This window comes from Providencia sp. PROV267 (assembly GCF_028477825.1).
GTDB lineage: Bacteria > Pseudomonadota > Gammaproteobacteria > Enterobacterales > Enterobacteriaceae > Providencia > Providencia stuartii.
Window position 1 is genome coordinate 115344 of sequence record NZ_JAMPLX010000005.1, and the last position, 115343, is coordinate 230686.

Genomic DNA, 115343 nt, shown 5'->3' on the forward strand with positions numbered 1-115343 from the left:
ACGATTATCGTGCTCAGCCGTGGCATTGAGGCTAACTAATGATAGCATCATGGATATCTCTTTACGCTATCGTTTCGATTCACAGCAAACATTTTGTCGTGCATTTAAAAAACAATTCAATATCACCCCTTCTGAATACCGCAAACGTACCGGATGGAAAATTGAAGGTTTTTGCCTGCCACTAAGAGAAAGTAAAGAGTTCAGCGTTAAGGTCAGCCTAACCAAATTAGATCCCGTTAAGGTTATCGGTAAACAGCATCGCTATACCAAAAGCATCAATGAATGGAATTTTAAAACCCAAGAGCTGAGACGCTACTATTGGAGAGACTTTATCAATGAAGCTCAGTGTGTCACAACCAATATGTATGCTATCCACGGTGTTGATTCTATCAATGATCAAGAGGGGCAATTCTGCTATACCACAACCTTTGAAGAAAGTGGTGTTGACTCCCCTACCCCTAATCTTAAAAGCATAACTCTCCCTGCTGGCGATTATCTACAAATTAAGTTTACGTGTGATGAACTCCACGGTATTGATTACAACGACATTATCTATACCGTATATGGAAAAGTACTTGCGAGTATGGATATTGCTCGAGGTGAAGGCTGTGACATTGAAAACTATGTTTTAAAGTCTACGCCCGATTATAAAGAGTTTATTGAAAACTCACGCCTCTATCTTAAAGAATTAAATTATTATATCCCTGTCATTATTTGATTAAATTAAAGAAAACTAACTTACACTGAGTTAGTTTTCTTTATTTCTTATATTTAATCTTAATAACTTATCTAACAGATAATTAACTTTCATTTCATTTTCATAAAAACAATCATCATTAAAAGTCCATCAAATATAGATAATCAATTCTATGATGTTAATAATTATTTGAATATTACTTCATTAAAGTTCATATTAAATATATCGAGTGTTGAAAATAAACAAATATCACGTTAGCATAAATTTTAGTTTCATCTTTTTAAAGGACAGATAACTGAGTTAATAATCCAACTTTGCAATAAAGGACTAATAATAATGGTTAAGAATAATACCTCAACAAGTCTTATGGTTATCTTTGTCGGTTTACTGGCAGCACTCGCAGGCCTCTTCTTTGGTTTGGATACGGGGGTTATCTCTGGTGCACTTCCCTTTATTAGTCAACAGTTTGATATCTCATCAACCCAGCAAGAACTGGTTGTCAGCTCAATGATGTTTGGTGCCGCAGCCGGCGCTATTATTAGCGGGTGGTTATCATCTTTAAGTGGTAGAAAAAAGAGTTTACTGATCAGTTCAATATTATTTATTATTGGTGCATTAGGCTCCGCCTTTTCCCCTAATGCCAATATACTTATTATTTCTCGAGTCATATTAGGACTCGCAATTGGTATTTCTTCATTCACAACTCCAGCTTATTTATCAGAAATCGCACCGAAAAAGATCCGTGGTGGAATGATATCTATGTATCAATTAATGATTACAATAGGTATCTTACTTGCATTTATTTCTGATACCGCTTTTAGTTATGATCATGCTTGGCGTTGGATGTTAGGGATCACAGCTATCCCTGCTGTTTTGCTTTTTATTGGCGTCACTTTTTTACCCGAAAGCCCCCGTTGGCTTGCCAGTAAAAATAGATCGAATGATGCTAAAACTATATTATTAAAATTAAGAAAATCAGAAAATGAAGCGATCCAAGAGCTGGATGATATTTTTAATAGCCTAAAGATCAAGCAATCGGGATTCGGTTTATTTAAAAATAACAGTAATTTCCGACGTACTGTATTTTTGGGTATTGCTCTGCAATTTATGCAGCAACTGACAGGTATCAATGTCATTATGTACTATGCCCCTAAAATATTTTCATTAGCGGGGTTTGAAAGTACCACCCAACAAATGTATGGCACAGTTCTTATTGGCTTAGTCAACGTCATCACAACCATTTTTGCCATCTCAATCGTTGACCGTTTTGGCCGTAAAAAATTATTGATCTTTGGCTTTAGTGTCATGGCAATCAGTATCGGCTTACTCGCCTACTTGCTCTCTTTTGATACGCATACCGTTCTAATCCAATATAGTAGTATTGCCTTTTTACTTATCTTTATTATTGGATTTGCCGTGAGTGCGGGACCGATTATGTGGGTCTTATGTTCTGAGATACAACCACTGAGAGGTCGTGATTTCGGTATCACCTGTTCAACTACCTCAAATTGGGTAGCAAATATGATCGTTAGCGCTACGTTCTTAACACTGCTATCGACTTTAGGGGATACGAATACTTTCTGGGTTTATGCTGGGTTAAATGCTGTATTTATTATTATCACGCTCTATTTTGTCCCAGAAACAAAAAATGTTTCATTAGAGCAGATAGAAGAGAATCTAATGAAAGGCAATGCGCTACGCAATATTGGTCGATAAGCATCCACAATTAAACCTTATTTTTGTAGAACACCCGATATTACCTCGGGTGTTCTGTTTTGATAAAACCGCTTCTCGTTAGAAAGTTAAGTTCAATTTCGCCCAAAACGTTCTGCCCGGCTCATTCACGGGTTGATTAGAGGAATAACCAAACCCACTATTACCCGCTAAGTTTAGGTGTTCGCTATAATTTCTATCAAATAGGTTATCAACACCAGCACTTAACTTAACATGATCATTCACCCGATAAGCGGTATTAACGGAGAAAATCGTGAAACCAGCACTGCTACCGAAGTCTTTCCCGACTACGTTACCATCATTAATCGCCACACGATGTTGGCTACTGACAATACGCATTAGCCCTGTTGCCGTCCAATCATTCTTTTCCCAAGATAAACCAAAACGGGTTTCTAATGGCGGCATCTGCGGTAATGGTTGCCTATCACTGCGGTTTTCCCCCCAAGAATAAGCGAGACTTGCATCCGCTTTCCACGCATCACTGAGCTTATAGGCGACGCCCATTTCTCCCCCCATGATCATCGCATTCACGTTTTCAACTTGACTTTGTCGCGAATTATGTGGGTTATAACGGAATAGGATAAAATCATCGACTCGCCCAATATAAGCGGAAACCCATGCGTTAGTTTTATCATTGCTATATTTTGCACCGATATCTAACTGGGTCGTTTTTTCCGTTTTTAAATGATCGAACACATTGCTTGTTCCATCAGGGCCGTAGGTTGGTGAAAATAACTCCCAATAATCAGGAAAACGCTCAGTGTAACCGACACCGGCATACAGCATGACAGGCATATCAGAAAGCGAATGCTCATAACGCACAAACCCTGCTGGCATCACAGTATTGCGCCCCGATGACCCTACCGCGGTCTCATTATCCACTAATACCCTATCGGCACGCGCACCTGTAACGACTTTCCCATGCGCATTTGCATTCCACGTTAACTCACCAAACAGCCCATAATCTTGGAATGTTGCATCCTTATTCCAGTGGTTATTGCTCTCCTTACGGTGAGTATTAGTTTGCATATCGGCCCCTGCACGTAATTCGTAATCGTTCCATAACCAAGTTCCCATAACTCGGCCACCCACCGTTTTACGATCAACACGCATTTTCATTGGCATATTCATCATGCCATGACCACCGCCCATCATATGCCCCATATGACCAGAGCCGCCCCCCATTGAGCCACTTGTGTCACGTAATGAATAGTTATCCATAATATGGTCGGCATAGTTGTAGTACATATTCGCTTCTAGCTTATCAAGCACTGTGCCAATATTTGTCTTTTCAAAACGCACACCTAGACTTTCACGTTTGAATTGCGAGCCATCCATTCCACGACCTGCATAGCGAGCTTCACCATCCCCTTTCCCCGCGGTAAGCTCAAGTAACGTGTATTCATCTGGCGTCCAGCCTACAGCAACATCCGCATTCCATTTATCCCACTTTGATGGCACTTTCTTACCATCTCCATCTTTATAATCATTAGAGCGAGATTTATTACCTATTAAGCGTAAATAACCTTTTTCATTCCCCATACTGACATCTGCATTCGCATCCCAACGCTGATTAGAGGCCGTTAACGCACTTGCATTCCCCTGAACACCCGCTTTATCAAAAATGGGTTTTTCACGCTCAAAACGGATTGTACCTGCCGAGTTACCTGGTCCCCAAAGAACTGACTGAGGCCCTTTGATCATCGTTAATAGGTCGAAGTTTTCTGGCGAAATATAAGAGGTTGGGGCATCCATGCGAGATGGGCAAGCGCCTAACATCTCACTATCATTAGTTAAAATCCGTAAGCGAGAGCCAAACATGCCACGAAAAACGGGGTCACCGTTCGTGCCGCCATTACGAATTTGCGAGAAGCCGGGGATCGTTTTCAAATAATCAGAACCATCACTCGCCGGCACTGGCTGTCTAGGTGTTTTTGGTGAGGTGCTGATAGTTAATGGTGAATCAACGGGGGCAGTGACTATCATCACTGAGTGTTCTGAAAATTGACTTTGATTCTCTGCCTCAGCGACTGCGCTATTCGACAACAGCGCGGTCGTTACTAAAAGTGTCAGTGGTGCGATTACACATTTTTCTTTGTTCATTATTTTGCCTAATTCTTTTCTTTATGACGTAGCCATGCCGCCTGAATTCGATAATCAAATTCAAGATAGAGAGCAGGCGAAGCCCTTTGCACTCAATACGGCAAATGCAACATTGTGAATTTAAAATGATCAATAATTAATAAGAAAAGAGAGACGGAGGAGCGCGCGCAAAACGCAGAGACCAAGGCCGAAACAAATATGGATGAATGCAAGGCTCAAGGGAGATCCGCGTCGTCAGCGTTGCCAATTGGCGAATTGCAATGGCAATAAATAGAATGATAAATGGAAAATGGATCAACAACTGGCAATAGCCACAGGCAATGTCTTCCATCGGCGATAGTCCGACTCCCGACATTAACAGATGATTCATCATGCCGTTAGAATGGCATTCTTCAGGCAATAGAGCACCTTGATGCGAATGGTGCATCACGTGTGGTGCCATATTTTCCATTGAAGAACAATCAGCCATTTGCATCATTGACTTTGAGACCAATGGTGCAATAAACAGCATTGCTACTGCAAGTAGCGCAAGATAGGCTGCAAATTGTCTTAATCTATCATGCAGGTGCAACGTTTTTCCGTAATATCTATTGTTATTTTAATGCGCGAAAGTGTATCTCATTTACATCATCGTTGTTATCGTTTTTTGTCAATAATGTTACTTGGCCTACATTCCCTCTATATTCAAATAGAACAATTTGGCACCATTATATTGGCGTAATTTCCATTACATTCACCTGAAATAAAAACCATTCGAAATATTATTTTTATAAGTCATATCCACCAATAGCATTCTCAATAATAAAAAATAGTAAAACGGGAATTATCGACAAAAAGCCCTTTTGCTTTCACGCCCCATAAAAAAACAAAAAGCGGCAATAGCTTAGCTATCACCGCAAAATCGAACAGAAAAAAACAAGGGGAGATTATTTATTAAGCTAATAAGTTAGCTGGGTTATCGATACATAAGCGGTCAAGGGTAGCTTGATCGACGCCTTTCTTCGCCAGAAGCGATAGAAAAACATTCGGTACAAAGCCCCATCCATTTCCGCCATTTTTTGCCCACATCTGTTTTAAGAACACATCGTGACTCAAAACGATCTGATTGCTATATCCCAGCTCTATCAACTTATAAACCGCATCAACAGTTTCTGTAACAGTTGGTGCGACCCCTTCTTTAGGGAATGAAATATCAAGCCCTATCATATCGAACTCAAGCCATACGCCTCTGTCTAACATACGACGCTGATAATCGATATCCTTTCCTGATGGGTCTGAGTGCGCTAATGAGATCTTAGCGGGATTAACGCCCATCTCTTTGATTAAAATATCCAATACTTCATCACCACGACGTTGCCAACCTGGCATATGGATATTCATTGAGACATGATCATTGGCAAGCTGAGCGACGGATGCGGCTCTAAGGCTATTTTTTTCCCCTTCCGTAAAAAATGGAGAAACCCCAATTTCGCCAATCATCCCCGCTCGAATATCAGTGCCATCAATACCAATATTCAATTCGTCATCAATCATTTTCGCCATTTCATCGATACTTTTTACTAGGCGCTCGCCTTCAAATTTTTCGATATATAAGCCTGATGAGGCAACGACATTAATACCTGTTTTAATGGACACTTCTCGCAATTGACGAACATCTCGACCAATTGCTTCGGAGCCTGTCGCATCAACAAGCGTTTTACCGCCAAGCTCCTTAAAGTTATTCACTTCATAAATCACATCGTCGATAGGTTTTTTATCCATATTGTCACAGCAGCAATAAGGATCGTGTTTTAGCCCCCATTGAATATCTGCACTGACTTTTTTATCGACCAACACATGCGAGAAATCGTAAAAAGGTTCATCGACAACGGTAGAGAGATCGTTAAACAAATGCTCATGTGGTAGGGTTAAACCCATATCTTCTTTTTTAACTGGCCCAGTGACAGTCTGAATATAACCTTTCATTTTACACTCCCGCCGTTTTCACAGCTTTTGCTTCTCTAAACTCAGGAATTGTTGTGATAATTGCACCAACCAGCGCAAACAGTGTGCCAATAATCGTGACCAGATAGACAGTGTTACCCAATGATGGCAAGAGTAAATCAATCAGAACTGAACCCAGTAATTGCCCTGCTGTTGATGCAACTCCGAGCATTAACAGCCCTAATCCACGAACTAAGATTGCCATTAACGCAATAGACATTAGCCCTAATGGACCACCGAGATACATCCACCACACCCCCGGTAATTCAAGAGTAATGTGACCAAGAGCCATACGGATCACCAAAGCGACAGTCAAAACCGTGAAGCCGACAATAAAGTTCCATGTGATAGATACCATCATTGAACCTGTCGCTTCTGCCACTTTAGAGTTACCCGCTGGTTGCCAACCCGCTAATAGACCCGCTAAGAAAGGAAGAATGGCTAAATAGATAGCAGAGGTAGAGTGCCATTGTGGAGACACCACAAATAAGGTGGCTACCACGGCAAAAACAGCGCCTAATACGCGAAAAAGGGTGAACGGTTTTTTCTCATCGATACCAATACCGAAACGGTCACACAATAGGCCTGATAATAATAGCGCCGATATCAATGCGGTTTGGAAAGTGGCAATCCCTAGTGCACTGGCAGAAGCCCCTTCAGAGAAAACCACCATTGCGCCACAAAGGCCTGCAAACCAGTTCCACAATGGAATTTTACGTTGTTTAATTAAACTTGGAATAGAGGCAAATTGCTGACGAGTCTGTTTTTTCGCTATGATAATAAAAAACATGACGACAAGACCGCTAGCAAACGAAATTACCGCACTTGCGTTGCCATCTTTTAATACATCCCCGAGCTGCCCATTAACGGCAGATTGCATTGGCGATAACATCCCGGCTAAAACCGTCGCTATCATCAGTAATGGTGTAGAATAACTTTTTGCACTCATAAAATATTCCTTTTGGATTTTTTGACTATGAGTCATTATTTTTGTAATCGGAGTACAAAGTGCGGGGGAAATTCCCCACACTTAATTTCTTATTTTTGATATTTTACTTTTGACAATAACTGAATTAACGAGCGATCTGTTTTAGGATATTTACCCACATGTCAGAGTAATGTTCCCAAGCCATAAATTCTTTACTTCCCCAGTGTGGCGAGCAATCACTCATAAAGCAGGCTGTTTTACCCTTTTCATATTGACCAAAGACTAATAAAGGATCTTCGCCAATATTTAAAACGGTTTCTGTATTTTCTTTAGCTTTAACTTTGTTATAGCCTAAAAACATTGGCCATTGTCCAAATCCTTTAACGGATTCATGTTCTGCATTGACTGGTACTGCAAAAATACCTTCAGGTGTTTCAACACGATCATCACCATCAAGCATTTCTACCGGTAATACATCTGCTAATAATGTATTTTTATAATTCGCTTTAGCCTCAATTCCCATAAAGGATAGATAGCCACCAATCATTAATAATCCACCGCCATTAATGACATACTGCTTAATTAATTGCAGTGCATTTGGTAATACTTTCATATTATAAAAAGTATCGTTTTGCAGTAAGAAAGTATTTGCACCAATATCGCTAATGACAACGACGTCATATTTCTCTAACTCTTCTACCGTTTTAGGAAATGCCATTTGAACGGTATGAGCAGGCATATAATCAATTTCAACATTTTTATTTCTTAAGCAATCTAATAAAAATGTTGCACCCTCTTCATATTTACTCGAAGTAAAACTGTCGTAGCCTTTAGTATGAATCATATGAATGTGCCATGACTCACCAATAAATAAAATTTTCATTTTTATTCCTCTTTCAGAATATGAATTATTCAGGGGATTGAGTGACAACCTGAGAGTAGGTTGTTTGGTTAATACGATATATCACGTTAATATCTTCAGGCATTTCTGAAGCTTTGCTCGTTTCTACCGCAAGCGATGAAAATGCCGAAGCATAACGCAACGCATACGAAAATTGCTTACCTTTTGCTAATGAGGCCGCCAATGCGCCATTGAAAGCATCCCCAGCGCCAGCCGTATTTTTGACCACCGCTGTGTAGGCCGGTGAGTAAATAAATTTATTGCCATCGTAAGCAATAGAGCCTTTACTTCCTAATGTGATCACAACCTTTTTAACACCTTTATGATAGATGACGTCGGCTGCTTTTTTAGCCGACTCCATATCCACAACATTCACTCCGGATAGCAAACTGGCTTCCGTTTCATTCGGCGTTAAAATATCGACTTTTTCAAGTAGTTCGATAGCAATATCACTATAAGGTGCAGGGTTTAAAATAATCGGTATATTATACTCATTACCTATCGATATAATTTCCCTTAAGGCTTCAATATTTGTCTCAAGTTGTAGCAAGATAATATTCGAATTAATAATTTTATCTTTTTGAATTTTTACCTCATCAGCACTGATATCCATATTTGAGCCAGGATATATGGAGATAATGTTTTCGCCACTATTTTCTGACACGAAAATTGATGCTGTGCCCGTTTGGAACTTTTCAGTTTGGTAAATTGTTGATGTCTTAATTTTTGATGATGAAATAAAATTCACCGCATAATCACTAAATTGGTCAGTGCCAATTTTAGTAATAAAATGGACTTGCGAGTCTGAATAACTTGCAGCTAAAGCCTGATTGCAACCTTTGCCACCTGGTGAAAAAATAAATTTGTTTGATAATAATGATTCACCTGCCTCTGGTAATCGAGGCAAATAACTAATCATATCAACATTAAATGAACCTAATACACAAACTTTGCCGTTCACTGAATCATCCTTATTGGTTATTTCATTAAGGCTATCGTTACATTCCAGAAACTGTATAATTTCTTTTTTAGCAACCTTATCTAGGGATTCAAATTCAATGAATGCGCCACCATGGCAACGGTTAATAATTCCTTTTTTTGCCAAAGAATTTAAATCTGCTCTAATGGTTTCTTTTGTGACATTCAGTTCTTTCGATAAAACAGAAACTTTTGCTGAGCCTGCGTTTTTTAAAAAATTAATTATTTTTTTATGTCGTTCTGCTTTCATGCCATTTTACCTCATGGCATTTACTCTAAATTAGATAATGTTATTTTAATGTGATAATAATCATATGTTCCCAATGCAAAGCAAAAAAAAGCAAAAAACACAAAAGCTAAAACAAAAAAAAGCAAAAGCATATTACGTTAAGGTAAATTTAGTTTTTAATGCAAAACAAAATAGGAAAGCATTAAGTAATCTAATCATCATTTAATTTAATCATAAAATAATAATTATATTACTTATAAAACAATCATAAGATTAAATAAAATTAAATATTAACTTCAATAGCTTACAAGGAACCAAGTTAATTTATCATTAATAATTAACTATAAAGGATTTCAAATAAATAAATTACTTATTTTTCAATTTTAATCGCCTAATTTCAATATTGAATCGATTCAAACTAAAAATGACCACCATTTAAATAAAACGTATCGAGAAAAATAAAATCAAAAAATGGTACGCAGAATATAAAAACGGGAGCGATTGCTCCCGTTTTAGTGCTTTGAATCAGTTAACAACCCACTATTGAACTGTTTTTTTCTCATGCACCATCATCAATGCTTGTTCAATACTGCGCTCAATGACTGTTCGTCGCTGATCATTTTCAGGTAATAATTGCAGCATCATCTGCCAAGCTGAGATGGCTTCTGCATAACGAGCCTGCTCAAATGCATTAAAAGCAAACATGCTTAATGCCTTAACATTGGTCCTATTTTCAGCAATCAGCTTACGCAATAACTCACCACCAATGCGATTATCTTCTGGATCAGACGAACGCGTTAACACTTCGGCATACCCTAGCGCCACGTTATCATCATTCGGCTTGAGTCGATAAGCCCGCTCATAAGCATCTGTCGCCATCGTGGCATTATTTAATACCATGCCAATCCGACCTAGCATCACCCATGCATCGGCATTTTGAGGCTCATCCTGCAAACGAGTACGTAAACCTAACGCAAGGCGCTCCATTTCTTCAAGATTAAGTGGTGGCTCTGAGGGATCTAACGCTCTGTCAAGCAATGCTGGCGCCTGTTGGTAAGCTAAATGCCAATCTGCAACTTTGCCATAACTGCCTACCTGATAATAAGCCGCGGCCCCAATTCCGAAAGCCATGATCACCCCCGGGACATACACCCACCCAGTTGAGCGCGTTGTCTTTATTGAAGCGGTATGTTGCTGATCATTTGGAACATCTTGTTTTATGCGAACACGTTTTTTAGTACGTGCGTAAATGATCCACCCACCGACAATCATGGCTGCAAAAGGTAATCCCCATAAGATGGCCGTTAATGGCGTCAATGGAGGATTGTACGTCACAAAATAGCCGTAACGTGCCACCATATAGTCAACGATTTCATCGCGGCTCTTGCCTTCTTTCATCAACTCATACACTTTTTGCCGTAAATCTAAAGCAATCATTGAGTTTGAATCTGCAATGCTATTGTTTTGGCACTTCGGGCAACGTAACTCTTCTGTTAACTTACGAAATTGCTGCTCTTGCTGCTCATTATCAAAGGTAAAAACTTCAGTCGCCGCAAAAGCACTACTTGCACTAACCGCTAGCATCAGCAAACCAATAACATATTTCATTGGCTGGCCTCCTTGCTATAGCGTTCCCATAATGGTTTCACTTCCTTATTCCAGACATGCTCATCCATTGCGCCTGCATGGCGATAACGAATAATCCCATTGCCATCGATTAAGAAGGTTTCAGGAGCCCCATAAACGCCCAGATCAAGGCCTAACATGCCCTCACCATCAAAAAGACTTAAAGCATAAGGGTTACCAAGTTCGCGCAACCAAACAATCGCCTTATTGCGATCATCCTTATAGTTTAACCCCACCACGCGTACACCTTCGGCAGCAAGCTGATTGAGGTATTTATGTTCAGCGCGACAAGTAGGGCACCATGTCGCCCAAACATTTAAGAGGATAGGTTTCCCTTGAATCAACACATTTGACTCATAATGTTGACCGGGGTTTTCAAGTGACTCTAAACGGAACACAGGCACCGGTTTACCCACTAATGCAGATTCAAGTAAACGAGGGTCATCCCCTTCGGCATTACGCATCAATTGCCATAACAAAACGGCGGCAATAGCAGCGAAAATAATAAAAGGGATCAAGAAAACTTTGCGTTTCATGCAGCCTCCTGCACGGGTTTACGGCGACGATAGCGCGGATCAAATAGGCAGCATAGCGCTCCAGCAGCCATTAAAATGCCTCCCGACCAAATCCAGCGCACAAAAGGTTTGTAGTAAAGGCGCATAGTCCATACCTCTTTGCCGACCTCTTCTCCTAATGCAGCATACAAATCTCGGGTTATTCCCCCATCGATAGCCGCTTCGGTCATCACGGCACGGCTGGTGCTATAAAAACGTTTTTCAGGCTGTAATTTAGTGAGTAATTCACCATTTTTCTTAACGTCAATATTCCCTATCACACCTTGATAATTCGGGCCATTCGCTTCATGTACCCCATTAAAGACAAAGGTATAATCACGAATAACCACACTTTCACCGGGCTTCATTTTGGCATCACGTTCAATGCTGTAATTTTGACTAAAGGCAATCCCCACAATGGTTACTGCTAAACCTAAATGTGCAAGTACCATTCCCCAATAACTTGGTGTGAGCTTGATTTTTTTACTAATACGTACACGCATTTCGGCGAACGCCAGTAATGCTATCCAGCAAGCCATCATTAAACCAAGCACGGTCAACGCTTCTAATCTATCTTGCATTAGCCATGGCAGTAGGCATGACAATATCAAGGTCACGAGCAAGGCCATTAAGAGTAATTTTCTAATCGCTGCGGGGCGATCTCTCCCCCAACGCACTAGAGGCCCAATCCCCAGTAAGAGTGCGAATGGCACCATTAGCGCGATAAACATGGTATTAAAGAAGGGCTCACCAATCGAAATACTGCCTAAACCAATTTGTTTGTGAACTAAAGGCAGTAAGGTGCCTAATAACACGACCAGCATTGCAGCGGTTAGGATGACGTTATTCGCCAGTAGCATTGATTCCCGAGACCAAAGCGCATTATTAACACGAGAACGAACCTTATGACCTCTTATGGCAAACAGCAGCAATGAGCCACCGATAACTAAGACCATAAAGGCGAGAATGAAGAGTCCTCTCGAGGGGTCAGATGCAAAGGCATGCACAGAAACCAGCACCCCTGAACGTACGAGGAAAGTACCGAGTAAACAAAGTGAAAACGCAAATATCGATAGCAATAAAGACCATGCCTTAAATGTCGCTCGCTGCTCTGTCACCGCCAGCGAGTGAATTAACGCGGTTCCTACTAACCAAGGCATAAACGACGCATTTTCAACGGGATCCCAGAACCACCAGCCGCCCCAGCCTAGCTCATAATAGGCCCAAGCCGAACCTAACATGATGCCGAGCGTTAAAAAAAACCACGCAGCCATCGTCCAAGGGCGAGCGAAACGGGTAAATGAACTATCCAGCCGACCACTAAGCAACGCCGCGATAGCAAATGCGAAGGCGACTGAAAAGCCAACATACCCCATATACAGCAATGGTGGATGGAAAATCAGGCCGGGATCTTGCAAGAGCGGATTTAAGTCACGTCCTTCAATTGGGAAGGAGGGCAAGGTGCGCGAAAAGGGGTTTGAGGTGAAAATGATGAACAACAGAAACCCGACGCTCACCATCCCCATTACTGCTAAAACACGAGCAACAATATCCAGCGGCATGCGGTAGCTACATAATGCAACCGCAAACGTCCAGCCGCTCATCAATAGCACCCACAACAGCAGTGAACCTTCATGCGCACCCCATGTTGCCGCAACCCGATACCAAACAGGTAATTGCGTGTTGGAGTTATTTGCAACATAAGTAATTGAAAAATCATTTATGACAAAGGCGTTGACTAGCACTAAAAATGCGCCAGCCACACACAAAAACAGTAGCCAAGCAAGAGGCCTTGAAGCCCGCATTAAGCGCTCATCGTGACGAGATACGCCCCATAATGGATAGATAGAGAGTAATACTGCAATACCTAACGCTAGGCATAGCAGTATATTGCCAACCTCAGGGATCATAGTGCGTTATCCTTATAAGCCGCGGCAGGTCGACGGTGATTTTCCTGCATCGCTTGCTCAACTTCGGGTGGCGTATAATTTTCATCGTGTTTAGCGAGCACTTCTTTGGCAATGATATGATGGTTTTCAGCCAGCTCCCCTTGGACAACTACCCCTTGCCCTTCTCGAAACAGATCAGGCAAAATCCCCTCATAGCTCACATCAACTTCCGCTTCCGCGTCATACACCGTAAAAGTAACTTTCAGGGAGTCCGGATCACGCTGAACAGTACCTGGCATCACCATTCCCCCGACACGTAAGCGTTGGCCAACTTCAGGTATCTGCTGGGTTTCTCGCTTCCCATAAATGATCTCACCGGGGGTATAAAATAGGTCGATACTGGAGCGAAGTGCATATAAAAGCAGCGCGACCATTAACCCCACACCAATTAGAATGGAACAAACTAGCCATAATCTATTTTTACGACGAATATTCACTCAGCCTCCCGACGCGCTCGTGCTGCTTTCTGTCTTGCTTCTCTTGCTTGCTGTGCAGTGATGGAATTTATAATCATTTTGCGTTGTAAAACGGTGTGAATACACAACAGCAATAGCGGTGTTACCGTCAATAGAACTGCCAGCCAGACATAAAAGGCATAACCGCCCATTGCAAAAAAATCCGCCCAAGATGCAAATGCACGACTCATTATTTACGCCCCTTCTTATTCACGATATCCATAACCCATGGGCGGTTACGCTCCAGTAGTAATAATTGGTTACGCAAACGCACCAGCGTCAGAGAAATAAATAAAAATAGATAGCCTAAGATAGCCAAACGCAAAGGTGTGCGCATTGCAGGGTTAATACTTTGCTGCATTCGCGTTGAAGGCTGATGTAATGTGTTCCACCATTCAACGGAATAATGGATGATAGGTAAATTAATCACACCAATTAAGACTAAGATCGCCGCAGCTTTTCCTGCTGTCCGGCGGTCATCAAATGCATGCCAAAGCGCGATAATGCCAACATACAGAAAAAAGAGAATAAGTTCTGAGGTTAAACGTGCATCCCATACCCACCATGCGCCCCACATGGGTTTGCCCCACGTTGCCCCCGTGACTAAGGCAATAAAGGTAAATACCGCACCAATAGGTGCCATAGCGGCAATCGTTAATTCAGCCACTTTCATTTGCCAAACAAGACCAACAAAAGCGACGAACGCCATAATGGCATAGATCCCCATTGACCACATTGCTGCTGGAACATGGAGGTACATAATGCGATAGCTATCACTTTGCTGATAATCGGCGGGCGCAAATCCGAATCCCCATCCCCAACCTAGTGCTAAAAAAATCACGCTCAGGGTAATAAACCAAGGGGTCAACCGCCCACATAGTTGGTAGAGATTGGCAGGAATAGCAAGTTGGTGAAGCTTTTTCCACATATTTAAAGGCTCCAGATCATATCTCAGGCAAACTTTGCGCTGCTGCAATATACAATACACGTAATAACAATGGGTTTATTGATATAGCACAAATATAAACTGAGGCTAGTCAAACCATTAACTGTTGACTAGCCTCTATGCTTCTCAGGCGTGATCCCATTTAATCAACCTTCCTGAGTGACGCTTTTCCATTTAAAAACCCGGCTCAACTTCGCGCATATCAGGTAGCTTATGAGCTATCCCTTTATGGCAATCAATACAGGTTTTTCCATCAACAATGGCCTGATCATGCATTTTGGCTGCCACGCTTTTTTGTGCCGTAAAATCCATGTATTCAAAATTGTGGCAATTACGGCACTCCTGAGAGTTATTATCTTTCATCCGTCGCCACTCATTTTGCGCCATGGCTAAACGGTGCTCTTCAAATTTTTGTGGTGTATCAATGATGCCGAATACTTTGCCATAAAGCTCTTTGCTGGCTTTAATCTTTCTGACCATTTTAGGTCCGAACTCATGAGGTACATGGCAATCAGGACAGGTTGCTCGAACACCACTACGGTTGGTGTAGTGGATCGTTTCCATATACTCTTCATACACGTTTTCACGCATCTCATGGCAGCTAATACAAAATTCTTCAGTATTAGCCATTTCCATTCCCGTATTAAAGCCGCCCCAAAAAATGACGCCACTAACAAAACCAATCAATAGTAAGGTTCCCAAAGCCAAACGGCTCGGGCGTCGCCACCATTGCCATACTCTACGGATCACACCAGGCTTAGCGTTATTGTTTCCCATGTCGGCCTCTTATTTCCCAAAACCTTTGGATGGGGTAAATGTGTTCTCCACAATCGGTGAAGTATCGGACTGCGGCACATGGCACTGTAGGCAGAAGTAGCGGTTTGGTGCTACGCCACCTAATACTTTCCCCGTAGCATCCACGAAGTGTGTCGGGCTAACGCGAGGCGCCCCTGTTGTTCGATAACTTTCAACACCATGGCATTGTAAGCAGCGATTTGTATTGGTGGTAATTTGATAACCATCAACGCTATGTGGGATCATTGGAGGTTGATTCACATAGTTTAAAGCCATTCTTTCCTGCTCTTTAGGAATATGAATGCCACCTTCTTGAGTACCAGAAACTTCTGGTGACTTAGACAGATCAACGCCATTTGTCGCCCAAGCAAGGCTCGAGGCAACGAGTCCTATTACCGCCATCCAACGGCTCATTGTCTTAATCAGGGCATGGGTTTTCATGATTTCGCTCCCGAACTCCATCGTAGTGTTATTTTAAAAACATCCTCAGAACACACATCGATACAACGACCGCATGTTATGCAGTCCTTATCCGAAATGAATGCTGGGGCCTGTTTATCTAAAACCGGGGTACGCAAAACTTGCGGCTCCGGACAAATGTGAAAGCAATCCATACAGCGAGTACAATTTTGCTTGTTTATCGCTGTGACCATCAGTGCCCCTTTACAACCGGCGATCCCATATAAGGCACCGAGAGGACAAAGGTGACCACACCAGCCATGCTCCACAACGAGTAAATCGAATAAAAATAAGGCGAGCAGCAATAAAGCACCGCTACCAAAACCGAAGATGAGGCTTCGGCCCATTAATGAAACGGGGTTGATCCATTCCCACAATAAAGTCCCTGTTACCGCAGAGCCGATTAAAATCACCACAAGCAACACATAACGGATATAACGAGGGATCGTTGCGGATTGATTAAAATCGAGCTTACGGCGTAACCATGCTGCCGCATCCGTAACAGGGTTTACAGGGCAAACCCAACTGCAAAAAATACGTTTTCCAAGTAATGCATAAACTAGCAATACTATTGCTGCACCAATTAATGTCGAAATAGCAGGTAAATAGCCACTAGCAAGACTTTCTAACGTGATCAAAGGGTCAGTGAGCGGGATTGAATCTAACAATAAACTGCTACTGTAATTACCATGTAAGATCCAGACCCCAAACCAAGGTCCACTCAAAAACATCGCGATTACCAATAGTTGACTGATACGACGCATCCATAACCATTTATGGCTCTGCCACCAGCCCTTTTTCGCCAGAGCTTCGCGTCCGGCATCACGTTTACGATTTGCCATTATTTCCCTCCAGCCAACCAAAACGGTAGTGATGCCCCAATTCACCTTTCGCAAGCGTTAACGGCAGGACTTTAATGGCCGCTTCTTCGAGGACACAAGCCTGCTCGCACTTACCACATCCCGTACAAGCTTGACTATGCACTGTTGGTAAAAAACGTGCATGCTTACCCGTACGGTGGTTTTGCTCAAGCTCCAGCGTGATAGCCTCATCAATTAGCGGACAAACGCGATAACACACATCACAGCGCAACCCTTGAAAATTGAGACAGTTTTCCTGATCAAGTAACACTGCCAACCCCATTCGTGCGTCATTGATAGACTCAATCTCTTTATCCAGTGCACCACTCGGGCACACTTTGGCGCATGGGATCTCTTCACACATTTCACAAGGGTTTTCTCGCGCAATAAAATAAGGCGTTCCCGCTGCCAGTCCTGATGCTAATGTTGCTAATTTCAACATGTCATAAGGGCAAGCTTGTACGCACTGCCCACAACGAACACACGCACTCGCAAATGCATTTTCATTAATGGCTCCCGGCGGGCGGAGACGAATTCCACTCGCGCGGGAAGTTTGTTGCTGTAAGCCCAGTACCACACCAACCGCCGCCAATCCGCCTGCCGCACGAACGGCATCGCGTAAGAAACGGCGACGACTATTTTGAGGTTTAGGTTTCTGGGACATATGCAATTACACCTTTTCCAATTTAACGGCACATTTTTTGTAATCCGTCTCTTTAGAGAGTGGGTCTGTTGCATCCAGCGTTAAGTTATTAACTAACTGAGATGCGTCAAAGAAAGCCATATACACCAATCCTTTTGGTGGTCGGTTACGCCCTCGTGTTTCCACAATAGTGGTCACTTCACCACGGCGTGAAATCACTTTTACCTTATCACCACGACGTAACCCTCTCTCTTTCGCATCTAGAGGATGGATAAAGACCTGTGATTCAGGAAAAGCTCGGTGCAGTTCTGGTACACGACGAGTCATACTGCCGGTATGCCAATGCTCCAACACACGCCCCGTTGATAGCCATAAGTCATATTCTTTATCAGGTACTTCCGCCGCGGGTTCGAACGGCAATGCAAAAATGACTGCTTTACCATCTGGCTTACCGTAGAATTGATAACCCGCACCGGCTTTGACATAGGGGTCATGGCCTTCGCTGTAACGCCATTGCGTCTCTTTGCCATCGACCACAGGCCAACGGATACCGCGTGCTTTGTGATAATCATCGAAAGGCGCAAGGTCATGACCATGACCGCGACCAAAACTGGCGTACTCTTCAAATAACCCTTTTTGTAGATAGAAGCCCAATTCGCGTGACTCATCATTGAGCTGATCTTCAGCTAACTCAGTGATCGGGAACTTGGTAACCGCTTGGTTAGCAAACAGCACGTCATACAGGGTTTTACCGCGATACTCCGGTTTTTGAGCCAGTAACTCTTCAGGCCAAACCTCTTCCGTTTTAAAGCGACGGGCAAATTGCACCATTTGCCATAAGTCAGATTTTGCTTCTCCCGGCGCTTTCACTTGCTGACGCCAAAATTGTGTCCGGCGCTCCGCATTCCCGTAAGCCCCCTCTTTTTCTACCCACATGGCGGTTGGCAAAATCAAATCTGCGGCGATAGCACTCACGGTTGGATAAGGATCAGAAACAACAATAAAATTGCGTGGGTCACGCCAGCCCGGCATCCGCTCTTGATTAATATTGGGGCCTGCCTGCATGTTGTTGTTACACATGACCCAATAAAAGTTAAGCGTGCCGTCTTTTAAGGCACGGTCTTGCGCCACGGCATGTAAGCCAACTTTTTCTGGGATCGTGCCGGCGGGGAGTTGCCAAACTTGCTCCACTTTTTCGCGGTGTTTTTCATTCGTTACCACCATATCGGCAGGTAAGCGATGGGCAAACGTACCGACTTCACGAGCAGTACCACACGCAGACGGCTGCCCCGTCAATGAGAACGGACCACAACCCGGCTGAGAAATTTTACCTGTCAGTAAGTGCAAGTTATAACAGAGGTTATTCGCCCAAACACCACGAGTATGCTGATTGAAGCCCATTGTCCAATAAGAGACGACTTTTGTGTTTGGATCTGCATACAATTTTGCTAGTTCTTCTAGCTGATCTTTCGGCACCCCTGTCATTTCAGCGGTTTTATCTAATGTGTATTCAGCCACAAAGGCCTTATATTCTTCCCAAGCCATCGGCACAGAGGCATCTGAACCTGGGTTTTTAGCACTTTGTTCTAATGGATGAGTAGGACGCAATCCATAACCGATATCCGTTGTTCCTCGACGTAAGTTAACGTGTTTATCGAAGAATTCCTGATTCACCGCATCATTTTGAATAATATAGTTAGCAATATAATTGAGGATCACTAAGTCAGACTGTGGGGTAAAGACAATACCGTTATCAGCTAACTCAAAGCTACGATGCTTAAATGTGGAGAGTACAGCAACACGCACATTAGGGTCAGATAAACGCCGGTTGGTAATACGTGACCATAGGATAGGATGCATTTCTGCCATGTTCGAACCCCAAAGCACAAATGCATCGGCTTGCTCGATGTCATCATAACAGCCCATAGGTTCATCCATACCAAAAGTACGCATGAAACCAACAACCGCTGAGGCCATACAATGGCGTGCGTTAGGGTCTAAGTTGTTAGAGCGGAAGCCACCTTTAAACAATTTTGATGCAGCATACCCTTCCCACACAGTCCATTGGCCTGAACCGAACATGCCAATCCCTTCAGGGCCGCGCTCTTTTAATGTGGTTTTTACTTTTTCTTCCATGACATCAAAGGCTTTTTCCCAAGTCACCGGGGTAAATTCACCATTTTTGTCATATTCACCGTCTTTCATTCGCAGCAATGGCTGAGTCAAGCGATCTTTACCGTACATGATTTTCGGTAAAAAATAGCCTTTAATACAGTTTAAGCCACGGTTAACTGGCGCTTCTGGGTCACCTTGGCTCGCCACAATGCGACCATTTTGCGTTCCCACAAGTACACCACAACCTGTACCACAGAAGCGGCAAGGTGCTTTATCCCATTTGATGGCCTCTTGTTGCCCGACGACCGCTTTAGCGATACTCGGAACGCCAATACCTGCCGCCGCAGCAGCGGCCGCAACAGCATTGGCTTTCATGAAGCTACGACGACTGAGTTTCATCATTTTCCTCACATTGCTCATCCTGCTGGTGGTAAACCAGCGAAACAGCCAGCACACCATTAACATTGCGTACTGAATCAATAGTCTCAATCAGGGTGCGACTGTGTTCTGACTCGACAACAACAATCAATTTGCCTGTTTCCGGTGAACTGATAGCCACCTCACAACCGGGTAATTGATTTAAAGCTGCCGTCACAGCGCAAGCCTGTTCACTTTTTACTTGTACAATCAAACTACATACTTGCCAGCTATTGCGCATTTTCATGCTCCAAAGTAATGGCTGATACGGGGCAACCGGCAACACAGGCACCACAACCTGTACAACCTTGCTTATCAATATTGGGCTGATAAATTCCACTCAGTGATGGGCGAAACGCGATCACTTGTGGCTCACAATTGTCTTCGCATCGCCGACATTCAATAGAGCGATATGCCAGACAGGTTTGAGCAATTGAAATGGAAATATCCCAAGGTTGGGAGAGTTGTGGAAGAAATATTGGCTCAGGGCAAGCGGCAGCACAGGCATAACAAAACGTGCACTCCCCTTGCAAAAAATCAACAACGGGATAGCCACCGGGGCCAGATATTAAAATTGAGGTTTCACAATGCGTCAGGCAATGGTTGCAACGAGTACAACTTTCAATGAAATGATCTTCACTACGACTCCATGGCGGTCGAATAACGGGTGCGGCGCGACGCCATGCACCAGTCAACACTCCCCGACGGGTGATATCAGCCATGTTGATTTCCTTAACATTGCCCAAACAAAATTAATGCAAAAAGTAAAAATTAACCGCAATTATTATATGTGTATTCACGCAGAATCTTATCGATAGAGAGTAAAAAAATACATACCACCTAATAGGTAACATTAATGCATGTGCTATTTAGAATGAAATAATTTATACAGAAAGTATTATTTGAAATAACGATGTAACTTATTGACTAGAACTTAAATAAATTATCTTCAAACAAAAAATATTAACATTTTTTAAATATGAGAAACCAAATTAATCCTAATGTTTCATGAAACCCTCATATATATAACATTATAAACTACCACTAAAGTAGTAGTTATAGTCATCAACGATGAATATCCACATTGAAAATATTAGAGGTGCTGCACACTTTGGTTATTAGTTAAATAATAGATAAGCAGATTACTTAGTCATATCCTACTGATAATAAAGCCTTTCAATATGAATTCAATAAATAAAAACCCTCACTCACATGAAAGTGACGCTTAAATGCTTTGCTCTCATTTATTTTAACTGACTCAATGTTTTCTTTCCTAATTTACATTCACGATTCGATATTAATCACATTATTTTAATGACATTTCTTTTAGTAAATTTAGCTTTGATCAAAAACAATATTTTAAGTGTGGTTATTTGTTAGAGCTATTCCTTGAGCATGTCATGATGGCATCAAAACCTATGCCATCACCTATAAATAATAATATCACAGCCAATGGGATGGCTGGCTTATATCACTCGAGGCCCTTATGGCAAAGATAATCAACAGGACTTTGTACTTACTCAGTTTGGTGGCTGGGATATGGTTGTTAACCCCTGCTGTTCATGCACAAACTGCATCAAAGGAAGCATCATCAACAATAAATACTAAAAATGAATCCTTTGCTCAGGCTCACCCTGATCAATATCACTCGTGGCGTGCAACATCCGAACAATCACAACGTGAAGATGCGCTGGCAGAAGACCCCCGGTTGGTGATCCTCTGGGCTGGCTACCCTTTTTCACGTGATTACAACAAGCCTCGAGGCCATGCTTATGCTTTAATTGACGTACGAGAAACACTACGTACTGGTGCACCGAAAGATGCACAAGATGGCCCTCTCCCTATGGCTTGTTGGAGCTGTAAAAGCCCAGATGTCGCCAGACTTATCCAAGAGCAAGGGGAAGATGAATATTTCCACGGTAAATGGGCTAAAGGTGGGCCTGAAATTGTTAACGTACTAGGGTGTGCTGACTGCCACAAAACCGACTCTCCAGAATTCGCGCAAGGCCAGCCCGCTTTAACACTCACCCGTCCTTATGCCGCTCGAGCCATGGAAGCGATTGGTAAACCCTTCGATAAAGCCAGTCGTTTTGATCAGCAATCTATGGTGTGTGGGCAATGCCACGTTGAGTACTACTTTGCAGGGGAAAATAAATCCGTCAAATTCCCTTGGGATAACGGTACGAAAGTGGAGGATATAGAAGTCTATTATGACAATATCGCCTTCTCTGACTGGACAAACTCACTGTCGAAAGCCCCTATGTTAAAAGCACAGCACCCAGAGTATGAAACATGGAGTGCGGGGATCCACGGTAAAAACAACGTGACCTGTATCGACTGCCACATGCCTAAATTACAAAATGAAAAAGGCGAGCTCTACACCAGCCATAAGATAGGTAATCCATTCGATAATTTCGAACAAACCTGTCGTAACTGCCATACCCAAAGCAAGCAAGAGCTACAAGCTGTCGTTGCCGAGCGCAAACAAGCTATCCAAGAGATGAAAATCAAAGTGGAAGATCAACTTGTTCATGCCCATTTTGAAGCTAAAGCAGCTTGGGATGCAGGGGCAACCGAAAAAGAGATGGCGCCCATTTTAGCTGATATTCGCCATGCACAATGGCGCTGGGATTTAGCTATTGCATCTCATGGTATTCATATGCACGCACCAGAGGAAGGCTTGCGCATGCTCGGTGGCGCAATGAACAAAGCTGCTGATGCTCGCACCAAACTCGTTCGTCTATTAGGTGCTAAAGGCATTACACATGAAATTGCTATTCCAGACATTTCAACCAAAGAAAAAGCGCAACAAGCAATTGGTCTGGATATGCAAAAAATCAACGCTGAAAAACAAGAGTTTTTGAAAACTGTCGTGCCCGAATGGGATGCGCAAGCTCGTAAAAACAACCTGTTAAGCCAATAACCGTGATCCGCCTCATACAGAGGCGGTATAACCAATGGAGTTAATATGAGCGTACTACGTTCGTTATTCACTGCTGGGGGGCTGGCATTAGGCTTGTTATGGAGCATTGCAGCCTCTACTGCGACACCTCCCGCGACAGAGACGGGTGAACGTTGGGTTGTTACTCAGCAACGTAACCCAGATGCAGCCTGTTTGGATTGTCATAAACCCGACAAAGAAGGTATGCATGGCACTCACGCATCGGTCATTAACCCTAATAATAACCTTCCCGTTACCTGTACCAACTGCCATGGTAACCCAGGCCCTCATCACCGTGAGGGGGCTAAAGATGTGATGCGGTTTAACCACCCTATGTATAGCGTGGAGCAACAAAATAGTGTCTGTATGTCATGTCACTTACCCGAACAGCTACAAAAAGCGTTTTGGCCACACGATGTTCATGTGACTAAAGTTGCCTGTGCCAGTTGCCATGATCTGCATCCAAAACAAGATACGATGAAAACACTTAATGACAAAGGTCGCGTAAAAATTTGTGTTGATTGTCACTCAGACCAACGTAATAACCCTGACTTCAATCCAGCGGCGGTAAAATTGCTTAAGGAGCAGCCATGAGTTGTTCGCGTCGTCAGTTTATTATTTATGCAGGAGCCTTGGCGGCGTCAGGAGGTGCGACACTCCATAGCCTCGCAAATACGATGAAAGTGGATGGCGTACGTTACGGCATGATCCACGATGAAACCTTATGCATAGGTTGTACTGCTTGTATGGATGCCTGTCGAGAAGTCAACCAAGTCCCGGAAGGGGTTTCTCGGCTAACCATTATTCGCAGCGAGCCAATTGGTCACTTCCCAGATATCAAATATCGCTTTTTCCGGCATTCATGTCAGCACTGTGAGCATGCACCTTGTGTCGATGTTTGCCCAACGGGCGCATCATTTATTGATAAAACGACAGGGATTGTCGATGTTAACCCAGACCTATGTGTTGGTTGCCAATATTGTATTGCGGCTTGCCCTTACAGAGTAAGATTCATTCACCCAGTCAATAAAACTGCCGACAAATGCGATTTTTGCCGAAAAACAAACTTGAAAAAAGGTAAACAACCGGCTTGTGTCGAAGCCTGTCCAACCAAGGCATTGGTCTTTGGCAATCTGGATGATCCTAACAGTGATATTTCTCTTATGTTGCGTCAAAAAACCACGTATCGCTATAAAATAGCCCTCGGTACTCGCCCCAAAATGTACCGAGTTCCGTTCAAATATGGGGAGGTTAGCCAATGACAACTGCTTCTGCTTTCCATTTTGAATCTTTAGTTTGGGATTGGCCCATTGCCGTTTACCTCTTTCTAATTGGTATTTCAGCAGGGTTAGTGGTGCTTGCCGTGCTATTGCGTCAATATTATCCGTCTGAAGCAACCAGTAAGAGCACACTAATGAGAGCCACTCTATTTCTGGCACCGACGACCGTTATTTTGGGATTACTCATTTTAATTTTCCATTTAACACGCCCATGGACCTTTTGGAAATTGATGTTCCACTACAGTCCGACCTCCGTCATGTCGATGGGGGTTATGCTCTTCCAAGTCTACATGGTGGTACTCGTTGTCTGGTTAGCTAAAGTTTTCGAAACTGAACTGGTCGCAATACAGCAAAAATGGCTACCGCGTTTTGGCTTTATTCGCTCATTATTAAATTTATTCACACCTGCTATACGTGCCATTGAAATCACCATGCTCGTACTGGCGGTATTATTAGGGGCTTATACCGGTTTTTTACTTTCCGCGTTAAAATCCTATCCATTCTTAAATAACCCTATCTTACCTGCTCTCTTTCTCTTTTCAGGGATCTCATCGGGGCTTGCCGTCGCGCTCATTGCTTTAGCATTGCGCTATCGCCAAAATGTCCATAACCCAGAAGCGCATTTTCTACATCGCGTTGAAGGCTTTGTCGTTTGGCTGGAAATTTTCTTATTAGCGGCTTTCTTTGTCGGTTTAGCATTAGGGGATGATGGCAAAATGCGCGCGCTTATCGCAGCACTTGGTGGAGGCTTTTGGACTTGGTGGTTTTGGATTGGTGTGGTTGGCATTGGTTTTATGATCCCACTGGCCTTGAAAAAATGGGTCAATAATAGCCAAAGTGCCGCCCGAGTGGTTTTTGTCAGTAGTGCGAGTTTGGTTGGGGTCTTTTTATTACGTTTCTTTGTCCTTTATGCAGGGCAATTAACGGTCGCTTAATTAACACAAACAAGGTGCTCATTGGAACTTATACTCCCTGAAATCGGGTTTATTAGCTTGCTGTTAACACTCTGCATAACCAATTTTCATGCCTTGTTTGGGTTGGTTAGTACCTACAAACACACCCAAAAATCACGCTTACTTGGGGTTTATTGGTCTACTCTGCAATTTATATTTCTCGTTATTGCGTTTCTTTGCCTAACTATTTCCTTTATTCAAAGTGACTTTTCGGTGGTGTATGTTGCTCAACATAGCCACCGTTTATCCCCTTTATTAATAAAAATAGCGGCGGTTTGGGGTGGGCATGAAGGTTCACTCCTTCTTTGGGTGCTTTTACTGTCGACTTGGCATCTGTTATTCGCTTGGCGCTATCGCAAACAAGATCACCCCTTTTTTGCTTTAACCTTAGCTATTCTTGCCGCAATGAGCGCAGCGCTACTTTGGTTTATCGTGCTCTATTCAGACCCTTTTATGCGGATCTTTCCGCCCGCGATTGAAGGTCGCGACCTCAACCCAATGTTGCAACATTGGGGGCTTATTTTACATCCTCCGCTACTTTACTTGGGTTATAGCGGCTTGATGGTCGTCACATCATGCGTTTTGGCTTCGCTGATTGCTGGAAATTTCAGCCAAACTATTGCATGGGTTTGTTGGCGTTGGGCCGTACCAAGTTGGTGCATACTTACCATGGGGATCACGCTAGGCTCATGGTGGGCCTATAGCGAATTAGGATGGGGCGGTTGGTGGTTTTGGGATCCTGTCGAGAATGCCTCACTGTTGCCTTGGCTAGCGGCAACCGCCCTACTACACAGTTTAGCGGCTTCGCGAAAACAGGGAAGTTACCGCCATTGGTCGATGATCTTAGCCATAGTCACATTTATTTTATCATTACTTGGCACGCTTATTGTTCGTTCGGGCATACTCGTGTCAGTCCATGCATTTGCCCTAAATAATGTTCGTGCAATACCATTATTTTTATTATTTATTAGCATGAGCATCGTCGCCTTACTTATTTATGGTTGTAAGGCGAAACCCGCAGCATCAGCCTCTAAACGGGCATTAACCCTACGCGAAATCTATTTACAGATGACATTGATTTTATTTGTGGTTGTCCTGTTTATTGTGTTAGTCGGCACGCTATATCCCATGCTCTACAGCCTACTTGGGTGGGGAAAGATATCAGTCGGAGCGCCTTATTTTAACCAAACATTACTACCTTTTGGCTTAATTATGCTGATGGTTATCGGCGCTTGGGCCGTGGGGAGCCTCAAATCATCTACCCGCTCTTTTTTCCGTTGGCGTTTGTCTGTTAGCATCATTGCCGCTGTAATCGCCCTACTTTTGCGATGGAGTGATGCTAAATTTATCGCGAGCGCAACGGCTATAATGGTTGGCTTACTGTTGCTATTATGGCTACGCCCTCTCAATGAAATACAGAAGCGACTAGCCTCATTACTTGCACACACTGGCGTGATTATTTTTGCCACTGGTATTGCTTTTTCTACTGTAAGCAAACAAGAAATCAGTGCCAATATGACGGTTAATCACACCGTTTCACTCGCCGGTTATCAATTTAATTTCAAGCAATTACAGTTGGATACTCAATCCAATTACACCACTGAAAAAGCGCTCATTGCCGTTTATCAAAAAGATACATTTATTACACACCTTGAGACTGAACGTCGATTTTATACCGCTCGCCAACAGATAATGATTGAACCTGGTATGCACTGGGGATGGATGCGAAATTGGTACGCCGTATTAGGTGAAAAGACGGGAAATAACCGCTATGCGCTACGATTCTATGTGCAAGATGGTATCCAGTGGATCTGGGGAGGGGCTTTTATCATGTGCATCGGTCTCTTTATTGGGTGGTTTAAAGGGCGAAGTCAGCATGAATAAACTCTTGCATTATGTTGTTCTAACGTTATTACTTATGGCGACGAATATAGCCAAAGCCGACATTGTGGATACTTGGCAATTTGCTACCGCAGAACAGCAAACAACTTCATTACAAATTGCGGCTCAATTACGCTGCCCTCAGTGCCAAAATCAAAACCTGCTCGAATCCAATGCCCCTACCGCTGTCAGTATGCGCCATCAAGTGTATAAAATGGTAGCGGAAGGGAAAACTGAAGCTGAAATACGCTCTTATATGACCGAGCGATACGGTGATTTTGTACTCTACAATCCGCCATTACACATGGGAACCATTGTACTCTGGAGCCTGCCTTTTATCGGATTCATCTTTGTCATCGCCCTGCTCTATTATTTAATAAAAAAAAGAGCCTCAGTACCGCGAACAAATCAACATAATTCAACGGAAGCTATCATTACTCCGACGTCTAAGCTGTCCATACAATTAACTCATGAAATTCCATCACAGCACGCCGAAATGAAGCGCAACGATACCCTTTCTTATTATGCTATCCATTTATGCGTAGCTCTATTACTGCTCCTTACAATAGCAGGGTATTTTTTTCTACCGCGCTTTAGCGCCACTTATCATGAATACCAGCGCATCTCAGACCCATTACATATATTGACCCCACTACAGCAACAACAAAGTGATCTGATACGCTTACAAAATAATATTCGACAATCCCCCCAAAATGGTGACCTTTGGGCAATCCTCGGTGAATATTATTTATATCAAAATAGCTATGACAATGCCTTGATTGCCTATAACCAAGCACTTAAATATACAGGAGAAAACGCGCAACTTTATTCAGCTATCGCGACTGTGCTCTATTATCAAGCGGGGCAACAGATGACTGAAGATACAATGCAAGTAATAGAGTATGCATTATCCATTGATAAACATGAAGTGACCGCTTTAATGCTATTAGCCTCAGACGCCTTTATGCACGCCAACTATGAAAAAGCCATTAGCCTATGGCAACAACTACTCGATAGTAATAGCCCTAGAATTAATCGTTCACAATTAATAGAAGCGATAAATATGGCCACAATAATGAAAAATAATCATTAAATCATTTTTTGATTATTTTTCATTTAAAGTACATACACGTCATCAATAAAAAACTTAAAATAACAATAACTATTCAAATAAACTTAACATAACAATTTATTATTAATTGTAACCCTTTGTCTTTAATTGACTATTGTTATTTCATCCCCATATAAACACGCCTATGCTTATGCTACCTTAATATCGCCTAATTCTAAAATCACTACTATTATTCAAATATCAAAAGAGTAACTTCATGAAAAAGAATATATTTTCATATTTAATTATTGCTCTTATCGCAGGCGGCTCATTTGTTGCTGGCATGATGGCAAATTATACCCCTGATCTGGATATCGTTAAAAAATCACAAAAAGCAGTGGAGGATTTCCTTACATTTCCCGAAACCGCCGAATATAAAAATGTTCATTACTATGAAATTCGGCAAACACTCGATCACGGAATACTTGGTTATGTATGTGGTGAGGTACTCGTTTTTAAAAGCGAAAATTCCTTTGGTTATAAACGATTCCTCGTCAAAACATATATGCACCAAGATGGAAGAAATGTCGTTTCTATCCCTTTAATTGAACGTTCTGGAAATATTTTTCCTAACGACAACTTCAACATCATCTGGGATCAATTTTGCCGTGAACAATCTGATAAGAAAGAATAATCTCTTTTGACGCCTGTAGTATGCAACTTAACCTTTATCAGCTCACCTTTTTGGCTTAGTAATAAATCACTCTTAATAAACCAGCACGCCCTCTTTTCTTCAACCCATTGATGAATATTGTTAATCTCCTTCAATTCATGTCTATTTATTACATAAGCCAAAAAGCCAATCTATTGAATACACAAGAAAATTTTACATAAGCAATATTAATATCTTTAAAAATATTAACACTTGACGTGTGTTTTGATACACAGTTCACATTTTTATCATCGGATTTATACGGTACATTAGTGTCAAGTCAAACGAAGGGAGAGATATCTCATCATTGAGGAATAAAAATTAATGTTGATGTTCTTTAATCACATTAACCAGTATCAATGTCGTTACACCATAAAATAGTAAATAATAATATTCGCAAAAATAAAAGTATAATATTTAACCAGTTGAATACTGAATTCTAATACCAGGGAATTTATTAGTACCAGTGTTATATCATTTCCTATCTGATATAGCGCGTAACAAAATATTACGCTTGTAATATAAAATAACATGCTAAGTTGAATACTTAAGTTATTATCATATAAACATTATATATTTAAGCTATGTATCAACGAAAAGCTAAGATATTTATTAAAAACTAACGTCTTCATCATGTACGTAGATATGCTATAGTACCGATTGCATAATTATAATATCGCTGTAAAGAACAAATCATGTAGTAGTGATTTCATTCAGTTAGAGTCCCTAAAGGGACTCTTTTTTTTTTATGTTTTAATATGGAAAAAAGCAATTAATACAAATCATTACCATGGCTTGCTATCACTTTTTTATACCACCAAAAAGATTTTTTACGTATCCTTGTTAGTGAGCCAGCTCCCTGATCATCCTTATCAACATACACAAAACCATATCGTTTACTCATTTCGCCTGTTGAAGCAGAGACTAAATCAATACATCCCCATGAAATATATCCCATAATGGGGATACCATCAGCGATAGCATCACCTAAAGCTTGAATGTGTGAACGATGGTAATCGATTCGATAATCATCAATAATTTCACCATCCTCATTTAACTTATCATGCGCCCCCAAACCATTTTCTACTAGAAATAATGGTTTTTGATAGCGATCATAGAGCATGTTTGCGGTTAATCTTAAACCGAGAGGGTCAATTCCCCACCCCCACTCACTCTGTTTTATATACGGAGAGCTTAAAGATTGTGCAGCATTAATCGACGGGTTTGTACCATCCCCCATATCCGCTGAGGCACAACGAGAGGCATAATAACTAAACGAAACAAAATCGACGGTATTTTTAAGGATTTGCTCGTCCTCTTCCGTGACCAGAAGTGTCACCTTGTTTTCACGAAAAACACGTTGCGCATAGGCGGGATAATACCCACGCACCTGTACATCAATAAAAAACAAGTTTTCACGATCTTTTTCCATTGCCGCCCATATATCTTCTGGTTTAGGCGACCAAGGGTAATATCCACCACCTGCAAGCATACAGCCGACTTGGTTTTGAGCATTGACTTCGTGGGCTATTTTTGTCGCTAATGCGCTAGCAACTAATTGATGATGAGCGGCTTGATATTTAACTTGTTCGCTATTTTCCCCTTCTTCAAAGACTAACCCTGATGATGAAAACGGCGTATGCAATAGCAAATTAATTTCATTAAATGTCAGCCAATATTTCACTATCCCATCAAATGCTTCAAAGCAGGCTTTGGCATAGGTCACAAAAAAATCAATCATCTTCCGGTCACGCCATGAGCCATACTCAGTGACCAAATGCATCGGAACATCAAAATGGCACAAGGTTACTAGCGGTTCAATATGATATTTTTTGCATTCATTAAATAAGTCGAGATAATAGGCGATACCTTCTGGGTTTGGAGTGACTTCATCCCCACGCGGAAATAAACGGCTCCATGCAATCGATGTGCGAAACACCGAAAATCCCATTTCTGCCATTAGCGCAATATCACGCTTGTATTGATGATAAAAATCAATTGCCAAATGGCTTGGGTAATATTCATCATCTCGTAATTTAAAACGTTTTTCGATCCCCATTTTTACCGGATGCCTGTTAGCTCCATAAGGAATAACATCTGCAATACTGAGTCCTTTTCCCCCTTCAAAACAAGCCCCCTCCGCTTGATTTGCCGCTATTGCACCACCCCACAGAAAATCTTGAGGAAATAGAGATCCTGGCATAATTACCCTCATTCAATAGTGAAAAAATTATTTACTTTCTGGTTAACAAAAATTTTTTATATTTCTTTGGCGATACTGTTTTTGTTTAATCTTACCTATTAATTATTTATTGATAATTAATGACGGTAATATCTATTAACTCCCTATTAATCATCTTTATTAATCACAAAATCAGTAGAAACCATTGCGGTAACAGCCACAACTATCCGTCGATTAAAGATAAAAACAATGCCATTTTGAATAGTAATTATTTTTTGTGATGCACCACACACAATAAAAAACCACACACGTAATAAAGCGCTATGCCACATCATTCATATCGATAAAATAATAATCATTTGATTGATTATTTTATTTACAATATTTATCTATAAGGGGGGAGTTTTGTTAGAGAATAATGTTTTTATTGATAGGATAAATTAAAAAAAGCGTCATAATCACAAAAACCCAATACTATCAATTAGTTAACAATCATTTTTTACTTGCTTTATTAAATACCACTATCGTTTTTTGATCATTAAAATAGTGGTTTCAAGCAGTAAGGTGATTAAATCATAAAAGATAGCAACAAGGTGCCCATACTCTCAATCATGTTTTCCTGGCAGAAATACTCCAATGGGTTAAAAATCATATTTATGGTATTGATAATGGAATAACCTAGTAGGTCAGTTATATCAACTGTTGGCATACTCATTCCTCATTTTGATGGCTCTCAGCAGGATAAATAATCCAATTAAAACTATCAATCAGAATCGTGTTAAAACTCATCTATTAAATACACCACCTATTTATCCCCTTTGTCAATATTATGTCATGACTAAAATACAATCGATAAGCTAAAAAATGTTTTCACTGCCTTTAAATGAAAACATGCTAAATCGCCCAATAACCCTAACTTATCTTAAATTTATCGATATCAAATCGTGATTATTTCCTGACGTTTTAATTATAATAGCATCACAATATAATTAAATTACCTATATAGTGGTTAATAGAAGGCTTATTTAGAATACGCGAGATATTTTATTAAAAGAATAAAATTGTGAAGCCGATCAATGTGAAAACCACTATAAAAAAGTTAAGTATTAACACTTAACCTTATTTCCACACCAACTTAATCATTGATGTTTTAATAATAATTCCAGCATGAAATATTCTTATTAGAAAGGATAAGAATAAAAAATAACCCATTCAAATCAATCAGATGAAAACAATATCCATTGCCTTTTATATCTCTTTATTATTTTAATTTAAATATTTCATCGTAATAATAAATTTTATAAATTACTTTTTACGGCCCTGCATTAAAAAAAGATAAAAATCAGCCAGTTTGATAATTTGGTGTAATATTAAATAGCACAAATAGCTAATAAAAACTTCAATAATTTATTTAAATCATATACACTCAGCATGAAACGATAAAAAGGAATTGTTATGTTTAGATTTTTTGAAACATTTTTTAATGAGCTGTCCAATATAATGACTGCAAATAGCCGACGTATCATTGTGACAATCTTAGCTGTCGCAACGATTTCAACAACAGTAACCATGGAGTCTATCAACATCTATTTTATAGCCGCATTTATATTTATTAGTTTTTCACTATATCTACCTGAAATATATAAATTTATAATGAACAGGGTAAACTAAGTAACGTTGAATACATTGAGCTATAACATTTGACTTTGTCTTTTTAACAACACACATGCACCTGTTTTTGCCGTTAGTTGATTAAAAATTACGTATTAGCACCTAATTCACTTTTTACCATAAATCAAAAGAGCAATACGTAATCAGTAAAAATAACTATCAATAGTCACTAAGCACATCAGCAAAGATAAAAGCCTGCGTATTGTTATCCTTAAAGTCAGAGTAAATACCTACGACCCGCCTTAAATACAGTTAGCTTCATTTGTAATGATGCTCAATCGCTGTTTCTTCCTTTAAATACCTATTAACCATGGCTGCTTTGTCACCTCACTTTCTATATCTTACGACAACCAATCAACCGATATAAATTTCTACCATCATGGTACATCACCATATTACTACTGCGTCAAAAGTAGCTGTATCCGTTAGCGTAAATACAATCATTCCTTTCTCCATAGAAAGAGATAAGAAATTAAATGGCCCCATTAAAGGATTAACATATTTTGTATTTTCCTTTACACGAATGAGATGACTCCCCTCCTGCATGGATTCTCGAATGCGCTAATAGCGGCCTTATTTAGCATTAGCATGAGGGAATAGATTGCAGAAAGCAAAAAATGCCCTCACAAGGAGGGCTGTTATCAAATATGGGTCGGATAACTTAAAATCGATTTAATCTAAAATCTGTAAAGGCTAAATGGTTTCACATCCAATGAAGGTTCTTTACCTAACAGTAGATCTGCCGTGATTTCAGAAGAAACAGGGCTTTCTGTCATACCCCAACCTGTCGCGGTGTTAATCACCAGACCTGGGTATTCATTAACTTGAGAAATGATAGGATTCTCATCTGGTGCTATCGCCATCGCACCACTCCACTGGTCGATAAGTTTAGAGTCTTTAAATGCAGGGAACTCTGCTTTCAATTTCTCTAATGAAGAATTTAGCTCAGGAATATCTGGCAGTGCGGTCATATTCCTATTTTTCTCAAACGGAGAAACTTCGTCTAGCTCCCAGTGTGTCGGTTGTGTAAATGAATTAATTAACTGTTCATTTAATGAAATGTGTACTGGGAAATCTGGCATTGATAGCAATGGCAGATATTTATAACCATAGATAAATGATTCTTTTACGACTGGAGCAACGATCACACGAGGCGAAGTCGCATAGGTGCCATCAGCTTGCTCACGGAAGAAAATGTTACCTGGTAAAGCGACGTTACCACCCGGTGCAGTAGGTGAACCACTGATCAATTGCTGAGATTGGTAAGCCGGTAATGTTGGTACGTCAACATTCAGATTTTGCATGAACAGTCTAGACCATACACCGCCAGCAACAACCACTCTAGAAGTTTTAATCGCACCTTTTTCTGTCACAACATCAGAAATTGCACCCGCTTGAGTTTCTAAGCCTCTTGCAGCACAGTTTGTGTAGATCTTAACCCCAATTTTTTTAGCGTATTCCGCCATAACAAAGGTTGCAATCTCAGCATCTAGGCTACCTGAGTCTTCTTCAAAACCGGCGATTGTCCAATTTGATGTAGCTCCACGAAGGCGCTGATTTAATTCATCACCTTCAATAATTCTAGTTTTGAATGGAATATCTGAACCGACATTCTTACTTCTTGTATCAATCCATTTTCTGACGTGATCTAAATCTTCTTCATCAAGAGGAACTTCTACGCGCCCTTGAGTACGATAGCTAGTATCGACACCCACTTTCGCATTCATTTCTCTCCAACGCTGTTTACCAATATGATGAAGCAGGAATGTCTCATCAGGCATTTTGTAAGTAATGACTTGGCCATAGAATCTAGAAGATTGTTCGCCAGCAATATTCCCCTTCTCAACGATTACAACAGACAAGCCGCGTTCAACAAGATTGATAGCGGTCATAATACCTAAAATACCAGCACCAATCACAACAACGTCAGCTTGCTTAGGTAGAGGACCTGCGGTTCCTTCAACAAACCCATGTCTTGGTGTGCCAGGAACAAATCTACCTTCTCGAGTTAACATCGGGGTTAAAATTCCCGCCCCACCAGCCACGGCTACAACAGCCCCGCCGATAAGAAACTTTCTTCTAGTTATTGCCATTTTAAAACATTTCCTTTTATCAAATGAACGTCAGTATCTAAATAATAAGATCATCATTTAATTTTTATTTGTAACGTAATTGTATTCTAATTTAGATTAAAATTAAATTTATTTGTTAAAAATTATTTTTAATGAATGTTTATTCATAAAATAAAAATAGAATATTAACTAAATAAAACTGAATACTTTTTAGACAAATAGCAATGCAAAACCCTATTCTATCAATATCGGAACTTCTGCAAGATATAATATATTTAGCGCTAACAGAAAAATGACAAGTCACTATAAATGAATAGTTATTTTCATTATTTAAAAGAAAAACACTTGGTCGCTAGGGAGAATTTGTAACATCTGTAGGAAAATTAACCTATCGTAGACCTACGATTTGGGCAATATTAAAGCTAACAGGATACGTTATTTTACTTAAGTATTTTATCAATTCATTTTTAGCTTAATATATCAATAACCATTAAAAAAAGGGGGACTCTTGAATCACTCTTACGGATATTATTGACCACTTATTAATTAAGGTCTTTTTATGCCATCGCACTTTAATCTCTATTATTTTAAGATTAAATTTCACACTAAAATTAACCTTATTCTTTGAGCTGTTATGACGAGACTATTCATGTTAGTTAAAGCTATTTAATGGTTATCTCATATCTCACCACAATTTAACCTACAGTGGTTACGTATTGTATTATCAGTACCTAAACCCCGACTTTCTTCGAATCAAAGAATAAATTATATTGATATAAAACTGGGAGCTAGAACAAATAATAGGCGCCCTTTGTCAACCTTTTCTCACTCATTCATTTTCATTGCTAGGCCTAGCTTTGTCGGTATTTCCCTTTCAAGGCTGATCAAAAAAATCATGCTTAAAAATAAGGTGGTCTAGAGAGGTGCTGATCTGATATCAACTAACTGTGCTATATTCAATTTAGTCTGATATAAAAATCCCCCAGTCCGAGTTAGGAGCTTCCTCCTAACTCATTGGATATTAAATGATGGCACAACAATAATTCTTTTTGCCTATAAGAAGTGATTGTGATGAAACTTATTTTTTATATTTATTATAAAATTCTTCACCGCACATCACTTTAGTAAAGTCGCTGCCAACGGTCATTACAGATAAAGGCTTAACTTTATCGACATAGATAAAGTGGTTTCTAATCTTATCTTTTTCTTTCACTGGTTTTACTTGACCATTTTCTATTTGGTCAGAGTCATAATTCACACAATACCCAATTGTGTTAGCCGTTTTTTTATCTTTTACCACCATGATTTCATTATATTTAAAACGATAACCTTGGTTGTCTTTAGCTAACTGTTCTTTCGTTTTATCGCTTCTCGCAAAAGGGCTTGATACGCGATATAGAGCATCAGCATATTCAGCATCCATTTTTTTGCTGACAAACTGTTGATCAGCAGAGCTAGCAGAAGCGTAAGTCACACCCTGCTGTGTTGTTTTAATACTATATGCTTCCCATTCCTCTGACTCTTGAACAACTGGGTTGGCGTCGCTCAGAATATTCGCGAATTCACCCCACATATCATTATTTGAGCTACAGCCTGTAACCAACAATGTGGCGGCGCTAAGTACTGTAATTGAGAAAATATGTTTTTTCATTTTTACCCTAAAAGTTAAGATTAATGGTACGCGATAGATTTGTAACCAATGATTTTTAAAGTATTTTCATTGTATCTAGGAAATAAATAATCTGCAAATAGGTGCCTTAATATCAATTACCATTAAATTTATCAGATAAATTAAGCATAGAAACTACAAGGTAATAAACAAACTATCACATCAATTTAATCCGATATTTAAAAATAAAATTTCTATCAATAGCCCTAATGATGGGCACTGAGTTTATATAAAAAGTCGACGGAGGTTGTGATCTGTCTCTTTCCTACTCTCCATTTGTTCATCACGACAAAATGAAATTTAAAATAAAAACACACATCATTATTAAGTATTAATAACTAAATTTGTCAGATATATCTTAATTCTCACTTCATTAAAAATAAGAAATATCCTACTCACCAAGAGAATTAAATACTATACTTTGATTTTTATTGTTCGTATGCAGCATACGATGGTCAGTAAAATTAAAGGCTGGACATTCATGTTTTCTCTACGCGGCTACGCATTATATTTTTATATTTTTTCTATCCTCTTTTTTATCGCACCGCTTGTCTATGTCATAATAAATGAAGATAAAAATAACTTACTGACCTTCTTAAGCAGCCTTACAATAATTTTTTATGTTATCGTCTGTATGGCAATATTTTTTTAAATTAAGGTAATTAGCAAAATAAAATTCGCTATTTTTATAGTCTCCTTCTTTGTGCGATACACGTTTTTTAATATTCTTTGCCTTTTCACCTTCTTAAGTCATTTTTCAGTATCGAGGTATTCAGACTAGCCAATGATTAAGCGATAAGTTCAATAACAGCATTTAGTTTCGCCTTAGCCCAGAGGTTAGCCAGCTACCACAGTCACAGCGATCAATTAACGTCACATTTTAAGCAAAGGCTCTGCTTGAGCATGCCAATCTCAGTTAACTCTTATTTAAAATATTACCCCTCTTTTTTATTATCTGACTTATCTCTTACATTGGATTCTTACAAGCAAGGTACGAATATGGGCGTTTCTATTTATTATTCCGCAACAAAAAAGACTCCTTTCAATTTTGAAGAAAAAAATACGTTTGAAACCATGGTAAATCAGTTGAATCAAGCCTTTCCATACAAAGAAGATGCGGAGACTCTCTATTTTTATGAAGAGCCATCAGATCAATTCTTACTACAAGGTTCAACAAAATTACCACTTGATGATGAGTCCATTTTGCTCGAGTCTATCGATTATTGGTTAGATTGTCTTTCGCAATTAACTCTAGCGTTTTCGACAGCACAATGGAGTGTTAGCATCGAAGACTCAGAAGCTACATGGGTTGATGATCATTGGGAAATGTAATATTACGGGTAATCTAGAAATAGGATTATTTGCTATAATTAATTATTCCTATTCCCTCTCTTACCAATAAATACCCTTTATGTTTGAAGTACCAAATAATTAAAAAGACCCAACCAATGCGGGTCTTATATTATAGGGGGAATCCCCCTTATCTTGCGTCACCATTTTCTAAATATAGAGAGAAGGCTCCCCATCAGGACGAGTTTTAAACCTTCTATGCGCCCACAAGTACTGCTCTGGTGCTTTCATTATTTCTTTCTCTAGTACAGAGTTAATTGTCGCGGCATCATGTAGCGTATCGCTAGTTGGGTAATTGACTATTTCTTTCCCTAGCACCAAGTCATAACTAATACCATTACGGTTACGTAGCAGTGTGACAGTTAATGTTGGTGAGTGAGATAATTGAGCAAGCATTGATGTACCTTTTGACGTTGAAGTATTTTTGACTGAAAAAAACGGAGCAAATACAGTTCCCTTTCGACCAAAATCTTGGTCAGGTGCGAACCAAATGGCCTTGCCACTTTTTAATTCTTGAACCATAAATCTTAAATTTTTACGATCAATCATTCCTTTGCCAGAACGACATCGACCCTTTGTTTGAATATATTCCATTGCTTTGTTGTTATGTGGTCGATACATCGCATTTACAGGAAAGCATAGCCCCATAATTCTGCCACCTAACTCCAGCGACATAAAATGAACCCCAACGATAATTACCCCTTTATTTTTGGCAATAGCTTCTTGATAATTAGATATTCCTTTGACTTGAAAGAGCTTTTTAATTCTTTTATCACTCCAGAACCACGCTATTCCGGTTTCAAATAACGCAATACCTAGCGATCTCAAGTTTTCGATAACTAAATCGTCTATTTCTTTGCGGTTTTTATTTGGAAAACACAATTCTAAGTTTCTTTTTATAATGGAAACTCGTCTTTTAATAAAATACTTCGAATTAACCCCCAAAAATGCACCAAGCCGAACAAGCCATTTATAAGGGAGTTGAACCAATAAAAATAAAATAACAATTCCTAACCATGTTGTAGCGTATTTGGGATGGAGTAACTTTAGGGAAAACAGGTTTTTAGCGTACATATGTATCTCAACACTTCGTCTTTGCGATATGCAATGTAAGTTAGACAGTTATTCTTATTTTTAATTCAAAAATTTCATCAATCCGCCATCGTCTATTTACCCTTTGTTTTCAATAAGATAAATGATAGAGAAAAGATATCAATCACTTTGTAATGATTGATTTTATATATCACGCACCTAATGTGTATAAAAGTTTAAATCACCATTTAGCGAAGACATATCAAAAATAGTTAAAAACACTAACTCATCATACCCCTAATAATAGCTATGAGTCTTATCATCTATCAAATTTTCTGCCATTTGTTGATTTTAAATAGGCATATTCACTATAGGGAAGTCTGATAATAATATTATCTTTATCAATAGCGCTTCCTAACATTGTCATTCTACAGAGTAAATTAACCTTGCCGACTCTCTGCATACATAATCCGTCAGGACTTTCAAAAAAACGCATATCACCTTTCTTCCACATAACAACAGTGACACCATCCGGTATTGCGCCTATTGGCTGAACAGTAAAAATTGTCAGCTTATTATATGCAAATACAGATATTGCACTGATTAAAACAATAAATATTATTAGTATTTTCTTTATCATTTAACAGCCTATCATCTCGCCAGTATTTGTTATTGTGCACGTATTCCCTTCGCTATCAGATGTATGGCATCCAGAGCTGTCACACCAACTTTTTATCGAGTATTCATTGCCTTCACTATCAACTGAAAAGACTTCAGATGAACCATCCGCATAGTCTCTTGAGCCAGATGTTATTGAATATGAGTTACCTTCAGTATCATACGATTCAATAATATTATCGCCTTGTGCATTAGTACTCGATCTTGTACATGCTTGATAGGTACTATCACCTATACACTCCTCTGCCATTGCCGCTGTTGATATAAATGCCACAATAAGCGTATAGATTGTTTTATTTAGCAGCTTCATCCTGCCTCACCGATTAATTTTATTATTTAAAGGAATTGCACTGTTTTAATAAACTAGAAATCTCAATAAATATAATCTAATTATTAATCTTAAAATAGCGAAAAAAGAAGCCTGTGCAGCTTATTGGAAAGCACACAGGATAATCATTTATCATTTTTAGGCTACCTATACGGCAGTACACGTTATATCCTAAGTTTAGTTACTGTTCCTGTATTTCTAAGCTGCCTATACGGCAGTACACGGGTTAGTTCCCTGCATTAGATGCCTCCCGTTTTTCTAAGCTGCCTATACGGCAGTACACGAACTTCTTCTGCAACATCAACAGGAGATCAGTTTCTAAGCTGCCTATACGGCAGTACACGCGCTACTCATGCACCAGTCGGGATTTACTAGTTTCTAAGCTGCCTATACGGCAGTACACACAGTGATTTACCAGTGGTGTCTTTTAATTCTTTTCTAAGCTGCCTATACGGCAGTACACCTCTCCTTTTTCCTTGATTCCCCATGCTTTATTTTCTAAGCTGCCTATACGGCAGTACACTATAAACTATCAGGAAAAAACCTTCGTGCAACAATAAATTATGGCTAATTTGTGCAAAATACCTTATTTTTTAGAGGGTATCATAACACTTTGTTTTTAAACAGAATAAAATTTCAATAAAAATAGAAGGTAAAATAAGATAACTATCACGCATCTTCCCCCCCTTCTTACATCAAAAGAGATAGAAAGAGCCTTATTAGAAGCTGCGGATAAAACAATCTCTTCAAAAGTAATAGTGACATTTTAACCTTCGCTTGATTAATCAACTTATTACAATAAGGGCCATTTTAATGTATCTATTAAAATGGCCCTTATTGTTAACTCATTCAACGTATAAACTTAATCAGTAATTTCATTCCGTTTTACCGATTTTAAAGGTTATGGATTGGTTTTGTGTACCGTGCCATGACGACTTTACAAATAATCAAAAATACTGCCTTACTTGCCATAAGGGCATTTGGTCTATTCCAACAAAGAATGTCGCTGATAAACATTAACCTACAACAATGATTTCAAAGCATCATTTACTTTATTCTGCACCCTTGTTTATCAACGACAACTTCACCATCTTCTTTGATAAATTCATTTTGTTGCTGATTAGGTAATATATCTAACACGACTTCAGAAGGCCGACACAACTTTACGCCTAGCGGAGTGACGACAATCGGCCTATTAATCAGTATCGGGTACTGCAACATAAAATCAATGAGTTGGTCATCTGTATAGCTATCTTGTTCTAAATTTAATTGTTCATAGGGTTCGACATTTTTTCGTAATAACGCCCTTACCGTGATTTTCATATCGGCAATAAGTTTTACTAACACATCTCTAGAGGGTGGTGTTTCTAGATAATGAATAATCGCCGGCTCAATACCACTATTGCGGATCATTGCAAGGGTATTGCGTGAAGTGCCACAATTTGGGTTGTGGTAGATGGTGATCTCATTCATTGGGTTATCCTTAATTTAACAATGAAAGTCGAAGCACTAAAGCAACGAGTGTGACAATGAGCACAGGGATCGTCATGATAATCCCTGTTTTAAAATAATATCCCCATGTAATGGTCATGTTCTTTTGTGATAACACATGTAACCACAACAATGTTGCTAAGCTACCAATTGGTGTAATTTTTGGCCCTAAATCTGCGCCAATTACATTGGCATAAACCATTGCTTGCTGAATTACCCCTGACGCTTCACTCCCTTCAATGGATAGAGCACCAATTAATACCGTTGGCATGTTATTCATTATGGATGATAAAAATGCGGTAATAAATCCAGTTCCCAGAGTTGCTACCCATAACCCTTTATCGGCAAGGTAATTGAGCGTTTCAGAAAGATAATCGGTTAACCCTGCATTTCTTAAGCCATAAACCACCAAGTACATACCTAAAGAGAAAATGACGATTTGCCACGGTGCACCACGTAAGACTTTTTTGGTATTAATCGTATGGCCTCTGGCTGCAATCACCCAAAGAATTAAGGCGCCAATTGCAGCAATAGCGCTAACAGGAATACCTAATGGTTCTAAGACAAAGAAACCGATGAGCAACAGCACCAATACAAGCCAACCTGCTTTAAACGTTGTCATGTCCTTAATGGCTAAAGCAGGCTCACTCAATTTAGTCATATCATATTGCTTAGGAATATCTTTACGGAAAAACCAATGCAGCATCACTAACGTTGCAATAATCGCCGCGATATCCACTGGCACCATAATTGAGGCATATTCAGTAAATCCAATATTAAAGAAGTCCGCAGAAACAATATTCACGAGGTTTGAAACGATAAGCGGTAAGCTCGCTGTATCTGCAATAAAACCCGCCGCCATGACAAACGCTAACGTCGTGCCTTTGTTGAAACCAAGTGCTAGTAACATCGCAATCACAATGGGCGTTAATATCAATGCCGCACCATCATTGGCAAATAAGGCTGCAACAGTTGCACCAAGCAATACGATATAACTGAATAACAGCCTTCCTTTACCACCGCCCCACTTGGCAACATGTAATGCCGCCCATTCAAAGAAACCACTTTCATCTAAAAGTAGGCTAATAATAATCACTGCAACAAATGTCGCGGTGGCATTCCAAACAATGTTCCAAACAATCGGAATGTCTTGAAAACTGATCACACCAAAGATCAGTGCTAATACAGCCCCTACTGTAGCACTCCAGCCAATACCCAACCCTTTGGGCTGCCATATAACAAACGTAATCGTTAGAACAAAAATTAATGCGGCAATAAACATAACAACCTCGTTTAAAAGGTGCTTTCGTGCACCTTTTATTTTCTAAAAATAAAACTTATTCTGCGAGCTGACTTAATGCGGATATCCCCACAGGCTCAGTCTCAAGTAAAGGAACGATAGCAACACGTTTTGCTAACGTTGATGCCACCTTTTCAATCTGAACGACTTCCTGCTCTGCCCTTGAAAGTAACAATGGTGAGGTAGTTTCCGTGATAGATAGGCTATTATTAATTACCCACGCCCACGGATGTATATCTGCCCGTATTAAGTCATTCTGTAAGTTTTCCGCCTCAAGCACAGGCGTTGTTTCAGCGAGTGTCGTAATAATGACTTTGGTGCGCTCAGGATCTTGTAATTGCATCATAGGGGTCAAAAAGTGGCCTTTTTTGCCCATTTTCTTAGCAATTTCTTTATGATATGCCCCTGTTGCATCAAGAAGTAATAATGTATGTCCAGTCGGTGCAGTATCCATGACGACAAAACGTTTCCCTGCGTCTCTAATGATGCGAGAAAAGGCCTGAAACACAGCAATTTCTTCAGTACATGGAGAGCGCAAATCTTCCTCAAGTAATGCACGCCCCTCTGCATCTAAATCTTTCCCTTTTGTTTCTAAGACATAATTACGATAGCGTTCAGTTTCGGCGATGGGATCAATTCGGCTAACTTGAAGATTGGGTAAAACACCATCAAGTGTTGATTCAACATGAGCAGCAGGATCTGATGTAGTCAGATGCACATCAAGCCCTTTTTCTGCCAATTTAACCGCTATTGATGCTGCAATCGTTGTTTTCCCAACACCGCCTTTGCCCATTAACATAATCAGCCCATGTTGTTGCTGAGATATTTCCCCAACCAATTCTGACAAGGAGGGTAAAGAAATAGGTTGTTTTGTCGGAGTAATGGTTGAAAATTGTGGCATGTCATTCGATAACAACTGCTTCAATGCATCGACACCAACCATATTGATATTTTGTAAATAAAGAATATCAATGGGTAACGAACGCAATGCCTCAGGCAGAGACTTTAATGCGGCTTGCTCTCGAGAGTAGAGTGCATGGGATAACTTATCATTTTCAGTCATCGCCGTTTCCGGGAAAACACCATTTATAATCAATTGTTGATTTTTGATACCCAGAGAAGACAATTCACTATAGGTCCTCGCAACCTCCCTCAAAGCGGCTGACTGAGGACGTGCAACCAATACTAACCTTGTTAGTGAGTTATCACTCAACGCTTGCACTGCCATGCTGTACTGCTCACGTTGTTTTTCAAGGCCAGACATTGGGCCTAAACATGTCGCACCGTCAGGATTGTCACTAATAAAATCACTCCACGCGCTCGGGAGTTGTAATAAACGGATGGTATGCCCCGTAGGTGCGGTATCAAAAATGATATGGTCAAATTGGCGGGTAATTTCGGTATTGGTTAACAATCCAGTAAATTCATCGAAAGCCGCAATCTCTGTGGTACAGGCGCCTGATAGCTGCTCCGTAATGCTTTGAATTACCGCTTCAGGTAAATTTTCTTTGATTGGATTAATAATTTTATTTCGATATTCTTCGGCAGCAGCTTGAGGGTCTATTTCAATGGCAAATAGGTTTGGAACCAATGTTATTGGCTGAATATTGTTGCCAATCGATTGAGAAAATACCTGCCCAACATTAGAAGCCGGATCCGTACTCACCAGTAAGACTTTTTTCCCTTCCTCTGCCAACTTGATTGCTGTCGCACAGGAAATAGAGGTTTTACCCACCCCCCCTTTTCCAGTGAAAAATAAATAATTAGGTGTGCTGTCTAAAAAATTCATTTTATCGCCCCTGTTAACAACATGTTTTGTCATTACCGCAACACGACTTAACTGTCTCCACCTTCTCAATATTCAGGCGAATACCAAACCATCTTGCTAGCTCATGACGTTTAGGGTATCGACCTGTCAGCACAATCTCACCATCAAGAATAAAGAGTGGGAGTGATTCGGCGCCAGCAGTTTCCAGAAATGTTTTTACTTTTATGTTGTTAACAAATGCCATAGGCTCTTGCGCTAAATTAAAACGCTTTACATTCGCTCCTTGTTTTTTTAACCAATCTGCATCTGTTGCAAAGTCCACTAATGCTTGATCAACTTCTGTTCCACAAACGCCAGTGCTACAGCATAACGCGGGATCAAATACTTCGAGTTTTTTCATGTCTCAACCTTATATATGATTTTTCGAATATGTTAATTTAAAAAATTTTATATAGAACAGCGATTAGCAGATTCTTTTTTCTCTAAGCTTTTGAGTAAATCTGCGACTCTATTTTTCTCTGTGGCATAGGTGACATCAATGATACTTTTTACCCACGGTAGTAATGCCGGAGATAGCCGATAATGAACCCATTTCCCATGTTTTGAATCGAGTAGAAGACCCGCCTCTCTAAGCATTGCTAGATGTCGAGAGGTCTTCGGTTGCGATAAATTTAAGGCCGTATAGATATCACAGACACATAGCTCACCGGATGCTTTCAAAAGCAGCACGATATCGAGCCTAGTTTGGTCGCCTAAAATTTTAAACAGTTGTAATGGTTCCATGTGTACCTCTTTAGCCTTTTCTTTAAATTATACCTAAAAAACACATACGTCAAATCGAATATGTTTTATTTATAAACCATTTGTTCCTTTTTGTACTAGTTGATAGAAAAGGTAAGAATCAATGATGATAATACCACGCTAACTCTCTAGCTTGGCTCAACGATTCAAATAAATAAGCAAATCAAAAAATTACGACAAAACGAACCATTAAAACGCTCGATAAAGCCATTTTGCTGTAGCTTATCGGGTTGAATATGGCATAACGCTATCTGATTATTTTCACAGTAATTCAATTAATTCACTGAATTTTAGGTATAAAAAAAGACATCAGTTGATGTCCATTGACTTCGAAATGGTACGCCCTACAGGGTTCGAACCTGTGACCTACGGCTTAGAAGGCCGTTGCTCTATCCAGCTGAGCTAAGGGCGCATAAGAGAAATGCGGCAACCTATACGGTTGATGGCGTTGAATTATACGGTTGCTACGCGCTGAGTCAATGGCTTTTCTCTACTAAAATAACTATCTGCTCATTTTATGTTACAGATTGAACTGACATTGGCGCTAACTTCTGACAAAATAGGCACATCCCCAAGTCTCATATATGGATTAAGTCACAGATGTTAGCAAAAATTATTGATGGGAAAACGATTGCGCAGACAATTCGGCAGGAAGTTGCCCAAAAAGTCCAACAACGTATAGAACAGGGCAAACGCGCACCAGGCCTTGCTGTTATCTTAGTCGGTGCAAACCCGGCTTCACAAATTTATGTCGGCAGCAAACGCCGTGCATGTGAAGAAGTGGGTTTCCTATCTCGCTCTTATGATTTGCCTGATACAACAACTGAAGCAGAGCTTCTAAAACTGATCGATGATTTAAACCAAGATACTGAAATCGATGGTATCTTAGTTCAGTTACCTCTGCCGGCGGGCATCGATAACGTTAAAGTTATTGAGCGCATTCACCCAGATAAAGACGTTGATGGGTTTCACCCTTATAATGTCGGCCGTTTATGCCAACGCGCACCACGTCTACGCCCATGCACACCAAGAGGGATTGTTACCCTGCTCGACCGCTACGGTATTAACACCTATGGGCTAAATGCCGTTATCATTGGTGCATCTAATATTGTTGGTCGCCCTATGAGCTTGGAGCTGCTACTTGCTGGCTGTACAACCACCGTGACTCACCGTTTTACAAAAGATCTTGAGCAACACGTTCGCAATGCCGATCTTTTAGTTGTTGCTGTAGGAAAACCGAATTTTATTCCGGGTGAATGGGTTAAACCGGGTGCTATCGTGATTGATGTTGGCATCAACCGCCTTGAAAATGGTAAAGTCACCGGTGATGTAGACTTTGATGAGGCCTCCAAATATGCCTCTTGGATCACCCCTGTACCAGGTGGTGTTGGCCCGATGACGGTAGCCACACTGATCCAAAATACATTGCAAGCGTGCGAAGAGTATCACGATATTTAATGAAATCAGGAGCTGTCATGGATATTTTCAGGCTTGAAGGCCACCCACACATAGAACTGTGTGATTTGCTCAAAATAGAAGGATGGGCAGAAAGCGGGGCAATGGCTAAGGCCATGATCGCTGAAGGCTTAGTGCAAGTTGATGGCGTAATAGAAACTCGCAAGCGTTGCAAAATCGCGGCAGGAAAAGTAGTTTCTATGGGCGACCAAAAAATCAAAGTTCAAGACTAAATACCAACAAGTAAGCTGATGTGCAGATCAGCTTACTTTTACCGCCATTTTCTCTATTAACATACTTTTCTCTCTCACTTACCACCGAGTCGGCTCATCTCAATCTCATCTTAAAATGAAGGCGAGTAAGCTTTATCCCACCAACGAGCTATAACTGAATAACTTATCTGTGACCGACATCCGAATTAGGAGAAATATTTGCACTCTATTCCAATAAACTATTCTTCCTAAACTAGATGATTAATTTAAGAAATTAATAGCCCAAGAATTATTTAGTCTCGAAATGTGATAATAACCGCCTATACCTATATTGCCTTTCTGCTGCACTGTGTGCCATTATCGAAAAGCAAGTTTGTAAGAGGTGCAACAACCACACCTAATAGCAACTCCTACTTGATTATGATAACAATTAATATACTTCTGTTTTCCCCCTTCAATGGGGGACTTTTTTATCTTACTTATTTTTATTTGAAAATTATATCAAGCTGTGCTGCGCCGGTTGCTTTCCCTGGTTTTTCCGTCTTATTAGGACATAGCGACCATACCAGCGGCTGAGATTGTGAAGAGCTTGCGGTTTGTGCGCCTATTTGCATGAAATTTAACCCTTGGTTATTGACAGAAAAAGGGATACTTGAAGTCCTATCCACGCAGCCTACTGCATCTGCTGCCGCATTACTGCCAATATAGCCGCGCACTAATCCCCCGATTGTGCCATCACTATAGTGTAAGCTAATTGCATGATTTCCGACGGCAGTTGATGGGGCAACAGGCTGGCCTGAAATAGCAATTTGGAAAGCTCGCCCATCATTAGCACCACAATTCACACTAATTGAAGATGTTGGATTGATAACGGGAAGCCCTTTTCTCGTATCAAATGAGACTTCTGTCGGCGTTGAAATGGAACAAGGTGGATAACTGACCGTCACTGTTCCGCTCGGAAAAATTAGATGGGAGACCAAATCACCCGATGAAGCTGATTTTATAAGATAAAGACTCGGTAACGTATAAGAGCCAGGCTTTGCATTATTACCAACATATAAAAATAACTCCCCTCGTATTGATGCCTTATTATTTTTCCTATTCGTATTCCATTGATGCTGAGTTGCTTCAGGCCAAGCAGAGCCACACCACATGGTCGACGCATTTTGTACTGGTGACGGTGTATAATTACCGTAGTTATCCCACGCCCCTTTTACAGTAACATCATGAAAAGGTCCTGATGTGCTCGCACCTGCTCCAACCGACGCAACCCCTGTTGCATTTGTACTACGAAAACCAATAATTATGTCCTGATCTACCCTATAACCTTTCATTTTACCCACCGTCATTTCATACGAGCTTGGTAAGCAATCAACCTTAGAAGAAGATGTATTAATACCAAAACCATCGGCCCTAATCGCGCTAGATGAATTTACGGCACTAATTTTTGTTAGGGTTATTTCGGCGTTCACATTACCAAGTGAAATAATCTCTTGGCCAGGCATCGCATTAAAATTTGCAGCCAACGCGACTGGATGGATAAAACCAAAGGCAATGACTGTGCTAGTCATATATTCATTAAACACTGAACTCATCATGGTTTTATATTTAAAATAATAATATTTCATGGTCAGGCAAATACCTTAATCTATTTTATAATTTCACAGGGGTACATGTATAAGTTACTTGGCGTATTGGTTGGTCTGCCTCTAACTCGATATTGGCTAAATCGAAGCGAACTTCACATTGTTTTTCTGTAGACTCCCCCCATTTAACCAATAATTTTCCTTTTTCAGGTAATCCTGTTAAATAAACCAGCCCTGAATCACCAACGATGCTGCTATAACTATCTGACGTATTTTGTAAGCTAGCTATCGCACCAAACGGCACATTGACATTATTCTTAATCAACGTCATTAACACTTGATACCCTCGTTTTGTCGCAAATTTAACCGGAACAACTGCGCCCTTACTCGGATAAATATTGATATTTGTTTGAGCAACATCGACATCATCAGGTAATGTTGTTGGGTCGATACTGATACTATTTCTCTTATAGTCAGAAAGATAAGGAGCTATACCATAACCTCGCCAATCAGAGTAAGAGGAACCATTATTAATACTGACATTCGGTGCATCCGGTAAATAAACTAATGCGACTGATTCCCCCATATTTTTTGTCAGTGTAAGTCCGCCGGAATGGAGCAGCATGCCGCCATTTGCGTTCATATTAAATGTCTTCATCTGACGACTATAACTATACCCCGCGGTAATACTTCCCTTACTTCCTTGATAACCAGCATTAATATTACTGCTATTAGCGCCATCTTTATTTTCCCAACTTTGAGAAGCGCTATAGGTAAAATCACCATCCATCAAACTACCATTTATCCCAGTTTGAATTTGCGATTTACCATTGTTATCGCGTGTATAGTAGCTAGTAGAATAAATAGACTGTAAGGAATCTGAATAACCAAATACACTAAATGGAATACTTATGTTAAAGGAAATTTGTCTATTCTCAGGCCAATTTCCGTTATCATCTTTAACCCTATCAATAGTAAAGTTACTGCCATAAGTTATCCCTTTATAGCTATTACTGTAGCCAATCGAACCTCCAGTTTGGGTTCTAGAGCTTCCCCAATAATCATCACGCGTAGCTCGAAGGTAAATTGTTCCCCATTCTCCCATACGCTGGCTGACTTGAGTTTGGAAACTACTACGCCGTCTTTGCATTGACCACGGGTAAACCCCGTCTTCAAGCTGATAACCTTCAGAGTTAAATTCACTAAAATTATAATAGTTACGTGTTGAATAACGTAATGCGGTGAGATCTACGGAGGTTCCCGTATTCATCATACTTTTCGAGTAACGAAGGCGATAAGACTGCCCCGTTTTCCGTGAGTTGTGATTTAATTTTGCAGCAGAAGCCGTGATATCAAGAGAAATGGCACCTACGTTGCCTAGTGAAATACCCGTTCCTACGTTTGCAGCTTGGTAATCTTCAGCAGCTAATACACCACCATAAACTGTGGTGTCATAAGGTAACCCATAAACAGCCGTTCCTAATAAAAAATCGGCCTCGCGGGATTGATTCGTCACATTACCGTCATAACGTCCAACCGTAACTTCATATTTCCAGCCACCGGGCCTTAGCATGACAGGTAATGATGAGTAAGGCACAATGAACTTCCGTTCAGTACCATTTGCCTCAGTGATAGTGACATCATAGTCACCTGAAAGCCCTGCTTCTTGAATATCATTGATGTAAAAAGCACCTGGAGCGACATAGGTTTCATAGATAATATTCCCATTTTGGCGAACGGTTACCCTTGCATTACTATTCGCAACCCCTTCTATGGGTGGAGCATAGCCCCGTAGCTGGCTTGGTAGCATCTCTTCGCTAGAACTCAATTTTATACCGCGAAAAGGAACACTATCAAAAACATCACTCCCCGTATTATTTTCACCAACTAACAGCACAGAGCGCAGTGGGAATAATTCGCGGTATAAATATGTATTCGTAAAACGGGTATAGTGCTGGTTATTATCTTGGTTATCACCACCATCCGTTTTTATTTGGCTATGGGTGATCGTGCTCCGTAAACGCCATGCCCCCGCGTTCAAACCAGCTCTTACTGTTGCAAAGAAGTTATCGGTTTTTCTATCTGAGCTATACCGTGAACTATTTTCAGTATGCCCATAACTTAAATTATAATTCGCAATAAGTGCCGGGATCCCATAATCCAATAAGTCAGGATCGAGTACCTCAGTATGGCTCGATTTCATTGCTATCTGCGGAATACTGATTTCAAGTTCTAGAATAGAAATATCAAAATGTGTTGATGCATCTGAGATCAAAGCCGGCAAATTATCAATCGGGTAATCTAACGGCAAATCCTTTGTTGTAGGAAGTTGCTTAATATTAACGCCATGTTTTTCTAGTAGCTCAGGTGTTAATACTGGAGAAACAACGCCTTGTTTATTTTCCTTAAATGTAATTGGAAGTTGCCCAATACCGACCTTATTAATATAAACAGAAACGAGATATTCACCCGGAGCAATACTCCCTTTTTTAGAATACACGGATAAATCAACTTGATCGGTTTCTCCCATTGCTTGTAAAAAAGCAGGATCAAAATAATCTTCTGCGGTAGCGGAGTGAATGCTTAACATCAAGCACAACGCAATAGGATGCCATGTAAACTTAGCTGGACTTACGCAAGCAGGTAGTGTGTGCTTATTTCTATTCATATTTATATCCATTGACTTATCAATAGCAAAATTAAGCCTAAAGCAGTAAGTGCTCTTTTTTACTTATATTCATTTCAATAACGAGTTCTGAAATAATTACAATAAACGCGTATATTGCTGTGTTACTCCACCATCTTGGTCAATTAAACTCCATTCAAGCTCACCTTTAATATTCTCAGGTAATGGATACCGCTGTTGCCCCATAGGTGGAACCATTTCAAATAGAGATAAAGAGTCAACATCTTGATTGCCCACTTTTATTGAATAAAAAGTGACATAATAAGGTGTTGGATTTTTAACAACTAAAGAGTCCTTATCACGAGAAAAAACTAATTTTTTTGATATTTCATCAGTACCATATTTGGGTAAACCACTTGGGCGATAAAAAAGTTTTAAATGATTCTGTGTCGCAATAATCATTTGTGACTTTCCTGTATGGCCTGTTTCTTTTTTCTGATTAGGTATCGCCTTAATGTTAAGAATAAATAGTGACTCACGATCTTGCGGCATTTTATGATTAATTGATTTAATCATTAATACGACCGCGTCTTTTTCATTTATTTTTTCTAATGGCGGCAAAACAATAAAATCAGGCTTATTAAGTCCATCATCATTTGGGTTTACAACTTGAGATTGCAATAAATAAGCCATATTACTGTAATTAGTCACTTTAAAGGGTACACCTTTTTTCGCAGACTCTGGATAAATGACCCTTGTCGATTGCATGGCAATGCCATCATGCTTCACCATATTTTGCCCATAAGATGAAAGAGAAAATAACCAGAAGCAATGAAAAATAAACAAAGTAAACCATGATGAGCGTCTCATTATTTTCTCTCCGTATGACCCATTAAATAATGATACTCTCGACTTTCCCCACCAAAATCATTAACAACTCGCCAAGTTACCTCTTTAGCATTTTGGTTGATGTGATATTTTATTTCCGAAAACGGTGCAACCATCATTCCATTATTTTGATTATCAATTTGTTGTCCATTCACCTTTAACGAAGAAAAGGTCTGAAAATAGGCTGTTGGGTTATTTACAACTAAAACATTTCCTTTTTGTTGAAAAGTGAGTTGTGATGCTGACGAATTTACACCCTTGATAATACTTTCAGGGCGATAAAATAGTTTAATCACCATTTGCAAACCAAAAGAAACTTGTGAGTAATTATCACTCTCCTCACTTAATCCTTCCTTAGGTATACTCGGTATTGCTAAAAAGCTTAAATAGAAAACCGATTCCCTATCTTTAGGTAGATGCTTTATCTGATTAGGAACAATCACTACCGTATTTTGACTTTGTGGCTCCATTCTAAATAATGGTGGATTTACTAAAAAGGGAGCCTTTTCTAAGCTATCAGGTGAAATAAGTGCATTAACTTTAATTAAATAGGTATTATTGCTACGATTTTGAATCGTTGCTTTTGTGTTTTTATCGGTCTCTAAAAAGATCACACGCGTTTGATTCAATAACACACCGCCATCCGCAATAGCGCTATTAAATAGAGAACTAAGCAATAATGTTAATAAAGCTAAGAAATATTTCATCATCGTTTTCAGTCATAAAGAAATTGAAAAGTTACGGTGCTGTGTAATTTCCCAGCTTGTAATTCGCCACTACAATTCCCGCATGAAATTGTTGCCGTAAATGGTATTTTGGTTTTATTCAATATTGATAGTGGACTTTCTGCCACCCAATTAGCATTAATTAATCCTGTTTCGGCTACATTAGTATTTTTCTTGAAATAAGTATTTCCTTCAGTACTAAGTAAAAAACCATACCCTTTAGTAGTTGAGCTTGCTGAGTTCACATATAGATGACGCCCACCAAGGGTTTTGCTTTCCCCCGTAACTTTAATTTTCGGCGTATAGTGTGTTAACCCTTTACTATCACAATCAATAAAGTCTAAGGTAAATTTTTCTTGTTTAGCTGTACCATTTTTAACCTGAGAGGTCGAAATATTAGCGCCATTATTAAACGCAATAACTGGATGACTAACGCTAATTTCACATGTGCCTTGAAAGTATTCAGCTGAAAAATTTATTTGAACTGGTGCAGCCTTTGCTAAGGGTAAATAACTCAATGTCAGTATCATCAAGCTAATTTGCGTCACCCGCTTTAATTTCTTATACAATGTAAAAAAATTCTGCACAGTGGCCCCTTACTTTTCACTGAAAAAGAACGGTAAATGTAATATTGGCTTTTAAAAAATCAGGGGTAACTGTGTTATCCACGCTTACAAGCCCAATCCCAAAATACTCGGTACTTGAAAATTGGTTCGATGAATTTAGCGGTGTTAAAGCCACCTGTTTTCCTTGATTTTCTAGCGCGTCACCATTATAGAAATCATTTAATCCAAGCTCTTTTTTACCATGCTGGATCATAAACCCTGTACCATTAGGCGTACTGTCTAAAAAAACTTGATTATTACCGCTATAAGGCGTTATGCCTTTTAATGTTAATAACGGTGTGGTATTTCCCCCTTCACAGGTCACTTTTGCTGAAATAGGTTGAATTTCAACTGTTGTTTTTGCTGTTGGGAAACTAGCAACCGAATAAGGCTTAAAATGTAGCGCCTTATCTGATAATTCAATGGAACAACTACCATCGACTAAGGAAGCCGACAAATCAACTTCTGCAGTACCTACCGCATATAATTGGCCAATGTTAGTTAGCATCAGCACAAAAAAGATCGAGGAAGACTTATTGAACCCAACCATCGAATTGATCCTTTCCGCCAAAGTCATTGATTGCGCTCCACTGTACTTTGCCTTTTTGGTGAATATCTTGATACAGCATGTCACTAAAAGGCGAAATCATGGTATTACCTAATTTAGGCTCCAGCTTAGCGAGCTTATTGCCCACTTTGATTTCACTGAGCGTAATATAATAAGGTGTCGGATTGGTCACCTTTAAGCCATTATTTTGCAAAGAGAACTTCAATAAGCCCATTGCCTCTTTTTGGCTGACAGAAAACTGAACAGGTCTATAGAATAATTTTATTGTGTTTCCCGTTGCGATTTGCAATGAGCCTACTAATTTGGGGGTAGAGTTATTATCTAACCTATCCGTTGCAGGTAACGCTATTGCTCTAAAATAAAAAATAGACTCACGATCTTTAGGTAAGTCATTTTTAACTTTTAGAATTTTAACTTGATTCAAGTCACTCGGTTCTAAACGGAACATTGAAGGTGTGGTGATAAAATTATTTTGCGCTATTTGCCCCTGTACATCACGGTAAATTTGCGTACGAACTAAATAAGGAGTATTCGAATTATCTTCACTTTTGATAGTAATATTAGCCCCTACATTATCCTGACTTTCATTATAAATTATACGAGTTCCATGCAGCACGATCCCCGCCATTGCTGAAGTTGTACTCAGTAATAATAATATGGTTCCGATAACTCTAAATACTTTTACTATCATTTCCCTATCCTAATAATTCACCTTAAACGATAAAATGAAGCGCAGGGCTCTGCGCTTCAAATATTATTAATTACTCAGATGCGTAAGAAATAATAATTGGCGCTGAATAGGCACCAACAGCAGGCGAGGCATCCGTTGTACCCATACCAACTTTGAAGGTATACGTTGTTGGTGCAGTATCAGAAACAGTCACAGGAATTGCTTTGTTTGCAACAACTTGATCGGGTTTACCCTCTTCTTGCAGCATAAAGCCAACGGTTGAACTTTCACCAATGAAGATATTTTTTGCAGTATTTGAAGTAGCCGTTGTGCCTTGTACATACAGTGCACCTTTATCGGATGCCTTGTCACACGCATCTAATTGTACGACAAGTGGAGTATCACCGTTTTGTACATTTGGACTAAAGGTATCTTGAGCAAATTTACCTACATAAAATACTGAATTACCACCATTAGCAGTCACATTACAAGTTACCGCCGTAATTACACCATTAAGTGTAATATTGTCACTATTACTACCAGCAACAGCACCTAGGCTGACACCGGTAAATAACATCGCTGTAATTAACTTAGTTTTAAAAGCCATGATATACCTCATGAACAAGTAGTGATTAATAGAGCCTAAATAGACCCCACAACAAATACAAAATAAAGAAATAAAAAATCAATTTAAAACAAGAATAGGAGTTTATTCCTACTCATCAGAATAATAGATAAAAATAAAAGTATGTAAATACCTACAATTTTAATAATTGAAAAATATCACGTCATTATATTATTTTTACCTTTATATAAATCTAAGTTTTTATTTAAAATAATATAGTAAAAACACTTAAAGCGAAAAAACAAGCAACAAAACCCATAACGACTAAATATTAAACACGAAATTAGAATATAAATTTATATTAGATTCCATTGGTAGTTTTTTATTTCAATTAGGTGTTAATACTTATTATCGTTAGATGACAATAACTGTTATTTATTAAAAAAGTTAAAAATAATTAATTATTATAAAATACAACTTATTCAAAATACACTTATTATGATAGTCGTAAAAAGACTCACCTTGCGTTTACTTCCAAAATAACGCTGTTTTTTTTCTATCTCTATTTTATAAATATAAAGATAATTAATATGTGATACCGCATAAAGTTTAATTCAGCTAATCTATTAAGCTGAATCGATAAAAATTTGACTTATTGCGCTAATAATAGGGCTAGCTGTTGAATATCGATAGATATAATAAAACCCGTTAAAATGATTGAGTGCTATCTACTCAAATTTTAACGGGTTGATTTTAAATAAAGATAAGACTATTTACGGCGCCAAGTTGTTCCTTGAGCACCATCTTCTAATACGATTCCCATTGCCGTCAGTTCATCACGGGCTGCATCAGCCAATGCCCACTCTTTATTTTTACGAGCATCATTACGCTGTTTAATTAACGCTTCAATTTTAGCCACTTCTTCGTCGCCTTCACCTTGAGCATTACCTTGTAAAAAGGCTTCCGGGTCTTGCTCAAGTAAACCAAGCACACCCGCTAATTTACGTAACTCAGAGGCCAATTCATTGGCTGCAACCTTATTTTCTGACTTCAGTCGGTTGATTTCACGCGCCATATCAAACAGTACGGAATAAGCTTCAGGTGTATTGAAGTCATCATTCATGGCATCTTCAAAACGTTTTTTAAAGACTTCACCACCCGCTGGGGCGACTGATTTATCAGTACCACGTAAGGCAGTATATAAACGTTCTAAGGCTGTACGTGCTTGTTTCAAATTCTCTTCAGTGTAATTAAGTTGGCTACGATAATGACCAGATAGCAAGAAATAGCGCACTGTTTCAGGGTCGTAATACTCAAGCACATCACGGATAGTAAAGAAATTATTCAGTGACTTAGACATTTTTTCACGATCAACCATCACCATTCCTGAGTGCATCCAATAATTCACATAAGGACCATCGTGAGCACAAGATGATTGCGCAATTTCGTTTTCATGATGTGGGAACATCAAATCCGAACCACCGCCGTGAATATCAAAATGGTTACCCAATGCTTTGCTATTCATCGCGGAACATTCAATGTGCCAACCAGGGCGACCTAACCCCCATGGTGATTCCCAGCTAGGCTCGCCTTCTTTTGACATTTTCCAAAGAACGAAGTCCATCGGATTACGTTTTGAATCAGCAACTTCAACACGTGCCCCAGCTTGCAGTTGCTCTAGGTCTTGACGAGACAATTGACCATAATTTTTATCCGTTTTGACTTCAAACATCACGTCACCGTTATCTGCCACATAAGCGTGACCTCGTTTAATAAGCAGATCGGTGATTTCGATAATTTCATCAATATGCTGGGTGGCTCGCGGCTCACTGTCTGGGCGTAAAATATTTAATGCATCAAAATCTTTATGCATCTCAGCTAACATACGTGTTGTCAGCGAATCGACGGTTTCATTATTTTCAGCCGCACGTTTGATAATTTTATCGTCAATATCTGTTACATTACGCACATAATTCAGGTCATATCCCAAATAGCGCAAGTAGCGGCTAATCGCATCGAAAGCGACGAAGGTTCGACCATGACCAATATGACACAAGTCATAAATGGTGATACCACACACGTACATCCCTATTTTCCCTGGATGAATGGGTTTAAACTCTTCTTTTTGACGACTCAGTGTATTAAAAATCTGTAGCATCTGAACTATTCCGTTTAATGTGTACGTGTTTTTCCTTACTGGCTTACCTTGATTCAAGCCGCAACACAAACGGCGACTGCCTTTAACGCTAGCCATACATATTGCCTATGCCTAGCCGACTAGTCTGTTGCCGCCCTGTTACACCTTGAATTATTTAGCGTATTACTCGCTCAAGCTATAAGGGGTATCTCAATAATAAGGTATCAACCTGTTAAATAGAGTGATATTGAAACCTGAACATTGCAATAATGCAAGGTTTAACCATAGTGTTTACCTGTCTATTTTTATCACTCGCTGCTTTTACAAACCAGACTGTGACTTCAAGTCAGGTTTCATCTGTGATATAAACTTTCTGACAACAACGCCTTCATAAGAAGGCGCAATAAAACAATTATTCAGGATAGCTATTATGGTTACTTTTCATACCAATCACGGTGATATTGTTATTAAGACTTTTGACGATAAAGCCCCTGTTACTGTCGAAAACTTTTTAAGCTATTGCCGTGAAGGTTTTTACAATAATACCATTTTCCATCGAGTCATTGACGGTTTCATGATCCAAGGCGGCGGCTTTGAGCCAGGCATGAAACAAAAAGCAACAAAAGCACAAATCAAAAACGAAGCTAACAATGGCTTAAAAAATACGCGTGGTACTCTTGCTATGGCACGTACCAACGATCCTCACTCAGCGACAGCACAGTTCTTCATTAACGTTGTTGATAACGACTTCCTTAACTTCCGTTCAGAACGTCCTGAAGGCTGGGGCTATTGTGTCTTTGCTGAAGTTGTAAAAGGCATGGACGTTGTTGACAAAATCAAAGGCGTTGCAACAGGAAACAGCGGTTTCCACCAAGACGTTCCTCGCGAAGATGTTGTGATCGAAAAAGTGACTGTTAGCGAATAATTCGACTCAACAATATGTCCACTTATATCATTGCAGATTTGCATTTGAGTGAAGATGAACCGGCGATCACCGCCGGTTTTATGAATTTTATTCATCAGCAAGCAATTCATGCCGATAGCCTCTATATACTCGGTGATTTTTTCAATTACTGGATTGGTGATGACGATAAAACCCCACTCCACCAGCAAGTCGCCAATGCCCTAACAATGCTCACTGAGCGAGGCATTCCCTGCTACTTTATCCATGGTAATCGAGACTTTTTACTTGGGAAACGTTATGCCAAACAATGTGGTATGACTATACTCAACCAAGAAACATTACTGGAGCTTTATGGTAAACGCGTACTCATTTTACACGGTGATACACTGTGTATTGATGATCAGGCTTATCAAAATTACCGTAAAAAAGTGCATACGCCTTGGATCCAACGCCTATTTTTAGCCCTACCGCTGTTTATTCGCCGACGGATAGCAGAAAAAATGCGCCAAAACAGCCAATACGCCAGCAGTATGAAGGCCGAATCAATCATGGATGTCAACCCACAAGCGGTGATTAACGCCTTAACAAATTACCAAGCTGATTGGATGATCCATGGGCATACACATCGTCCTGCTATTCATGAAGTGAAGGTTGGTGATAAGTGCTGCTATCGTGGTGTATTAGGAGCATGGCACCATGAAGGCTCCGCATTTGTGATTAACGAACAAGGTATCGAACTTATTTTTTTCCCTTTCGAGCCTGAGACACACTCGACTCGCTCTTAAACCCCCAGTCTGTTTGCTGACATTTTAACCACGCAAACGTTTTCCTTACCCTTTTACCATGATATGATCGAGATAATTTATTTTTCCCACCTCACGGTGAAAGTTTATTAACCACAGGATCACATCAAATGACTGCCCAAGTATCTGCACAATCTGCGGCTAAAATCGCCATTGTTATGGGTTCTAAAAGTGACTGGTCAACTATGCAACATGCGGCGGATGTTTTAACTGAGCTGCAAGTGCCCTTTCACGTTGAAATCGTCTCAGCACACCGTACGCCTGATAAATTATTCTCCTTTGCTGAAAAAGCAAAAGCAAATGGCTTTGATGTGATCATTGCTGGTGCAGGTGGCGCGGCACATTTGCCGGGGATGCTAGCTGCGAAAACATTGGTTCCTGTATTAGGTGTTCCTGTACAAAGTGCGGCTTTAAGCGGTGTCGATAGTCTCTATTCTATTGTGCAAATGCCAAAAGGCATTCCTGTTGGCACATTAGCAATTGGCAAAGCTGGAGCAGCAAATGCGGCATTATTGGCAGCGCAAATTTTAGCAAACACTGACACAGCCTTATTAACACGCCTATCGGCTTGGCGCGAAAGTCAAACTAATGACGTGTTGAACAGCCCAGACCCTCGGGAGGCGTAATGAAACCTGTTTGTGTCCTTGGTAATGGTCAATTAGGAAGAATGTTACGCCAAGCAGGTGAACCACTTGGTATCGCGGTGTTTCCTGTTGGTTTAGATGCCGAGCCAGAAGCCGTTCCCTATCAACAAAGTGTCATTACTGCAGAAATTGAGCGCTGGCCTGAGACACCACTGACCAAAGAATTGGCCCGCCATAATGCATTTATTAATCGCGATATTTTCCCTCGCCTAGCTGACAGGTTTCCCCAAAAAAGTCTATTTGATTCATTGGGCCTAGCAACCGCTCCTTGGGCCTGTCTTGAATCCAAAGATCAATGGCCTGAGTTATTCTCAACGCTTGGCGATTTTTTGATAGTTAAACGTAGGACTGGTGGCTATGATGGGCGCGGTCAATGGCGTGTTCGCCCTGGTGATGAAGCCAGCCTGCCCGATGAAATCTACGGGGAGTGCATTGTCGAACAAGGTATCCCTTTTGATGCCGAAGTTTCAGTCATTGGCGCACGTAACCGCGCTGGTGAGAGTGTGTTTTATCCGATTACCCATAACCTACATCAAGAAGGGATTTTACGTACCAGCGTAGCGTTTCCGAAGGCAGATAACTCACAGCAAAAACAAGCACAATCCATGTTGAGTGCAGTAATGGATGAGTTAGATTATGTTGGCGTGATGGCAATGGAATGCTTTGTGGTTGGTGATAAGTTACTCATCAATGAGCTTGCTCCTCGCGTGCATAATAGCGGCCATTGGACTCAAAATGGCGCCTCCATTAGCCAATTTGAGCTACATTTGAGGGCTATTTTAGATTTACCAATGCCATCACCAGAAGTGTTTAGTCCATCCGTTATGGTTAATTTGATTGGTACTGATGTCAACTCACACTGGCTCAGCCTACCACTCGTACACTTACACTGGTATGAAAAAGAAGTACGCCCAGCCCGCAAGGTTGGTCATTTAAATCTCACGCATAATGCTCCGTCAATGCTTGCTGATACATTAGACGCACTCGTCGATATGTTACCAAATGAGTACAAAAGTGGCATTGAATGGGCAAAAGCAAAATTAAACTGGTACTATGCCCAATAAACAGGGAAAATAGCGCGATACGATGCCCGATATTTTCGGGCATTTTGCGTTTATATCGCTGTCTTTTTTGTGCAAAAAACAGGCAGAGTGACCGGAGTTGACATGGTAGCCTCAAATTCCCCGTTGTTTAGCCCACTTTATCAGTGGAGTATCCTCATTTTGTTAGGGATGGTCTATTTTTTAGCCACCGCGACAACCTTTACCTCGTTAGGTGTTGTTCTCCCCAGTATGATTGAGGAACTGCAATGGAGTTGGACAGAGGCAGGGTTTGGTTTCACGTTATTGGGGTTGACTTGTGGTTTAGCCAGTTTTCTTCCGTCTGTCCTGATCCGTAAAATCGGCGTTCGCCTCACCCTTTTACTCGGTGCTCTCGTCTTTATCGCGGGGTTTTATAGCCTCTATTCGACCGAAACCATTAGTCGCTATTTTCTCGGTACTGCCCTGATAGGTATAGGCTTTACTCTACTCGCGACCGTTCCGGGAACCTATGTTCTTTCTCGCCTATTTGAAAAACAGTCTCTCGCTTTTGGCCTCTATTTTACCATCGGGGGATTAGGGGGCGTCGCGGGGCCTTGGATCTATTTCTATGCGTCAAACCAGTTAGGGTCATGGCGTATGCACTGGGTACTCTGTGCGCTTTATCTCGGTATTGCCACACTGCTGACTATTTTGGTCTTACGCGAAGGTCAACGCGAACGTGAACACGCTAAAAGCGTGGTACAAAAACAGGTCAGTGATGTTAGCAAACCTATTTATCGCACCAAAGAAGTTTGGACAGTACGCCGTGCGCTACGTACTTGGCAATTCTATTTAATCGCAGCAACCTATACCTCATTTTTATGGTGCGGTATTACAGTAAACAGTTTTGCCGTCGCTCATATTGAAGAGCGTGGTTTTGGGATCACCGTAGCTGTTTCATTACTCAGTACCATGGCGTTTGTGAACGCATTTTCACGCTTTATTGGCGGTGCGGCGGGCGAATGGTTGGAACCGAAAAAACTGTTAATTGGTAGTTTGATTATTATGATCATTGGGGTTATTTCTCTCAGTATCGCCACCTCTTGGTTATGGTTAATACTGTTTGTGCTCTGTGTTGGTATCGGCTATGGCATGACTTTCTTAGCATCTAGCGTATTATTATCGAACTATTTTGGCAGAGGCCCCTATTTAGAGTTATTTTCTGTCGTTAATTTGCTATCGACCCTCGCTTGCTTAGCCCCCTTTATTGCTGGTGCTATTAAAGATTATACGCACAGTTTCACGCCGGCATTTCTTATTATTGTGGCTCCCGTTATTGTGGTGCTAATGTTTACATTAATGATGAAGCCGCCTGAGTTATCCGCTAAAAAATAATGGTGGCGGTAAAAATCACGATGTTTACAATTGGCGATAAATAAAAAAGCTCGGGCTACTCCCCGAGCAAAATCAATATAGACAAGGAAATTAAGGATTTAACAACGCAGGCACTTTCAATAAAATAAATTCGTTATCATCCGCTTGGTTCGGTTCGCGACTGGATGAGAATGGATAATTATTATCGTTGCCAACAATGATGTGTTCACCGTCGACAACATCCACATTTTCAATCGTAAAGAATGGGAAGGTAAATACGCCATTATTCAATGGTTTCTTCGCGACGCCTTCAGGATCTTTAATATTCATTAAGTCTACATAGGCTTGCTTATTAACTGGCTTACCTTGGTTTTTATCGGAAAATTCAACCCGATAAACTCGCTTAAATTTAGCTAAATGACTAAAGCAATGTTGGGTATCCGCAGCCCCCTCTGCACAAGCTTTATCGGCAGTTCCCTCGCCATTATCACGTTCAATAATCAAGCCATGAGTATCGTCAATCATATTAAAATCACCGATGGCATTTTGATTATCTTCAAAAACATATAACCAGCTACGCCCCGTCCATTGTTGTTTTTTCACATCAAATTCAAGAATGCGTGCAGCCCGTTTCCCTTCTACGCTCTCATAATCTTGTTTTTCGCTATCCCACAATGCGCCTTCGAGCATTGGATAGAGTTTGCTACCATCTGGCGATGAGGCCATCCCCTCAAAACCTTTTGAACGGTTCACTTGAAAGCTGACGCTATCGCTTGGCTTAGCCGGTGTTGTCACTTGATAATGATCTGGTGACACGACCTTTTTCCCATCAACGTACGTTTCAAAGAGAGCAAGCACCTTGCCATTCAGATCCATCTTAATCAAATACGGGCCAAACTCCTCTCCAACCCATAATGCGCCATCGGCAAACTGGAAGCTTTCAGGGTCGAAATCACTTCCGGTTAAATAACGCTTATCCGTGCTTTCATTAATAATATGGAACGGAATGATTTTATCGGGATCATGAAAGAAAACCGTTTTTAATGGCGTTGCTTTTCCAGTTTTAAAGTCGATGTCGTATTGAGTTAAATACAGCATTGAATCAGGTGAGTTAACTTTATTGCCGTAGCCATTGTCAGTCAGTACCCAATAAGTGCCATCTGACATACGTTTGATGCCTGAGTGCCCTTGTAATGGCTGCCCTTTAATGGGAACATGCATGCCTGTCGGGCGATCGGCTGACTTCCCTTCAACGCTTCCCAATGTCTCAATACGACTTCCCGTCGTGTATTTACCACTGTTTTGTAAATCTTTCGCTGCATCCGTTGGGGCAGATATCGTCGAATTCACAGGTAACACCGCGTGCCCTGCTAATGTTGCTGAAACTTCTTGTTGTGCGTATCCCGTGGTAGAAAAAGTAATCAATGTCGCGAGTAATGATAAAGAGCGCAATTTTATGGTGCGGCGATGCTGCATTATTATATTCCTATCAAATAGTTAATCATTTGTTGACCATAGGATCATAAACAGCATTGATGACAGTTTAGTGATAGATATAAGACAGTTATTTTATTCAACTATGGCAAGTAACAAGCTATTTTTCAAAGAAATAAAATTCGCGGCTAAATAGGGAATAGCCCAGATCACATGTTATCTGCGATCTGGGCGTTGAAAGGTTGTTGTGTGGTATATCAATGCGATTAATTATTCGGCATGCGACGATGCTGATTGCCTGTTCCTAGCAATCTTAATCCTAACCAACTACCACAAATAGACAGTAATAGGGCTGCACATAATGGTAATAGTAACCACATTGACCATTCAGGCTGCCAAGGGAAATCAAACACGCGAGTTTGCAGTAACCATAAAGCGACCTCAGCACCAAAGGCAGCAGCTAATCCAGCCATTAGCCCTAATAGCGCAAACTCACTCCATAAGGTTTTACGCATCAGTTTCCGGCTTGCCCCCAAGGTACGATAGACCACTAACTCACGCTCCCGCTGACTCATACCAACCTGAATTTGCGCTAATAACAACAGTAGGCCACAAAAGATCACCAACACGACCATCACTTCCAGTGCTTGGCTGACCTGTTGAAGGATTTGTTGTATTTGAGTAATTAATGCCCCTGTATCCAATACATTGATGGTTGGATAATGACGACTTAAGTCTGTCAGTAGCTTACCGTCGCCATCATAATGGAAACTGCTCATCCATGTTGCAGGCACATCTTTTAATGTTCCTTCAGCAAAGATAAAGAAGAAGTTTGGTCGCAAACTTTCCCAATCAACAGTACGAATACTAGTGACTGTTGCACTAAATACCTGAGCGCCGGCATTAAAAGTGAGTTTATCTCCGATTTTAAGTCCTAATTGTTTCACGACGGTTTGCTCGATAGAGACCTCACCGTCTTTAGGCGGCCAAGTGCCTTCATCAACCACATTGGCTTCCGGTAGTTTAGCTCGCCATGTTAGGCTCAGCTCGCGTCGCACGGTATTATTATTTGGATCACGTTCGTCCGCCCACTCTATCGCTGAGCTATCATTTATCTCTGATAAACGCGCTAAGATCACAGGATAAAACTCCGTCGGCTTCACTTGGTGTTGCACAAGTAGCTCCGTTACAGGTTTAATCTGCGATTCATTCATATTGATCAAAAAGTAATTAGGGCTATCCGCTGGCAGTTGTTGCTGCCACCTATCCAATAAATCCCCTCTGACTAGGATCAACAGGGCTAACAGCATAAATGAGAGTGAAAAGGCACTCATTTGCGAGACCGTTTGTAAAGGTTGACGCAATAAACGGCTCACCGAAAGCCGTAAGCTTAATTGCTTAAACTTAAATTGGCGTAGTACCCATAACCCCAACCAACCAATCAAAGCTAATAAAATAGCGACGATCACGATGCCCACTAAAATCGACCATAATAGTGGGTTCACACCTGTAAACAGAAATAACCCACCAACAACAATTAAGGTGACAATAGGTAAATAGTAACGTAATGGCCAAACAGGTGAGTTAGCATCTTCACGTAATACCCGTGATGGCTGCGTTGCAATTAACTGACGATAAGGACGAATCCCCACGAGAATAGCAATCACAAACAAAGTTCCAATCGCCCAAACCCATGGCCATAAACTGGCAGAAGGTAACGCTTTCGGCAGCATTGCACCGAGTATTTGCATTAAAATACCTTCAAAAGCTAGCCCTAGTAGCGACCCTAGCAAGGCTGCGGCTATCAAAATAGCCAACCACTGGCCTATTATCCATTTTTGTAACGCCGAGCGCCCTGCACCCAAGGTTTTAAGTACAGCAACTAATTGGTGGCGGCTACGGCAATAGTGAGTCATCGATACCACCACCGCCGCTATTGCTAGCAACAATGTCAGCAATACCGACAGTAATAAAAATTGCTGCGCCCGCTGGAAAGTTTTTCCTACCGCCCCACTATTTTCTTTTAACGTAAACCAACGTTGATCCGTTCTTAATTGCCCATCAAACTGAGATTCAAAAGCATCAACTGTGGCGGTTTCTCCAGCAAACATATCTCGATAGGTTAATCGACTCCCTACCTGCACAGCGCCTGTCAATTCAGCATCTTCTAATGAGATAAGTACTCTCGGAGCGATTTGGAATGGGTTAAAGCCGCTATCCGGCTCTTGGATTAATGTTCCAGCAACTTTTAGGGTCGCGTCGCCAATATCGATGTTATCGCCAATTTTTAAGTTAAGTAACTCCAACAAGCGAGGGGCAACTAAAATTTCCCCTTTGGTTGGTCGAAGTCCGGCTGGCTCAGTGATAAGCTCGCCATAAAGTGGATAAGCCTGATCTGCGGCTTTAACCAGCACTAATTGTGGACGTAAATCTTCATCAGCCGTCGAATAAGCCATAGTAGAAAACGACATTTGTTGGCTTAGTTTTAGCCCCATCGCTTCTGCTTGTTGCAACCACTCAGGATCACTGGGATAAGAGGAGCGCAACACCAAATCACCCGCTAATAGCTCTCGGCTTTGGTAGCTCATGCTATTTTCAATACGGTCACTAATACGCCCTAAAGCAAGCACACAAGCGACGGCTAAAGTCAGCGCCAGCCAGACGATCAGAAGTGATGGCGTTTTCCACTCACGCCAAAACCAACGCCAAATCATGCTTCTTCCCTCAATACACCATCTACCAGTCGTAAGCGACGCTGGCAACGGGCAGCTAATTCGTTATCATGTGTCACAAGGATCAATGTTGTGCCATGCTCTTTGTTCATGGAAAATAGAAGATCGGCGATTTTATCGCCAGTATGTCGGTCAAGGTTTCCCGTTGGCTCATCGGCAAACAGAATTTTAGGCCGCCCATTAAATGCTCTTGCTAATGCAACGCGCTGCTGTTCACCTCCAGATAACTGCGCCGGCATATGTTTTAAGCGATGGCCTAACCCAAGTTCAGAAAGCAAGGCGGCTGCTTGTTGATAGCTCTGTGACTCTGGCTCACCTCGCAATAGAGCAGGCAATTGCACATTTTCGAGGGCATTAAGTGTTGGTATCAACATAAAAGATTGAAAAACAAAGCCCACACTCTGGGCACGCAAATAAGCGCGTTGTTCTTCATCCATTTGGGTCAATTCGTGCCCTAATAGGCTAACGCTGCCACTGCTACCATCATCTAAACCGGCAATAATGCCTAATAATGTCGACTTACCAGAACCAGACTCGCCAATTAATGCAATTGTTTGACCGGACTCGACAATTAGTTCAACACCTTGCAATATAGTGAGTTCATGTTCCCCTTGACCAACACGTTTAATGAGATGATGAACTTCAAGAATATTTTCCGCCGACATTTACTGGTATTTCTCCTATTATTTGTCGCAAGTGGGCAAGCACTCGCAGCCACAAAACTGTTAATCCTTGGTGACAGCCTCAGTGCAGGCTATCGCTTACCGGCAGAGCAAGCATGGGCTTCACTCCTTGCCGAACGTTGGCAGAAATCGTCGCCACCCGTTATTGTCATTAACGGTAGCATTAGTGGAAACACCTCAGCCCAAGGGCTCGAGCGCCTTCCTGCCTTACTTGAACAACACAAACCCGATTGGGTATTGATCGAGTTAGGTGCAAACGATGGTTTGCAAGGGCTATCTGTTAAACAGATGGAGAACACACTACAACAAATTATTGAACAAATAACGCAGTCCGGTGCGAAACCGCTTTTAATGCAAATTCGTATACCGCCGAACTACGGTAAGCGTTATACTTCTAGTTTCGAAAATGTTTATCCTGCACTTGCACAACAAAACGCGGTTCCACTACTGCCTTTTTATATGGAAACCATCATTACTAAACCTGAGTGGATCCAACAAGATGGTATTCACCCAACTGTAGAAGCTCAACCTTCTATCGCTGATTTTATGGAAAAACAATTACTCCCTTATTTAACTTCTTCAGCAAATTAAAAGAATAAATAAGTGGGTAATTGTAAAGCAGTTTTTATATCAATTTGAGCCTATAGGTAGGTAAAGTTATGCAAAAGTCGGTATTTATCACCGGTGCTTCTAGCGGTATTGGCTTTTGTGCCGCCCAAACACTTCGCAAACGAGGTTATCATGTGATAGTTGCCTGCCGTAAAGAAGCTGATGTTTTGCACCTAAAAGGACTAGGCTTCGATACTGTTGTACTCGACCTCGATGATAGCCATAGCATAGATAGCGCTGCCGATGAGGTATTGACGCTATGCCAAGGGCGCCTTTTTGGCTTATTCAATAATGCCGGCTTTGGTGTGTACGGCGCGCTAACGAGTATTAACCGCCAGCAATTAGAGTCTCAATTTTCGACTAACTTTTTCGGAATACACCAATTGACCTTGCGCTTGCTTCCAGCCATGCTAGCTCATCATGAGGGGCGTATCGTACAAACTAGCTCGGTAATGGGAATTATTTCAACGCCGGGTCGTGGTGCCTATGCAGCGAGTAAATATGCGTTAGAGGCATGGTCCGATGCGCTCCGTTTGGAGCTAAAAGGCACGGGTGTCCATGTCAGTTTAATTGAACCAGGCCCCATCCATACCAATTTCACCAGTAATGTGGCGCAAACACAGCAAGATAATCCGGTTAAAAACCCAGGAATTGCACAACGTTTTACCTTAACGCCAGAACATGTGGTCGCAAAATTGGTACATGCCCTTGAAAGCCCTCGTCCACGTATCCGTTATTCAGTCACTTTGCTCACCGTCATAGTTCGCATACTGAAACGGCTGCTACCGGATTGCTTGATGGATAAAATACTGGCAGGTCAGGGAAAAAAGGCTTGAAAAAAAATAAAATAGCCCCACCTTTAGAGTATTAAAAACTTATTTAAAAGAGATATTTTATGCAATCTTTTGCCCAAATCGTGGATGTTAATGAACAAAATTTACACCAAGTTGTAGAACAATCCATGCAGATGCCAGTTATGTTCTACTTCTGGTCTGCACAAAGCCCGCACTGTCAAGAGTTTGGTGCGACTCTCGATAAAATTGCCAATGACTATGCGGGTCTGTTTATGTTGGCGCGCGTCAATTGTGACGTAGAGCAAAATGTTGCAGCTCAATTTGGTCTTAGAGCAATACCAACCGTTTATATTCTGCAAGAAGGTCGTCCTGTTGATGGTTTCCAAGGCCCTCAACCCGAAGAAGTCGTATTAGAGATGCTTTCGCGCGTATTGCCTAGTCCAGAAGAGTTGAAAGCCGCACAAGCAGCAGAGTTGATTGCTGAGGGGAAACCTCAAGAAGCGCTGCCGTTACTTAAAGAAGCGCATCAGCTTAATGAGAAAAACAGTGATATCACCCTGTTATTAGCAGAAACACAGATCGGTCTGAATCTTGTGGATGAGGCAGAAAAAACACTGACATCGGTTCCGATGCAGGACCAAGATAGCCGCTATCAAGGGTTAGTGGCACAAATTGAGTTGCTCAGACAAGCGGCGGATACGCCAGAGATCCAGCAATTACAACAAGAATTTGATGCTGACTCAGACAATGCCGAGCTAGCTGTGCAATTGGCATTAAAATTACATGAAGTGAATCGCAATGAAGAAGCTTTAGAAATGCTATTTAGCTTCTTGAAAAAAGACCTCAGCGCTGGAGATGGCGTCGTGAAAAAAACAATGATGGATATTATGTCGGCAATGGGAACAGGAGATGCGATGGCCAGTAAGTATCGCCGACAAGTATATTCATTACTTTACTAAATAAGGAATGATCATGGATTTGTTCGCGTTTGGTGCTATACCGATTATTATTTTTATTGCGATTGTTATTGTTTTTACCTGTGTCAAAACAGTACCGCAAGGCTATCAATGGACGGTTGAACGTTTTGGTCGTTATACCAGAACATTGCAGCCGGGGTTACATATTATTGTGCCATTTATGGATAAAATAGGTCGTCGCATCAATATGATGGAGCAAGTCCTTGATATCCCATCGCAAGAAGTTATCTCGCGTGATAATGCTAACGTCACCATCGATGCCGTCTGTTTTATTCAAGTCGTTGACCCAGTGCGTGCAGCTTATGAAGTTAGCAATCTCGAGCTGTCTGTTTTGAACCTGACAATGACCAATATTCGTACCGTATTAGGCTCCATGGAGCTGGACGAGATGTTGTCACAACGAGATTCCATCAACTCACGCCTTCTGCACATTGTGGATGACGCAACCAACCCTTGGGGGGTGAAAATCACCCGTATCGAAATTCGTGATGTTAAGCCGCCGAAAGAGCTAGTCAACGCGATGAATGCGCAGATGAAAGCAGAGCGTACTAAGCGTGCCGACATTCTGGAAGCTGAAGGTATTCGTCAAGCGGCTATCTTGAAAGCGGAAGGTGAAAAACAGTCACAAATTCTCAAAGCAGAAGGGGATCGTCAGTCTGCATTCTTACAAGCAGAAGCCCGTGAAAGGGCTGCTGAGGCGGAAGCAAAAGCGACTAAGATGGTTTCTGAGGCTATCGCGGCGGGTGATATGCAAGCAATCAACTATTTCGTTGCTCAGAAATATACCGAGGCACTGACAAGTATTGGCTCTGCTGACAACAGTAAAGTGATCATGATGCCACTTGAGGCGAGCAATTTAATGGGCGCTATCGGAGGGATTGCTGAACTTGTCGGTGAAAGCAAAAAAACGCACTCGAATAAGAAACAGGAAAACTCATGATAGAACTTATCAGCGCTCAACCCGCATGGTTTTGGCTGTGCCTTGGTGGTTTATTGCTGATTGGTGAACTGCTCGGTACCGGTGGTTATCTATTATGGTCGGGGATCGCCGCTGTTGCGGTGGCGATTATTACTTTCGTGCTGCCTTTTCTGGGTTGGGAATGGCAAGGGATTTTATTTGCTATCTTAACTATCCTTTCAGCCGTATTATGGCGGAAATGGTTGAGTTTACGTAAAAACTCACAAGCAGATGAGGTCAACCAAAAGAGCCACCAACTCATTGGCACTAAAGTCCGTCTGATTTCCGATACGGATGAAGGTTTTAGCCGCGCACGCCTAGCCGATGGCAGTTGGCGAACATACAGTGAGCAACCTTTAAAAGCAGGCACTGAGGTGATCATCACCTCAGTGGATGGGATCACTCTGCATGTTAAGCCTTATCATGATGGCAACAACCCCGAGACAAGTGATCAATAATCGGGCAGTCTGCATTCTCATCACCGGGACAAGCGTCCACTAAGTTTTGCAGCGTATCTTTAATAGCAGACAATTTCGCGATTGTCTGCTCTAACTCTGCAATTTTCGCCATTGTGGTATTTTTCACATCCGCGCTGTGTCTTGCTGGGTTACGAAACAAACTCAATAACTCGCCGCACTCTTCTAACGTAAAACCGACATCTTTTGCCTGTTTTAACAGACCTAATTCATTAAGGTGTCTATCTTGATAATAGCGATAACTATTTTCCCCCCGTTCAGGTGGAGTAATTAAACCTTTTTCTTCGTAAAAACGAATGGCCTTTGCGGTAAGACCGGTTTTCTTGGCAATTTCACTAATATTCATCATACCCCTTGACCTTACCCTTGAGGGAAGGTTTAACCTTCCCTACATATCAAAAAATTTATATTTGTTTAAAAATTTCAGTGTATTCTGCCATGATAATAAAAACGACAGGATCCGTCATGAGTTAAGGAGATTTTACTTATGAGTAGCAAAATCATTCTCTCCCTGCAAGGGCTAAGTTGTATGCACTGTGTTGGTACAGTCACCAAAGCACTTGAAGCCCGCTCGGACATTGATCATTTCAACGTCACCATTGAGTATGCAGTGATTGAAAGTAATGCTAGCGCTCAATCATTGATTGAAACTATTCAACAGGCGGGTTATGACGCAAAAATGGCCGAACAACCGGATATCACGCTACAGCTATCCGGCCTTAGCTGCATGAACTGTGCCGGTAAAACCCAGCAAGCACTTGAAGCGGTTGATGGTGTAGCCGCTGCTATTGTCGATACTCAACAAGCAAAAGTTTACGGTAGTGCAGCAGCAGATACCTTAATTAATGCGGTTGAGCAAGCAGGCTATCATGCAAAAGTGGCACAACCCAGTCAGGTGACATTAGCATTATCGGGGCTTAGTTGCATGAAATGTGCTGAAAAAACCCGCCTTGCCCTTGAGGCCGTTGACGGTGTTGATCATGCGGATGTCGATACAAACTCTGCCGTGATATATGGTAATGCACCTGTAGAGGCGTTAATTGCCGCTGTGGCTGATGCGGGTTACCAAGCCACATTAAATCAAGCGGGGGCTAACTTCCCAAAAACGCAGCCGCTAGCAAAATCGCCTGAACAGCCGGAAACTGACTCAGCGGCAATCTGTGAAATACCGGCTCAAGAGTCCGATTTAGGCGAGCAACCTGACATCTCCCCTTCAGATGACAGTATCCAGCTATTATTAGATGGTATGACTTGTGCAAGTTGCGTTAATAAAGTGCAAAAAGCCCTCAACAGTGTTCCGGGCGTTGAAAATGCCCGTGTTAACCTTGCTGAGCGTAGCGCGCTAGTGACAGGAACAGCACAGCCAGCCGCACTGATAGCTGCGGTGGAAAACGCTGGCTACGGCGCCGAAATCATACAAGACGAAGCTGAACGCCGAGCACGGCAGCAACAAGTCGCTGATGCAAATATGCGCCGTTTTCGTTGGCAATCTGCACTTGCATTAGCCCTTGGTATCCCTGTGATGATCTGGGGGATGATCGGCGACAATATGATGCTCACGCCACAAAACCACTCAATTTGGCTAACCATTGGGGTTTTAACTTTCGCTGTGATGGTCTTTGCTGGTGGTCATTTCTATAAAAACGCTTGGCAAAGCCTAAAAAATGGCAGTGCGACAATGGATACTTTGGTCGCACTCGGTACAGGTGCTGCTTGGTTATACTCAATTGTCGTCAACTTGTGGCCTGAGATTTTCCCTGAGCAAGCACGCCATCTCTACTATGAGGCCAGTGCAATGATTATTGGTCTGATTAATTTAGGCCATGCACTAGAGCAACGTGCCCGCCAGCGCTCCTCAAAAGCCTTAGAGCGATTGCTGGACTTGACGCCTCCGACTGCCCGCGTGGTTACCGAGCAAGGTGAAGTGGATATGCCACTTGAGCAAGTCAAAAAAGGGATGACTTTACGCCTAACAACGGGGGATCGTGTACCTGTTGATGGCGAAATTATTGAAGGTGAAGTCTGGCTAGATGAAGCGATGCTAACCGGTGAACCCATTCCTCAACAAAAAAGCAAAGGCGATCAGGTACATGCAGGCACTGTCGTTCAAGATGGTACTGTGTTATTTCGCGCGGCGGCTGTGGGTAGCCAAACCACACTAGCGCGTATTATCCATCTTGTGCGCCAAGCTCAAAGCAGTAAGCCTCAAATTGGCCAATTAGCCGATCGTATTTCATCGATATTCGTACCTGTCGTGGTTGCCATTGCTGTCATTTCAGGGCTTATTTGGTATTTTGTCGGCCCAGCCCCGCAAATTACCTACGCATTAGTCATCACCACGACTGTTTTGATTATTGCTTGTCCGTGTGCTCTTGGTCTGGCGACCCCCATGTCAATCATCTCTGGCGTTGGGCGGGCGGCAGAATTTGGAGTGCTTGTCCGTGATGCCGATGCTCTGCAACAAGCAAGTGAGTTAGACACTATCGTCTTCGATAAAACGGGCACATTAACAGAAGGCATGCCACAGGTTACCGATATCCATACCTTTAATGGCTTTTCTGAGACAGAAGTACTACAACTTGCGGCTTCATTGGAAAGTGGCTCTAACCACCCGCTTGCTCGTGCAATTGTCAATCGAGCCAAAGGGCTCTCCTTCCCTACAAGCGAACAATTTAGGACATTAGCGGGTCTCGGTGTCAGTGCCGTCATCGAAGGCAAAACGGTATTACTTGGTAACCAAAAATTATTGATGCAAAGTCATATCGATACCAGTGCGATTGAAGAAACATTGCATCAACAAGCTTCAATGGGGGTCACCCCCGTTTTGTTAGCCGTAGAAGATAAAATCGCTGCATTGCTTTCTATCCGTGATCCATTACGTGAAGACAGCGTCAGTGCCTTAGCTCGCTTACATAAACAAGGCTTTCGTTTAGTTATGTTAACAGGGGATAACCCAGTTACCGCAAAAGCCATCGCAAAAGAAGCGGGAATTGATGAAGTGATCGCAGGCGTCATGCCAGATGGTAAATCGGCTGCAATCGAAGCTTTACAAGCCAAAGGCCATAAAGTGGCAATGGTTGGCGATGGGATCAACGATGCCCCCGCACTGGCCCGTGCCGATGTTGGTATCGCAATGGGAGGCGGCAGTGATATTGCGATAGAAACAGCATCGATTACCTTAATGCGCCAAAGCCTACATGGTGTTGCAGATGCGGTTGCCATTTCAAAAGGCACATTGCGCAATATGAAACAAAACCTATTTGGTGCCTTTGTCTACAACACATTGGGGATCCCAATTGCAGCGGGTATTCTTTACCCTCTAACAGGAACATTGTTGAACCCTGTGGTTGCAGGTGCAGCAATGGCCCTCTCCTCAATCACCGTCGTGACTAACGCCAACCGACTGCTACGCTTTAAACCGAAACAACAATAGGCTACAGCCCGACATTGAGTTTAACTGAATGTCGGGCTTTTCACGCTTAGGTAAATTGCTCGTGATATCATGCCTAACCCCAATCCAATTTTACAGATAAAATAGCGCAAAGTGAGTCGCAAATCGCTACAAGATTGTTTAATCTAAAGGACTGATACTAAAACGTAGGAAAGTGAAATGGCCAAGCTGCTCGAAAACTTAAAAAACTGGTTACATACAGAAGCAGCTCCCGTCTACCCTTATCCAGCTATTGATGTTCGCTTATCAAAAAATCTTAAGCTGCATATTGTTGGTAGTATTCATATGGGAACTGAAAACATGTTTCCACTTTCTGACATTCTTCTCGATAAACTCAACCGAGCCGATGCCCTGATTGTTGAAGCCGACATCACGGATACCCGCTCCCCCTTTATAACCGATAATGCTCTTCGTGCCCCCCTACAAGATCGCCTAAGCGCTGACGAATATCAGCGACTGCAAAGTTGCTGCCAAGAAATACATCAAAATCCAAGCCAATTTGATGCGTTACCCTCATGGCAAGTCGCCCTAATTTTACAATCCACCCAAGCTCAAGGGTTAGGACTACACGGGCACTATGGGATTGATTACCAATTACTCCGTAATGCACAATCTCAGCGGATGAAAATCATCGAGTTGGAAGGTACTGATGCGCAAGTCGAGCTATTATTAAACTTGCCCCAAGAAGGCTTACCTTTATTACAAGATACGTTAGAGCACTGGCGCGCTAATGCCCGTTCATTACAGACCATGATAAGCTGGTGGCTTGATTACCAACCCCATAACCGTGTCACATTACCTAAAACATTCAGTGATGATGTTTATCGTGTTCTCATGGAACAACGTAACCAAGATTGGAGTAGCAAGCTAAAGGCATTACCTGATGGTAATTATGTGGTTACCGTTGGTGCTTTACACTTATTTGGTGATGATAGTTTAGTTAGTTATCTACGAAATTGAATACAAAACAGGTAAAAACATGACTCCCGCTGTAAAGTTACTTGAAAAACAAAAAATAAACTTCACGCTCCACCCTTATGATCATGATCCTAATGTGCATGATTTTGGTAATGAAGCAGTGAGCAAACTCGGTTTAGATGCTAAACAAGTTTTCAAAACGCTACTTATTGCACTTAATGGTGATCAAAAAACGTTAGCGGTCGCAGTAACCCCTGTATCAGGGCAGTTAGATTTAAAACTGGTTGCTAAGGTTTTCAAAACCAAAAAAGTTGAAATGGCCGACCCACAGATAGCACAAAAAACAACAGGTTATTTAGTTGGAGGGATAAGCCCACTAGGGCAGAAAAAACGTCTGCCTACCGTTATCGATAGCCAAGCGCAACAATTTTCCACCATCTTTATTTCTGGCGGTAAAAGAGGGTTAGACATTGAAATAGCGCCACAGGATTTAGCTCGCGTTCTCAATGCAACATTTGCTGAAATAAAGAAAGTGTAAAACCCCTGAGCGTTGTTATCGATAATACTCTCATTTCCCTTACACTATCAATTCATCATACTGGTTTATGCTTTATTATTTATAAGTCATAAGCCAGTCGATTTATCATAACTTTATAAAATAGTCATCATCTAAAATAAATGAGCACCTTTATTAAATCGATTGATATATAAGCATATTTTTATATGCTACCAGCTTGAATTATGAAAATTATAAATTAATATTTATTTTTATATTACATTTAAAAATCCAAAAATTATTATTTACCGTATAAATAAAATAATAATTTATATCCGTCTTAATAGTAACAACTCAAACAGACTCCTAAAGGTTAAAAACCGTTTCTGTTTTATTTGCGATGAATGTTATGAACGCTCAATGCATTTGGCATCATCATAGAAACCATGTAAGGAGAACCTATGTTATCAGTTGGAATTCAAGCTGTTGCCATTCATTTACCAGAAGGTTTACGCACTAATGAATGGTGGGATAAAGAGGCCATCACCTCTTCTCATTCACCTAAATTTTCAACTCACCAACACCAGTCTCTTTATGATAAAGCCATGCAACCTTATCTATCCGATCCCTTTTTAGGCAGTGTCGAGCGCAGAGTCGTGGTCAATCATGAAAGCGCTTCCTCACTCGGGATCAAAGCAGCAACCAAGGTGTTATCAGCCGCAAAAGTCGCCGCTAGTGATATAGATTGCCTCATTGTCACTTCCATGTTTGATGACCATATTGGTTGTGGTGATGCAGGCTATATCGCACAGGCACTCGGTATCGGTGGTGGCGCCTTTAATATTGGGGCAACCTGTAATAGCTCGATGTCAGCATTACTAACAGCTTGTGGCTTGGTAAGCAGCGGCTTAAATAACAAGGTATTAGTCATTGCCACAGCACTATTCTCTCGGGCACTTGACGACGACAATGCCGCCATGCGTTTTCATGGTGACGCATCCACCGCCTTCATCGTAGGCCCTGTTAAAGAAGGATATGGCCTGCTGGGCTCTAAATCGTTACACCTTGGTGAAACATGTGGCACTTGGTGCTTTAAGGTCGTCGAAGACCAATATTCGCCAACAGCGCAACATATCCGCCTCAGTTTCAATAAGCCAGTAACCCACGTGCTACGTTCAACAGCGGAATATTACCTTAAACAGACCGTAAAAGGCGCATTAGCCAAAGCAAAACTCTCTATTAACGATATCGATTGTGTCGCACTCAATGCCCCGACAGCTTGGCATGCCGAGTTTTCCGCTAATGTATTGGGGATCGAACCCAAACGGGTCATCAATACATTTCCTCAATTTGCTTACAATGGCCCCGCCATGATGCCGATCCATCTGTATACCGCAGCGATACAAAAATCGATTAAGCCCGGCGGCATTATGCTGTTATACGCCTACGGAGGACAAACAGAAGCGTCAGCCGCTGTATTGCGCTGGCCTAATGTTATCCTTGGTGCACCACCGGAGCCTGCTTCCGTGATCGATCATAAAGACATACCGTAGATGACCTCTTTCAAGGTGCAAAATTAGTAAGCTTAACCAACGGCATTTGTTAACTTGCTGGATTTACGTTATTTTTGGTCAGATCACAAAATAGATTTCTTGAGATAAAGGGGGAATAAAACGCTCCTTGTTACTGCAATCTTCATCATGAAAAAGGTACTCAAAAATGGCAGTTGATGAAAATGGCTATATCTGCACATTAAAAAAGCAACCTATACCCGCGAGATATCAAGAACTACTCACATCTGTTCAATCACAACTACTCGCTCAGTATGGCGATAGAATTTGCAGTATTTTTATTTATGGTAGCGTTGCACGTGGCAAAGCTACTCCTCCTAAATCCGATCTGGATCTCTGTGTTATTTTTCACGGCAATATTGATAACACAGAGGCTTTAGCGCTCAGCAAGATAGGCGAAAATAGCCTTCGACTTTACCCTATTGTTCCAAAGGTGGATTTCGATATAGCCAGTCAACAGGAGGTTCTGTCACCGAATAACACCAACAGTTGGGGATACTGGCTAAAGCACCATTGCCGTATCATTTATGGTGACGACCTTTCCCGATATTTTCCCCTATTCCGCCCATCAAGGGCCATCGCCTTAGCCGTCAATGGTGATTATCACACCACTCTCTTAGATTACATTCAGAAAATGGCAAGTACGGATGATCAGGCAACGTTCTTAAAATTATCCAAAGAAGCTTCTAAGAAACTTATCCGCTCTACAAATATTTTACGGACGCCTAACGACACAGACTGGCCAGATACATTAGATGAACATATCACTCGGCTACACAATAAATATCCCGCCTTAGCGCATCAATTACCCTTTTTTAAGGCGCAAATCCAGTTCGCGACTTACTCTAAAAAAGATTTTATCCCCCATTTGCACACGGCAATAACTCGCCTATTGCAAGCAGATGAAAGTATGAAAGCAAACGAAAAGGCCTGACCCCAGTTACTGTCTGGGATCAGGCCTTGTAAGCAGTTCACTCGCCTATTGAAATGTTATTAATAGGCGACTTAGGCATTATTTTTTATAAACAATTTCGCCTTTTGGTTCATAGTCTGCCGCTTTTAGTGGTGAATGTTTTTCAATATAGCCTTTCAACACTTCCGCATCGACAAACCCTGTATTGACGTAGTTAGGATGATTATCGATTTTCGGATAGCCATCACCACCTATAGCATTAAAATTCAGTGTTGCCATACGGTAAGTTTTTTCAGGATCAACTGGCTTACCATCAATTTTCACGTCACTGATGCTACCATCCGGATTAACAGTCAGGCTGACATTATAAAACTGTGCGTAAGCGCCTGAATCAGGTTTCATGTTCGCAGCAGCCTGCAAATATGGAAGCACTTCGCTGCCTTTGAAGTCAACATACACTAATTCATTCGTAAATGGCTGTACCTTTAAAACATCTTTATATGTAATATCACCGCTCTCAATCGAATCACGGACACCGCCGCCACTCATAATTGCAAAATCAGCACCTGCACGCTCTTTTTGTGCCGCTAACAAGAGACGCCCCATGTTAGTTTGCACAAAACGAACTTTACTACGGTCGCCTTCGAGTTTGCCTTCAACAGAGCCAACTTTAACATTCAGCTGCTCACCCCCTTTCTCTTGATAAGGTGTCAGTAACTTCATCATTTCTGGGTTGTGCGCAATTTCTTGAGTGTAATAGACACGCTCAGTGGTGCCATCTTCTTTAGTCACTTTCTTTTTCAAGTTGATAGGGATCAATTGGTAATGTTTCAGTGTGAACTTACCATTTTTAAATTCGAAATCTGCGCGACCGACATATTTCCCCCATTCATGGGCTTGAACGATCCAAGTGCCATTTTGATTATCAGGTGCACAAGGTGTTCCCGGCACATAGTCGACTTGTTTATAGTTTTTATTCTCCGCAGACATACAAACGGGATCTTGTGAGTGACCACCTACTATCATATCTAAATATCCAGCAGGTAAACTACGAGCCATTTCAACATCACCCGGTGCATTCGAACCATGTTGACCGTCATCGTAGTGCCCCATATGGGTGGCTGCAATAATAATGTCTGGCTTTTCAGTCTCACGCAGCTCTTCAATCACTTTTTTCGCCTCTACCGATGGCGTTCTAAATTCCACATCTGGGAAATTAGCTGGATTGCCGAGTTTCGCTGTATCGTCCGTGGTCAATCCTAATACGGCGATTTTGACGCCTTGCTTATCAAAAATTTGATAAGGCTTGAACAAGCGTTTACCGGTGCTAGTTTGGTAAATGTTGGCAGATAAGAATGGGAAATTAGCCCATTTTTCTTGGGTACGTAACACTTCAAGCGGATTATCAAACTCATGGTTACCTAATGCCATCGCATCATAACCGACTAAGTTCATCCCTTTAAAATCAGGCTCTGCATCTTGCAAGTCAGATTCAGGTACACCTGTATTGATATCACCACCAGAAAGCAGCAATAGGCTTCCACCTTGTTTCGCAACTTCATCACGGATTTCATCAACCACCGTTTTTTGAGCCGCTAAGCCATACTCACCGTGATCGTTATGCCAGAAGTGACCATGATGGTCATTAGTATGCAAAATGGTGATGTTATAGGTTTTATCTTTTTCCCAAGCATTTGCCTGTGCGATAGGCAACAGTGCTAAAGATACCGTTAATGCGCATACCGATGCTTTAAAGGTTAATTTCATCTCTTTCTCCCTGCCGATATAGGAATTTTGTGCGGTATAAGTAGATAATAAGTTTAATATCACCGCCTATCTTATACTCTATATCATTTAAGATACGTCACGGACGTATTACCATAGAAATATAAGGCAGGCTGTGTCTCATACGAATGAGCGCCGTCAGTAGCACCACACGTTGAAGTATGATGAGTATATAGCACAAAACCGCGATCATAATTAGATAACCAGTGCATAAAATGATGCTTGTTTCATTAAAGTGAGACATCAATCAAAATAATGACACGAGTGACTTTTTTTATCGTGATATTTATTAGTTCAAATAAATTACAAATACGCTATATTGATAACAATTGTGCAACACAACTAGAAGTTACTAACTATGAGCGACCAAACAACAAGTTCTAGCAATACCGCACCATCAAAGCCTATCAGCAAAACAGGCAAAACCGTTTTCAGTATTCTAACCGCAATTAGCTTCTCTCATTTACTGAATGATATGATCCAGTCTTTGATATTAGCTATTTATCCGTTATTGCAATCCGACTTTTCATTAAGTTTTGCACAGGTTGGTTTGATCACGTTGACTTACCAAATTACGGCATCACTACTACAACCGATCATTGGCTATTATACTGACAAACATCCACAACCTTATTCACTCCCAATAGGAATGGGCTTTACGCTAACAGGTTTGTTGCTACTCGCTATGGCGGAAACCTTCCCGGTTATTTTGCTTGCTGCTGCGCTGGTAGGAACAGGCTCTTCCGTATTCCATCCTGAATCATCTCGCGTTGCGCGTATGGCATCAGGGGGGCGACATGGCCTTGCACAATCGTTCTTCCAAGTCGGTGGAAATTTAGGTTCCTCATTAGGCCCGCTACTCGCGGCACTCATCATTGAGCCATATGGTAAAGGGAACGTTGGCTGGTTCTCTCTGGCGGCCTTATTAGCTATTGTGGTTTTATTGCAAGTGAGCCGTTGGTATAAGCAACAGCATCGCACCACCAGCAAAAAACCAGTTCGTCACGTGGAAGTCAAAGTACTACCACGTAAAGCGGTGATTGGCTCATTGACGATATTGCTGATTTTAATTTTTTCCAAGTACTTTTATCTAGCCAGCATTAGTAGCTATTATACCTTTTATCTCATTGATAAATTTGGTGTTAGTGTACAAAACGCCCAGTTCCATCTGTTTATTTTTCTCTTTGCCGTCGCAGCAGGAACCATGATTGGTGGGCCTGTTGGCGATAAGATCGGGCGCAAATATGTTATTTGGTTTTCTATTTTAGGCGTTGCGCCTTTCACGCTAATGCTACCGCATGCTTCCCTGTACTGGACCAGTATTTTGACCGTTATTATCGGATTAATATTAGCTTCTGCATTTTCAGCCATTTTAGTCTACGCACAAGATCTCATCCCCGGTAAAACAGGCATGATTTCAGGGCTATTTTTTGGATTAGCATTTGGTATGGGAGGCGTTGGAGCGGCAGTGCTAGGGCAGATTGCCGATAAGACCAGTATTGAACAAGTTTATCAATATTGTGCTTTTCTACCATTATTAGGAATTTTCACTGTACTACTACCAAATTTAGAACAAAAATAACTATTTCTCTTTATTTCACCCATACTTATTGAAAAATAAGTATGGGCATATCCTTCTATATCCCACTTAAAATTCAATAAAAAATCATAAAAATGACATCTTTGTAACGATTTAGCACTAATACAGTACTTTTATTTGAAAAACATTGAAATTTTTTAAGGAAATTTTTCTCAAATAACGATAAAATAGAATTATATGCAAAGCGCATTCCAAAATACGGGAATTTTATTCCTAAAAATTCAAATTAATAAAAGGAGACTAAATGGAGCATTCTACGCCCTTAATCACAACCATTGTTGGTGGTCTCGCCCTTGCATATTTGTTAGGTATGATCGCTCAGCGATTAAAAATTTCCCCTCTAGTAGGGTATCTTGCGGCTGGAGTCTTGGCCGGTCCTTTTACACCTGGTTTTGTTGCCGATACAACACTTGCACCTGAACTCGCTGAGATAGGTGTTATCCTACTGATGTTTGGCGTTGGGTTACACTTTTCGCTTAAAGATCTTATGGCGGTTAAAACCATCGCCATTCCCGGTGCTATTGCACAAATTGCGGTTGCTACACTGTTAGGTTTAGGCCTTTCCACCCTTTTTGGTTGGGGAACCTTTTCAGGGATTGTTTTCGGCCTCTGTTTATCCACAGCCAGTACCGTAGTGTTACTTCGCGCCTTAGAAGAGCGGCAACTGATTGACAGTCAACGCGGTAAAATTGCTATCGGCTGGTTGATTGTTGAAGATCTGGCAATGGTATTAACACTGGTACTACTACCAGCCGCCGCCGCGATTATGAATTCAGAGCAAGCCAGCTTAAGTGAGTTACTCATCGGTCTTGCATGGACAATAGGTAAAGTTGTCGCCTTCATTATCCTCATGATAGTGATTGGCCGCAGAGTCATACCTTGGATTTTATCGCGCACCGCATCCACCGGCTCTCGTGAACTGTTTACATTGGCTGTATTGGCACTTGCATTAGGTATCGCCTATGCGGCTGTCGCCTTATTTGATGCCTCCTTCGCTCTTGGCGCGTTCTTTGCTGGTATGGTATTAAATGAGTCAGAACTAAGCCACCGTGCAGCACAAGACACATTACCGCTCAGAGATGCGTTTGCTGTTCTATTCTTTGTGTCTGTTGGTATGCTATTTGACCCTGTGGTCATTATTGATCACCCATTAGGTGTGATTGCTGTTCTCGCTATTATCATTGTGGGTAAATCCGCCGCAGCGTTGGTGCTTGTGCGTTTATTTGGTCACTCGCGGCGAACCGCATTAACCATCTCTGTCAGCCTTGCCCAAATCGGTGAGTTTGCCTTTATTTTAGCGGGGATGGGAATGGCGCTTGGCGTGATGGATAAAGAGGCGCAAAACCTTGTGTTAGCCGGTGCCATTGTCTCTATTATGCTTAACCCAGTGCTGTTCAGCTTATTGGATAAGTACTTAGAGAAGACCGAAACCGCCGAAGAGCAGTTACTCGAAGAGACTTTGGAAGAAGAAACTCAAATTCCTGTCGATATTTGTGGTCATGCGATTATCGTTGGTTACGGTCGTGTAGGAACTATGCTGGCAGATAAACTGCGTAGACGCGATATCCCATTAGTCGTGGTTGAAGATACTCGCGCTAAATTTGAGGAGCTAGCAGAAAACGGGTTCAGTGCTATTTTAGGTAACGGTGCTAATAGAGATATCATCAGCCTTGCTCGTATTGAGTGTGCAAAAACGCTGCTTCTTACCATTCCAAATGGTTATGAAGCAGGTGAAATCGTCGCGCATGCTAAAGAGCTAAACCCAGATATCACAGTGATTGTTCGCGCGCACTACGATGATGAAGTCAGCTTTATTAAAGAGCGTGGTGCTGAGCATATTATTATTGGTGAACATGAAATTGCTAAAGCGATGGCAACTTTTATGTGTAATGATGTCACTGAATATGGTTGCTCAATGGATGATGACCCTTCTCCCACAGCCGGTGAAGGTAAAAGCCTAGATGAATATCTAAAACCCTCTCATTAAAACACATTTAAGGGAAGCTTCGGCTTCCCTTTGTTTATCTGGTAATTCTATTGTGTTAATCCCTGTATCAGGGATGCAGCTTACTCTTTTCAATCATGACTGGTTTACTGAGAGAGCGTGAACTGTTCGCCCCCGCCTAATATGCGATTTTTCACTATTAAAAATTCTAAAATAGAATAATTAATAATAAATAGATTCACATTTTCTCCACTTTTTAGCATAGATAAGTCGTTATACTCATCCCCGCCTAAACCATTATTGATGATATTTTTTGTGTCCTCTTCCCCCACGATGTGGGGGAATTTTTTTCTGGCATTGAGCTAAAAAAATACCCCACTGTTTTGCTCAAACAATGAGGCATTATGCAAAGGCTTGCGTATTAACGCTCCCAATAGGACTCTTCTAAGCTGTCTTCTTTTTCAGGTAGGCCACGCGTTAAACGCGGCGAATGTTGAGTCAAGACTTGATAGCTCACGCGGTTTGCATATTTGCACACTTGAGCAAGCGAAGAGTAAGTTAGATATTGGCGCGTATGCTTACTGGAATTAGGCACATTGAAGCGATGATAGGAGTTTGCGGTGATATCGTGTAGCAATGCGGATAACGCGCCATCTCCTGCACCATTAGTATTCATGATCTTTTCAGGTCCCCCCATATAAGGCTCAATATGAGAGTATATGCGCATAGGAACTTCACAATCTTGCTGGCGCATTGCGCGGCTAAATTCATAGAGGTTAAATTCAGGAATAGCGCCCGGTAATAATGGGTGTTGGGTGGTGCGTTTAAATGCTTCTTCCGTATAACCTGCCATATATAGCCCTGATGGCCCCGCCGTACACAGCACAAGATCGACCCAATTTAGAGCCATATCCGAAGCTAACAACGGGTCATTACACCCTGTTAGCTCTAACGCCTCATCTTCATTCATCGCGACAACAGAGACATGCTCAGCCAGAAAATCACGCCAAAACTGGGGGTCTTGCGCTATCACGAACTTAGTACCGAGTGTTAATACAACGGGAACATTATGCTTTTTAGCATAGCTAATCGCCTGCATCGTGGCTTCTGGCATGGTTTCACCGGGCTTGCAACGAACCAAATAAGCGGTCAAAACTAACGCCGAAGCGCCAGCAATAATCTCTTCTGGGATACTTTCAGGGCGTAGACGATTCATATGCCCTGGGCTAATCGCGAAGGTTCTCTCACCGTTTTCAGCAATAAGGGTAAAGCAGCGACCAATTGGCCCATCGACCCCTTGTAAATAGTTGAGATCCATGCGGCTCGATGTATGGCATAAATAGCGATAAGAGTAGCTTCCAATTTGAATATTATTGCACATCGTTCCCAATAACACCGAGCGATCATCCGCCAGCACGGAGTAGTTATGCAGCGTATTCCCGATGGTTCCCCCGGCATACTCATGTGTGATTAATGCGTTACTGGTTAGCTCTTTATATAAAGCCTCTGCAACATCATCTTCAATCACTAAAGAGTGACCTTTACTGAGTTGATAGCGTTCAATGAATGCATCGTCGACTTTAGCTTCAATATCGACCAGTGTTTGATCGATACCGACAATATAAGATTGGCAGTTTTCGCCATCATCTAAACGCTCTTTAATAGGCTGTAACAGCGGATCTCTGAGGCTAACAGGAAAGTAGTGCTTTGATTTACGTTGACCGGGGAATTTCATAATGGATAAATTAGAGAGTATACATGGCACTATTCTAGCACGATAAATGCAAACCAGCACCTTAGACAAAGGCGCTGGCTTACATCAATAACACCTTTTAGTTAGCTATTATTCTTGTGATAGTCGCGATATAGCTCGCGCGACAGTACATAAGCACAACTCAGAATAAAGCCTAAAATAGCACTCAGCATGATAATCAATACTGATTTAGGTGAATCTTTTTGAGTGGGTAGATCCGGCGCTAACATAAATTTAGCAGGGATAAAGTCAAGGGTATCAATATCAAGCTCTGATAGATTTTTAATGTAATGTTGGCGAATTTGTAGGTCTTCATTCAACAGAGCGATATCACGGTTTTGTAATTCAATCGCTAACTTCTTCTCAAGAGCTTCCGTACCTAATGCAATAGGGTAATCGGGGTCATCACTAATGATTGCCGAATCACTAACAATGGGCTTGCGCACACCCGCTGCTTTTGCAATATCAATAGCGCGTTTTAACCTTTCAACTTTTACATCATATTCAGAACGGATCTTTGTCACTTCTTGCTTAAAAGTTTCATTAGCATAGACCAATTGCTGTGCAATCGCATTTTGAATATCTTTCTTAAACTGCTCTCTGACCTTAGTTGCCGTATAGCGAACATAACCAGACAGTAAGTCTTGGGCCTCAGAAGGTGTTGGCGCCACAAAAGTCAGTATGATGTCGCTAGAGGTACTGTTTTTCTCTTTTGACTGGTCCTTAAGGCCGATATTATTCGAAATAATAGTATTGACTAGCCGCTGCTGCTCATTTTCTTTATCTGTAGAATTCACTTGCTCTGACAACTTTTTGAAGTAATTGGTACTCCGAACATAAGCTTCTTGGTTAACTTTCGAACGATACTGGTCAATAAAGGCATTAAAGATCTGCTGTGCCGATAAATCAATCTTAACATCGAGCACACTCAACTGTGCGCTCAATGTATTGATATCTTTAATTTCCTCAGAAGAAGGTGGGATGACAACAGCCGTACTGCTCCACTTTTGAGGCAACTGAAATACCACAAATATACTGATAAGCGTGATAACAACAGTAATAACGATAATAAGAAGCTTATTCCTTAATAAAACAGCGAATAAAGCCATCAAATCGATTTCATCGCTTTGCTGTGAGTTAAATGGTGAGACTTGCTTTCCTTTTGCGGTTTTGCCATCCGGTGACTCTCTATCAGTGCTCATATCAGTTCCAATAAAATACAAATATTAACAATAAATTAACTTTTTATATTAACTAGTATAGTGAATTTTGATACTTATGATATATCGATTAACGCCATATTTAATATCAATTACAACTTTAGATTGTATTTATTGTACTAGTAATAAGTAATTTAAATAAGTTAATACTATCATCATTATCATTCAACGCAGGGATATAATGATACGATTCTCCGCCCTGACTTTTGAAAAAGTGTTGATTTTGCTCACTAATTTCTTCTAGTGTCTCTAAGCAATCCGCTGAAAATCCGGGGCAAATAACTTGTACTGACTTTACACCTTGTGAGGGTAATTGCTTCATCGTTTCATCAGTATAAGGGGTTAACCACGGCTCTCTCCCAAACCGAGATTGATAGGTCATCAATACTCTCTCTGCTGGGAAATTCAAGGCTTCTTTGACTAAACGTGTCGTTGCTTCACACTCTTGAGGGTAAATATCCCCAGTGTCTGCATAGCGTTTAGGAATACCGTGAAATGACAGTATTAATCGATCAGGCTCCCCGTGCTGCTCAAAACTTTGCTCTATGGAATTGACCAACCCTTGAATGTAGGCAGGATGCGTCGCATAGCTACGAATAAAATGTAAGGACGGTATCGTGCGCATTTGGCGGAAAATTGCCGAGATCCCATCATAAACTGCGGCGGTGGTTGAACAAGAGTATTGTGGATATAAAGGTAGCACAATCAACTCTGTCACACCTTGGCTCATTAATGAATCAATTGCACTTTTCAATGATGGTGAACCATAGCTCATCCCAACTTCCATTGGGATATCAGGAAAACAAGCTGATAGCTTTGCTTTCTGACGTAGCGTGTAAGCAAGTAAGGGTGACCCCTCTTCTGTCCAAATCGATTGATAGAGTTTAGCCACTTTTGGTGAGCGAAATGGCAAGACAATACCGTATAAAATAGGCTTCCAAATCGCACGTGAAACATCAATCACTCGTACATCGCTTAAAAACTCTGCAAGGTAACGTTTCACTGCTGGGGTTGTTGGGGAATCAGGGGTTCCTAAGTTAACCAATAAAATGCCGTATTGACTTTTTGACATGGTAATTACTCCTTAATGATAATTATTCCCAACTTTATATCACAAAATATTGTCTTTTATTGTTTTCTAATGCTTGAAAAGCAAAGGCAGCGATAATCGCTGCCTTTGTTGATAACTATTGTTGAATATTAGCCAAGGATCTTCGCTAATTCTTCACTCACTTCAGTGACCTTGCGTGTACCATCGATTTTGAAGTATTTGGTGTTACCCGCATCAGCTTCTTTTTGATAGTAAGCAACCAAAGGTGCTGTTAAGTCATGGTATTCAACCAGACGCTTACGCACGGTGTCTTCTTGGTCATCTTTACGGATAGTCAGCTCTTCACCAGTGACATCATCTTTGTTTTCAACTTTAGGTGGGTTAAATGTCACATGATAAACACGACCCGATGCCGCATGCACACGGCGACCAATAATACGTTCAACAATGATTTCATCAGGCACATCGAATTCTAATACGAAATCGACATTGATGCCTGCTTCTTTCATCGCGTCTGCTTGAGGAATGGTACGTGGGAACCCATCCAACAAGAAACCATTGCGGCAGTCATCTTGTTTGATACGCTCTTTAACCAATGCAATCACTAACTCATCAGTCACTAATTTACCATTGTCCATTAGCTCTTTTGCTTTTAAACCTAGCTCACTACCTGCTTTAACTGCTGCACGTAACATATCGCCAGTTGAAATTTGTGGGATACCAAATTTCTCCATAATAAATTGAGCTTGAGTGCCCTTACCGGCGCCTGGAGCACCGAGCAAAATAATACGCATTGCGTAAACCCCTTGCTATTTAGTTTTTTATAATTTGAAAAGAAAACAAGATACCATACCATTAGCATGCCGCTTTACTCAAGAAGACACGTAAACGTTTTCGCATTTAACTTCTTTCGCAAAAGAAAAAAACCACGCTAAAGCGCCCGCTAAAACGTGGTTTTTGCTCAAAAACGAAAATCAATTATCTCATTATTTCATTAATAATTCATTGATTTTGCGGATAAATAAGTTTGGATCTTCTAAGGTACCGCGTTCAGCGAATAGCGCTTGATCAAGTAACACATTAACCCAATCTGCAAACAGCGCTTCATCCGTTATTTCAGATGCTTTTTTAACCAATGGGTGTGAAGGGTTCAGTTCAAAGTTGTATTTAACTTCTGGCGCTGTTTGACCCGCTGCAGCAAAGAGTTTCGCCATTTGAGTACTCATTTCATCCGCATTGGTCGTGACAATCGCTGGGGTATCCGTTAAACGATGCGTTAACTTAACCTCTTTGACGCGATCACCCAGCAACGTTTTTACTCGCTCAACAAATGGCTCTAACTGTTTATCAGCTTCTTCTTGCTCAGCTTTGTTTTCATCCGCCAGCTTATCTAGTGACTCATCAGCCTTACTAACAGATTGGAACTGTTTGCCATCAAACTCTGACAGATAGTTCATCATCCATTCGTCGATACGATCAGAAAGTAGCAATACTTCAATGCCTTTCTTACGGAATAGCTCTAAATGTGGGCTGCTCTTCGCGGCAGCATAGCTATCAGCAGTGATGTAATAAATTTTTTCCTGACCTTCAACCATGCGAGCAACATACTCTTCCAAAGACACATTTTGCACGCTGCTATCGTTATGGGTTGATGCAAAACGTAACAGTTTAGCGATAGCTTCACTGTTACTCATATCCTCTGCAGGCCCTTCTTTCATCACTAAACCGAACTGTTGCCAGAAAGATTGGTATTTTTCTGCGTCGTTTTTCGCCAATTTTTCTAACATTTGCAGAACACGTTTAGTGAGTGCACTACGTAGGCTACGAGTCAATGCGCTGTCTTGTAAAATTTCACGCGACACGTTGAGTGGTAGGTCGTTTGAATCCAATACACCGCGGACAAAACGTAAATAGTTTGGCATAAATTGTTCTGCATCATCCATAATAAAGACGCGCTGAACATACAATTTCAAACCATGGCGTTGCTCACGATTCCACAAATCAAACGGGGCTTGTGAAGGGATATACAGTAAACTTGTGTACTCTTGTTTACCTTCAACACGGTTATGAGACCAAGTCAGTGGGTCTGCATAGTCATGAGAGATATGCTTATAAAACTCGGTATATTCCTCATCGGAAATTTCAGACTTATTACGCGTCCACAGTGCTTTCGCTTGGTTAATTTTTTCCCAAGTGATAGTGCCATCTTCTTCGTTCTTAACTTCAATCTCAACAGGCAATGCAATATGGTCAGAGTATTTGCTGATTACCGAGCGCAAGCGCCAGCTATCTAAAAATTCTTTCTCATCTTCGCGTAAATGAAGGGTTATTTCCGTACCACGATCGGCTTTTTCGATATCAGCGATAGTGTATTCGCCTTCACCTGCTGATTCCCAAAATACCCCTTGATCTGCTGCTGCACCAGCCGCACGGCTGCGGACGGTCACTTTATCAGCCACAATAAATGCAGAATAGAAACCAACACCGAATTGACCAATCATTTGGCTATCTTTCGCTTGGTCGCTTCCCAGAGATTCTAAAAAGGCTTTTGTTCCTGATTTAGCGATAGTCCCTAAGTTCTCAATCACTTCATCACGGCTCATACCGATACCGTTATCGCTAATTGTTAGGGTGCCATCTTCTTTGTTCGCGCTGATACGAACACGTAACTCACCATCATTTTCATACAACTCAGGCTTTGAAAGTGCACGAAAACGTAATTTATCTGCCGCATCAGATGCGTTTGAAATAAGTTCACGCAAAAAGATTTCTTTGTTTGAGTAAAGAGAGTGGATCATTAACTGGAGAAGTTGCTTAACTTCGGATTGGAACCCACGAGTTTCTTGTCCTTTCATACTCATTAATGCCTCTTATATCATCAATCTAATGGGATAATTTTGACTTATCGATGGAGTTTAATTGGGGGCAAAAAATAGGAATTCAACTCATTAAGGTAAAAAATGCATTACGACAATAAAGATAACAGCTAACGAAAAGCGAAAAAAGAATGGCGAAACGCGGGAAGTTGCGAGCTACAGCGGGCCGTAAGCGTACGCACTCCAAGTCGCATACCTAAGTATGTGACTCAGATAGTTAGGAAGCCTGTAAAGCTGTAGCTTGGAGTAAAAATTAGAGGCGCTGACGACCCGCAAGTGAATGCGATAGCGTTGTGCCGTCAACCATTTCTAATTCACCACCGACAGGTACGCCATGCGCAATGCGGCTTGCAGCCACCCCATATTGGGCACACATTTGTGCAATATAGTTTGCCGTCGCTTCACCTTCTACAGTTGGGTTTGTCGCAAGTATCACTTCGATAATGGTTTCAGAAGACAACCTTTCTTCTAGCCTATCAAGCCCAATATCCATCGGCCCAATACCATCAAGGGGTGATAAATGCCCCATCAGTACAAAGTAGCGCCCAGAAAATTGCCCTGTCTGCTCAACAGCATAGATATCTGCTGGACTTTCGACCACACAGATCAACCCGTTTTGTTGGCGACGTGGATTTTCACAAATATTGCACACCTCTTGTTCTGTAAAGGTGCGGCAATCGCGACAATGACCAATTTCAGACATGGCTCGAGTGAGCGACTGCGCAAGGCGCATGCCGCCACTACGGTCACGCTGAAGCAGATGAAATGCCATACGCTGCGCTGACTTTGGTCCTACCCCAGGGAGACAGCGCAAGGCTTCCATCAATGACTCAAGAAGCGGACTTGTTTGCATTAGAACGGCATCTTAAAGCCTGGTGGCAATTGCATTCCACTGGAAACACTTGCCATTTTTTCTTTTTGCGTTTCTTCGATACGGCGAGCCGCATCATTAAATGCTGCCGCAATTAAGTCTTCTAGCATCTCTTTGTCATCTTCAAGAAGACTCGGATCGATTTCAACACGGCGGCAGTTATGTGAACCATTGATGGTAACTTTGACTAGGCCGGCACCAGATTCGCCTGTTGCTTCTAGATTGGCGATTTCTTCCTGAACTTTCTGCATTTTTTCTTGCATTTGTTGGGCTTGTTTCATCAAATTGCCCAAACCACCTTTACCAAACATAGTTATCTCTCACTACTGAGGCTACAGCTTACTAACAGAGACTGTAGCGTTAAACGGGGCGAATACTCTCTTCATCTAGCTGCGCATCAAACATTGAGCGTAGCTTTTGAATCGTTTTATCCGCAATAATTGACTGACGGGCTTGCGCCAGTTTCTCTTCATAAATCGCCTGTCGCCATTCAAGTGGCGTTTTTACTGCCGTATTATCATCTTGAACGATTTTCAGTTCAACAGGTTGACCATAATGTTGGCTCAATGCACTTTGTAACGCTTCATGCGCTGAAGGCTTATTCAAATGACGCTGTGCTGAGCGTAAATGAAGTACAATGTGCGAGCTGTCTATTTTCTCTATATATGAATTCAAAGCTAATTGTTCAACCAGCTTAGGAATATTTAATTGTGCGATCTCGGCAGACCAGCTATCACGCGCCCGACCTTCTTCAGTAATTTTCGCGGCTAATTCCGGGGTTTTCTCATATTCCAACGCTTCTTTTATTTCTGTTGGTGTTGTAACCGCCTCTTTGGTATTAGCCTCTTCAGACTGTGGACGCCACTGATAAGGTTTTGGTTTCGCCGCTTTTTTTGCGTCAGATGCGCGGCTAGCCATATTTTGTTGGTGCTGGCTAGTGACGGCGGCCAGCCTCTCAAGTGCTGACATCGCCGGCTTAGCCTTTTCAGGCGCGGCCGGTTTATTCTTTTTTGCGTCAGGTCCCTCATTTTGAGAGGAGTGTAACGCTTCCTTTGCTTTTAGTAGCTGCAATGTCGGGCTATTTTCCGATATTGCGGCATTTGCTGTTGCCGCTGTTGGCTTCGGCGGTACAGAACGAGCAGGCTCTATCGCTGTCGGTGCTGGTACAGCCACTACCGTGGGTGTCACTGGCTCCTCAATAATGCTTTTGGGATGGAATGCCAGTGCACGTAACAGCGCCATTTCAACCCCCATGCGACGCTCAGGGGCATAGGGAAGATCTCGACGACCAACAAGCAAGGTTTGATAAAAGAGTTGCAAATCAGCAGGCGAGATCATTCGGGCAATTTGCCTGAGCCGCCCCTCTGTCGATGATGGATCCGTCTCTTTAACGGCTGGTAACAGCTGGATCATGGCAATACGATGCAACAAGGAGAGGATTTCAACCAGCAAATTCTCCCAATCCGCTCCTCGGCTCGCCGCATGCTCTACCTCTGACATGACCGCAATACCGTCAGCTCGAACCAAGGCTTCGATGATAGCGAGTGGCTGCTCATCATCGAGCGTGCCGAGCATTTGACTGACAATATCTGCCGTCACTTTTCCTTGCCCCATCGCAATCGCTTGGTCAGTTAGGCTGAGGGCATCTCGCAAACTGCCATCAGCAGCGCGAGAGATCAGTTGGCGCGCGCGAGTATCGTGTTCAATATTTTCTGCGGTGAGAATATGCTCAAGTTGCTCGCTGATCTGGCTGACATCCAACGCTTTTAGGTGGAATTGCAAGCAACGTGACAAAATAGTCACTGGCAATTTTTGCGGATCTGTCGTCGCCAAAAGAAATTTGACATGTTCAGGCGGCTCTTCAAGGGTTTTTAACAACGCATTGAAGCTATGGCGCGATAGCATATGAACTTCGTCAATCAAATAAACTTTGAAGCGTCCACGTGCAGGGGCATACTGAACGTTATCCAGTAGCTCTCGCGTATCTTCCACTTTTGTTCTGGATGCCGCATCAATTTCAATCAAATCCACAAACCGCCCTTGTTCTATCTCTTGGCAATTTGTGCATTTACCACAAGGTGTCGCAGTGATCCCCGTTTCACAGTTAAGACCTTTAGCAAACAGACGAGCAATTGTCGTCTTGCCGACACCACGAGTGCCTGAAAAAAGATAGGCGTGGTGAAGCCTCTGGTGTTCCAGACCATTTGCAAGCGCGGTCAATACATGTTGTTGACCTACGACATCTGAAAATTTTTGGGGGCGCCACTTACGGGCAAGTACCTGATAGCTCATGAATTATGCAGTTTCTAAACATGGTATATAGCACCATGCTACCACAGCCTCTGCCCTTACGGCGAGACCGTGATAAAAATAGTAAGGAAAATAGTGAGGAAACGAGAATTAGTGACCTGGGAACTCGACTAAGCTAAATGAGTGGATCCCTTCTGCGGCAAGGCGCTCCTCGCCACCTAAATCAGGTAGGCTAATAATGAAGGCAGCATCAACAATTTTAGCACCGAGTTGCTTGATCATTCTTACTGTCGCTTCAATCGTTCCCCCTGTTGCCAGCAGGTCATCAATGACTAAGACGTTATCTTCAGGCTGGATACTGTCTCGATGGATTTCAAGAGTATCTGTACCATATTCCAAGTCATAGGTCATACTTAATACTTCACGGGGCAATTTCCCTTTTTTACGTACAGGAACAAAACCAACCCCTAAACGTAATGCGACTGGTGCACCAAACAGAAAACCGCGGGCTTCAGTACCTACAATTTTAGTTACCCCTTTATCTTTGTAATGGTCAACCAACAAATCGATGGTGGCCTGATAAGCAGCAGGGTTATTTAATAGTGTGGTAATATCGCGAAATAGCACCCCTTCTTTTGGGTAATTAGGGATGGTTGCAATACTTTCTTTAATTAATTGCAGTTGTTGCTCTTTAGCAGTCATAATAAGTGCCAATCAGTATAGTAAACACGAAAAGGTAGAATCTATTTAAAGTACCATAAAAATGCAATAAGGGGCTGCTTATTTGCGGCAAGTTTTATTGTTACACATCAATTTTCCATGATTTTTCACTTTTAGCGAGAACAAAAATGAAAGTACAGCCTCTTTTAGATGCGCTAAAAACGCAAATTGACGCATTGCAAGCTCGTATTGCGCCTATTGCAGATCAGGAATTTTCACACGCTCGCTTTGATACTCAGCTTTTTAGTACAAAATCAACGCATCTAGGAGATTGCCAGAAAGAGTTAGATAAGTTGTATCAGCAACTTTGTCACAGTGTGTCACTCAACCATAAAGAACAAGTTAACTTTCTGACAGAAAAAATTGCTCACCAAATTCAAGCGCTATCTCGTGAACTATCGACACAGGGCTTACGTAAAAAGGAGAGTCATTATCAAGAAAAGAAAGAGCAAGTCGACCTATATGAGCGTTTATCCCAACATCAAGACTATGAGCGCCGTTTATTAGCAATGGTGAGTGAACGCGAATTACAGCTAAACAGTCTAACCAATCAGGCACAACGCCACCAATGCCAAAAAGATATCGCCGCATTAGCCGGCCGTTTATACCGTTGCCGACAAGCGTTGATACGAATCGAAAAAGCAATAGAACATCAAGAAAATCAATATTTAGATTAAATAAAGCGAACCATTTTTGGATGTAGCCTCATTCCATAACAGAAAACGAAGGCTACACATTGCTTTATATTAATAATATTGATTACTTACCTTTCATAACCAATTTAATACAGTAGCTACTTACTATCGCAAATAGACCCCCTATCAATGTTTCCATGATCCTTTCGGACAATAAGTGATAGTCAACATTATTAAAGTAAATCGACATTTCAATAAGCGATAATACAAGCCCTGTGAGACAAATTGTTCCAAATACGTTATTTTTCTTTGTATTACTAATTGGAATTAAAAACGAAAAGAGAAGAATTAATGCAAAACCAATGTATGGCATTAATACCGATGCGTTAAATGCTAAGTAAAGAACAAAAACAACAATCAATGTGCCAATCACTCTATCACGAGTTAATTTAACAATATTTGTTAACTTAGGATTTAATACAAAAATAAAGGTCAAAGGCGCCCAAAAGAAGTGATCAACGTTGATTGCTCTTGATGATAAGACACAACATAATAAACCAACTGCGTAGATCAGTGACTGGCAGATCAAATGGTAAGTGACCCTATCCCTTTTTAATGAAATATACCTTTTAATTTGAAAAAAAGTAATTTTCTTCCGTTTACTGATGCTATAACAAAAGGTTAGTGTTATGAACGTCCCGATCAGTAACCCTATCACCAGACCATCAAAACTGGATTTATTCAATGTCGCCCCTATGATGAAGAAAATCATAAAGTACTTAAATGACATCTCTAAAGAGGAGTCAACATTATAAAGTTGATAGTAGAAAAAAGGTGATAAGAATAAAACAATAAAAAATAGATAGCTAAAACCTAAATAGTAGCCAAGTGCAGTTCCTACAAAAACAAACAGCGAGCATAATAATGAATAAATTATATTTTTATAACGTGTGGCTTTATTAAAAATAGTATAACCATGAAGTGTTGATAGCGAGCTCCATAACGTCGCATCAATGCCTGCAATATAATAAGTAACAATAAAACTTATCACTATACAAATTGTTAAATAAAAACTTTCTGATAATTTCACCACAAAATCACCTAGTTATACCACTAATAATAACTAGCAACATTAGCACGCATATAATTCAATAACAATAAATATACTGTCATAATGTTAATAAATAAAGAAATAACAATTTTTAGATTATCAAATCAATGCAATCTATTTTCAGTCATCAATAAAAGATGAGTTGAATTAATAATTTTCCGATATATTTAACATTAGTAGTATCATTATTCGATTTAGCAATTCATATACTCATGATAAATATGCTCAATATCTGTTCATGTTTTACAGTGAAAATCATCACCGTTATCATTAAATAATATCAACTTGCTCACATTTCGATAAAAATTTAATATCTATCAATATATAAATAGCAAAAAATTCGTATCATAATAGCCCGCTGTCAATAATAAGGAGTCAGAATGGATTCTTTAAAAGATGCCCCAAAAGAAACACAGCTTGCTGTTGATTTAATCTACTTACTTGAAACATCAGATATTGAAACTGATATTGTTCTCAAAGCCCTTGAAATTGTAAAACATGACTATTTAGTCAAACAGGCTGCCGAAGCAACCTGTTTAACCGATGACTAAACCGTGTTAATCGTTATCCCCTTTCTTTAAATTTGGGTCACGCTTAATTTCTTGGATCACTTCACCTTGGTCATTATGAAGGTGAACTTCTAGTTGGTTAAAGGCGATATTGATATCGTTTTCACGGCATAACCTGTCGATTGCACGATGTACTTCATCGCTGGTCGTTCCTCTATCACCAATTTGGCGTACATAAAAACGCAATTCATGATCTAAGGTGCTCGCCCCAAATCCTGTGAAATATACCGCTGGTGCAGGATCTGTCATCACCTTACTATTCGATGTCGCCGCATTAAGTAGCACTTGTTTCACTTTATCGAGATCAGAGCCGTATGCCACACCAAGTGCAACCGTGATCCGCGTGACAGTATCTGAAAGCGACCAGTTAATTAGGCGTTCCGTTACAAATGCTTTATTTGGGATGATCACTTCTTTGCGATCAAAATCAATTATGGTTGTTGCTCGAATACGGATCTTACTCACCGTACCTGAGTAGGTGCCGATAGTCACGGTATCGCCAATACGGATCGGGCGCTCAAATAACAAAATGATCCCGGAAACAAAGTTAGCAAAGATTTCCTGCAAACCAAAACCTAAACCAACCGTTAATGCGGCCGCTAACCATTGCAGTTTGCTCCATGTGATACCTAGCATACCTAGAGAAGTTATCGCCCCGATCCCGACAATAATGTAAGTTAAAATTGTCGTGATCGCGTAGGTTGAGCCTTGACGTAATTTTAACCGTGATAATACTAAAACCTCTAATAATCCCGGCAAGTTACGAGTCATGATCCATGCCACCACAATAATCACCATAGCCAATAATAAGTTTGCTAAGGTCACCGACTGTAAGGTGTTGCTACCTTCGGCGGTCGTTGCTGTGTAATGCCATAAATCAACACTATCTAAAAATGAGAAAATAGTAATGAAATCAGACCAAATGGCATAAAAACCTAATGCAAAGATAATAAACAAGACCATTGTGGTTAAGCGCAATGATTGTTGGCTAATAAGCTCAATCGTCATTGGTGGCTCTTTAATTGGCTCGTTCTCACTCTCCTCTTGGTTTTGTGCTTTACGACGCTCAATTGCGCGTTGATAAGCGAGTTTCCGAGCCACTAATGTTAGACCACGTAAACACGCATTATAAGTGATATACCAAAGCAGCAATAAATACAGGCTATCTAACCAACGATTAGCAAGACGCAACGTTGTATAGTAGTACCCAGCCATCATTAAACCAATCAATACCAAAGGCGAGAACGTTAATATTGTTATCACTACTGAACGCGTTAAATGGCTGCCCTTCTCTTTCCAAATATGTTTGCAAAATGGCAATGTAAAAATAAACAGCATCAACAATGACAATAAAACAATTAATTGCCCAATCACGTCTTCAGAAACTTTTAGAGGATTAATCACCCCATACGTAGAAAAATAAATTAATGGCAATAAAGGCAGTGACAGACGCGTTACTCGACGCCGTGTTTGTGCAGCAAATTTGGGGTCAATACCAAAATGTTTTTCTGCAATTCCTTTGGGTTTTAACACACGCCAAGTTAATTCAAATAACACCCAAAAAGTGGCTAATTGCAAACAGAGCGCCCAAACAAATTCGCCTTGAACATTACCCGTTTTTAAAAACCAATAACCTAAAGCCACCAGCACTAACGCCGTCGGTAAGGTTTGCAAAAGAGTCAAGAACAGCGCGAATGGCGTATTTAATAAACTATCTTGCCTTAAGCTAGATAAGCTTTGATTTATCTGTTGTAGGCGAGCCGAAATTTTGTGGTATAACCAAACAAACACTAACGCTAATAATAGCAGTGGAACAACGACAAATAATGAGTTTGTTATTCCTTTTTTGATGCTGCCTTTTGACAGGCTAAAATCAAAATTATTGATTTGTTGTGTTGCCGCTTCTGGAAATGCACTGACCCAAGTAAGGTCGATCGGCTTATTACTGTTTACCCAGAAAATTTGTTGCGCCAACGTATGTTCCAGTGAACTCACTACACTCAATAACTGTTTTTGGTCGAGCTGCAAATTAATGGCCTGAGAAATTTGGTTACCTAATTGCAGGTTTAATTCATCTAGTAATTCACGCCTTACATCCAGCAGCTTCGTTAATGCCTCTTTATCTTCTGTGGAAAGTAATTGGCTATGACCTTGCTCAGCGCCTGATTTTTCTGCTAATTGCTTTTCTATATTCGCAATATAATTATTCACTTGGTATAAAGCGTCACGTTGTTGATTAACGTCAAACTGCTCCAGACGTAAATCAGCAATCGTATTAGGCAGATTTTTGGTTAAAATATCATCAGGGAGGTCAATTTGTTGCTGGAATAAAATACGCGATAACAATAGGCTTCCACGTAGGACATTAATTTGCTCTTTCAAGTTGCGTTCTGATTGCGTTGCTCGTTCTAGCCACGCTTTCACGCGAATGCTATTTTGTACCATGCGGTTATTTCCTTGAGTGACTTCAATCAAGCGCTCACTCAGGGCATTATTCATCGCTAATTCTTTTTGAATTAATGGGTTTTGTTTTAGTTGTAAATCGCTTTCAGTGGAGGTTTGTGCTTCTCTTGCCGTTGCTTCAGAGTCATTAAGCCGTTTATCACTGATATAGGATTGAAGCAATTCAATCCGTTTTTCAAGTTGTTCGATATAAAAAATCGTATAGTCACGTTGCTTTTGTAATACTTCTTGCAACTGAGTATTGCCTTGTAATACCCGCTTTTGATATTCATTTTGTTGTTGCAAATAATTCTGCTCTATTTGCAGTAGCTCAATTTGCGTATCGCGTAACTTTGCCGAGTCATTAAATACATTATTTAATTCATTGCGAATTTCTTGTAACCGACGAGCATTCTCCAACATGATGGTTTGCGCCCTTTCAGGCTGAGTTTGCAAACTAATTAAATAGCTATTATAGCTAGCCAAATCATTTTGCTCTGCTTGTAGCTGCTCTAAGGTATTACTGAGCATAGTTTCCAGCTGACTTTGGGGAATGTTTTTGATGCTATTAGCAAAATTCAGTGCATCTTCTTCGCTACTCTTTTTAAGCTGCTGCAAAGCACGAACAGCGTGCCTTGCATCTTCACCCGCTCTATCTAGACTTTTTTGCAGTTCATCCGACTTGCTATCAAGTTTGTTTAACTCATCATAAAAACCCAGCGACTTTTCAATATCTGCAATAGCCAGTTTATCTTCAGCACTCGGATGGCTTTTTTTATTTAATGTATTCAGTTTATTTTGAATATCATTTTTATTTGGAAGAGAGCTATTTACCACCGCATGGCTATAGCCAGAAAAAAGCAATATAAAGAGTGCGCAAATCATGATGAATTGCCGAACCCATTGATATTTAGTCGTCTGCATGGATGAACCCATAAAAGGTTTTTTTGTATCTTGTTGAGTCAATAATGTACTGCTAACTTTTGCTAACAGCACATTATATTTTTAAAATGTCAGAACCTTATCTGCTTCTAATGTCCAAGCTGCAAGTTCAACTAAAGTGCCAATTTCCACGCCATCGGCTAAGGGAAGTTCACTCACACCACGTGCATCTGTGCAGGTTTTGCATAATTTCACCGCCACTTGCTGTGCCGTTAGAATTTCCAACATCTGTTGAATATTATAACCTTCTTTCGGCTTTTGCCCCTTAAGACCCGCTGTAACCGCATCTGACATTAAAAACACTTTCAGTTCTGTTTGTGGGTGCTGCTCTTTGAGTGTAATCGCCAAACGTAATGAGTTAAATAAAGTTTCATTACCATAAGGGGCGCCATTAGCAATAATCAAAATTGATGACATGGTATTTTCTCCGGTTATTCAGTCTGATCCGTTTTTACGCGTAATGATGGACTGTATTTCAATGTTTCTAGCATCGTTTCCACCAATATTTCCGTACGTTTATGTATCTTAAAACTATCAGGCTGCAATAACCAGTTTTCAAGTAACCCAGCCATCATGGCGCGGATCATAATTGCCCCACACTCTAAATCGAGATTAGCTGGGAGTTGCCCTGCTTCAACACAATGGCGTAGGAGTTCAATGATACGATGATGGCTAGCAACGTAATTCTCTTTTTTTAAATCAACAATGGCCGCCATTTCCCCTACCAATTCACACTTGTGGAACAGAATATCCATCAAAGCGCGGTTTTTAGGGCTTTCAATAAAATCTGTCAAAATATAAACTAAAATTTCTTTTAGAATTGCCAGTGGATCATTACTATACTTCAAACGATAATAATTTTCGGCCTGTTGTATTTGACTGTCACTAAACTCACAAGCTTGGTGGAATAGGTCGACTTTATTTTTGAAATGCCAGTATATCGCTCCGCGGGTCACACCAGCGGATTTGGCAATATCGGCTAAAGATGTCGCCGATACACCTCGTTCAGAAAAGGTTTTGATGGCAGCATCTAAAATTTCCTGACGGGTTTCTTCGGCCTGTTGTTTAGTTTTTCGTGCCATTGTAACTCGTTTATCGACAAAGCTGATTTACATACATTCGTGTATGTTTGTACTATAGCATAGTGATAAATCTTATTGTTTACCATTTTTCTTATATTGTTTTTTACTCATGTTGATTAATTGAGGTTAACTTATGCGAAAAAACAGAGGGGTGTTACCTCTGGCTCTGTTGGTTCTTTCAGGTGGCTTAGCTTTATCAGGTTGTAACGATGAACAGAAAGGTGGCGGTGAACGCCCGGCGCCTGAAGTAGGAATTGTTACGCTAAAAGCCGAACCTCTGACTATCAAGACCGAATTACCTGGACGTACATCCGCATATCGTGTCGCAGAGGTCCGTCCACAGGTAAGTGGCATTATACTCAAACGTAACTACAAAGAAGGTAGCGATGTTGAGGCCGGAACGTCTTTATATCAGATAGATCCAGCGCCTTTCCAAGCCACTTATGATAGTGCGAAAGCTGAACTTGCTAAAGCGCAAGCTAATGCAAATTTGGCCGGTTTGACGGTAAAACGCTACAAGCCACTTTTAGGTACTAATTACATTAGTCAGCAAGAATACGATCAGGCAACATCAACTTATGCACAAGCTTTAGCGGCTGTGAAAGCAGCAGAAGCTGCCGTTGAAACTGCGCGTATTAATCTGAACTATACCAAAGTTACTGCGCCAATCAGTGGTCGCACGGGGAAATCAAATGTCACCGAAGGTGCTTTAGTTTCTTCTGGTCAAGCCACTGAGTTGATGCGAGTTCAACAGCTTGACCCTATCTATGTTGATGTGACGCAATCCAGTGAAGATTTCTTGCGTCTACGTAACGAGATAGAAAAAGGCGCTCTACAAAAAGAGCCGGGCAAAGCCCCTGTGAGCTTAGTCATTAATAATGGCCAAGAGTATGCCCAAAAAGGTGCTCTGGAATTCTCTGATGTCACTGTGGATGAAACAACAGGTTCAATCACAATGAGAGCAGTCTTCCCGAACCCAAATAAAGAGCTTATGCCAGGAATGTTTGTGCGCGCTATCTTAGAAGATGGTGTCATGGAAAAAGCGATTTTGGTTCCTCAACAAGGTTTGGCTCGTACTCCACAAGGTGACGCTCAAGTCATGGTGGTAGGTAAAGACGATAAAGTTGAAGTCCGAAAAGTAAAAACAGCACAAGCTGTAGGCAACAAATGGCTAGTCACTGATGGTTTGCAAGATGGCGATCGCGTTATTGTGATTGGCCTCCAAAAAATCAAACCAGGTCTTGTTGTCGTTCCTAAGGAAGCTAATTTAGAAGCGCAATCTATAGACAATCAGGCACAACCTGAACAAAAGTCTAAGTAAGGGAGCGGTTGATTAATGCCTAAGTTTTTTATAGAAAGACCAATTTTTGCATGGGTAATTGCTATTATTACTATGCTTGCTGGTCTGTTGGCAATTATCAAGTTACCTGTGGCACAGTATCCGACCATTGCACCGCCGTCTGTTTCTATCTCGGCAAACTATCCGGGCGCCGATGCATCGACGGTACAGAACACAGTGACTCAGGTTATCGAACAGAATATGAATGGTATCGATAACTTGGTGTATATGTCATCAACCAGTGATTCATCAGGTTCTGCTAATATCATGCTGACGTTTGAAGCCGGTACGGATGGCGACATTGCACAGGTTCAAGTGCAAAACAAACTTCAGCTCGCGATGCCATTACTTCCCCAAGAAGTACAGCAACAAGGTATTAGCGTTGATAAATCTACCAGCTCATTCTTAATGGTAGCCGGCTTCGTTTCTGCCGATGGCTCAATGGGACAATATGATATTGCCGACTACGTTGGCTCTAATATTAAAGACCCACTTAGCCGTGTTAATGGTGTTGGTGAAACACAGTTGTTTGGTACGCCATATGCGATGCGTATCTGGTTAAAACCAGAAATGCTCGTTAAGTACAACATGACAACAACCGATGTTATCAATGCAATTAAAGTACAAAACAACCAAGTGGCGGCAGGTCAATTAGGGGGAACACCTCCAGTTGCAGGCCAACGCTTGAACGTTTCTATCATTGCACAAACCCGTTTAAACAACCCTGAAGAATTCGCCAATATCCTCTTACGAGTCAATAAAGACGGTTCTCAAGTACGTTTAAAAGATGTAGCAACGGTTGAACTTGGCGCTGAAAACTACAGCACCATTGCGCGATTTAATGGTAAAGCCGCAGCAGGTATCGGTATTAAGCTAGCGACGGGCGCTAACGCGCTGGATACGGCGAACAATGTCCGTGCAGCACTAGCGAATATGGAACCATTCTTCCCTGAAGGGTTAGAAATTGTTTATCCATATGATACAACGCCATTCGTTAAGATTTCGATTAACGAAGTTGTTAAAACGCTCGTTGAAGCAATCATGCTGGTTGTTGTAGTAATGTATCTGTTCTTACAGAACATTCGTGCCACATTGATACCAACAATTGCGGTTCCTGTCGTCTTGTTGGGAACATTTGCCGTCTTGGCCGCATTTGGATACTCGATCAACACCTTAACCATGTTTGCGATGGTACTCGCTATCGGTCTTCTCGTGGATGACGCCATCGTTGTGGTTGAAAACGTTGAACGTGTTATGCAAGAAGAAGGTTTATCACCAAAAGAAGCAACCAAGAAGTCCATGGGGCAAATTCAAGGTGCGTTGGTGGGTATCGCCATGGTACTGTCCGCGGTATTTGTTCCAATGGCCTTCTTCGGTGGCTCAACAGGTGCAATTTACCGTCAGTTCTCCATTACCATCGTTTCAGCCATGATCTTATCGGTACTGGTTGCAATGATCTTAACCCCTGCACTTTGTGCCACTATATTAAAGCCAATTAAAAAAGGCAGTCATGGTAGCCAAAAAGGGTTCTTCGGCTGGTTTAACCGTACATTCGAAAAGCAAGCACACCACTATACTGATAGTGTTAGCCGCATGTTGAATGGTACAGGCCGTTACTTGCTCATTTATCTCGTATTAGTGGCAGGTATGGCGTTAATGTTTATCCGCCTTCCTTCTTCATTCTTACCAGAAGAAGACCAAGGGGTATTCTTAGCGATGGTTCAATTACCACCAGGATCAACGCAAGAGCAAACACAAGCTGTACTGGATGAAGTTAACACTTACTTCCATACCAAAGAAGAACGTAACGTTGAGTCTGTCTTTACCGTTGGTGGATTCAGTTTCGCGGGTCAAGGCCAAAACATGGGTCTCGCATTCGTGGTTCTGAAGAATTGGAGTGAACGTAAAGGCGATGAAAACCACGTTGAAGCGATTGTGGGTCGTGCAAACGCTGCACTATCACAAAAGCAAGAAGCATTGATTTACGCCTTTAACCTACCTGCTATTGTTGAGTTAGGTACGGCCAACGGCTTTGACTTTGAATTGGTTGACCAAGGTAACTTAGGACATGATGCCTTAATGGCGGCACGTAACCAGTTACTTGGTTTAGCGGCTCAACACCCTGAAATTTTGCAAGGTGTTCGTCCTAACGGGCAAGATGATACATCACAATACCGTATCTATATTGATCAACAAAAAGCGCAAGCACAAGGTGTCGCTATTGCAGATATCAATGCAACGCTTAGTTCAATTTTCGGTGGTACTTATGTAAACGACTTTATCGACCGTGGTCGTGTTAAGAAAGTTTACGTACAAGGTGATGCAGAAAGCCGTATGCTACCTTCGGATATTAGTTCATTGTATGTTCGAAATGCCGAAGGGAACATGGTGCCATTCTCTGCCTTCTTGGATGAATCTCAAGATCCTTGGAAATATGGTTCACCGCGTTTAGAGCGTTATAACGGTGTTCCTTCAATGAACATTCAAGGGCAAGCAGCATTTGGTCAAAGTACGGGTGATGCTATGCTGATGATGGAAAAACTGACAACTGAAAACCTACCGAAAGGGATTGGTTATGAGTGGACAGGTATGTCATATCAGGAACGTTTGTCTGGTAACCAGGCACCTGCCCTGTATGCTATCTCACTGATTGTTGTCTTCCTATGTCTGGCAGCCCTATATGAGAGCTGGTCTGTACCATTCTCTGTTATGTTGGTTGTTCCATTGGGTATTATCGGTGCATTACTGTTTACCTCCGTTCGTGGACTGTCGAACGACGTTTACTTCAAGGTGGGCCTCTTAACAACCATTGGTCTGTCGGCGAAGAACGCAATATTGATTGTTGAATTCGCCAAAGACTTGATGGAAAAAGAAGGCAAAGGATTAGTTGAAGCGACATTAGAAGCTGTGAAAATGCGTTTACGACCCATTCTGATGACATCACTGGCCTTTATGTTAGGTGTTATCCCACTGGTATTCAGTAATGGTGCAGGTTCAGCAGCACAGAACTCCGTTGGTACAGGCGTTCTGGGTGGTATGTTCGCTGCAACCTCACTGGCTATCTTCTTTGTTCCTGTGTTCTACGTGGTGATCCGTCGCCGCTTTGCAGGAAAAACAGAAGAGCTTGAGCATGCTCATCCAGTCAAAAAAGCCGAATAATTATATTCAGCTAAAATAATCGCTAAGGGCCACAACAGTGGCCCTTTTTAATGCGTTACTTGTCAGCTTAAGCGTGACATTATTCTTCCCTTCCCTATAACGCCTGACGCAGTCGATGCCATTCGATACCACAAGAGATACTAAACACCAAATAATCATTATTATTCATTTAAATTAACGCTTAATTGAAATAGGTATCTTTGCGGCTCTACTGATAGTCATTGTTTACAATCTCACCTCACATACTCTTAAGTTAAATATCTCTTATTAAATCAAAGCAATAATTTATTTATTATATGTTCACTCTTTTTGTTTTTGATTATCTCCCCATATTTTTTGATATGGTTAACCGCTTTCTCTTACCGATATACTTTAATTAAATTTATAGGATCTTTCATCGCAAGGAGCATCACCATGCAACTACGTTACCGTTGTATTACCTCGTTATTTTTATTTACTTTTTACCACTACGCAATCGCATCCACCAACACAACTCAAGCCAAAGTCATCAATATTACCGCTCCATTAGAGAACCATATTTCATTTAACCGCTTTGAAACACTCTCTTCTAATGAACATGGTTTAGTATTTAATAATGATATCAGCGACAATAGCGCTCTCGGTGGGAAAGCCGCTAAAATGATCCTTGCCGAAGTGACCGGGAGCGAAGCTACAAATATTCAAGGAGTTATTGGTATAAAAGGCCAAACAGCCAACTTAGTCATTGCTAATCCTAATGGCATTACATGGAACAACGGCTCTGCAAGCAATATTGCTAGCCTATCATTGGTCGCAGGGAATTTTGAAAGACAGTTTATTAAAGACAAAACAGATCCCAAAAAACTGCTACCGAAACCATTAAAAGACTATAGCCAATTAAAATTTACCGTCTCTCCCGGTAGCCAAGTCACCATTAATCAACAACAATTTAACCCTATACAGTTATCTAAAATCAATGTATTCGCTGACCGTATAAAACTACAAAATGCAGTCAACATCACCTCTGCCGTCCAAAACTATCTAAGTAGCTCAGGTAATGCTTCTCTCTCTATTCGTGAAGGTCTACTGGTTTCAGGAGCAAAATATAAAGCAACAACACTGCATAGTGAAGGGAGCCAATTCGAACTAAGTGAAAATGGTAAACTGACGGGGCGTTCTATTTTACTCGAAAGCCATCGATATCAATGTAAGGACAGCTTTATGTGTCCACAAAATAAGGTTGATATAAAAGGTCTCATTGAAGCGATGAACTTTTCTTTACAGGGGGATAGCCAGTTTGCCCTTACAGGACGATTACGCCTTGGCAGCAACCAGCAAGAGTTGGTGAGACAAACTGTCGAATAATCATTGAGTATAAAATGCCATTTTATTCCTTTACTCTTTGACTATTACCTTAAGCCAAGCGGGGCTAAATAGCTGGAGGCCTCATCAACATGAGGCCTCCAATCACTTTGCGGTTATGACTGACTCGAATTACAGCCAGAAGAACCAAGCAAATAGTGATATCACAATAATACAAGCAACGTTTAACACTGCACCAACACGCACCATCTCGATCTGCTTGATATAACCAGAACCAAAGACAATAGCATTTGGCGGTGTTGCCACTGGTAGCATAAAGGCACAAGATGCACCAATACCAATAATCATCGTCAATGCCATAACAGGCATGCCCAATGCTTCAGCTACGGTAGCAAAAATAGGTACTAACAACGCCGCACTCGCTGTATTACTTGTAAATTCCGTTAAGATAATGATAAACGTAGTGACCGCTAAGATAATGACGAACCAATGGCTTTGACCAAAAGTCATTTGCATCCAGTCAGCCATAATCTTACTTGCACCTGACGAACTTAGAATAGCGCTCAGTGTTAAACCACCACCGAACAGCATCAATACGCCCCATTCCGTGTTTTTCTGGATTTGCGCCCAGCTCGCAACACCAGTTACCCCGATAAGGATTGCTGCACTTACGGCAATAATCGTATCCAGATCTTTAACGCCACCTAATGCTTTACTGATAAATGTACTAGTGATCCAGCACAGCACCGCGATAAGAAAGATGCACATCGCTGTGATACGTTTACCATTCCATTCCACATGCTCTAGCTCTAATTCAAAGCGATGCTTCAAATTTGGACGTAGCATCATAAACATCAGCACAAACATCATTGGTAACAGCACAACCATAATTGGAATGCCATATTTCATCCATGACAAGAAATCCAAGCCAAGTGCAGAAGCTGCGATTGCGTTTGGTGGACTACCAACAATGGTACCTAAACCACCAATACTCGCACTATAAGCAACACCTAATAGAACAAACACGAAGGTGTTACGTTCATGACGCGCATCCAAATTAGAAAGGATACCTAACACAAGGGGTAGCATCATCGCGGCTGTTGCCGTGTTACTAATCCACATTGATAGCAGTGCCGTTACACCGAATAGCAACACCACGGCTACGGATAAACGCCCACGTGCTACCATTAATAAACGGTTAGCGATCAGCCGGTCTAGGCCTTGAATATGCAACGCTGTCGCCAAAGCAAAACCACCAAAAAATAGGAAAATAATTGGGTTTGCAAATGACTTCAAGGCATCGCCTGTATTCATCAAACCAAGACCAACCGCTAAGATTGGGATACATAATGCAGTGATAGTAACGTGTATCGCTTCAGTCAACCAAAGCACACCAATAAATACCATCATTGCAAGCCCAGCATTCGCTTTATCATCAAATGGTAAATATTTTAAAAGTAAAATTAGCAATACGATATCAACCGCTAAAATCACCCAACCTTTTACATTTGATGGCGTTGGCCCAACAGAAGGTTTCAGAGATTCAGAAGCATCCATATTCACTCCATTGGCTTATCAGCATCCTAGTGCCCAAGCTCTTGTTAATATTTATTTACAGTATGGGGAATATAGAGTTAATCGAATGAAATTCAAATGTAGATGATGCAAAATTGAGAGCTGTACCGCGCAATTAAACACTTTTTTCATTTGATACATAAAAAACTATCGATTTTGTGAACATCTAAAAAATGATGAGTCCGTGTAATTCCTTAGCAAAAGATAAAGAAATTTAAACAAAAAAATGGGGGGATGGGGGCTAATAAAAAACGGGAAGACAATGCTCCCCGTTTTGAGAAATAACTCAACCTAGCTTAAATTATGCTTGGCCTTTAACTTCTTTCAGACCATTGAATGGAGCACGGTCACCCAATGCTTCTTCAATGCGGATCAATTGGTTGTATTTAGCAACACGGTCAGAACGGCTCATAGAACCTGTTTTGATTTGGCCTGCCGCAGTACCAACCGCTAAGTCTGCAATGGTTGCATCTTCAGTTTCACCTGAACGGTGAGAGATAACCGCAGTGTAACCCGCATCTTTCGCCATTTTGATAGCAGCCAATGTTTCAGTCAGAGAACCGATTTGGTTGAATTTAATCAGGATAGAGTTAGCAATGCCTTTCTCAATACCTTCTTTGAGGATCTTAGTGTTTGTAACAAACAGATCGTCACCAACCAATTGGATTTTGTCACCAAGCACTTTAGTTTGGTATGCAAAACCATCCCAATCAGATTCGTTCAAGCCATCTTCGATAGAAACGATTGGATACTCTTTAGTCAGACCTTCTAAATAATGAGTGAACTCTTCAGAAGTAAAGGTTTTACCTTCACCTTTTAGCTCATAGTTGCCAGTTTCTTTGTTATAGAACTCAGAAGCCGCACAGTCCATCGCCAGAGTGACATCTTTACCTAATACATAACCAGCTTGCTCAACAGCTTCTTTAATAGCACCTAGTGCAGCAGCGTTAGATTCTAGGTTTGGCGCATAACCACCTTCATCACCAACAGCAGTGTTCATGCCTTTAGCTTTCAGTACTTTCGCTAGGTGATGGAAAATTTCAGAACCCATGCGAACAGCGTCTTTCAGTGTTGAAGCACCAACTGGCTGGATCATGAACTCTTGAATGTCGACGTTATTGTCAGCGTGCTCACCACCATTGATGATGTTCATCATTGGCAGAGGCATTGAATATTGACCGTGAGTACCGTTTAGGTCAGAAATATGCTCATAAAGAGGCATACCTTTTGCCGCAGCTGCCGCTTTCGCGTTAGCTAATGACACAGCCAAAATCGCGTTCGCACCAAATTTAGATTTGTTATCAGTACCATCTAGATCAATCATGATCTTATCGATAGTCGCTTGGTCTTTTGCATTTTGACCAATCAGCGCTTCTGCAATTGGGCCATTAACAGCGGCAACCGCTTTCAGAACGCCTTTGCCCAGAAAACGTGATTTATCACCATCACGCAGTTCCAGTGCTTCACGAGAACCTGTAGATGCACCTGATGGCGCGGCTGCTAAACCAACAAAGCCACCTTCTAGATGAACTTCAGCTTCTACAGTTGGGTTACCACGAGAATCAATGATTTCACGACCGATCACTTTAACGATTTTGGACATTAGGTTTTCCTCAGTACAAGTTAAATTGTGGGGAGCAGGCACATCTGCCTACCCCGCCATATCTTATTTCAACTCACCTTTCTGGTAGCTACCAGCGGCTTTAACAAAACCTTCAAACAATGGGTGACCATCTCTTGGCGTTGAAGTGAATTCAGGGTGGAACTGGCATGCCACAAACCATGGGTGATTTGGATTTTCAATAATTTCAACCAGTTTGTTATCCACTGAACGACCTGCAACTTTTAGCCCCGCATCTTCAATGCGTTTTAGCAACAGATTATTCACTTCATAGCGGTGGCGGTGACGTTCAACAATCGTATCTGCACCATACATATCACGAACCAAGCTGTCTTTAACTAAGTGGCATGGTTGACCACCAACACGCATGGTTCCACCAAGATCGCTCTCTTCAGAACGCACTTCTAGGTTACCATTTTCATCACGCCATTCAGTAATTAGCGCAACGACTGGGTATTTACAGTTTGCATCAAACTCAGTTGAGTTTGCACCTTCCATATTGGCAACGTTACGTGCAAATTCAATCAAGGCAACCTGCATACCTAAACAAATGCCTAAATAAGGCACTTTATTTTCGCGTGCATATTTCGCTGTCATGATCTTACCTTCGATACCACGCTCACCGAATCCACCCGGAACAAGGATAGCATCTAAGCCTTTTAATAGATCAACACCACGAGTTTCAATATCTTGTGAATCAATCAGTTTGATATTCACAGTTAGGCGATTTTTCAATCCACCGTGTTTTAAAGCTTCAATAACTGATTTATAAGCATCAGGTAATTCAACATACTTACCAACCATACCAATGGTCACTTCACCAGTAGGGTTTGCTTCTTGATAAATCACTTGTTCCCATTCAGCAAGGTTTGCTTCGCGGCAGTCAAGATTGAAACGCTTACAGATATACTCATCTAAGCCCTGTGATTTCAACATACCAGGGATTTTGTAGATGGAATCAACGTCTTTGAGTGAAATAACCGCTTTTTCAGGAACATTACAGAACAGTGCAATTTTTGCACGCTCATTCGCAGGAATAACGCGGTCTGAACGACAGATCAGCACATCTGGCTGAATACCAATGGATAGCAGCTCTTTAACAGAATGCTGAGTTGGTTTAGTTTTCACTTCACCCGCTGCCGCCAAATAAGGAACTAAAGTCAGATGCAGATAGAGTGTGCGTTCACGCCCTACTTCTGCCGCCATTTGACGAATAGCTTCCAAGAATGGCAATGATTCGATATCACCAACCGTTCCGCCAACTTCGACTAAAACAACATCATGACCTTCACCACCACGGATGATGCGGTCTTTAATTTCATTGGTAATATGAGGGATAACTTGGATAGTCGCGCCAAGATAGTCTCCGCGACGTTCTTTGCGCAATACTTCTGAATAAACGCGCCCCGTTGTAAAGTTGTTGCGACGCGTCATTTTGGTACGGATGAAACGCTCATAATGACCTAAATCCAAGTCAGTTTCAGCGCCGTCTTCTGTAACGAAAACTTCCCCGTGTTGGGTTGGGCTCATTGTCCCTGGATCAACGTTGATGTACGGATCCAGTTTCATAATGGTGACATTGAGTCCACGGGCTTCGAGTATAGCCGCCAAAGAGGCTGCGGCAATGCCTTTACCCAGAGAGGATACGACCCCGCCGGTCACAAAAATATAATTAGTTTTCATGCTGAACCTGAAAGTTTAGGTTTAAAAGATGATGGATATAACAGGACGGGAAAACAGTATACCCGAACCTTAATTTCGCTACAAATGTTCTAAGCATAATAAGGTTAATTTTCCTCTATATTCCATTAATATCAGCTAGTTAAAATAAAAAATATTTTCTAGCCCCAAACAAGGTTGATTAACATGCAAACAGCAACAGTGCTATCACTCAAGCCATTTAACCCATTAAGTGACTTTGCTTACCATAGCTTTTGAGATACGACAGCGTAGAAACTGTTTTCCCTAAAGTAAAATAGCAATGTGAGTTTACTCATCATATACCTATTTTAGGTTAGCAAATTTGCGTTATGATGCCACTCATAACACTTCACCTCTCTTTAATTCGTGTCTCTATACAGAAACACCTCCTAAGGCTAGCATATTTTTCGCAAAAGCTAAATCCTTTCAGCAAAACTAGAGTGAACTAAGATGGTTTTATTAAATTAGGTGAAATTTTTTGTATATCTCGTAGAAAAGATCAGCAATCTAGCGTGTATTAAGTGGATGTTAATGAGGTTAACTTAAGCTTGCTTTGCAGTTATGATGGCTTTTTCAGCAACAATAATAGTCAATCATATTGTGACACCCAGTGATTTAATTGCAGATTAAAAATTTTATCTGCCGACTTTATCATTTCAGGGCGATGGGCAACAAAAATACGGGTAATTTGCAGTGAGGCAATCGCCTCCGTTATTTTACGCTCATTTTCTACATCCAAATCACTTGTCGCTTCATCCATTAACAAAATTTTAGGTTCTCGATAAAGTGCTCTTGCAATCGATATTCGTTGCCTTTGTCCTCCAGAAAGGAGACTTCCTATATCACCAATTATCGTTTCATATCCTCTAGGAAATGAAGATATTTCCTCGTGTATTGATGCTAACTATTTTAAAAAATAAGGTAACACATTAAAAACAAATATTATTCCGAGAGCTTAATTTGCTGCCAATGCTGTTCCATCTCCTCAAGCGTTGCGGTTTCTGTGGTTTTACCTTCTAGTGCAAGACGTGACTCTATTTGGCGAAAACGCTTTTCAAACTTCTGGCAGGCCTTGTTAAGTGCCATTTCGGGTTTATGGCCTAGATGACGTGATAAATTCACGGTCGCAAACAGTAGATCGCCAATTTCTTCTTCTAAGCGCTGCTCATCAACAACCACTTGAGTGGCCTCTTCCATTACTTCATCCAGCTCTTCGCGAACCTTGTCGACTACAGGCCCTAACGTGTCCCAATCAAAACCCACTGATGCACAACGTTTTTGGATCTTATAGGCTTTCATTAAGGCAGGTAGCGCGCTTGGAATATCATCAAGGATGGAAAATTGCGCCTTTTGTGCACGTTCAGCAGACTTACGCTTTTCCCATCCTGCCAGTGCAACACTGCTATCAGGGTGATTTTCTGCGTCAAAAATATGCGGGTGGCGTCGTTCTAGTTTATCGCTAACCGCTTGGCAAATATCATTAAAATCAAAACGTGACTGCTCTTTCGCCATTTGCGCATAAAACACGACTTGGAATAACAAATCGCCTAATTCACCTTTTAGGTCATCAAAATCTTCACGCTCAATGGCATCAATGACTTCATAAGTTTCTTCAAGCGTATAAGGAGCAATCGTTTTAAACGTTTGTTGAGTATCCCACGGGCAACCTGTTTGTGGATCACGCAATTTCGCCATAATGCCTAGTAATCGTTCAAGCTGTGATGCTGTCGTACTCATTTTTTGACCTTTTTAAACCATAAAAATCCCATGTTTCGCAAGGATAACATGGGATCGTTTATTACTGCATAACGATGTTACGATTATTTAGAATGGCGTTTCGCTTCGATCACATCAGGCAATTGATTCAGTTTGGCCAATACTCGAGCCAATACCTGTAGGTTATAAATTTCAATCGTCATATCGATGGTCGCTAACTGCTGTTTAACATCACTACGGCTGCTAACGCCAAGTACGTTAACTTTTTCGTTAGCTAAGATGGTTGTGATATCACGTAACAGCCCACTTCTATCGTTAGCAACAACACGCACCACTAGCGAATAACCACTGGAGTAGTTCTCCCCCCATACTGCATCAACTAGGCGCTCAGGTGCATGGCTTTGCAACTCAGCAAGCTGTTCACAATCAACGCTATGGATAGAAATACCTCTCCCTTTCGTGATAAATCCAACAATGTCATCGCCAGGAATGGGCTGGCAGCAGCGTGCGATATGGTGCATTAGGTTACCCACACCTTCGACAACTACGCGACCACTGCTATTCGTTTGGGAAGCTGGCCGTGGCGCCGCAGTTTTACTTTCCAGCGTCTTCATCGCTTCGCGATCGGCTTCTTCCGCTGACGTTTTCTTGAATTTACTTTGTAAGAAGTTGACTAATTGATTGATACGAATATCACCACCGCCAATTCCGGCCAAGACCTCATCAAGAGAATGGACGTTATAGCGTGCTATCAATAATTTTTCCGCCTCTTTGATACCTATATCAAGGTGCGCTAATTCGTTATCAAGAATTTGACGCCCCGCCAGCACGTTTTTATCCCTATCCTGCTTACGGAACCAGTTATGGATCTTAGCGCGCCCCCGGCTGGTTGTCACATAGCCTAAATTAGGGTTGAGCCAGTCACGGCTTGGATTTGGGTGTTTTTGGGTAATAATTTCAATTTGGTCACCCATTTGTAACTGATAGCTAAACGGTACAATACGACCACCAATTTTAGCGCCAATACAGCGGTGCCCAACATCACTGTGGATATGATAAGCAAAGTCGAGTGGCGTTGACCCCGCAGGTAAATCAACAACATCCCCTTTAGGTGTAAATACATATACGCGGTCATCAAAAACTTGGCTACGCACTTCATCAAGCATTTCACCTGAATCAGCCATCTCTTCTTGCCATGCTATCAATTTACGCAACCATGCAATACGGTTTTCGTAGCTGCTTCCTTTACCAACCCCTGTTGCTCCCTCTTTATATTTCCAGTGTGCAGCAACCCCCAACTCTGCATCTTCATGCATTTGGCGGGTGCGGATCTGTATTTCGAGGGTTTTACCATTTGGCCCAAGTACTACGGTATGGATAGATTGGTAGCCATTGGGTTTAGGGTTGGCGACATAATCATCAAATTCATCCGGCAAATGACGGAAATGGGTATGTACTATCCCCAGCGCTGCATAGCAGTCTTGTAGACGTTCAACGACAATACGTACCGCTCTGACATCGAATAACTCATCGAATGCTAGCGATTTTTTCTTCATTTTGCGCCAAATGCTGTAAATATGCTTGGGACGCCCATAAATTTCAGCTTGAATATTCTCTTTCAGCATTTTTTTGCGCAATGTGGTCACAAAGTTATCGATATACTCTTCGCGATCAATACGGCGCTCATGCAATAAACTCGCAATTTTCTTGTATTCTTCTGGGTGCAAATAACGGAAACAAAAATCTTCCA

At 41.2% G+C, this 115343-nt stretch carries 97 protein-coding genes, 1 tRNA gene, 2 pseudogenes and 1 CRISPR repeat array (2 of these 101 cut by a window edge); of the genes and pseudogenes, 35 read left to right on the plus strand and 65 right to left on the minus strand.

Annotated elements, in window-relative coordinates; all coding sequences use genetic code 11:
- Both PR709_RS03740 and PR709_RS03745 read left to right on the plus strand, forming a co-directional pair.
- A protein-coding gene (locus PR709_RS03740; protein ID WP_004922140.1) for a helix-turn-helix domain-containing protein crosses the window boundary here: on the plus strand, positions 1–718 show its 3' portion. Its footprint begins 170 nt before the window's first position; only the last 718 of its 888 coding nucleotides appear in the window; its start codon lies off the left edge, out of view; the stop codon is at positions 716–718.
- Positions 719–1033: 315 nt separating this feature from the next.
- Positions 1034–2413, plus strand: a complete 1380-nt coding sequence (locus tag PR709_RS03745) for a sugar porter family MFS transporter (protein ID WP_004922142.1) — start codon at positions 1034–1036, stop codon at positions 2411–2413.
- 78 nt (positions 2414–2491) lie between these two features.
- Here the strand turns inward: PR709_RS03745 and PR709_RS03750 are convergent, their stop codons facing one another.
- The 19 genes from PR709_RS03750 to napF all read right to left on the minus strand — a co-directional run bounded on the left by PR709_RS03750 (position 2492) and on the right by napF (position 21094).
- Positions 2492–4534: a TonB-dependent copper receptor gene (locus PR709_RS03750; protein ID WP_004922145.1), complete on the minus strand. Its 2043-nt coding sequence runs from the start codon at positions 4532–4534 to the stop codon at positions 2492–2494.
- A 136-nt stretch (positions 4535–4670) separates the two neighbouring features.
- Positions 4671–5105, minus strand: a complete 435-nt coding sequence (locus PR709_RS03755; RefSeq protein ID WP_004922152.1) for a DUF2946 family protein — start codon at positions 5103–5105, stop codon at positions 4671–4673.
- Between the two features lie 362 nt (positions 5106–5467).
- Complete coding sequence (locus tag PR709_RS03760; protein ID WP_004922160.1) at positions 5468–6499, minus strand: phosphotriesterase family protein; 1032 nt, start codon at positions 6497–6499, stop codon at positions 5468–5470.
- A 1-nt stretch (position 6500) separates the two neighbouring features.
- Positions 6501–7466 carry a DMT family transporter gene (locus PR709_RS03765; protein WP_036941236.1) on the minus strand — a complete coding sequence of 322 codons (966 nt, stop codon included), beginning with the start codon at positions 7464–7466 and terminating at the stop codon, positions 6501–6503.
- A gap of 124 nt (positions 7467–7590) precedes the next feature.
- Positions 7591–8361, minus strand: a complete 771-nt coding sequence (locus PR709_RS03770; protein WP_376738360.1) for a glutamine amidotransferase — start codon at positions 8359–8361, stop codon at positions 7591–7593.
- Complete coding sequence (locus PR709_RS03775; RefSeq protein WP_004922173.1) at positions 8354–9574, minus strand: PfkB family carbohydrate kinase; 1221 nt, start codon at positions 9572–9574, stop codon at positions 8354–8356. Before PR709_RS03775 ends, PR709_RS03770 begins: the two co-directional genes overlap by 8 nt.
- Positions 9575–10093: 519 nt before the next feature.
- On the minus strand, positions 10094–11161 hold the full coding sequence (locus PR709_RS03780) for a cytochrome c biogenesis protein CcmH (protein ID WP_004922178.1): 1068 nt from the start codon (positions 11159–11161) through the stop codon (positions 10094–10096).
- The gene (gene dsbE / locus PR709_RS03785) at positions 11158–11715 is read right to left on the minus strand and encodes a thiol:disulfide interchange protein DsbE (RefSeq protein WP_004922181.1); all 558 of its coding nucleotides are present in this window, start codon (positions 11713–11715) and stop codon (positions 11158–11160) included. Before dsbE ends, PR709_RS03780 begins: the two co-directional genes overlap by 4 nt.
- Positions 11712–13643, minus strand: coding sequence for a heme lyase CcmF/NrfE family subunit (locus PR709_RS03790; RefSeq protein ID WP_004922185.1), 1932 nt, complete (start codon positions 13641–13643; stop codon positions 11712–11714). The genes dsbE and PR709_RS03790 overlap by 4 nt, the downstream gene beginning before the upstream one ends.
- Entirely contained in the window at positions 13640–14119 is a 480-nt protein-coding gene (gene ccmE / locus PR709_RS03795) for a cytochrome c maturation protein CcmE (RefSeq protein WP_014656454.1), read from the minus strand. The genes PR709_RS03790 and ccmE overlap by 4 nt, the downstream gene beginning before the upstream one ends.
- Entirely contained in the window at positions 14116–14328 is a 213-nt protein-coding gene (ccmD, locus tag PR709_RS03800) for a heme exporter protein CcmD (RefSeq protein WP_004922193.1), read from the minus strand. The genes ccmE and ccmD overlap by 4 nt, the downstream gene beginning before the upstream one ends.
- The gene (locus PR709_RS03805) at positions 14328–15065 is read right to left on the minus strand and encodes a heme ABC transporter permease (protein WP_004922196.1); all 738 of its coding nucleotides are present in this window, start codon (positions 15063–15065) and stop codon (positions 14328–14330) included. Before PR709_RS03805 ends, ccmD begins: the two co-directional genes overlap by 1 nt.
- Before the next feature lie 192 nt (positions 15066–15257).
- Positions 15258–15860 carry a cytochrome c-type protein NapC gene (napC, locus tag PR709_RS03810; protein WP_004922200.1) on the minus strand — a complete coding sequence of 201 codons (603 nt, stop codon included), beginning with the start codon at positions 15858–15860 and terminating at the stop codon, positions 15258–15260.
- Between the two features lie 9 nt (positions 15861–15869).
- On the minus strand, positions 15870–16319 hold the full coding sequence (gene napB / locus PR709_RS03815; RefSeq protein ID WP_004922202.1) for a nitrate reductase cytochrome c-type subunit: 450 nt from the start codon (positions 16317–16319) through the stop codon (positions 15870–15872).
- Positions 16316–17179 (minus strand): quinol dehydrogenase ferredoxin subunit NapH, encoded by an 864-nt coding sequence (napH, locus tag PR709_RS03820; RefSeq protein ID WP_004922205.1) that lies wholly within the window; start codon positions 17177–17179, stop codon positions 16316–16318. The genes napB and napH overlap by 4 nt, the downstream gene beginning before the upstream one ends.
- Positions 17166–17861, minus strand: coding sequence for a ferredoxin-type protein NapG (gene napG, locus PR709_RS03825; RefSeq protein ID WP_004922210.1), 696 nt, complete (start codon positions 17859–17861; stop codon positions 17166–17168). Before napG ends, napH begins: the two co-directional genes overlap by 14 nt.
- A 6-nt stretch (positions 17862–17867) precedes the next feature.
- Positions 17868–20354 carry a nitrate reductase catalytic subunit NapA gene (napA, locus tag PR709_RS03830; RefSeq protein ID WP_014656455.1) on the minus strand — a complete coding sequence of 829 codons (2487 nt, stop codon included), beginning with the start codon at positions 20352–20354 and terminating at the stop codon, positions 17868–17870.
- On the minus strand, positions 20335–20613 hold the full coding sequence (napD, locus tag PR709_RS03835; RefSeq protein WP_014656456.1) for a chaperone NapD: 279 nt from the start codon (positions 20611–20613) through the stop codon (positions 20335–20337). The genes napA and napD overlap by 20 nt, the downstream gene beginning before the upstream one ends.
- Positions 20603–21094 (minus strand): ferredoxin-type protein NapF, encoded by a 492-nt coding sequence (gene napF, locus PR709_RS03840; protein WP_004922221.1) that lies wholly within the window; start codon positions 21092–21094, stop codon positions 20603–20605. Before napF ends, napD begins: the two co-directional genes overlap by 11 nt.
- 764 nt (positions 21095–21858) lie before the next feature.
- On the opposite strand from napF, the gene nrfA reads away from it, so the two are divergent.
- From nrfA to PR709_RS03875, 7 genes are all read left to right on the plus strand, one after another.
- Positions 21859–23295, plus strand: a complete 1437-nt coding sequence (gene nrfA, locus PR709_RS03845) for an ammonia-forming nitrite reductase cytochrome c552 subunit (protein ID WP_004922226.1) — start codon at positions 21859–21861, stop codon at positions 23293–23295.
- Positions 23296–23340: 45 nt separating this feature from the next.
- Positions 23341–23907, plus strand: a complete 567-nt coding sequence (nrfB, locus tag PR709_RS03850; protein WP_004922230.1) for a cytochrome c nitrite reductase pentaheme subunit — start codon at positions 23341–23343, stop codon at positions 23905–23907.
- A complete protein-coding gene (gene nrfC / locus PR709_RS03855; protein ID WP_004922233.1) occupies positions 23904–24575 on the plus strand; it encodes a cytochrome c nitrite reductase Fe-S protein in 672 nt (223 codons plus the stop codon). Before nrfB ends, nrfC begins: the two co-directional genes overlap by 4 nt.
- Positions 24572–25528 (plus strand): cytochrome c nitrite reductase subunit NrfD, encoded by a 957-nt coding sequence (gene nrfD, locus PR709_RS03860; RefSeq protein ID WP_004922237.1) that lies wholly within the window; start codon positions 24572–24574, stop codon positions 25526–25528. Before nrfC ends, nrfD begins: the two co-directional genes overlap by 4 nt.
- A 21-nt stretch (positions 25529–25549) precedes the next feature.
- Entirely contained in the window at positions 25550–27430 is a 1881-nt protein-coding gene (locus tag PR709_RS03865) for a heme lyase CcmF/NrfE family subunit (protein WP_004922239.1), read from the plus strand.
- Positions 27423–28520 (plus strand): heme lyase NrfEFG subunit NrfF, encoded by a 1098-nt coding sequence (nrfF, locus tag PR709_RS03870; RefSeq protein WP_154611515.1) that lies wholly within the window; start codon positions 27423–27425, stop codon positions 28518–28520. Before PR709_RS03865 ends, nrfF begins: the two co-directional genes overlap by 8 nt.
- A gap of 235 nt (positions 28521–28755) precedes the next feature.
- A complete protein-coding gene (locus PR709_RS03875; protein ID WP_004922246.1) occupies positions 28756–29172 on the plus strand; it encodes a hypothetical protein in 417 nt (138 codons plus the stop codon).
- A 790-nt stretch (positions 29173–29962) separates the two neighbouring features.
- Here the strand turns inward: PR709_RS03875 and ascB are convergent.
- The 3 genes from ascB to PR709_RS03890 all read right to left on the minus strand — a co-directional run bounded on the left by ascB (position 29963) and on the right by PR709_RS03890 (position 36766).
- Entirely contained in the window at positions 29963–31393 is a 1431-nt protein-coding gene (gene ascB / locus PR709_RS03880) for a 6-phospho-beta-glucosidase (RefSeq protein ID WP_042116741.1), read from the minus strand.
- A 2327-nt stretch (positions 31394–33720) separates the two neighbouring features.
- Positions 33721–35136 carry an NAD(P)/FAD-dependent oxidoreductase gene (locus PR709_RS03885; protein WP_004922269.1) on the minus strand — a complete coding sequence of 472 codons (1416 nt, stop codon included), beginning with the start codon at positions 35134–35136 and terminating at the stop codon, positions 33721–33723.
- 1057 nt (positions 35137–36193) lie between these two features.
- A complete protein-coding gene (locus PR709_RS03890; RefSeq protein ID WP_004922271.1) occupies positions 36194–36766 on the minus strand; it encodes a hypothetical protein in 573 nt (190 codons plus the stop codon).
- A gap of 1017 nt (positions 36767–37783) precedes the next feature.
- Here PR709_RS03890 and PR709_RS03895 point away from each other — a divergent pair.
- Positions 37784–38116: a hypothetical protein gene (locus PR709_RS03895; protein WP_004922279.1), complete on the plus strand. Its 333-nt coding sequence runs from the start codon at positions 37784–37786 to the stop codon at positions 38114–38116.
- 168 nt (positions 38117–38284) lie between these two features.
- On the opposite strand, the gene lpxL is transcribed toward PR709_RS03895, so the two are convergent.
- From lpxL to PR709_RS03910, 3 genes are all read right to left on the minus strand, one after another.
- The gene (lpxL, locus tag PR709_RS03900; RefSeq protein WP_004922282.1) at positions 38285–39208 is read right to left on the minus strand and encodes an LpxL/LpxP family Kdo(2)-lipid IV(A) lauroyl/palmitoleoyl acyltransferase; all 924 of its coding nucleotides are present in this window, start codon (positions 39206–39208) and stop codon (positions 38285–38287) included.
- Between the two features lie 277 nt (positions 39209–39485).
- On the minus strand, positions 39486–39806 hold the full coding sequence (locus tag PR709_RS03905; protein WP_004922284.1) for a hypothetical protein: 321 nt from the start codon (positions 39804–39806) through the stop codon (positions 39486–39488).
- Complete coding sequence (locus PR709_RS03910) at positions 39807–40154, minus strand: hypothetical protein (RefSeq protein ID WP_004922288.1); 348 nt, start codon at positions 40152–40154, stop codon at positions 39807–39809.
- A 153-nt stretch (positions 40155–40307) separates the two neighbouring features.
- A CRISPR array of direct repeats spans positions 40308–40696; the repeat unit is 29 nt; unit sequence TTTCTAAGCTGCCTATACGGCAGTACACG.
- Between the two features lie 379 nt (positions 40697–41075).
- Here PR709_RS03910 and PR709_RS19535 point away from each other — a divergent pair.
- Positions 41076–41192: a putative zinc ribbon protein gene (locus tag PR709_RS19535; RefSeq protein WP_115113469.1), complete on the plus strand. Its 117-nt coding sequence runs from the start codon at positions 41076–41078 to the stop codon at positions 41190–41192.
- A 27-nt stretch (positions 41193–41219) separates the two neighbouring features.
- Here PR709_RS19535 and arsC read toward each other — a convergent pair whose 3' ends face one another.
- From arsC to PR709_RS03945, 7 genes and pseudogenes are all read right to left on the minus strand, one after another.
- On the minus strand, positions 41220–41645 hold the full coding sequence (gene arsC, locus PR709_RS03915; protein WP_014656469.1) for a glutaredoxin-dependent arsenate reductase: 426 nt from the start codon (positions 41643–41645) through the stop codon (positions 41220–41222).
- A gap of 10 nt (positions 41646–41655) precedes the next feature.
- On the minus strand, positions 41656–42945 hold the full coding sequence (locus tag PR709_RS03920; protein ID WP_004922295.1) for an arsenic transporter: 1290 nt from the start codon (positions 42943–42945) through the stop codon (positions 41656–41658).
- A gap of 55 nt (positions 42946–43000) precedes the next feature.
- Positions 43001–44752 carry an arsenical pump-driving ATPase gene (arsA, locus tag PR709_RS03925; RefSeq protein WP_060560878.1) on the minus strand — a complete coding sequence of 584 codons (1752 nt, stop codon included), beginning with the start codon at positions 44750–44752 and terminating at the stop codon, positions 43001–43003.
- Between the two features lie 13 nt (positions 44753–44765).
- A complete protein-coding gene (gene arsD / locus PR709_RS03930; RefSeq protein WP_004922301.1) occupies positions 44766–45131 on the minus strand; it encodes an arsenite efflux transporter metallochaperone ArsD in 366 nt (121 codons plus the stop codon).
- A 47-nt stretch (positions 45132–45178) separates the two neighbouring features.
- Positions 45179–45514, minus strand: a complete 336-nt coding sequence (locus tag PR709_RS03935; RefSeq protein WP_004922304.1) for a metalloregulator ArsR/SmtB family transcription factor — start codon at positions 45512–45514, stop codon at positions 45179–45181.
- Between the two features lie 127 nt (positions 45515–45641).
- A pseudogene (locus tag PR709_RS03940) lies at positions 45642–45807 on the minus strand (integrase core domain-containing protein); the annotation flags it as partial.
- A gap of 60 nt (positions 45808–45867) precedes the next feature.
- Positions 45868–45944 (minus strand) — tRNA-Arg (locus PR709_RS03945).
- Between the two features lie 188 nt (positions 45945–46132).
- Between PR709_RS03945 and folD the strand changes: the two genes are divergently transcribed.
- Entirely contained in the window at positions 46133–46990 is an 858-nt protein-coding gene (gene folD, locus PR709_RS03950) for a bifunctional methylenetetrahydrofolate dehydrogenase/methenyltetrahydrofolate cyclohydrolase FolD (protein WP_004922311.1), read from the plus strand.
- 17 nt (positions 46991–47007) lie between these two features.
- Entirely contained in the window at positions 47008–47220 is a 213-nt protein-coding gene (gene ybcJ, locus PR709_RS03955; protein ID WP_014656527.1) for a ribosome-associated protein YbcJ, read from the plus strand.
- Between the two features lie 464 nt (positions 47221–47684).
- On the opposite strand, the gene PR709_RS03960 is transcribed toward ybcJ, so the two are convergent.
- The 9 genes from PR709_RS03960 to cysS all read right to left on the minus strand — a co-directional run bounded on the left by PR709_RS03960 (position 47685) and on the right by cysS (position 57590).
- On the minus strand, positions 47685–48827 hold the full coding sequence (locus tag PR709_RS03960) for a hypothetical protein (RefSeq protein WP_272570734.1): 1143 nt from the start codon (positions 48825–48827) through the stop codon (positions 47685–47687).
- A 25-nt stretch (positions 48828–48852) separates the two neighbouring features.
- Positions 48853–51453: a fimbria/pilus outer membrane usher protein gene (locus tag PR709_RS03965; protein WP_272570735.1), complete on the minus strand. Its 2601-nt coding sequence runs from the start codon at positions 51451–51453 to the stop codon at positions 48853–48855.
- Between the two features lie 96 nt (positions 51454–51549).
- A complete protein-coding gene (locus PR709_RS03970) occupies positions 51550–52281 on the minus strand; it encodes a fimbrial biogenesis chaperone (RefSeq protein ID WP_014656529.1) in 732 nt (243 codons plus the stop codon).
- The gene (locus PR709_RS03975) at positions 52281–53009 is read right to left on the minus strand and encodes a fimbrial biogenesis chaperone (RefSeq protein ID WP_272570736.1); all 729 of its coding nucleotides are present in this window, start codon (positions 53007–53009) and stop codon (positions 52281–52283) included. The genes PR709_RS03970 and PR709_RS03975 overlap by 1 nt, the downstream gene beginning before the upstream one ends.
- 5 nt (positions 53010–53014) lie before the next feature.
- Entirely contained in the window at positions 53015–53611 is a 597-nt protein-coding gene (locus tag PR709_RS03980) for a fimbrial protein (RefSeq protein WP_014656531.1), read from the minus strand.
- A gap of 16 nt (positions 53612–53627) precedes the next feature.
- Positions 53628–54179 carry a fimbrial protein gene (locus PR709_RS03985; RefSeq protein ID WP_004922332.1) on the minus strand — a complete coding sequence of 184 codons (552 nt, stop codon included), beginning with the start codon at positions 54177–54179 and terminating at the stop codon, positions 53628–53630.
- Positions 54163–54888 (minus strand): fimbrial biogenesis chaperone, encoded by a 726-nt coding sequence (locus tag PR709_RS03990; RefSeq protein WP_272570737.1) that lies wholly within the window; start codon positions 54886–54888, stop codon positions 54163–54165. Before PR709_RS03990 ends, PR709_RS03985 begins: the two co-directional genes overlap by 17 nt.
- Positions 54889–54958: 70 nt before the next feature.
- The gene (locus tag PR709_RS03995) at positions 54959–55474 is read right to left on the minus strand and encodes a fimbrial protein (RefSeq protein ID WP_072197202.1); all 516 of its coding nucleotides are present in this window, start codon (positions 55472–55474) and stop codon (positions 54959–54961) included.
- Positions 55475–56201: 727 nt separating this feature from the next.
- Entirely contained in the window at positions 56202–57590 is a 1389-nt protein-coding gene (gene cysS, locus PR709_RS04000) for a cysteine--tRNA ligase (protein ID WP_036943984.1), read from the minus strand.
- A gap of 409 nt (positions 57591–57999) precedes the next feature.
- On the opposite strand from cysS, the gene ppiB reads away from it, so the two are divergent.
- The 5 genes from ppiB (at position 58000) to PR709_RS04025 (ending at position 62337) form a co-directional block, all read left to right on the plus strand.
- The gene (ppiB, locus tag PR709_RS04005) at positions 58000–58494 is read left to right on the plus strand and encodes a peptidylprolyl isomerase B (RefSeq protein WP_163886074.1); all 495 of its coding nucleotides are present in this window, start codon (positions 58000–58002) and stop codon (positions 58492–58494) included.
- Between the two features lie 14 nt (positions 58495–58508).
- A complete protein-coding gene (locus PR709_RS04010) occupies positions 58509–59258 on the plus strand; it encodes a UDP-2,3-diacylglucosamine diphosphatase (RefSeq protein ID WP_036941271.1) in 750 nt (249 codons plus the stop codon).
- A 128-nt stretch (positions 59259–59386) separates the two neighbouring features.
- Complete coding sequence (purE, locus tag PR709_RS04015) at positions 59387–59902, plus strand: 5-(carboxyamino)imidazole ribonucleotide mutase (RefSeq protein ID WP_163886075.1); 516 nt, start codon at positions 59387–59389, stop codon at positions 59900–59902.
- Positions 59902–60984, plus strand: coding sequence for a 5-(carboxyamino)imidazole ribonucleotide synthase (gene purK / locus PR709_RS04020; protein ID WP_141173149.1), 1083 nt, complete (start codon positions 59902–59904; stop codon positions 60982–60984). The genes purE and purK overlap by 1 nt, the downstream gene beginning before the upstream one ends.
- A 102-nt stretch (positions 60985–61086) precedes the next feature.
- A complete protein-coding gene (locus tag PR709_RS04025) occupies positions 61087–62337 on the plus strand; it encodes an MFS transporter (RefSeq protein ID WP_272570738.1) in 1251 nt (416 codons plus the stop codon).
- A gap of 90 nt (positions 62338–62427) precedes the next feature.
- On the opposite strand, the gene PR709_RS04030 is transcribed toward PR709_RS04025, so the two are convergent.
- The 3 genes from PR709_RS04030 to ybbA all read right to left on the minus strand — a co-directional run bounded on the left by PR709_RS04030 (position 62428) and on the right by ybbA (position 67147).
- On the minus strand, positions 62428–63792 hold the full coding sequence (locus PR709_RS04030) for an esterase-like activity of phytase family protein (protein WP_072502453.1): 1365 nt from the start codon (positions 63790–63792) through the stop codon (positions 62428–62430).
- A 224-nt stretch (positions 63793–64016) separates the two neighbouring features.
- Positions 64017–66464, minus strand: coding sequence for a putative ABC transporter permease subunit YbbP (gene ybbP, locus PR709_RS04035; RefSeq protein WP_053110360.1), 2448 nt, complete (start codon positions 66462–66464; stop codon positions 64017–64019).
- Positions 66461–67147 (minus strand): putative ABC transporter ATP-binding protein YbbA, encoded by a 687-nt coding sequence (gene ybbA, locus PR709_RS04040; protein WP_014656538.1) that lies wholly within the window; start codon positions 67145–67147, stop codon positions 66461–66463. The genes ybbP and ybbA overlap by 4 nt, the downstream gene beginning before the upstream one ends.
- Between ybbA and tesA the strand changes: the two genes are divergently transcribed.
- From tesA to PR709_RS04065, 5 genes are all read left to right on the plus strand, one after another.
- Positions 67115–67756, plus strand: coding sequence for a multifunctional acyl-CoA thioesterase I/protease I/lysophospholipase L1 (gene tesA / locus PR709_RS04045; protein WP_036941282.1), 642 nt, complete (start codon positions 67115–67117; stop codon positions 67754–67756). The two genes, ybbA and tesA, sit on opposite strands and share 33 nt — an antisense overlap.
- A 68-nt stretch (positions 67757–67824) precedes the next feature.
- Positions 67825–68610, plus strand: a complete 786-nt coding sequence (locus PR709_RS04050; RefSeq protein ID WP_004922369.1) for an SDR family oxidoreductase — start codon at positions 67825–67827, stop codon at positions 68608–68610.
- 59 nt (positions 68611–68669) lie between these two features.
- Entirely contained in the window at positions 68670–69527 is an 858-nt protein-coding gene (locus PR709_RS04055; RefSeq protein WP_272570740.1) for a co-chaperone YbbN, read from the plus strand.
- A gap of 13 nt (positions 69528–69540) precedes the next feature.
- Positions 69541–70485, plus strand: a complete 945-nt coding sequence (locus tag PR709_RS04060) for an SPFH domain-containing protein (protein ID WP_014656542.1) — start codon at positions 69541–69543, stop codon at positions 70483–70485.
- A complete protein-coding gene (locus PR709_RS04065) occupies positions 70482–70961 on the plus strand; it encodes an NfeD family protein (protein WP_004922378.1) in 480 nt (159 codons plus the stop codon). The genes PR709_RS04060 and PR709_RS04065 overlap by 4 nt, the downstream gene beginning before the upstream one ends.
- Here the strand turns inward: PR709_RS04065 and cueR are convergent.
- Positions 70915–71325: a Cu(I)-responsive transcriptional regulator gene (cueR, locus tag PR709_RS04070; protein ID WP_014656544.1), complete on the minus strand. Its 411-nt coding sequence runs from the start codon at positions 71323–71325 to the stop codon at positions 70915–70917. The genes PR709_RS04065 and cueR overlap by 47 nt on opposite strands.
- Before the next feature lie 141 nt (positions 71326–71466).
- On the opposite strand from cueR, the gene copA reads away from it, so the two are divergent.
- The 5 genes from copA to PR709_RS04095 all read left to right on the plus strand — a co-directional run bounded on the left by copA (position 71467) and on the right by PR709_RS04095 (position 78349).
- Entirely contained in the window at positions 71467–74412 is a 2946-nt protein-coding gene (gene copA, locus PR709_RS04075; protein WP_053110363.1) for a copper-exporting P-type ATPase CopA, read from the plus strand.
- 177 nt (positions 74413–74589) lie between these two features.
- A complete protein-coding gene (locus PR709_RS04080; RefSeq protein WP_102957338.1) occupies positions 74590–75390 on the plus strand; it encodes a TraB/GumN family protein in 801 nt (266 codons plus the stop codon).
- Between the two features lie 19 nt (positions 75391–75409).
- Positions 75410–75886 (plus strand): Cys-tRNA(Pro)/Cys-tRNA(Cys) deacylase YbaK, encoded by a 477-nt coding sequence (gene ybaK / locus PR709_RS04085; RefSeq protein WP_004922388.1) that lies wholly within the window; start codon positions 75410–75412, stop codon positions 75884–75886.
- Positions 75887–76305: 419 nt separating this feature from the next.
- Positions 76306–77397 carry a 3-oxoacyl-ACP synthase III family protein gene (locus PR709_RS04090; RefSeq protein ID WP_004922392.1) on the plus strand — a complete coding sequence of 364 codons (1092 nt, stop codon included), beginning with the start codon at positions 76306–76308 and terminating at the stop codon, positions 77395–77397.
- 166 nt (positions 77398–77563) lie between these two features.
- A complete protein-coding gene (locus PR709_RS04095) occupies positions 77564–78349 on the plus strand; it encodes a nucleotidyltransferase domain-containing protein (protein ID WP_004922395.1) in 786 nt (261 codons plus the stop codon).
- A gap of 78 nt (positions 78350–78427) precedes the next feature.
- Here the strand turns inward: PR709_RS04095 and ushA are convergent, their stop codons facing one another.
- A complete protein-coding gene (gene ushA / locus PR709_RS04100) occupies positions 78428–80095 on the minus strand; it encodes a bifunctional UDP-sugar hydrolase/5'-nucleotidase UshA (RefSeq protein ID WP_004922398.1) in 1668 nt (555 codons plus the stop codon).
- 376 nt (positions 80096–80471) lie between these two features.
- On the opposite strand from ushA, the gene PR709_RS04105 reads away from it, so the two are divergent.
- Positions 80472–81695, plus strand: coding sequence for an MFS transporter (locus PR709_RS04105; protein WP_004922399.1), 1224 nt, complete (start codon positions 80472–80474; stop codon positions 81693–81695).
- Positions 81696–81957: 262 nt separating this feature from the next.
- On the plus strand, positions 81958–83700 hold the full coding sequence (gene ybaL, locus PR709_RS04110; protein WP_004922404.1) for a YbaL family putative K(+) efflux transporter: 1743 nt from the start codon (positions 81958–81960) through the stop codon (positions 83698–83700).
- Between the two features lie 379 nt (positions 83701–84079).
- On the opposite strand, the gene PR709_RS04115 is transcribed toward ybaL, so the two are convergent.
- From PR709_RS04115 to apt, 9 genes are all read right to left on the minus strand, one after another.
- Positions 84080–85393 (minus strand): inosine/guanosine kinase, encoded by a 1314-nt coding sequence (locus tag PR709_RS04115; protein ID WP_004922409.1) that lies wholly within the window; start codon positions 85391–85393, stop codon positions 84080–84082.
- A gap of 101 nt (positions 85394–85494) precedes the next feature.
- Positions 85495–86613 carry an LPS O-antigen length regulator Wzz(fepE) gene (gene wzz(fepE), locus PR709_RS04120; protein ID WP_004922411.1) on the minus strand — a complete coding sequence of 373 codons (1119 nt, stop codon included), beginning with the start codon at positions 86611–86613 and terminating at the stop codon, positions 85495–85497.
- Positions 86614–86731: 118 nt separating this feature from the next.
- The gene (gene hemH / locus PR709_RS04125; RefSeq protein WP_004922414.1) at positions 86732–87703 is read right to left on the minus strand and encodes a ferrochelatase; all 972 of its coding nucleotides are present in this window, start codon (positions 87701–87703) and stop codon (positions 86732–86734) included.
- Positions 87704–87831: 128 nt separating this feature from the next.
- Positions 87832–88476: an adenylate kinase gene (gene adk / locus PR709_RS04130; RefSeq protein ID WP_004922419.1), complete on the minus strand. Its 645-nt coding sequence runs from the start codon at positions 88474–88476 to the stop codon at positions 87832–87834.
- Between the two features lie 192 nt (positions 88477–88668).
- Positions 88669–90543 (minus strand): molecular chaperone HtpG, encoded by a 1875-nt coding sequence (gene htpG, locus PR709_RS04135; RefSeq protein WP_004922423.1) that lies wholly within the window; start codon positions 90541–90543, stop codon positions 88669–88671.
- 268 nt (positions 90544–90811) lie between these two features.
- Positions 90812–91411 carry a recombination mediator RecR gene (recR, locus tag PR709_RS04140; RefSeq protein ID WP_004922431.1) on the minus strand — a complete coding sequence of 200 codons (600 nt, stop codon included), beginning with the start codon at positions 91409–91411 and terminating at the stop codon, positions 90812–90814.
- The gene (locus tag PR709_RS04145; protein WP_004922433.1) at positions 91411–91740 is read right to left on the minus strand and encodes a YbaB/EbfC family nucleoid-associated protein; all 330 of its coding nucleotides are present in this window, start codon (positions 91738–91740) and stop codon (positions 91411–91413) included. Before PR709_RS04145 ends, recR begins: the two co-directional genes overlap by 1 nt.
- Positions 91741–91789: 49 nt before the next feature.
- On the minus strand, positions 91790–93721 hold the full coding sequence (gene dnaX, locus PR709_RS04150; RefSeq protein ID WP_102780727.1) for a DNA polymerase III subunit gamma/tau: 1932 nt from the start codon (positions 93719–93721) through the stop codon (positions 91790–91792).
- A gap of 108 nt (positions 93722–93829) precedes the next feature.
- Positions 93830–94381, minus strand: a complete 552-nt coding sequence (gene apt, locus PR709_RS04155) for an adenine phosphoribosyltransferase (protein WP_004922439.1) — start codon at positions 94379–94381, stop codon at positions 93830–93832.
- Between the two features lie 146 nt (positions 94382–94527).
- On the opposite strand from apt, the gene priC reads away from it, so the two are divergent.
- Positions 94528–95076: a primosomal replication protein PriC gene (gene priC, locus PR709_RS04160; protein ID WP_053110366.1), complete on the plus strand. Its 549-nt coding sequence runs from the start codon at positions 94528–94530 to the stop codon at positions 95074–95076.
- A gap of 82 nt (positions 95077–95158) precedes the next feature.
- Here the strand turns inward: priC and PR709_RS04165 are convergent, their stop codons facing one another.
- Entirely contained in the window at positions 95159–96124 is a 966-nt protein-coding gene (locus PR709_RS04165; protein ID WP_014656558.1) for an FUSC family protein, read from the minus strand.
- 401 nt (positions 96125–96525) lie between these two features.
- Here PR709_RS04165 and PR709_RS04170 point away from each other — a divergent pair, with 401 nt between their 5' ends.
- A complete protein-coding gene (locus PR709_RS04170; RefSeq protein ID WP_014656559.1) occupies positions 96526–96696 on the plus strand; it encodes a DUF2496 domain-containing protein in 171 nt (56 codons plus the stop codon).
- Between the two features lie 6 nt (positions 96697–96702).
- On the opposite strand, the gene mscK is transcribed toward PR709_RS04170, so the two are convergent.
- The 3 genes from mscK to acrR form a co-directional block, all read right to left on the minus strand.
- Positions 96703–100092 carry a mechanosensitive channel MscK gene (mscK, locus tag PR709_RS04175; RefSeq protein ID WP_427865026.1) on the minus strand — a complete coding sequence of 1130 codons (3390 nt, stop codon included), beginning with the start codon at positions 100090–100092 and terminating at the stop codon, positions 96703–96705.
- A 69-nt stretch (positions 100093–100161) separates the two neighbouring features.
- Positions 100162–100515, minus strand: coding sequence for a DsrE/DsrF/TusD sulfur relay family protein (locus PR709_RS04180; protein WP_004922455.1), 354 nt, complete (start codon positions 100513–100515; stop codon positions 100162–100164).
- Positions 100516–100529: 14 nt separating this feature from the next.
- Complete coding sequence (acrR, locus tag PR709_RS04185) at positions 100530–101180, minus strand: multidrug efflux transporter transcriptional repressor AcrR (protein ID WP_004922458.1); 651 nt, start codon at positions 101178–101180, stop codon at positions 100530–100532.
- 133 nt (positions 101181–101313) lie between these two features.
- On the opposite strand from acrR, the gene PR709_RS04190 reads away from it, so the two are divergent.
- The 3 genes from PR709_RS04190 (at position 101314) to PR709_RS04200 (ending at position 107022) form a co-directional block, all read left to right on the plus strand.
- Positions 101314–102501 (plus strand): efflux RND transporter periplasmic adaptor subunit, encoded by a 1188-nt coding sequence (locus tag PR709_RS04190; RefSeq protein WP_004922461.1) that lies wholly within the window; start codon positions 101314–101316, stop codon positions 102499–102501.
- A 15-nt stretch (positions 102502–102516) separates the two neighbouring features.
- Positions 102517–105678, plus strand: a complete 3162-nt coding sequence (locus tag PR709_RS04195; protein WP_004922465.1) for an efflux RND transporter permease subunit — start codon at positions 102517–102519, stop codon at positions 105676–105678.
- A 414-nt stretch (positions 105679–106092) separates the two neighbouring features.
- Entirely contained in the window at positions 106093–107022 is a 930-nt protein-coding gene (locus PR709_RS04200; protein ID WP_272570745.1) for a two-partner secretion domain-containing protein, read from the plus strand.
- Between the two features lie 129 nt (positions 107023–107151).
- Here PR709_RS04200 and PR709_RS04205 read toward each other — a convergent pair whose 3' ends face one another.
- The 6 genes and pseudogenes from PR709_RS04205 to relA form a co-directional block, all read right to left on the minus strand.
- A complete protein-coding gene (locus PR709_RS04205) occupies positions 107152–108537 on the minus strand; it encodes a DASS family sodium-coupled anion symporter (RefSeq protein ID WP_004922475.1) in 1386 nt (461 codons plus the stop codon).
- 319 nt (positions 108538–108856) lie between these two features.
- Positions 108857–110158, minus strand: a complete 1302-nt coding sequence (gene eno / locus PR709_RS04210; protein ID WP_004922479.1) for a phosphopyruvate hydratase — start codon at positions 110156–110158, stop codon at positions 108857–108859.
- Positions 110159–110221: 63 nt separating this feature from the next.
- Positions 110222–111859, minus strand: a complete 1638-nt coding sequence (gene pyrG, locus PR709_RS04215) for a glutamine hydrolyzing CTP synthase (RefSeq protein WP_004922482.1) — start codon at positions 111857–111859, stop codon at positions 110222–110224.
- A 607-nt stretch (positions 111860–112466) separates the two neighbouring features.
- Positions 112467–112781: pseudogene (locus PR709_RS04220) on the minus strand (ATP-binding cassette domain-containing protein); the annotation flags it as partial.
- A gap of 38 nt (positions 112782–112819) precedes the next feature.
- Positions 112820–113614 (minus strand): nucleoside triphosphate pyrophosphohydrolase, encoded by a 795-nt coding sequence (mazG, locus tag PR709_RS04225; RefSeq protein ID WP_004922490.1) that lies wholly within the window; start codon positions 113612–113614, stop codon positions 112820–112822.
- 83 nt (positions 113615–113697) lie between these two features.
- On the minus strand, positions 113698–115343 hold the 3' portion of the coding sequence (gene relA / locus PR709_RS04230) for a GTP diphosphokinase (protein ID WP_004922493.1). The gene runs 592 nt beyond the window's last position; the window shows 1646 of its 2238 coding nt (coding positions 593–2238); its start codon lies beyond the right edge, outside the window; its stop codon occupies positions 113698–113700.

What these genes read in the sequence shown, in the direction of transcription:
- PR709_RS03890 (WP_004922271.1), bottom strand. Translation starts at nt 36,766, where the DNA reads ATGAAAAAACATATTTTCTCAATTACAGTACTTAGCGCCGCCACATTG.
- nrfA (WP_004922226.1), top strand. Translation starts at nt 21,859, where the DNA reads ATGGCAAAGATAATCAACAGGACTTTGTACTTACTCAGTTTGGTGGCT.
- lpxL (WP_004922282.1), bottom strand. Translation starts at nt 39,208, where the DNA reads ATGTACGCTAAAAACCTGTTTTCCCTAAAGTTACTCCATCCCAAATAC.
- PR709_RS04080 (WP_102957338.1), top strand. Translation starts at nt 74,590, where the DNA reads ATGGCCAAGCTGCTCGAAAACTTAAAAAACTGGTTACATACAGAAGCA.
- priC (WP_053110366.1), top strand. Translation starts at nt 94,528, where the DNA reads ATGAAAGTACAGCCTCTTTTAGATGCGCTAAAAACGCAAATTGACGCA.
- napC (WP_004922200.1), bottom strand. Translation starts at nt 15,860, where the DNA reads ATGGGAAACAATAACGCTAAGCCTGGTGTGATCCGTAGAGTATGGCAA.
- PR709_RS04060 (WP_014656542.1), top strand. Translation starts at nt 69,541, where the DNA reads ATGGATTTGTTCGCGTTTGGTGCTATACCGATTATTATTTTTATTGCG.
- PR709_RS03935 (WP_004922304.1), bottom strand. Translation starts at nt 45,514, where the DNA reads ATGGAACCATTACAACTGTTTAAAATTTTAGGCGACCAAACTAGGCTC.
- purE (WP_163886075.1), top strand. Translation starts at nt 59,387, where the DNA reads ATGACTGCCCAAGTATCTGCACAATCTGCGGCTAAAATCGCCATTGTT.
- PR709_RS03995 (WP_072197202.1), bottom strand. Translation starts at nt 55,474, where the DNA reads ATGGCTTTTAAAACTAAGTTAATTACAGCGATGTTATTTACCGGTGTC.
- PR709_RS03965 (WP_272570735.1), bottom strand. Translation starts at nt 51,453, where the DNA reads ATGAATAGAAATAAGCACACACTACCTGCTTGCGTAAGTCCAGCTAAG.
- ybaL (WP_004922404.1), top strand. Translation starts at nt 81,958, where the DNA reads ATGGAGCATTCTACGCCCTTAATCACAACCATTGTTGGTGGTCTCGCC.
- PR709_RS03750 (WP_004922145.1), bottom strand. Translation starts at nt 4,534, where the DNA reads ATGAACAAAGAAAAATGTGTAATCGCACCACTGACACTTTTAGTAACG.
- PR709_RS03775 (WP_004922173.1), bottom strand. Translation starts at nt 9,574, where the DNA reads ATGAAAGCAGAACGACATAAAAAAATAATTAATTTTTTAAAAAACGCA.
- PR709_RS04025 (WP_272570738.1), top strand. Translation starts at nt 61,087, where the DNA reads ATGGTAGCCTCAAATTCCCCGTTGTTTAGCCCACTTTATCAGTGGAGT.
- nrfD (WP_004922237.1), top strand. Translation starts at nt 24,572, where the DNA reads ATGACAACTGCTTCTGCTTTCCATTTTGAATCTTTAGTTTGGGATTGG.
- napA (WP_014656455.1), bottom strand. Translation starts at nt 20,354, where the DNA reads ATGAAACTCAGTCGTCGTAGCTTCATGAAAGCCAATGCTGTTGCGGCC.
- PR709_RS04145 (WP_004922433.1), bottom strand. Translation starts at nt 91,740, where the DNA reads ATGTTTGGTAAAGGTGGTTTGGGCAATTTGATGAAACAAGCCCAACAA.
- adk (WP_004922419.1), bottom strand. Translation starts at nt 88,476, where the DNA reads ATGCGTATTATTTTGCTCGGTGCTCCAGGCGCCGGTAAGGGCACTCAA.
- PR709_RS04170 (WP_014656559.1), top strand. Translation starts at nt 96,526, where the DNA reads ATGGATTCTTTAAAAGATGCCCCAAAAGAAACACAGCTTGCTGTTGAT.
- nrfB (WP_004922230.1), top strand. Translation starts at nt 23,341, where the DNA reads ATGAGCGTACTACGTTCGTTATTCACTGCTGGGGGGCTGGCATTAGGC.
- PR709_RS03920 (WP_004922295.1), bottom strand. Translation starts at nt 42,945, where the DNA reads ATGTTTATTGCCGCATTAATTTTTGTTCTAACGATTACGTTTGTTATA.
- ybaK (WP_004922388.1), top strand. Translation starts at nt 75,410, where the DNA reads ATGACTCCCGCTGTAAAGTTACTTGAAAAACAAAAAATAAACTTCACG.
- PR709_RS03780 (WP_004922178.1), bottom strand. Translation starts at nt 11,161, where the DNA reads ATGAAATATGTTATTGGTTTGCTGATGCTAGCGGTTAGTGCAAGTAGT.
- acrR (WP_004922458.1), bottom strand. Translation starts at nt 101,180, where the DNA reads ATGGCACGAAAAACTAAACAACAGGCCGAAGAAACCCGTCAGGAAATT.
- PR709_RS03745 (WP_004922142.1), top strand. Translation starts at nt 1,034, where the DNA reads ATGGTTAAGAATAATACCTCAACAAGTCTTATGGTTATCTTTGTCGGT.
- mazG (WP_004922490.1), bottom strand. Translation starts at nt 113,614, where the DNA reads ATGAGTACGACAGCATCACAGCTTGAACGATTACTAGGCATTATGGCG.
- recR (WP_004922431.1), bottom strand. Translation starts at nt 91,411, where the DNA reads ATGCAAACAAGTCCGCTTCTTGAGTCATTGATGGAAGCCTTGCGCTGT.
- PR709_RS03790 (WP_004922185.1), bottom strand. Translation starts at nt 13,643, where the DNA reads ATGATCCCTGAGGTTGGCAATATACTGCTATGCCTAGCGTTAGGTATT.
- PR709_RS04115 (WP_004922409.1), bottom strand. Translation starts at nt 85,393, where the DNA reads ATGAAATTCCCCGGTCAACGTAAATCAAAGCACTACTTTCCTGTTAGC.
- PR709_RS03960 (WP_272570734.1), bottom strand. Translation starts at nt 48,827, where the DNA reads ATGAAATATTATTATTTTAAATATAAAACCATGATGAGTTCAGTGTTT.
- PR709_RS03875 (WP_004922246.1), top strand. Translation starts at nt 28,756, where the DNA reads ATGAAAAAGAATATATTTTCATATTTAATTATTGCTCTTATCGCAGGC.
- ybcJ (WP_014656527.1), top strand. Translation starts at nt 47,008, where the DNA reads ATGGATATTTTCAGGCTTGAAGGCCACCCACACATAGAACTGTGTGAT.
- arsA (WP_060560878.1), bottom strand. Translation starts at nt 44,752, where the DNA reads ATGAATTTTTTAGACAGCACACCTAATTATTTATTTTTCACTGGAAAA.
- PR709_RS04205 (WP_004922475.1), bottom strand. Translation starts at nt 108,537, where the DNA reads ATGGATGCTTCTGAATCTCTGAAACCTTCTGTTGGGCCAACGCCATCA.
- ybbP (WP_053110360.1), bottom strand. Translation starts at nt 66,464, where the DNA reads ATGATTTGGCGTTGGTTTTGGCGTGAGTGGAAAACGCCATCACTTCTG.
- PR709_RS04055 (WP_272570740.1), top strand. Translation starts at nt 68,670, where the DNA reads ATGCAATCTTTTGCCCAAATCGTGGATGTTAATGAACAAAATTTACAC.
- ppiB (WP_163886074.1), top strand. Translation starts at nt 58,000, where the DNA reads ATGGTTACTTTTCATACCAATCACGGTGATATTGTTATTAAGACTTTT.
- PR709_RS03910 (WP_004922288.1), bottom strand. Translation starts at nt 40,154, where the DNA reads ATGAAGCTGCTAAATAAAACAATCTATACGCTTATTGTGGCATTTATA.
- ushA (WP_004922398.1), bottom strand. Translation starts at nt 80,095, where the DNA reads ATGAAATTAACCTTTAAAGCATCGGTATGCGCATTAACGGTATCTTTA.
- arsD (WP_004922301.1), bottom strand. Translation starts at nt 45,131, where the DNA reads ATGAAAAAACTCGAAGTATTTGATCCCGCGTTATGCTGTAGCACTGGC.
- purK (WP_141173149.1), top strand. Translation starts at nt 59,902, where the DNA reads ATGAAACCTGTTTGTGTCCTTGGTAATGGTCAATTAGGAAGAATGTTA.
- PR709_RS04010 (WP_036941271.1), top strand. Translation starts at nt 58,509, where the DNA reads ATGTCCACTTATATCATTGCAGATTTGCATTTGAGTGAAGATGAACCG.
- htpG (WP_004922423.1), bottom strand. Translation starts at nt 90,543, where the DNA reads ATGAGTATGAAAGGACAAGAAACTCGTGGGTTCCAATCCGAAGTTAAG.
- PR709_RS04180 (WP_004922455.1), bottom strand. Translation starts at nt 100,515, where the DNA reads ATGTCATCAATTTTGATTATTGCTAATGGCGCCCCTTATGGTAATGAA.
- PR709_RS03760 (WP_004922160.1), bottom strand. Translation starts at nt 6,499, where the DNA reads ATGAAAGGTTATATTCAGACTGTCACTGGGCCAGTTAAAAAAGAAGAT.
- napH (WP_004922205.1), bottom strand. Translation starts at nt 17,179, where the DNA reads ATGGCAAATCGTAAACGTGATGCCGGACGCGAAGCTCTGGCGAAAAAG.
- PR709_RS03905 (WP_004922284.1), bottom strand. Translation starts at nt 39,806, where the DNA reads ATGATAAAGAAAATACTAATAATATTTATTGTTTTAATCAGTGCAATA.
- hemH (WP_004922414.1), bottom strand. Translation starts at nt 87,703, where the DNA reads ATGTCAAAAAGTCAATACGGCATTTTATTGGTTAACTTAGGAACCCCT.
- PR709_RS04050 (WP_004922369.1), top strand. Translation starts at nt 67,825, where the DNA reads ATGCAAAAGTCGGTATTTATCACCGGTGCTTCTAGCGGTATTGGCTTT.
- PR709_RS04030 (WP_072502453.1), bottom strand. Translation starts at nt 63,792, where the DNA reads ATGCAGCATCGCCGCACCATAAAATTGCGCTCTTTATCATTACTCGCG.
- eno (WP_004922479.1), bottom strand. Translation starts at nt 110,158, where the DNA reads ATGTCCAAAATCGTTAAAGTGATCGGTCGTGAAATCATTGATTCTCGT.
- PR709_RS04190 (WP_004922461.1), top strand. Translation starts at nt 101,314, where the DNA reads ATGCGAAAAAACAGAGGGGTGTTACCTCTGGCTCTGTTGGTTCTTTCA.
- PR709_RS03970 (WP_014656529.1), bottom strand. Translation starts at nt 52,281, where the DNA reads ATGAGACGCTCATCATGGTTTACTTTGTTTATTTTTCATTGCTTCTGG.
- mscK (WP_427865026.1), bottom strand. Translation starts at nt 100,092, where the DNA reads ATGGGTTCATCCATGCAGACGACTAAATATCAATGGGTTCGGCAATTC.
- PR709_RS03975 (WP_272570736.1), bottom strand. Translation starts at nt 53,009, where the DNA reads ATGATGAAATATTTCTTAGCTTTATTAACATTATTGCTTAGTTCTCTA.
- PR709_RS19535 (WP_115113469.1), top strand. Translation starts at nt 41,076, where the DNA reads ATGGATTGGTTTTGTGTACCGTGCCATGACGACTTTACAAATAATCAA.
- PR709_RS03885 (WP_004922269.1), bottom strand. Translation starts at nt 35,136, where the DNA reads ATGGCAATAACTAGAAGAAAGTTTCTTATCGGCGGGGCTGTTGTAGCC.
- nrfF (WP_154611515.1), top strand. Translation starts at nt 27,423, where the DNA reads ATGAATAAACTCTTGCATTATGTTGTTCTAACGTTATTACTTATGGCG.
- ascB (WP_042116741.1), bottom strand. Translation starts at nt 31,393, where the DNA reads ATGCCAGGATCTCTATTTCCTCAAGATTTTCTGTGGGGTGGTGCAATA.
- ybbA (WP_014656538.1), bottom strand. Translation starts at nt 67,147, where the DNA reads ATGTCGGCGGAAAATATTCTTGAAGTTCATCATCTCATTAAACGTGTT.
- PR709_RS03805 (WP_004922196.1), bottom strand. Translation starts at nt 15,065, where the DNA reads ATGTGGAAAAAGCTTCACCAACTTGCTATTCCTGCCAATCTCTACCAA.
- PR709_RS04200 (WP_272570745.1), top strand. Translation starts at nt 106,093, where the DNA reads ATGCAACTACGTTACCGTTGTATTACCTCGTTATTTTTATTTACTTTT.
- napF (WP_004922221.1), bottom strand. Translation starts at nt 21,094, where the DNA reads ATGGCTGATATCACCCGTCGGGGAGTGTTGACTGGTGCATGGCGTCGC.
- dnaX (WP_102780727.1), bottom strand. Translation starts at nt 93,721, where the DNA reads ATGAGCTATCAGGTACTTGCCCGTAAGTGGCGCCCCCAAAAATTTTCA.
- folD (WP_004922311.1), top strand. Translation starts at nt 46,133, where the DNA reads ATGTTAGCAAAAATTATTGATGGGAAAACGATTGCGCAGACAATTCGG.
- PR709_RS04065 (WP_004922378.1), top strand. Translation starts at nt 70,482, where the DNA reads ATGATAGAACTTATCAGCGCTCAACCCGCATGGTTTTGGCTGTGCCTT.
- napB (WP_004922202.1), bottom strand. Translation starts at nt 16,319, where the DNA reads ATGAAAACCCATGCCCTGATTAAGACAATGAGCCGTTGGATGGCGGTA.
- dsbE (WP_004922181.1), bottom strand. Translation starts at nt 11,715, where the DNA reads ATGAAACGCAAAGTTTTCTTGATCCCTTTTATTATTTTCGCTGCTATT.
- PR709_RS04095 (WP_004922395.1), top strand. Translation starts at nt 77,564, where the DNA reads ATGGCAGTTGATGAAAATGGCTATATCTGCACATTAAAAAAGCAACCT.
- apt (WP_004922439.1), bottom strand. Translation starts at nt 94,381, where the DNA reads ATGACTGCTAAAGAGCAACAACTGCAATTAATTAAAGAAAGTATTGCA.
- PR709_RS03985 (WP_004922332.1), bottom strand. Translation starts at nt 54,179, where the DNA reads ATGGTTGGGTTCAATAAGTCTTCCTCGATCTTTTTTGTGCTGATGCTA.
- pyrG (WP_004922482.1), bottom strand. Translation starts at nt 111,859, where the DNA reads ATGAAAACTAATTATATTTTTGTGACCGGCGGGGTCGTATCCTCTCTG.
- napG (WP_004922210.1), bottom strand. Translation starts at nt 17,861, where the DNA reads ATGTCCCAGAAACCTAAACCTCAAAATAGTCGTCGCCGTTTCTTACGC.
- nrfC (WP_004922233.1), top strand. Translation starts at nt 23,904, where the DNA reads ATGAGTTGTTCGCGTCGTCAGTTTATTATTTATGCAGGAGCCTTGGCG.
- PR709_RS03990 (WP_272570737.1), bottom strand. Translation starts at nt 54,888, where the DNA reads ATGATAGTAAAAGTATTTAGAGTTATCGGAACCATATTATTATTACTG.
- PR709_RS03895 (WP_004922279.1), top strand. Translation starts at nt 37,784, where the DNA reads ATGGGCGTTTCTATTTATTATTCCGCAACAAAAAAGACTCCTTTCAAT.
- napD (WP_014656456.1), bottom strand. Translation starts at nt 20,613, where the DNA reads ATGCGCAATAGCTGGCAAGTATGTAGTTTGATTGTACAAGTAAAAAGT.
- copA (WP_053110363.1), top strand. Translation starts at nt 71,467, where the DNA reads ATGAGTAGCAAAATCATTCTCTCCCTGCAAGGGCTAAGTTGTATGCAC.
- PR709_RS04090 (WP_004922392.1), top strand. Translation starts at nt 76,306, where the DNA reads ATGTTATCAGTTGGAATTCAAGCTGTTGCCATTCATTTACCAGAAGGT.
- PR709_RS03765 (WP_036941236.1), bottom strand. Translation starts at nt 7,466, where the DNA reads ATGAGTGCAAAAAGTTATTCTACACCATTACTGATGATAGCGACGGTT.
- PR709_RS04195 (WP_004922465.1), top strand. Translation starts at nt 102,517, where the DNA reads ATGCCTAAGTTTTTTATAGAAAGACCAATTTTTGCATGGGTAATTGCT.
- cysS (WP_036943984.1), bottom strand. Translation starts at nt 57,590, where the DNA reads ATGCTACAGATTTTTAATACACTGAGTCGTCAAAAAGAAGAGTTTAAA.
- cueR (WP_014656544.1), bottom strand. Translation starts at nt 71,325, where the DNA reads ATGAATATTAGTGAAATTGCCAAGAAAACCGGTCTTACCGCAAAGGCC.
- ccmD (WP_004922193.1), bottom strand. Translation starts at nt 14,328, where the DNA reads ATGAGTCGTGCATTTGCATCTTGGGCGGATTTTTTTGCAATGGGCGGT.
- tesA (WP_036941282.1), top strand. Translation starts at nt 67,115, where the DNA reads ATGATGAACTTCAAGAATATTTTCCGCCGACATTTACTGGTATTTCTC.
- PR709_RS04105 (WP_004922399.1), top strand. Translation starts at nt 80,472, where the DNA reads ATGAGCGACCAAACAACAAGTTCTAGCAATACCGCACCATCAAAGCCT.
- arsC (WP_014656469.1), bottom strand. Translation starts at nt 41,645, where the DNA reads ATGAATGAGATCACCATCTACCACAACCCAAATTGTGGCACTTCACGC.